The 114,678-nt window shown below is 56.6% G+C and carries 103 protein-coding genes and 5 pseudogenes; 35 read left to right on the forward strand and 73 right to left on the reverse strand.

What is annotated here, in order from left to right; genetic code table 11:
• Positions 1-199: 199 nt before the first annotated feature.
• Complete coding sequence (locus C7476_RS22135) at positions 200-787, reverse strand: TetR/AcrR family transcriptional regulator (protein WP_114432028.1); 588 nt, start codon at positions 785-787, stop codon at positions 200-202.
• 182 nt (positions 788-969) lie between these two features.
• Between C7476_RS22135 and C7476_RS22140 the strand changes: the two genes are divergently transcribed.
• From C7476_RS22140 to C7476_RS22150, 3 genes are all read left to right on the forward strand, one after another.
• On the forward strand, positions 970-2,193 hold the full coding sequence (locus C7476_RS22140; RefSeq protein WP_114432113.1) for an efflux RND transporter periplasmic adaptor subunit: 1,224 nt from the start codon (positions 970-972) through the stop codon (positions 2,191-2,193).
• Positions 2,194-2,229: 36 nt separating this feature from the next.
• Entirely contained in the window at positions 2,230-5,448 is a 3,219-nt protein-coding gene (locus C7476_RS22145; protein WP_114432029.1) for an efflux RND transporter permease subunit, read from the forward strand.
• A 1,051-nt stretch (positions 5,449-6,499) separates the two neighbouring features.
• Positions 6,500-6,769 carry a hypothetical protein gene (locus tag C7476_RS22150; protein ID WP_114432030.1) on the forward strand — a complete coding sequence of 90 codons (270 nt, stop codon included), beginning with the start codon at positions 6,500-6,502 and terminating at the stop codon, positions 6,767-6,769.
• Between the two features lie 47 nt (positions 6,770-6,816).
• On the opposite strand, the gene C7476_RS22155 is transcribed toward C7476_RS22150, so the two are convergent.
• Positions 6,817-7,338, reverse strand: a complete 522-nt coding sequence (locus C7476_RS22155; RefSeq protein WP_114432031.1) for a DUF1236 domain-containing protein — start codon at positions 7,336-7,338, stop codon at positions 6,817-6,819.
• 163 nt (positions 7,339-7,501) lie between these two features.
• Between C7476_RS22155 and C7476_RS22160 the strand changes: the two genes are divergently transcribed.
• Positions 7,502-8,608, forward strand: coding sequence for a pyridoxal phosphate-dependent aminotransferase (locus tag C7476_RS22160; protein WP_181872558.1), 1,107 nt, complete (start codon positions 7,502-7,504; stop codon positions 8,606-8,608).
• Positions 8,609-8,645: 37 nt separating this feature from the next.
• Complete coding sequence (locus C7476_RS22165) at positions 8,646-9,011, forward strand: DUF423 domain-containing protein (protein WP_114432032.1); 366 nt, start codon at positions 8,646-8,648, stop codon at positions 9,009-9,011.
• Between the two features lie 6 nt (positions 9,012-9,017).
• Here C7476_RS22165 and C7476_RS22170 read toward each other — a convergent pair whose 3' ends face one another.
• Positions 9,018-9,557 (reverse strand): hypothetical protein, encoded by a 540-nt coding sequence (locus C7476_RS22170; RefSeq protein WP_147274708.1) that lies wholly within the window; start codon positions 9,555-9,557, stop codon positions 9,018-9,020.
• 13 nt (positions 9,558-9,570) lie between these two features.
• Positions 9,571-10,071 carry a hypothetical protein gene (locus tag C7476_RS22175; protein WP_114432115.1) on the reverse strand — a complete coding sequence of 167 codons (501 nt, stop codon included), beginning with the start codon at positions 10,069-10,071 and terminating at the stop codon, positions 9,571-9,573.
• Positions 10,072-10,209: 138 nt separating this feature from the next.
• Between C7476_RS22175 and C7476_RS22180 the strand changes: the two genes are divergently transcribed.
• From C7476_RS22180 to C7476_RS22200, 5 genes are all read left to right on the forward strand, one after another.
• Positions 10,210-10,866: a TetR/AcrR family transcriptional regulator gene (locus C7476_RS22180; RefSeq protein WP_114432034.1), complete on the forward strand. Its 657-nt coding sequence runs from the start codon at positions 10,210-10,212 to the stop codon at positions 10,864-10,866.
• A complete protein-coding gene (locus C7476_RS22185) occupies positions 10,832-11,995 on the forward strand; it encodes an isovaleryl-CoA dehydrogenase (protein ID WP_114432035.1) in 1,164 nt (387 codons plus the stop codon). Before C7476_RS22180 ends, C7476_RS22185 begins: the two co-directional genes overlap by 35 nt.
• A gap of 45 nt (positions 11,996-12,040) precedes the next feature.
• Entirely contained in the window at positions 12,041-13,648 is a 1,608-nt protein-coding gene (locus tag C7476_RS22190; protein WP_114432036.1) for a carboxyl transferase domain-containing protein, read from the forward strand.
• Between the two features lie 23 nt (positions 13,649-13,671).
• Positions 13,672-15,678, forward strand: a complete 2,007-nt coding sequence (locus C7476_RS22195) for an acetyl/propionyl/methylcrotonyl-CoA carboxylase subunit alpha (protein WP_114432116.1) — start codon at positions 13,672-13,674, stop codon at positions 15,676-15,678.
• Positions 15,679-15,770: 92 nt separating this feature from the next.
• Entirely contained in the window at positions 15,771-16,298 is a 528-nt protein-coding gene (locus C7476_RS22200) for a Dps family protein (RefSeq protein WP_114432037.1), read from the forward strand.
• A gap of 48 nt (positions 16,299-16,346) precedes the next feature.
• Here C7476_RS22200 and C7476_RS22205 read toward each other — a convergent pair whose 3' ends face one another.
• The gene (locus C7476_RS22205) at positions 16,347-16,577 is read right to left on the reverse strand and encodes a hypothetical protein (RefSeq protein ID WP_114432038.1); all 231 of its coding nucleotides are present in this window, start codon (positions 16,575-16,577) and stop codon (positions 16,347-16,349) included.
• 126 nt (positions 16,578-16,703) lie between these two features.
• The gene (locus C7476_RS22210; protein WP_114432039.1) at positions 16,704-16,970 is read right to left on the reverse strand and encodes a sel1 repeat family protein; all 267 of its coding nucleotides are present in this window, start codon (positions 16,968-16,970) and stop codon (positions 16,704-16,706) included.
• A 440-nt stretch (positions 16,971-17,410) separates the two neighbouring features.
• Here C7476_RS22210 and C7476_RS22215 point away from each other — a divergent pair, with 440 nt between their 5' ends.
• The 4 genes from C7476_RS22215 to C7476_RS22230 all read left to right on the forward strand — a co-directional run bounded on the left by C7476_RS22215 (position 17,411) and on the right by C7476_RS22230 (position 21,344).
• Positions 17,411-17,758 (forward strand): DUF2147 domain-containing protein, encoded by a 348-nt coding sequence (locus tag C7476_RS22215; protein WP_114432040.1) that lies wholly within the window; start codon positions 17,411-17,413, stop codon positions 17,756-17,758.
• A 370-nt stretch (positions 17,759-18,128) separates the two neighbouring features.
• Complete coding sequence (locus C7476_RS22225; protein WP_114432117.1) at positions 18,129-18,530, forward strand: GFA family protein; 402 nt, start codon at positions 18,129-18,131, stop codon at positions 18,528-18,530.
• A 748-nt stretch (positions 18,531-19,278) separates the two neighbouring features.
• Entirely contained in the window at positions 19,279-19,443 is a 165-nt protein-coding gene (locus C7476_RS28315) for a hypothetical protein (RefSeq protein ID WP_170113757.1), read from the forward strand.
• Between the two features lie 392 nt (positions 19,444-19,835).
• Positions 19,836-21,344, forward strand: a complete 1,509-nt coding sequence (locus C7476_RS22230; protein ID WP_114432118.1) for an AMP nucleosidase — start codon at positions 19,836-19,838, stop codon at positions 21,342-21,344.
• A 3-nt stretch (positions 21,345-21,347) separates the two neighbouring features.
• On the opposite strand, the gene C7476_RS22235 is transcribed toward C7476_RS22230, so the two are convergent.
• Positions 21,348-22,115 (reverse strand): VOC family protein, encoded by a 768-nt coding sequence (locus C7476_RS22235; RefSeq protein WP_114432042.1) that lies wholly within the window; start codon positions 22,113-22,115, stop codon positions 21,348-21,350.
• 90 nt (positions 22,116-22,205) lie between these two features.
• Between C7476_RS22235 and C7476_RS22240 the strand changes: the two genes are divergently transcribed.
• Positions 22,206-22,652: a MarR family winged helix-turn-helix transcriptional regulator gene (locus tag C7476_RS22240; protein WP_114432043.1), complete on the forward strand. Its 447-nt coding sequence runs from the start codon at positions 22,206-22,208 to the stop codon at positions 22,650-22,652.
• A 2-nt stretch (positions 22,653-22,654) separates the two neighbouring features.
• Here the strand turns inward: C7476_RS22240 and C7476_RS22245 are convergent, their stop codons facing one another.
• Positions 22,655-23,011, reverse strand: coding sequence for a VOC family protein (locus C7476_RS22245; protein WP_114432044.1), 357 nt, complete (start codon positions 23,009-23,011; stop codon positions 22,655-22,657).
• Between the two features lie 492 nt (positions 23,012-23,503).
• Here C7476_RS22245 and C7476_RS22250 point away from each other — a divergent pair, with 492 nt between their 5' ends.
• Entirely contained in the window at positions 23,504-24,511 is a 1,008-nt protein-coding gene (locus tag C7476_RS22250; protein WP_181872559.1) for an endonuclease/exonuclease/phosphatase family protein, read from the forward strand.
• Here the strand turns inward: C7476_RS22250 and C7476_RS22255 are convergent.
• Positions 24,499-26,166: an electron transfer flavoprotein-ubiquinone oxidoreductase gene (locus C7476_RS22255; protein WP_114432046.1), complete on the reverse strand. Its 1,668-nt coding sequence runs from the start codon at positions 26,164-26,166 to the stop codon at positions 24,499-24,501. The genes C7476_RS22250 and C7476_RS22255 overlap by 13 nt on opposite strands.
• A gap of 257 nt (positions 26,167-26,423) precedes the next feature.
• Here C7476_RS22255 and C7476_RS22260 point away from each other — a divergent pair, with 257 nt between their 5' ends.
• The 3 genes from C7476_RS22260 to C7476_RS22270 all read left to right on the forward strand — a co-directional run bounded on the left by C7476_RS22260 (position 26,424) and on the right by C7476_RS22270 (position 29,255).
• A complete protein-coding gene (locus C7476_RS22260; protein ID WP_245426481.1) occupies positions 26,424-27,035 on the forward strand; it encodes a hypothetical protein in 612 nt (203 codons plus the stop codon).
• A gap of 51 nt (positions 27,036-27,086) precedes the next feature.
• On the forward strand, positions 27,087-27,914 hold the full coding sequence (locus C7476_RS22265) for a uracil-DNA glycosylase (protein WP_114432047.1): 828 nt from the start codon (positions 27,087-27,089) through the stop codon (positions 27,912-27,914).
• A gap of 93 nt (positions 27,915-28,007) precedes the next feature.
• Positions 28,008-29,255, forward strand: a complete 1,248-nt coding sequence (locus C7476_RS22270) for an MFS transporter (RefSeq protein ID WP_114432048.1) — start codon at positions 28,008-28,010, stop codon at positions 29,253-29,255.
• A 2-nt stretch (positions 29,256-29,257) separates the two neighbouring features.
• Here the strand turns inward: C7476_RS22270 and C7476_RS22275 are convergent, their stop codons facing one another.
• Positions 29,258-30,172 (reverse strand): DMT family transporter, encoded by a 915-nt coding sequence (locus tag C7476_RS22275; protein WP_245426484.1) that lies wholly within the window; start codon positions 30,170-30,172, stop codon positions 29,258-29,260.
• 262 nt (positions 30,173-30,434) lie between these two features.
• Here C7476_RS22275 and pepN point away from each other — a divergent pair, with 262 nt between their 5' ends.
• The 3 genes from pepN (at position 30,435) to C7476_RS22290 (ending at position 36,494) form a co-directional block, all read left to right on the forward strand.
• Positions 30,435-33,080, forward strand: coding sequence for an aminopeptidase N (gene pepN, locus C7476_RS22280; protein ID WP_114432050.1), 2,646 nt, complete (start codon positions 30,435-30,437; stop codon positions 33,078-33,080).
• Between the two features lie 251 nt (positions 33,081-33,331).
• Complete coding sequence (locus C7476_RS22285) at positions 33,332-35,650, forward strand: PAS domain-containing sensor histidine kinase (RefSeq protein WP_114432051.1); 2,319 nt, start codon at positions 33,332-33,334, stop codon at positions 35,648-35,650.
• Between the two features lie 94 nt (positions 35,651-35,744).
• Positions 35,745-36,494 (forward strand): cupin domain-containing protein, encoded by a 750-nt coding sequence (locus C7476_RS22290; RefSeq protein ID WP_114432052.1) that lies wholly within the window; start codon positions 35,745-35,747, stop codon positions 36,492-36,494.
• Positions 36,495-36,535: 41 nt separating this feature from the next.
• On the opposite strand, the gene C7476_RS22295 is transcribed toward C7476_RS22290, so the two are convergent.
• From C7476_RS22295 to C7476_RS22320, 7 genes and pseudogenes are all read right to left on the reverse strand, one after another.
• Positions 36,536-39,496 carry a bifunctional [glutamine synthetase] adenylyltransferase/[glutamine synthetase]-adenylyl-L-tyrosine phosphorylase gene (locus tag C7476_RS22295; RefSeq protein ID WP_114432053.1) on the reverse strand — a complete coding sequence of 987 codons (2,961 nt, stop codon included), beginning with the start codon at positions 39,494-39,496 and terminating at the stop codon, positions 36,536-36,538.
• Positions 39,493-40,893, reverse strand: coding sequence for a sensor histidine kinase (locus C7476_RS22300; protein WP_114432054.1), 1,401 nt, complete (start codon positions 40,891-40,893; stop codon positions 39,493-39,495). Before C7476_RS22300 ends, C7476_RS22295 begins: the two co-directional genes overlap by 4 nt.
• Positions 40,890-41,579, reverse strand: a complete 690-nt coding sequence (locus tag C7476_RS22305) for a response regulator transcription factor (protein WP_114432055.1) — start codon at positions 41,577-41,579, stop codon at positions 40,890-40,892. Before C7476_RS22305 ends, C7476_RS22300 begins: the two co-directional genes overlap by 4 nt.
• A 159-nt stretch (positions 41,580-41,738) precedes the next feature.
• Positions 41,739-43,277, reverse strand: coding sequence for a Do family serine endopeptidase (locus C7476_RS22310; protein WP_114432056.1), 1,539 nt, complete (start codon positions 43,275-43,277; stop codon positions 41,739-41,741).
• Positions 43,278-43,413: 136 nt separating this feature from the next.
• Positions 43,414-43,989 (reverse strand): invasion associated locus B family protein, encoded by a 576-nt coding sequence (locus C7476_RS22315; RefSeq protein ID WP_425374022.1) that lies wholly within the window; start codon positions 43,987-43,989, stop codon positions 43,414-43,416.
• Between the two features lie 17 nt (positions 43,990-44,006).
• Positions 44,007-44,260: pseudogene (locus C7476_RS29545) on the reverse strand (YadA-like family protein); the annotation flags it as partial.
• 120 nt (positions 44,261-44,380) lie between these two features.
• Positions 44,381-48,904, reverse strand: a pseudogene (locus C7476_RS22320) (hypothetical protein); the annotation flags it as partial.
• Between the two features lie 489 nt (positions 48,905-49,393).
• Between C7476_RS22320 and C7476_RS22325 the strand changes: the two are divergent.
• Entirely contained in the window at positions 49,394-50,284 is an 891-nt protein-coding gene (locus C7476_RS22325) for an MBL fold metallo-hydrolase (protein WP_114432058.1), read from the forward strand.
• A 107-nt stretch (positions 50,285-50,391) separates the two neighbouring features.
• On the opposite strand, the gene C7476_RS22330 is transcribed toward C7476_RS22325, so the two are convergent.
• The 41 genes and pseudogenes from C7476_RS22330 to C7476_RS22520 form a co-directional block, all read right to left on the reverse strand.
• Positions 50,392-54,396 (reverse strand): YadA-like family protein, encoded by a 4,005-nt coding sequence (locus tag C7476_RS22330; RefSeq protein ID WP_114432059.1) that lies wholly within the window; start codon positions 54,394-54,396, stop codon positions 50,392-50,394.
• Between the two features lie 613 nt (positions 54,397-55,009).
• Positions 55,010-55,486, reverse strand: coding sequence for a cytochrome c-type biogenesis protein (locus tag C7476_RS22335; RefSeq protein WP_114432060.1), 477 nt, complete (start codon positions 55,484-55,486; stop codon positions 55,010-55,012).
• A complete protein-coding gene (locus tag C7476_RS22340) occupies positions 55,483-57,480 on the reverse strand; it encodes a heme lyase CcmF/NrfE family subunit (protein WP_114432061.1) in 1,998 nt (665 codons plus the stop codon). Before C7476_RS22340 ends, C7476_RS22335 begins: the two co-directional genes overlap by 4 nt.
• A complete protein-coding gene (gene ccmE, locus C7476_RS22345) occupies positions 57,477-57,920 on the reverse strand; it encodes a cytochrome c maturation protein CcmE (RefSeq protein WP_114432062.1) in 444 nt (147 codons plus the stop codon). The genes C7476_RS22340 and ccmE overlap by 4 nt, the downstream gene beginning before the upstream one ends.
• Complete coding sequence (gene ccmI / locus C7476_RS22350) at positions 57,920-59,089, reverse strand: c-type cytochrome biogenesis protein CcmI (protein ID WP_114432063.1); 1,170 nt, start codon at positions 59,087-59,089, stop codon at positions 57,920-57,922. Before ccmI ends, ccmE begins: the two co-directional genes overlap by 1 nt.
• A 98-nt stretch (positions 59,090-59,187) precedes the next feature.
• Entirely contained in the window at positions 59,188-59,517 is a 330-nt protein-coding gene (locus C7476_RS22355) for a hypothetical protein (protein WP_114432064.1), read from the reverse strand.
• A 9-nt stretch (positions 59,518-59,526) separates the two neighbouring features.
• Complete coding sequence (locus C7476_RS22360; protein WP_114432065.1) at positions 59,527-60,642, reverse strand: hypothetical protein; 1,116 nt, start codon at positions 60,640-60,642, stop codon at positions 59,527-59,529.
• A gap of 115 nt (positions 60,643-60,757) precedes the next feature.
• Entirely contained in the window at positions 60,758-61,192 is a 435-nt protein-coding gene (locus tag C7476_RS22365) for a hypothetical protein (RefSeq protein WP_114432121.1), read from the reverse strand.
• Positions 61,193-61,265: 73 nt separating this feature from the next.
• On the reverse strand, positions 61,266-62,567 hold the full coding sequence (locus C7476_RS22370) for a sensor histidine kinase (protein WP_114432122.1): 1,302 nt from the start codon (positions 62,565-62,567) through the stop codon (positions 61,266-61,268).
• Between the two features lie 261 nt (positions 62,568-62,828).
• Positions 62,829-63,500 carry a response regulator transcription factor gene (locus C7476_RS22375; RefSeq protein ID WP_114432066.1) on the reverse strand — a complete coding sequence of 224 codons (672 nt, stop codon included), beginning with the start codon at positions 63,498-63,500 and terminating at the stop codon, positions 62,829-62,831.
• 25 nt (positions 63,501-63,525) lie between these two features.
• Positions 63,526-63,777, reverse strand: a complete 252-nt coding sequence (locus C7476_RS22380) for a hypothetical protein (protein ID WP_114432123.1) — start codon at positions 63,775-63,777, stop codon at positions 63,526-63,528.
• 93 nt (positions 63,778-63,870) lie between these two features.
• Positions 63,871-64,089, reverse strand: a complete 219-nt coding sequence (locus C7476_RS22385; RefSeq protein WP_114432067.1) for a hypothetical protein — start codon at positions 64,087-64,089, stop codon at positions 63,871-63,873.
• A gap of 147 nt (positions 64,090-64,236) precedes the next feature.
• Positions 64,237-68,079: a baseplate multidomain protein megatron gene (locus tag C7476_RS22390; RefSeq protein ID WP_114432068.1), complete on the reverse strand. Its 3,843-nt coding sequence runs from the start codon at positions 68,077-68,079 to the stop codon at positions 64,237-64,239.
• Between the two features lie 35 nt (positions 68,080-68,114).
• Complete coding sequence (locus C7476_RS22395) at positions 68,115-68,552, reverse strand: NlpC/P60 family protein (RefSeq protein ID WP_114432069.1); 438 nt, start codon at positions 68,550-68,552, stop codon at positions 68,115-68,117.
• Positions 68,549-69,427, reverse strand: coding sequence for a DUF2163 domain-containing protein (locus C7476_RS22400; protein ID WP_114432070.1), 879 nt, complete (start codon positions 69,425-69,427; stop codon positions 68,549-68,551). Before C7476_RS22400 ends, C7476_RS22395 begins: the two co-directional genes overlap by 4 nt.
• Positions 69,424-70,056: a DUF2460 domain-containing protein gene (locus C7476_RS22405; protein ID WP_114432071.1), complete on the reverse strand. Its 633-nt coding sequence runs from the start codon at positions 70,054-70,056 to the stop codon at positions 69,424-69,426. Before C7476_RS22405 ends, C7476_RS22400 begins: the two co-directional genes overlap by 4 nt.
• Positions 70,057-70,062: 6 nt before the next feature.
• Positions 70,063-70,644 (reverse strand): phage tail tape measure protein, encoded by a 582-nt coding sequence (locus C7476_RS22410; RefSeq protein ID WP_114432072.1) that lies wholly within the window; start codon positions 70,642-70,644, stop codon positions 70,063-70,065.
• 8 nt (positions 70,645-70,652) lie between these two features.
• Complete coding sequence (locus C7476_RS22415) at positions 70,653-70,859, reverse strand: rcc01693 family protein (RefSeq protein WP_281032740.1); 207 nt, start codon at positions 70,857-70,859, stop codon at positions 70,653-70,655.
• Positions 70,856-71,194, reverse strand: coding sequence for a gene transfer agent family protein (locus tag C7476_RS22420; protein WP_114432073.1), 339 nt, complete (start codon positions 71,192-71,194; stop codon positions 70,856-70,858). The genes C7476_RS22415 and C7476_RS22420 overlap by 4 nt, the downstream gene beginning before the upstream one ends.
• A complete protein-coding gene (locus C7476_RS22425; RefSeq protein ID WP_114432074.1) occupies positions 71,194-71,607 on the reverse strand; it encodes a phage major tail protein, TP901-1 family in 414 nt (137 codons plus the stop codon). The genes C7476_RS22420 and C7476_RS22425 overlap by 1 nt, the downstream gene beginning before the upstream one ends.
• 27 nt (positions 71,608-71,634) lie before the next feature.
• On the reverse strand, positions 71,635-72,045 hold the full coding sequence (locus C7476_RS22430) for a DUF3168 domain-containing protein (RefSeq protein WP_114432075.1): 411 nt from the start codon (positions 72,043-72,045) through the stop codon (positions 71,635-71,637).
• Positions 72,042-72,197 carry a hypothetical protein gene (locus C7476_RS28320; protein WP_181872560.1) on the reverse strand — a complete coding sequence of 52 codons (156 nt, stop codon included), beginning with the start codon at positions 72,195-72,197 and terminating at the stop codon, positions 72,042-72,044. Before C7476_RS28320 ends, C7476_RS22430 begins: the two co-directional genes overlap by 4 nt.
• The gene (locus C7476_RS22435) at positions 72,194-72,529 is read right to left on the reverse strand and encodes a phage head closure protein (protein ID WP_245426482.1); all 336 of its coding nucleotides are present in this window, start codon (positions 72,527-72,529) and stop codon (positions 72,194-72,196) included. Before C7476_RS22435 ends, C7476_RS28320 begins: the two co-directional genes overlap by 4 nt.
• On the reverse strand, positions 72,529-73,098 hold the full coding sequence (locus tag C7476_RS22440; protein WP_114432076.1) for a head-tail connector protein: 570 nt from the start codon (positions 73,096-73,098) through the stop codon (positions 72,529-72,531). Before C7476_RS22440 ends, C7476_RS22435 begins: the two co-directional genes overlap by 1 nt.
• A gap of 184 nt (positions 73,099-73,282) precedes the next feature.
• Positions 73,283-73,633 (reverse strand): hypothetical protein, encoded by a 351-nt coding sequence (locus C7476_RS22445; protein ID WP_147274709.1) that lies wholly within the window; start codon positions 73,631-73,633, stop codon positions 73,283-73,285.
• A gap of 1 nt (position 73,634) precedes the next feature.
• Positions 73,635-74,747 carry a hypothetical protein gene (locus C7476_RS22450; RefSeq protein WP_114432078.1) on the reverse strand — a complete coding sequence of 371 codons (1,113 nt, stop codon included), beginning with the start codon at positions 74,745-74,747 and terminating at the stop codon, positions 73,635-73,637.
• Positions 74,748-74,953: 206 nt separating this feature from the next.
• Positions 74,954-76,189 carry a phage major capsid protein gene (locus C7476_RS22455; RefSeq protein ID WP_114432079.1) on the reverse strand — a complete coding sequence of 412 codons (1,236 nt, stop codon included), beginning with the start codon at positions 76,187-76,189 and terminating at the stop codon, positions 74,954-74,956.
• 211 nt (positions 76,190-76,400) lie between these two features.
• Positions 76,401-76,640, reverse strand: a complete 240-nt coding sequence (locus C7476_RS22460) for a hypothetical protein (RefSeq protein WP_147274710.1) — start codon at positions 76,638-76,640, stop codon at positions 76,401-76,403.
• 105 nt (positions 76,641-76,745) lie between these two features.
• A pseudogene (locus C7476_RS22465) lies at positions 76,746-76,909 on the reverse strand (HK97 family phage prohead protease); the annotation flags it as partial.
• A gap of 12 nt (positions 76,910-76,921) precedes the next feature.
• Positions 76,922-77,320: a hypothetical protein gene (locus C7476_RS22470; RefSeq protein WP_114432081.1), complete on the reverse strand. Its 399-nt coding sequence runs from the start codon at positions 77,318-77,320 to the stop codon at positions 76,922-76,924.
• Positions 77,313-77,531 (reverse strand): HK97 family phage prohead protease, encoded by a 219-nt coding sequence (locus C7476_RS29550; RefSeq protein ID WP_114432082.1) that lies wholly within the window; start codon positions 77,529-77,531, stop codon positions 77,313-77,315. Before C7476_RS29550 ends, C7476_RS22470 begins: the two co-directional genes overlap by 8 nt.
• A gap of 28 nt (positions 77,532-77,559) precedes the next feature.
• Complete coding sequence (locus tag C7476_RS22480; RefSeq protein WP_114432083.1) at positions 77,560-77,838, reverse strand: hypothetical protein; 279 nt, start codon at positions 77,836-77,838, stop codon at positions 77,560-77,562.
• Positions 77,835-78,743: an RNase A-like domain-containing protein gene (locus tag C7476_RS29165; RefSeq protein WP_281032741.1), complete on the reverse strand. Its 909-nt coding sequence runs from the start codon at positions 78,741-78,743 to the stop codon at positions 77,835-77,837. The genes C7476_RS22480 and C7476_RS29165 overlap by 4 nt, the downstream gene beginning before the upstream one ends.
• A 15-nt stretch (positions 78,744-78,758) precedes the next feature.
• A pseudogene (locus tag C7476_RS28860) lies at positions 78,759-78,941 on the reverse strand (HK97 family phage prohead protease); the annotation flags it as partial.
• A 12-nt stretch (positions 78,942-78,953) separates the two neighbouring features.
• Positions 78,954-79,352, reverse strand: coding sequence for a hypothetical protein (locus C7476_RS22490; protein ID WP_114432085.1), 399 nt, complete (start codon positions 79,350-79,352; stop codon positions 78,954-78,956).
• A 1,072-nt stretch (positions 79,353-80,424) separates the two neighbouring features.
• Positions 80,425-80,919 (reverse strand): annotated as a pseudogene (locus C7476_RS28865) (HK97 family phage prohead protease); the annotation flags it as partial.
• Positions 80,909-81,277 (reverse strand): DUF6107 family protein, encoded by a 369-nt coding sequence (locus C7476_RS22500; protein ID WP_114432087.1) that lies wholly within the window; start codon positions 81,275-81,277, stop codon positions 80,909-80,911. The gene C7476_RS22500 and the pseudogene C7476_RS28865, both read right to left, overlap by 11 nt.
• 1 nt (position 81,278) lies before the next feature.
• Positions 81,279-82,448 carry a phage portal protein gene (locus C7476_RS22505; protein ID WP_114432088.1) on the reverse strand — a complete coding sequence of 390 codons (1,170 nt, stop codon included), beginning with the start codon at positions 82,446-82,448 and terminating at the stop codon, positions 81,279-81,281.
• Positions 82,449-82,538: 90 nt separating this feature from the next.
• Positions 82,539-83,837, reverse strand: coding sequence for a DNA-packaging protein (locus C7476_RS22510; RefSeq protein ID WP_114432089.1), 1,299 nt, complete (start codon positions 83,835-83,837; stop codon positions 82,539-82,541).
• On the reverse strand, positions 83,788-84,249 hold the full coding sequence (locus C7476_RS22515; RefSeq protein WP_114432090.1) for a hypothetical protein: 462 nt from the start codon (positions 84,247-84,249) through the stop codon (positions 83,788-83,790). The genes C7476_RS22510 and C7476_RS22515 overlap by 50 nt, the downstream gene beginning before the upstream one ends.
• A gap of 293 nt (positions 84,250-84,542) precedes the next feature.
• A complete protein-coding gene (locus tag C7476_RS22520) occupies positions 84,543-85,175 on the reverse strand; it encodes a LysE family translocator (protein WP_114432091.1) in 633 nt (210 codons plus the stop codon).
• A 268-nt stretch (positions 85,176-85,443) separates the two neighbouring features.
• On the opposite strand from C7476_RS22520, the gene C7476_RS22525 reads away from it, so the two are divergent.
• Genes C7476_RS22525 through C7476_RS22535 form a run of 3 tightly spaced genes read left to right on the forward strand, consistent with a single transcriptional unit; the run spans position 85,444 to position 88,750 of the window.
• Entirely contained in the window at positions 85,444-87,591 is a 2,148-nt protein-coding gene (locus tag C7476_RS22525) for a transglycosylase domain-containing protein (RefSeq protein WP_114432092.1), read from the forward strand.
• A gap of 36 nt (positions 87,592-87,627) precedes the next feature.
• Entirely contained in the window at positions 87,628-88,212 is a 585-nt protein-coding gene (locus C7476_RS22530; RefSeq protein ID WP_114432093.1) for a DUF1214 domain-containing protein, read from the forward strand.
• Positions 88,205-88,750, forward strand: a complete 546-nt coding sequence (locus tag C7476_RS22535; RefSeq protein ID WP_114432094.1) for a DUF1254 domain-containing protein — start codon at positions 88,205-88,207, stop codon at positions 88,748-88,750. Before C7476_RS22530 ends, C7476_RS22535 begins: the two co-directional genes overlap by 8 nt.
• Positions 88,751-88,795: 45 nt before the next feature.
• Here C7476_RS22535 and C7476_RS22540 read toward each other — a convergent pair whose 3' ends face one another.
• Both C7476_RS22540 and C7476_RS22545 read right to left on the reverse strand, forming a co-directional pair.
• On the reverse strand, positions 88,796-90,106 hold the full coding sequence (locus tag C7476_RS22540; protein WP_181872561.1) for an MFS transporter: 1,311 nt from the start codon (positions 90,104-90,106) through the stop codon (positions 88,796-88,798).
• Between the two features lie 156 nt (positions 90,107-90,262).
• Positions 90,263-90,454 (reverse strand): hypothetical protein, encoded by a 192-nt coding sequence (locus C7476_RS22545; protein WP_147274711.1) that lies wholly within the window; start codon positions 90,452-90,454, stop codon positions 90,263-90,265.
• A gap of 329 nt (positions 90,455-90,783) precedes the next feature.
• Here C7476_RS22545 and C7476_RS22550 point away from each other — a divergent pair, with 329 nt between their 5' ends.
• The gene (locus tag C7476_RS22550) at positions 90,784-91,743 is read left to right on the forward strand and encodes a DUF2336 domain-containing protein (protein WP_181872562.1); all 960 of its coding nucleotides are present in this window, start codon (positions 90,784-90,786) and stop codon (positions 91,741-91,743) included.
• A gap of 180 nt (positions 91,744-91,923) precedes the next feature.
• On the opposite strand, the gene C7476_RS22555 is transcribed toward C7476_RS22550, so the two are convergent.
• The 5 genes from C7476_RS22555 to C7476_RS22575 all read right to left on the reverse strand — a co-directional run bounded on the left by C7476_RS22555 (position 91,924) and on the right by C7476_RS22575 (position 96,837).
• Complete coding sequence (locus tag C7476_RS22555; protein WP_114432097.1) at positions 91,924-92,268, reverse strand: DUF1491 family protein; 345 nt, start codon at positions 92,266-92,268, stop codon at positions 91,924-91,926.
• A gap of 162 nt (positions 92,269-92,430) precedes the next feature.
• A complete protein-coding gene (locus tag C7476_RS22560; protein WP_114432098.1) occupies positions 92,431-93,303 on the reverse strand; it encodes a peptidoglycan-binding domain-containing protein in 873 nt (290 codons plus the stop codon).
• Positions 93,278-95,086: a sensor histidine kinase gene (locus tag C7476_RS22565; protein ID WP_114432099.1), complete on the reverse strand. Its 1,809-nt coding sequence runs from the start codon at positions 95,084-95,086 to the stop codon at positions 93,278-93,280. Before C7476_RS22565 ends, C7476_RS22560 begins: the two co-directional genes overlap by 26 nt.
• A gap of 345 nt (positions 95,087-95,431) precedes the next feature.
• Positions 95,432-95,758, reverse strand: coding sequence for a MocE family 2Fe-2S type ferredoxin (locus C7476_RS22570; protein WP_114432100.1), 327 nt, complete (start codon positions 95,756-95,758; stop codon positions 95,432-95,434).
• 20 nt (positions 95,759-95,778) lie between these two features.
• The gene (locus C7476_RS22575; protein WP_114432127.1) at positions 95,779-96,837 is read right to left on the reverse strand and encodes a fatty acid desaturase; all 1,059 of its coding nucleotides are present in this window, start codon (positions 96,835-96,837) and stop codon (positions 95,779-95,781) included.
• A gap of 129 nt (positions 96,838-96,966) precedes the next feature.
• On the opposite strand from C7476_RS22575, the gene C7476_RS22580 reads away from it, so the two are divergent.
• The 3 genes from C7476_RS22580 (at position 96,967) to C7476_RS22590 (ending at position 99,139) form a co-directional block, all read left to right on the forward strand.
• Positions 96,967-98,001 (forward strand): LacI family DNA-binding transcriptional regulator, encoded by a 1,035-nt coding sequence (locus C7476_RS22580; protein WP_181872563.1) that lies wholly within the window; start codon positions 96,967-96,969, stop codon positions 97,999-98,001.
• Between the two features lie 181 nt (positions 98,002-98,182).
• On the forward strand, positions 98,183-98,641 hold the full coding sequence (locus tag C7476_RS22585) for a DUF5330 domain-containing protein (RefSeq protein WP_114432102.1): 459 nt from the start codon (positions 98,183-98,185) through the stop codon (positions 98,639-98,641).
• Between the two features lie 57 nt (positions 98,642-98,698).
• The gene (locus tag C7476_RS22590) at positions 98,699-99,139 is read left to right on the forward strand and encodes a SufE family protein (protein WP_114432103.1); all 441 of its coding nucleotides are present in this window, start codon (positions 98,699-98,701) and stop codon (positions 99,137-99,139) included.
• A gap of 76 nt (positions 99,140-99,215) precedes the next feature.
• Here the strand turns inward: C7476_RS22590 and C7476_RS22595 are convergent, their stop codons facing one another.
• From C7476_RS22595 to C7476_RS22605, 3 genes are read right to left on the reverse strand one after another with little or no spacing between them, the layout of a single operon-like run.
• On the reverse strand, positions 99,216-99,374 hold the full coding sequence (locus tag C7476_RS22595; RefSeq protein ID WP_114432104.1) for a type II toxin-antitoxin system VapB family antitoxin: 159 nt from the start codon (positions 99,372-99,374) through the stop codon (positions 99,216-99,218).
• Positions 99,375-99,414: 40 nt separating this feature from the next.
• Positions 99,415-100,206: a DUF6456 domain-containing protein gene (locus C7476_RS22600; RefSeq protein WP_245426483.1), complete on the reverse strand. Its 792-nt coding sequence runs from the start codon at positions 100,204-100,206 to the stop codon at positions 99,415-99,417.
• A complete protein-coding gene (locus tag C7476_RS22605; RefSeq protein ID WP_114432105.1) occupies positions 100,203-100,658 on the reverse strand; it encodes a helix-turn-helix domain-containing protein in 456 nt (151 codons plus the stop codon). The genes C7476_RS22600 and C7476_RS22605 overlap by 4 nt, the downstream gene beginning before the upstream one ends.
• 194 nt (positions 100,659-100,852) lie before the next feature.
• Between C7476_RS22605 and C7476_RS22610 the strand changes: the two genes are divergently transcribed.
• Positions 100,853-101,155 (forward strand): cytoplasmic protein, encoded by a 303-nt coding sequence (locus C7476_RS22610; protein ID WP_114432106.1) that lies wholly within the window; start codon positions 100,853-100,855, stop codon positions 101,153-101,155.
• A gap of 163 nt (positions 101,156-101,318) precedes the next feature.
• On the opposite strand, the gene C7476_RS22615 is transcribed toward C7476_RS22610, so the two are convergent.
• Complete coding sequence (locus C7476_RS22615) at positions 101,319-101,756, reverse strand: Ros/MucR family transcriptional regulator (protein ID WP_112527519.1); 438 nt, start codon at positions 101,754-101,756, stop codon at positions 101,319-101,321.
• A gap of 395 nt (positions 101,757-102,151) precedes the next feature.
• Here C7476_RS22615 and msrB point away from each other — a divergent pair, with 395 nt between their 5' ends.
• Positions 102,152-102,556: a peptide-methionine (R)-S-oxide reductase MsrB gene (gene msrB, locus C7476_RS22620; RefSeq protein ID WP_114432107.1), complete on the forward strand. Its 405-nt coding sequence runs from the start codon at positions 102,152-102,154 to the stop codon at positions 102,554-102,556.
• A gap of 90 nt (positions 102,557-102,646) precedes the next feature.
• Positions 102,647-104,764 (forward strand): S9 family peptidase, encoded by a 2,118-nt coding sequence (locus tag C7476_RS22625; RefSeq protein WP_114432108.1) that lies wholly within the window; start codon positions 102,647-102,649, stop codon positions 104,762-104,764.
• Positions 104,765-104,771: 7 nt separating this feature from the next.
• Here the strand turns inward: C7476_RS22625 and C7476_RS22630 are convergent, their stop codons facing one another.
• On the reverse strand, positions 104,772-106,193 hold the full coding sequence (locus C7476_RS22630) for an amidase (protein WP_114432109.1): 1,422 nt from the start codon (positions 106,191-106,193) through the stop codon (positions 104,772-104,774).
• A gap of 390 nt (positions 106,194-106,583) precedes the next feature.
• Positions 106,584-106,832 (reverse strand): hypothetical protein, encoded by a 249-nt coding sequence (locus C7476_RS29555; protein ID WP_181872564.1) that lies wholly within the window; start codon positions 106,830-106,832, stop codon positions 106,584-106,586.
• 350 nt (positions 106,833-107,182) lie between these two features.
• Here C7476_RS29555 and C7476_RS22640 point away from each other — a divergent pair, with 350 nt between their 5' ends.
• Positions 107,183-107,518, forward strand: coding sequence for a metallophosphoesterase (locus tag C7476_RS22640; protein WP_114432111.1), 336 nt, complete (start codon positions 107,183-107,185; stop codon positions 107,516-107,518).
• Positions 107,519-107,677: 159 nt separating this feature from the next.
• Here C7476_RS22640 and C7476_RS22645 read toward each other — a convergent pair whose 3' ends face one another.
• A complete protein-coding gene (locus tag C7476_RS22645; RefSeq protein ID WP_181872565.1) occupies positions 107,678-110,740 on the reverse strand; it encodes a GH92 family glycosyl hydrolase in 3,063 nt (1,020 codons plus the stop codon).
• A gap of 286 nt (positions 110,741-111,026) precedes the next feature.
• A complete protein-coding gene (locus C7476_RS22650) occupies positions 111,027-111,740 on the reverse strand; it encodes a L,D-transpeptidase (RefSeq protein WP_114432129.1) in 714 nt (237 codons plus the stop codon).
• Between the two features lie 461 nt (positions 111,741-112,201).
• Here C7476_RS22650 and C7476_RS22655 point away from each other — a divergent pair.
• The coding region (locus tag C7476_RS22655; RefSeq protein WP_147274712.1) for a S8 family peptidase at positions 112,202-114,678 on the forward strand (2,477 nt) is incomplete at its 3' end.

Raw genomic sequence — 114,678 nt, forward strand, 5'->3', positions numbered from 1 at the left:
TCAGGGCGCGAGGGTGGTTGCAACCAACCATGCTTGAAACCGCGCTCCTCCCAGGGCGGTTTAAGCCGATTAAATAAGAGTCTGTGATTAATTCGGTCCAGCGGACAGGAGTCAATTCGCCTTAAGTCTAAGAGAGTTACCCAATCGAAAGCTCATAAAAACATGAAACCCGCCATGAAGCGATTTTCCTGAAATTGCTCTAGTTCGAGCCTGGAAAAGACTTCATGGCAATGTCGATCAGCCGGTAAAGCTCGTCCCGGCCAGCGCCGCTCGATGCCTGGACGGCAGTGCCTTGGGCGATGGTCAAGAGATAGCGGGCAAGATCGTCAGGATTGCTATCAGGGGGAAGATCGTTTTCACGTTTGGCGCGTTCGAAACGCCGCGTAAGCGCCTTCTGCCCTATCTGGCGACGCTCAATAATGGTTTTCTGGATCGCTTCCGCGGCTTCGCTGCAGCCCATGGCCGCATTGATACCAAGGCATCCACCGGGATTGCATTCTTCAGTCTGGGCATTGGCAAAGCCATGCAATATATCCAGCGCAACAATCCGCGCGGTCGGCTGCTCCAGTGCCTTCCAGAAGAAGGCCATGTAGTTCTGCTCGTAGCGCTGCAGCGCCATGCGGAAGAGCTCTTCCTTGTTGCCGAAAGTTCCGTAAAGACTGGGCTTGGTGATACCCATGCCGTCGGTCAGGTCAGTGATCGACGTGCCCTCATAGCCTTTTCGCCAGAATAGCTCCAAAGCCGTCTGCAAGGCGTCATCCGCATCAAATTCCCTGGGCCGTCCCATGGACAACACTCCCTAAAAGAATTATACCGCTCGGTATAAAATTCCATTGACAGCTGTTACATCGCCGCCTTATATCAGCCGTTCTATACCGCTCGGTATAGAACGTCAATGCTCAATTCGATGATCGAATTCAGATTCGCCACCCTCCCAATGGCGGAAACTTTCAAAGCAGGATGACCACGATGTCAATCAGCACTTTAAGAAAAAGCCTCTATGCCAGCGCTCTGGTTCTGACACTTGCCACTGTCGGCGGCTCGCACTTCCTGGACATGCAGCAGAGCCACGCGGAAGGCGAAAAGAGTCAGGCCGCGCCTGCGCCAGCGACGCCTGTTTCGGTTGCGGTCGTACAGCCAAAGCTCGTTACGCAGTGGAGCGAATTCTCTGGTCGGCTCGAGGCGGTCGATGCCGTTGAAGTACGCTCACGCGTCGCCGGCGCCATTCAGTCCGTTGCCTTCAAGGAAGGTGCAATCGTCAAGCAGGGCGACCTTCTGGTCAAGATCGACCCGGCGCCATATGAGGCTGAAGTTGCGCGCGCAAAGGCGCAGGTGGCCTCTGCCGAATCGAAGCTCGCCTATGCCAAGAGCGAACTTCAACGCGGCAAGCAGCTCGTGACATCGCGCTTTGCATCCCAGAGCGATTACGATCAACGTCTGAATGTTCAGACCAGCGCCGAGGCGGACCTCGAAGCGGCCAAGGCCGTATTGCAGACCGCCATGCTCAACCTCGACTGGACCGATATTCGCGCACCGATCAGCGGCCGGGTCGGACGTATCGAGATCACCCCCGGCAATCTCATCGCCGAGGGACCAAGCGCGCCGTTACTGACGTCGCTGGTTTCGATCAGCCCGATTTATGCAAGTTTCGAGGCCGATGAGAACGTCGTCGCCAATGCGCTCGCCGATCTTCCCGAGGGCTTGAACAGCCGCGACTTCGTCAACCGCATCCCGGTTCAGATGGATGTGCACGGCCAGGACGGGATCACCGGCAAGCTGCAGCTGATCAACAATAGCGTGGATGCGACGAGCGGTACCGTCAAGGTTCGCGCGGTGTTTGATAACGCCAATGGCAAGCTGATGCCCGGTCAGTTCGCCAAAGTCCGCATGGGTCAGGCCAACGAGCGTAACGAATTGCTGGTCGACGAAAAGGCTGTTGGAACCGACCAGAACAAGAAGTTCGTCATGGTCGTCAATTCGAAAAACGTCGTCGAGTATCGCGAAATCTCGCTTGGCGCCAAGGCCGATGGCCTACGGATCGTCACGGCTGGATTGCGGGCGGATGACAAGGTCGTCGTCAATGGCTTGCAGCGTATTCGCCCTGGCTCGCTCGTTGCACCGGAGATGGTCGCGATGGGCAACAAAGCCCCAGACCAGCAGGCGCTGGCGGACCAGGCCAAGGTGAAACAATAACTATCAAGAGCCCCGCATCGGGCAGGTGGAATTGATATGAATATCTCCAATTTCTTTATCGACCGCCCGATCTTTGCGGGCGTTCTTTCTTTCATCATCTTCCTTGGCGGTTTGATTGCGCTGACGACGATGCCCGTCTCGGAATATCCGGATGTCGTGCCCCCATCGATCGTGGTGCGGGCGCAATATCCGGGGGCAAATCCGAAGGTCATTGCCGAAACAGTGGCAACGCCGATGGAAGAGCAGATCAACGGCGTTGAAGGCATGCTCTACATGGGCAGCCAGGCGACGGCAGACGGCCAGATGACGCTGACTGTGACCTTTGCGCTTGGTACAGATCCGGACAAGGCGCAGCAGCTGGTGCAGAACCGCGTTTCGCAGGCGGAACCGCGCTTGCCGGAAGAAGTGCGCAGCCTCGGGATCACCACGGTCAAGAGTTCGCCTGACCTGATGCTGGTGGTCAACCTCATCTCGCCCAATGATCGCTACGACATCACGTACTTGCGCAACTACGCCCTGATCAACATCAAGGATCGCCTCGCCCGCATCAACGGCGTCGGCGATGTGCAATTGTTCGGATCCGGCGACTATTCGATGCGTATCTGGCTCGATCCGCAGAAGACCGCGGAACTCGGCCTCTCGGCAACCGATGTTCTTAACGAGATCCGTGCCCAGAACGTGCAGGCTGCTGCCGGTACCATCGGTGCGTCGCCCAACTCGAACAGTGTCGATCTGCAGTTGACGGTGAACGCGCAAGGTCGGTTGCAATCCGAAGAAGAATTCGGCCAGATCATCGTCAAGACTGCCGCCAATGGCGCCATCACACATTTGAGCGACATTGCCCGCATCGAACTTGGCGCAGCGGACTATTCGCTACGGTCGCTGCTCGACAACAAGAGCGCCGTCGCTATCCCGATCTTTCAGGCACCGGGCTCCAATGCGATCCAGATCGCCGACGAAGTTCGTGCAGCGATGAACGAGATGAAGCTGACCATGCCGGAAGGCGTGGATTACGAGATCGTCTACGATACGACCCAGTTCGTTCGCGCTTCGATCGAGGCCGTCATCCATACGCTGCTTGAAGCGGTATTGCTGGTCGTTCTGGTTGTTATCCTGTTCCTGCAAACGTGGCGCGCATCGATCATCCCGCTGATTGCGGTGCCGATATCGATCGTCGGTACATTTGCGGTGATGCATCTGTTCGGTTTCTCGATTAATGCGCTCAGCCTGTTCGGTCTTGTTCTCGCGATCGGTATCGTCGTCGATGACGCCATCGTGGTGGTTGAAAACGTCGAGCGAAATATCGAGAACGGTCTGGCCCCTCGGCAAGCGACAGTACAGGCGATGCGCGAAGTTTCGGGACCGATCATCGCGATTGCGCTGGTTCTGGTCGCGGTTTTCGTGCCCCTCGCCTTCATCACCGGACTGACCGGGCAGTTCTATCGGCAGTTCGCCCTGACGATCGCCATCTCGACAGTTATCTCGGCATTCAACTCCCTCACGCTGTCGCCTGCCCTCGCGGCATTGTTGCTCAAGGGACATGACCAGCCGAAGGACCGTTTGACGCGCTTCATGGATCTGACGCTCGGCTGGCTTTTCCGTGGATTCAATGCCGTGTTCACACGGGGAGCCAACGGTTACAGCAAAGGCGTGCGCGGCGTTATCTCGCGCAAAACGATCATGATGGGGATTTATCTCGTCTTGATCGGCGCGACCGCGTTCATGTTCAAGAGCGTGCCGGGCGGTTTCGTTCCGCCGCAGGACAAGCAGTACCTGGTCGGCTTCACCCAACTGCCGGATGGTGCGACGCTAGACCGGACGGAAGCGGTCGTGCGCCGCATCGGCGATATGGCGTTGAAGATACCCGGCGTGCAAAGCACGATTGCCTTCCCCGGCCTGTCCATCGCCGGTTTCACCAATAGTTCGAATGCCGGCGTTGTCTTCGTTTCGTTGAAACCTTTCGAGGAGCGCAAGACACCAGACTTGAGTGCCGGTGCTATCGCCATGGCACTCAATCAGCAGATTGCCGGCATCCAGGAATCGTTCAGCGCCGTCTTCCCGCCGCCTCCCGTACAGGGTCTCGGCTCGATCGGCGGGTTCAAGCTCCAGATCGAGGATCGCAACGGTCTTGGTTATCAGGCTCTCGACGACGCAACCAAGGCGTTCCTCGCCAAGGCGGCGACTGCGCCGGAGCTGACAGGCCTGTTCACCAGCTATCAGATCAATGTTCCACAGCTCTACGCCGATGTTGATCGCGCCAAGGCACGCCAACTCAACGTATCACTGCCGGAAATCTTCAACACGCTGCAGATCTATCTAGGCTCGGTCTATGTCAACGACTTCAACAAATTCGGCCGTACGTATTCCGTCCGCATGCAGGCGGAGTCGGATTTCCGGGCCAAGTCTGAAGATATTGGCGACCTCAAGGTACGATCCGGTTCGGGCGAGATGATCCCGTTGTCGGCCCTCGTCAACGTCTCATCGAGTGCGGGACCGGATCGCGCCATGCGCTATAACGGCTTCCTTGCTGCCGACGTGAACGGCAATGCAGCGCCCGGCTATTCATCGGGCCAGGCGCGAGCCGCGGTGGAAAAGATCGCCGCCGACACCTTGCCGCCCGGGATCGGCTTCGAATGGACGGAACTGACCTATCAGGAGATCATTGCGGGCAACTCGGCCTACCTTATCTTCCCGTTGTCGATCCTCCTGGTGTTCCTCGTTCTCTCGGCACAATATGAAAGCCTGTCACTGCCGCTGTCGATCATCATGATCGTGCCGCTCGGGCTGCTCGCCGCCCTCACCGGCGTCTGGCTGACGGCGGGAGACAACAATGTCTTCACGCAGATCGGGCTGATCGTGCTTGTCGGGCTATCCGCCAAGAACGCCATCCTGATCGTCGAGTTTGCGCGGGAACTGGAGTTTGCCGGGGCGACGCCATTCAAGGCCGTGATCGAGGCCAGCCGCCTGCGGCTCAGACCGATCCTGATGACGTCGCTGGCCTTCATCATGGGCGTGGTACCTCTCGTCACATCGACGGGAGCCGGTGCGGAAATGCGTAGTGCCATGGGTGTCGCGGTGTTTGCAGGGATGATCGGCGTGACATTGTTCGGCCTGTTCATGACGCCGGTGTTCTACGTGCTCATACGTGCGATGACGGGCAATCGACAGCTGAAGAGCCATCATGCCAGCACCTTCGAAGGTGATTCCGGCCACAATCCGGGCACGATTGCTCCTTTGGCAACGCCAGCCGAGTAACAAAAATCTCCGGCGGTGCAGAGCTTTCATAGGCTCTGCACCGCCTGGGCTAAACCACTGAAACTAAATATCTTCTTCGACATTGTAGCAGCAATATTTCATCGCCGGAAAAGGCTATCACGGCACAGTTGAACGAGGATGAGAACTTTTTGGGTGACAAAAGGTTTCAAACTGTTACAGTTGCGTGACCAAGCCGAAATTCGGCACTATCGATCATGATCCTCTGGTGTTTTCTAAGGATCGTCCAATCGGGAGCAGTCCTTATGAGCTTTGCCGCAGCAAATGATAACCGGAAGATCAGCGACGGGTTTATACCCTTCGTCACTTTTGTAATATGCACCCAGGTAGCAGCCACTATTCTGCTCGCTTTGCCAAATTGGTATTGAGGCCCCAACCCGCCCCTACAGGTTTTTCAATCCTGCCCATCCTGGCAGGAGCAATAATTATTCTCATGATTGCCGGTGTTTTTTTCGCAACTTGAGGCTGGCTGGTAGTCCTCCCTCCCAATCCCTTTCATCCAACCAAAGTCTGGCTATTAAAGCTGCCAAGCAATTGGGATAGTGCGGTCCTGTGTGCAGGGAAGTGCCGGGATGAACGAAGACATCAACACTCAAGCGCGTGACAATGAAATAGTAAAGTATTTTTCAGCATCGCTTGATCGTCTATCAACTGCTGCAGTTGTCGTGGGCTTTATAGGACCTGCGACGGTTTTGACGAGCAATCCGGAGGTAACTCTATCCTACGATTCTCGTCGCTGGGTTTTTGTCATCGTATCGAGTGTCTATTGGCTCGTCACATCGTATGGGCTACATATAACCGGCAAAGCCACTCTGGCTCGAGGATTCCGATGACAAACGAATTGGCATATCTGATTACATCTGTAGTCTTGGGTACGCTCGTTGTCGGCTATGCTTATTTTGCTTCCCAAAAGCTTATCGCTACAGTGGAACGCCACGAACGTGAGCGGGAAGAACGCAAGCGCCAATATTTGAAACCTGTTCAGTAATATTTCCGGTGTTGATCGGGAATTAGCGGTCTGGCAGAGGAATCCATGAGACCATTGGCAGGATTAACTGTTTTGCTCACGCTCTTCATCACCGGCTGCGTCTCCATGACGCCGGAAGAGCGTCGCGCGCTCGATAGCCAGACCTGTTCATCCTATGGTTTCCGGCGCGGAACCGATGCGTTCGCAAATTGCCTGCTCAATCTCGACCTTGACCGGCGCGCCGCGAGCCGGGCGCAATTCGAACAGATGCAATTCAACACGCCGCTGATCCTATATGACAATCGCTATCGATATTATCGGCACCGGCGATGGTAGGAGCCCGCCCGCAAAGACTGCGGGCGAGTTTCATTCGAACAATGTATTTACCGAACCCAGACGACCCGCCGTGTCTCACGTTCTACGAGTGCGGGACGATCCTGCACGTAGACGTATGAGTAGCGCGGCTGATCAGGCACAGCGACCAGCGGCACGTCGTCAGGAATGACAGTGCCCATGGTTATATCTCCGTCGATGACCACCGGATCTGTCGGGTTAGTTTCTATGTACGTGACAACCTCATCCGGAACAGGCCCGTCATCAAGTGCAACTCCAGACTTATCCGATAGATAGACGACCTCGCGATTGTCCATGGAGACGATCACCGGACGGCCATCGACATAGATATAGCCGTAGCCAGGGCTTTCCGGAATTGGCCGCACCACAATTGTTTCGGGTACGACGTAACCCTGGGATAGGTCACCCTCTATAACAACTGGATCGGCCGGATGCGCGATGACATAATCCCGGGCAGACTGCGGCACTTCAACGACAACGCTATCCTGAGCGATCGCCAGACCGGAGGTGGCGAAAAACGCCGCTGCAGCCACTATAAAAACCTTTTTCATTATCCTGCCTCTCAATTGAACCTGTTTTGTCCCAGTGGGAGGGAAACCCCGCGACAATCGTTTGGTTCCGCTGAAAGACGATATGTGATCGCGACTTCGAACTGTGAGTTCGACGCAAAAGAGCGAAATTTTGCTTTTCGCCGGCATAAAAACTGATATCGCTGTGGACATGGAACCGCAGCTGATCCCCCTGATCGACTCCCTGCCCTCGACAGTGCCGTTCGTCGGACCGGAAGCGCTGGAGCGCAAGCGCAACCGGGCTTTCAAAGCGCGGCTTGGCGCCAATGAAAGCGGCTTCGGCCCAGCGCCTTCAGTCATTGCCGCCATACAAAGCCATGCCGGGGAGGCGTGGAAATACGCCGATCCCGAGAATTTCGACTTGAAGCATGCGCTTGCAGCGCATCTCGGCGTTGCACCGACCAATATCGTCGTTGGCGAAGGCGTCGATACGTTGCTCGGACTCGCCGTGCGCCAGTACGTGCGCGAGAGCACGCCGGTCGTCACTTCGCTCGGTGCCTATCCGACATTCAATTTTCATGTGGCCGGCTTTGGCGGACGGCTGGTGACAGTGCCTTACGGGGATGATCGCGAGGACCTCGAGGCATTGCTTGCCGCGGTAAAGCGCGAACAGGCACCGCTCGTCTATCTCTCCAACCCTGACAATCCAATGGGGACGTGGTGGGCAGCGGCGGAGATCGAACGCTTTATCGATGTGCTGCCGAAAGACACGATGCTGATCCTGGACGAAGCTTACGGCGAAACGGCACCGGCGGACGCTCTGCCGCGGATCGATGTTTCGCGGCCGAATGTCTTGCGCATGCGCACCTTTTCCAAGGCATATGGGCTCGCCGGAATGCGCTGCGGCTATGCTGTCGGCGCAGAAAAACAGATCCTGGCCTTCGACAAAATCCGCAACCATTTCGGCATGAACAAACTGACACAGATAGCCGCCCTCGCAGCGCTAAAGGATCAAGATTATCTCAAGGCGGTGATTGCACGGATTATCGCTGGACGTGAGCGGATGGTGCAGATTGCTGCGAAGAACGACCTTGCGGCGATTCCCTCTGCTACCAATTTCGTCACTATCGATTGCGGGCGCGATGGGTCATATGCCCTCGCGGTTCTCAACGCCCTGATCGACCGCGACGTCTTCGTACGCAAACCAATGGCGCCGGGTCTGGACCGTTGCATCCGTGTCAGCGTCGGCCTTGACGAAGAACTCGATTATTTCGAACAGCAGCTTCCGCAGGCATTGGCCGCTGTTAAGTAGCCGCTGAGCGCGGACAAATCTGAAAACGGAGAACAACTTGGAGATTAATCGGGTTTTTGCCGGTTTCGGCGGTCTGTTCGGGGCTGCAGGTATTGCGGCCTATGCAGCGGCTGCCCACAGCGCGGAAGGTCATATGGCCACGATTGCGCCGATCCTGTTCATCCACGCTCCCGCATTTTTAGCGCTGTCGCTATTAGCAAAGGTCAGTGGGCCAGCCTATTTCGGCGCGTGGGTGCTGGTGTTGGGGTTGCTATTCTTCATTGGCGATCTGGTGTCGCGCGATGTTACCGGCGACCGGTTATTTGCCTTTGCGGCACCGCTCGGCGGTTCGCTACTCATCCTTGGCTGGATTGTAGTTGCAGCGACGGCATTCCCGACGCTGGATTTCAAGCGCTTGGAATGACTAGCGCTACCAACCGAAAATAGCGTCGATGACCCCGGGCCATTTGTTGATGATAGCAATGACACCGACGGCGATAGCGAGAAGACTGGCAAGCTTCGCAGTTGTCGGCAGGCCATCTACCCGCCCCCTGAGTTCTCCAAAAGCTGCGGCGGATGGGAGAGTATGTACATGACCGGTAAGCTGTCCTAGCGACTGAGTTAGCGCGGCGAATGATTCAACCGTCGGAAGCGTTTCAACCTTGCCTTTCAGATAGGCGACACCCTCTTTCAAGCCTGTAACATCCACCCTCAGACTTGAAACATCAACCTTCAGGCCCGAAACGTCTCCCTTCAAGCCCGAAACGTCTCCCTTCAGACCCGATATGTCACCCTTCAGGATTGAAACATCCTCCTTCAAGCCTGCAATGCCGTTGAGGATGACATCCAGCTTGCCGTCCATCTTCCCAAAAGATTTTTCCAGAAATGCGACGCGATGTTCCATATCTTCAAATGTGCCACCGCCGTCGGCGGATTTCAAGCTCTCCAACCTTGTAGGTTTATGAGCCACGGCCGCCGCTCCTTTAACCTTCCCCCTTCAGCTTGGCATTGCATAACTTGTAGTAGCCGCCGCCTTTTTCGATCCAGCGTGTGCCGCCAAGCGTACCGCCTTTCTTGTTCGCGCGGTATTGCTCAAGGCATGTGTGCATGCGGGCCTTGGCAGGTTTCTCTGCAGCAAATTTTGCGTCTATCGACGACGGAAACGTCGTCTTTCCGGACGGGGATCTGGCTACGACTTCCGTATTCTTCGCCGCTTGTTTGGGCTTATCTTCAGTCCTTTTTGTCTTGGCCTCCGCCGGATCAGCGATAGAATTTTCAACCGCCACCTCAGCGGGCGCGGTGCATTGTGCTTTACGGAATTCGCTCCACGAAACACCCTCTGCCAAACCGGCACTTTGCGCCGCCTTGTACTTGACACTGCACTCTTTCATGCTCAAGGCGTTTGCGGAAGGGATCAGCGCCAGCGGCAAGAGACTTGCTGTAACCAGGGTAGCGAATAGATGGGAAATGCGTCGTTCAAACATGAAATCACTCTGAAAATTGATTGATGAAATCGACTCCAATTGGTTGACCGTACATGCATTGCTTCTGCTCCTCCATCCATACCTTCGTCTAGCAAGATGCCTCTTGAATTAATTGAACGTTCGTTTTATTAATTTCACATGGCACGCACAACCGGATCAGATGGTGGAAAGACCCGCATCGCAATTGATGTCGCGGCAAAACATTTGATCGCCCGCGTCGGCTATGAAGCGATGTCGATGCGCCAGCTCGCGGACGAAGTGGGCGTGCAGCCCGCGGCCTTCTATCGCTATTACCCCAACAAGCAGGAGTTGCTGTTTTCGGTTATGCGGGGACACATGGATCGTGTGCTTGCAGCCTGGGAAGCCGAGAGCCGCAGCGCTCATACGGCGCTTGAAAAATTTTGCGCCTTCATTCGTTTCCATATCCGCTACCATGTGGAGCGGCGTGAGGACGTGCACATCGGGAATATGGAGCTACGCAGCCTCAACCCGGAAAACCGGGCCATTATTGTTGAATTGCGCGCGCGGTACGAGAACAGCCTTCGAGATATACTCGACGACGGTATGGATACACGCGAATTTTCCATCGATGATATTGCGCTGACAACCCGCGCAATCATCGCGATGATTACCGGAATCATGGTCTGGTTCCGGCCGGACGACAGGCTTAGTGTCGACGAGATTGCAGAAAAGTATGTCGACATGGGACTGCGCCTTGTTGGCGCCAAGAAGATTACGACAACTAAAACGGGAGGACGAAATGTACCAGTCGGGCCTAAGATTCGGCGTCTCTGAGGAAATCGAAGCACTGCGGGAAACGGTGCACCGGTTTGCGCAGGCGGAGATAGCACCGCTGGCGGCCGAGACCGATAGATCCAATCAATTCCCCATGCACCTCTGGCAAAAAATGGGCGAGCTCGGCCTGCTCGGAATGACTGCCGACCCCGAGTTTGGTGGATCGGGTCTCGGATACCTTGCACATACGATCGCGTTGGAAGAAATCTCCCGCGCCTCGGCATCGGTCGGTCTCTCTTATGGTGCGCATTCCAATCTTTGCGTCAACCAGATCAACCGCTGGGGCACCCCGGAGCAGAAGGCAAAGTATCTGCCGAAACTCTGCTCGGGTGAACATGTCGGCGCACTTGCCATGTCAGAACCGGGCGCAGGCTCCGACGTCGTTTCGATGAAACTGCGCGCCGACAAGAAGAATGACCGTTATGTTCTGAACGGTAACAAGATGTGGATCACCAATGGTCCGGACGCGAGCACGTTAGTAGTCTACGCGAAGTCGGATCCCGCCGCGGGCTCGCGTGGAATCACAGCCTTTCTGATCGAAAAGGAATTCAAGGGTTTTACCACCGCGCAAAAGCTCGACAAGCTTGGCATGCGCGGTTCCAATACGTGCGAGCTCGTATTCGAGGACTGCGAAGTGCCATTTGAAAATGTACTTGGCGAAGAGGGCCAGGGTGCCAAAATTCTGATGTCGGGGTTGGACTATGAGCGCGTCGTGCTTGCCGGTGGACCATTGGGAGTGATGGACGCCTGTCTGGATGTGGTTGTCCCCTACGTGCATGAACGCAAGCAATTTGGCCAACCGATCGGAGAATTCCAGCTGATGCAGGGCAAACTGGCAGACATGTACACGACGACGAATGCTTGCCGGGCCTATGTTTACGCCGTGGCAGCCGCCTGTGATCGGGGCGAAACCACACGCAAGGATGCAGCAGGGTGCGTTCTGTACGCTGCAGAGAAAGCAACATGGTGCGCGCTTGGGGCCATCCAGGCGCTCGGTGGCAATGGCTATATCAACGACTATCCGACCGGACGGCTGTTGCGCGATGCCAAGCTTTACGAAATCGGCGCTGGCACCAGCGAGATACGGCGCATGCTTATCGGCAGGGAAATGTTTGCAGAGAGCGCTTGAGCCACCACAACTGCTACGATCTACTTGCCGATAACAGGAGACCGCATGACCGTCCTCACCTCCCAGATCAGCACCACGTCCGAAAGCTTTACTGCCAATACAAAGCGAATGCAGGCACTGGTCGGTGATATCCGGGCCAAGGCGGAACTGGTAATCAAGGGCGGTACGGATGAGGCGCGCGAGCGACACACGTCGCGCGGCAAGCTCCTCCCGCGTGATCGCTTGGCGCAGCTTCTGGATGCCGGTTCGCCCTTTCTGGAAATTGGCCAGTTTGCCGCCTGGGATATGTATGACGATACAATTTCATCCGCCGGTCTGATTGCAGGGATCGGCCGGGTATCCGGCAAGGAAGTGATGATCGTCATCAATGATGCGACGGTGAAGGGTGGCACCTATTATCCGTTGACGGTGAAAAAGCATCTGCGGGCGCAGGAGATCGCCATGCAGAATAATCTGCCCTGCCTCTATCTTGTGGATTCCGGTGGCGCAAATCTTCCCAACCAGGACGAGGTGTTTCCGGATCGAGAGCATTTTGGCCGTATCTTCTACAACCAGGCAAACATGTCGGCGGCGGGCATCCCGCAGATCGCCGTGGTCATGGGATCATGCACGGCGGGTGGCGCCTATGTGCCCGCCATGTCGGAAGAAACCATCATGGTCAAAGGCCAGGCAACGATTTTTCTTGCCGGCCCTCCCTTGGTCAAAGCAGCGACAGGTGAAGAGGTTTCGGCAGAGGAACTCGGCGGTGCGGAAGTGCATACACGCGAGTCCGGCGTTGCCGACCACTACGCCGTGGATGATGCGCACGCGCTTGCCATTGCCCGGCGTATCGTTGGAAACCTGAATCGAAAGAAGGAGATAGGTCTCGATCTTCGCAAGGTGATTCCGCCGCTTTATGATCCACATGAACTTTACGGCATCATACCGAGCGATCTGCGCCAGCCATACGATGCGCGGGAATTGATCGCCCGCATTGTCGATGGTTCGGAATTCGACGAGTTCAAGCAGAACTATGGCACGACGCTGATAACCGGCTTTGCGCATCTCTACGGCATGCCGGTTGGTATCATCGCCAATAATGGCGTGCTATTTTCCGAGAGCGCGCTGAAAGGTACCCATTTCATCGAGCTGTGCACGCAGCGCGGCATCCCGCTGGTCTTCCTGCAGAACATCACCGGGTTCATGGTTGGACGCTCCTACGAGGCTGGCGGGATCGCCAAGGATGGCGCCAAGCTTGTCACGGCTGTCGCTACAGCGCGTGTGCCCAAGGTAACGATGATCGTCGGCGGTTCGTTTGGCGCCGGCAATTACGGCATGTGCGGCAGAGCCTTTTCGCCGCGCTTCCTCTGGATGTGGCCGAATGCCCGCATTTCGGTCATGGGCGGCGAACAGGCGGCCACCGTTCTGGCGCTGGTCAAGCGAAAGGGCATCGAGCGCAAGGGTGGAGAGTGGTCAGCCAGCGATGAAGCGGCATTCCGGGCGCCGATTCTTGAAAAATATGAGCGCGAGGGTCATCCGCTCTATTCCTCGGCGCGGCTTTGGGATGATGGCATCATCGACCCGGCAAAAAGCCGCGAAGTGCTGGCGCTTTCCCTTTCTGCAGCGCTGAACGCGCCTATCGAGGAAACGCGCTTTGGCATGTTCAGGATGTGATGGGAGCGAAAACAATGACAAAAATGTTCTCCAGAATCCTCATTGCCAATCGTGGCGAAATCGCCTGCCGCGTCATTCGTACGGCGCAGAGAATGGGTATCGGCACTGTCGCGGTCTATTCCGATGCAGATGCGCACGCGCTGCACGTGGCGATGGCCGATGAGGCGGTTCATATTGGTCCCGCACCCGTCACCGACAGTTATCTGCGGGCCGACCACGTCATCGACGCTGCCCTGAAAAGTGGAGCCGAGGCCATTCATCCTGGCTATGGGTTCCTTTCCGAGAATCCGGGTTTTGTCGATGCCGTGGTGAAAGCCGGTCTGGTCTTTATCGGACCTTCCGCGGATTCCATCCGGGCCATGGGGCTCAAGGATGCAGCCAAACGGTTGATGGAAAAGGCCGGCGTGCCTGTCGTTCCGGGCTATCATGGCGAGGCGCAGGAACTGGTCGTGCTCGCCTCCAAAGCGCGCGAGATCGGTTATCCGGTCCTGATCAAGGCGCGCGCCGGCGGTGGCGGCAAAGGCATGCGCAAGGTCGACAATCCCGATGATTTCGCCGAGGCGCTGGGAAGCGCGCGGCGCGAAGCCAAGAGTGCGTTTGGTGATGATCGTGTGCTGGTTGAAAAGTACATCGCCAAACCCCGCCATATCGAAGTGCAGGTATTTGGCGACAATCACGGCAATGTTGTGCATCTCTACGAGCGCGATTGCTCGCTGCAACGCCGCCATCAAAAGGTCATCGAGGAAGCCCCTGCCCCAGGCATCACCGCAGAGGTGCGCTCTGCAATGACCAGTGCGGCCGTCAAGGCAGCGCAAGCGATCAACTATTCCGGCGCGGGCACCATCGAATTTATCGTCGATGCCACGGAAGGGCTGAAGCCCGACCGTTTCTGGTTCATGGAAATGAATACGCGGCTGCAGGTGGAACACCCGGTAACCGAGATGATCACCGGGCTTGACCTGGTAGAGTGGCAATTGCGTGTTGCGGCAGGCGAAGAGTTGCCACTATCCCAAAAGCAAATCCCTCTCTACGGCCATGCTATCGAGGCGCGGCTCTATGCGGAAGACCCTGCGAAAAGTTTCCTGCCAGCCATCGGCACGCTGCACCATCTGTCGTTTCCCAATGCACTGCAGGACGGCGAGGTTCGTGTCGAAACCGGCGTTCGGACTGGCGATACGATCTCGCCCTACTATGATCCAATGATCGCCAAGCTTGTGGTGCACGGCGCCGATCGCCCATTTGCGCTTGCCGCAATGGAGAGCGCACTGAGCCAAACGGAAATTGCCGGTACGACCACGAACGCGCCATTCCTGTCGGCGCTGATCCGCCATCAGGGATTTGCCGCAGGTGACGTCGATACAGGACTGATCGACCGCGATCTTGCAGGATTGATCGTTCCCATGGCGACGCCACCTGGTGCCAAGGAACTGGCTATCCTCTCTGCCAGCGGTCTCCTGAAGCGACCGGTCCATGGTGATCCGTGGACTGCCCTGCGCGGCTACAGTCATCACAACGGGCTGGCCTATCCCGTCTTGCTCGAAAACGCCGGACAGATCGTGCGGTATGGTGTGTCAGTGCTTGGAGACGAGCGCTACGCGATTTCCGGTTCCGATGCTGTTATCGAACTGCGTGTACGACATGAACCGCAAGGCTGGCACCTCACCGGCAAGGGCATGAATTTGCGGGCGAAGACCATCGCTATAGCGCATGGCGTAGCCGTAGTCCCCAATGGAATGGCAACGACGTTCAGCATCGCCGATCCTTTTCTGCTCGCCGAACAGACAGGCAGCGCCGGAGACCGGCTTACCGCTCCGATGCCGGGCCTGGTGAAGGCCGTGCGGGTAGCCGCCGGTGATCTGGTCAAAAAAGGTCAGATATTGCTGGTGCTCGAAGCCATGAAAATGGAGCACTCGATTACTGCGCCGCATGATGGCAAAATTGCCGAGATCGTGTCCGGAAACTCGCAAGTCAAAGAGAATTTCCCCTTGGTGCGGTTTGAGGAAGCACCTGCCGATACAACCAAGAATTGAGGCAGAAATGTTGGATAACGCGTGCTAGAACGAGCGCGGCACTCGACCGAGCGTCAAATCGAAGAGTTTTCCTACGTCAAGGAGATCGACCCGTGGCTAAAAAATCCCTGCAGACCATCAAACGTGCACCGACCGCTACCCCCAGCGATCTGGGCGGTAACGCAGTGCGCGATATCGCTGGAGCGGTAAATGCTCTGCTCGCAGATACATTCGCAATTTATATGAAGACCAAGAATTTTCACTGGCACATGAGCGGCCCGCACTTTCGCGATTTCCATCTCCTGCTGGACGAACAGGCAGAGCAGATTTTCGCGATGACCGACGTCCTCGCCGAACGGGTCCGGAAGATCGGGGGCACCACGTTGAAGTCCATTGGACAGATCGGCGCCCAACAGCGTATCCCCGACAATGATGCCAATTTCGTCACGCCGGAAGACATGCTGGCGGAGCTCCGCGACGACACCAAAAGCTTCATCGGCTATCTGCGCCAGGTTCACGAGCTCTGCAGCGAGCATGGCGACAGCGCCACCACAAGTATCATCGAAAACTTCATAGATGAGACAGAGCGCAGGCACTGGTTCCTGTTCGAAGCCACACGCGTCGGACCGGCCAGCATCTAAGCGGCGAACAAAACAAACTCCAGCTTTCCAAGCTGGAGTTTCCAATGCTCAATCATTGGCCTTGACCGGCCGGGCCTTCTGGTCCCGGGCGTCGGCGATGAGCGCTTCAACCGCTGAAATGTTGAGAGATAAGGTGGCAACTTTGTTCAATGTGTTGTTATCCGGAAATGCTTTCGACTTGGCAGACAACAATATCAGCTGCTTTTGAGCATCCATTAATCTCGATAGCAATCCTTCAAGATCGTCAAGCATAACTTCCCCGTCTTCATCAAGAATCATACGTACGCACAGCCACACTCCATACGTGACAAGGCAATCAATTGTATACCCACGGTTGCAAACATTACGATATCCCGTTGTGATTGAGTTCACAATATGGGATTTTGTGCAGAATGGGTTGTGGCCTTAGTGGGAGGTCATCCATTCGCGCGCACCACGCAGGGCCGCAGCGATATCGGGCTTCGACATTGATTGAGCAAGTTCCGCCCGCAGTTCTGCCGCCCGGTCGCACCCTTTGATGGCGGCGATATTGAACCATTTATGGGCAGCCACGAGATCGATAGCGCAATCCCGGCCTGTTGCGTACATAATTCCCATTTCGAAGAGAATATCTGTCTGCGCCGAGCCTCCGGCGTGCCCACTATCGGTATATTGAAGATCAAAGCGTGCCATTTTACCAAATTCCTCGTTGAACCCGAATCGTTACTTGACGAATTCCCTGTTAGACTTCTGAGAACCGCTCGTTTTGTTGTTTGGCGTGTTCTTTTGATGCTTTCGATAATGCAGCATAGGCTTGAAATTGCTGTTAAAGGGCATGATTAACCGGGCACAAACAAAACAAAAACAACTCGTAAATTTGGGAATTCATTAAATATAACGCGCCAGCAATTGCGGGTATTTGTCGAAAACTCTCGTAAAATGCAGGTAAGCCATTTCAAGCATTTGATAACCAAAGAACAGGTTTGCCAGGCGAGGAGTGATTATAATTTCGTGACATTGCATGGCTGCAAGGATCGAAATTCTGTCGAAAGTGACCTTGAATTACGTTTACGTATGCGTAATATCGCCGGACTGCGTGGATGGTGTGCAGCCACGCATTTCGGGAGGAAAGTATGAAGCGCAAAATAGTGCTGGCCTGTGCCGGTTTCATCTTCATGGCAGGCCCTGCCCTTGCGGAAGAGCCTATCGTTGGCTCCTGGAAGCGGCCAAACGGAACCATCATTCAGTATTCGTCGTGCGGTGCGGATTCCTACTGCGGCACCGTTTTGACGGGGGAGTACAAGGGCAAATCGATTGGTTCAATGTCGGGCAAAGACGGGTCCTATAAGGGCACGGTCAACAAGCTCGATGAAGGCAAGACCTATAATGGCAAGGCGACGGCCAGCGGGAGCAAGCTCTCGCTTTCCGGATGCGTGATGGGTGGGCTGATCTGCAAGAGCGAAAGCCTGACGCGGCAGTAGACAACGCCGGGGCCTAGACCAGATGCCACTTGGCAATATGACGGAAAATGTTATCTTGTTGTTGGAGCAGGAGGCAGGTTTTCACCCGCCTCCCTTTTCTTAGTTTATTGAAAAGGACCCGGACGATGACTTGCTTGCCTGTCCGGGTCCTTTTCAATTCCAGGGTGACCCTAGTGCCCCGCGGCGCGTGATACGACCACTTCTCCTCCATCTCCGACAAATCAAACAGTGAGCAATCCTGCTGCTGCGCAAGCTGATGCCCGAAATGGCTCAAGAAAGTGGTGACCGCAAACTTGACCTTGTCGATGGCGACCTTTATAAAACCGATAGGTTATTTAACTGAAGAGTTATGCACAAATCGGAGGAAAGAGTGAAAAACACATTTCATGGAAGCTGTCATTGCAGCGCTGTCCGCTTCGAGGCCGACATCGATCTCGACCATGGTACGAGCAAATGTAACTGCTCGCTTTGTGCAAAGACACGCTTCTGGAAGGCATTCGTTGACGAAAATGCCCTTCGGATAACAGCTGGCGCAAATCATTTGACTGAATACCAGTTTGGCAGCCGAACCATCGTCCATTTCTTCTGCCGGACGTGTGGGATCAAACCCTTCGGCTGTGGTGAAACAGCGGATATGGGTGTGTTCTACGCAATAAACGTCGCCTGTCTGGACGATTTGACCCCTGAGGAGCTATTGAGCGCTCCCGTTGAGTACCAGGATGGAAAGCACGATCATTGGGAGCGTCAACCTGCAGAAATTCGCCATTTGTAAAGTAATTTACATAATACCAGTTATGGCTTGCGTTGCCCCATTTTCTTTAAATTCAATCGATTAGACTAAGGTATAATTGTGGAAATTCGCGATATCTCCTATGAATCAGCTTTCAGCGTGAAGTTGTTTCGAAATGCCGAATATTGAAGTTCCTTTATCTTGCATTGTTGAGTCATCGTCGTTTGTGTGCATCCTCCCAGCATACAAAGCCTGAGTGAAATTCTGGGAGGCCAAGAATAAAAACAGCATCGTCTATTTTATTCGTTGGTACGTCGCCTGCCTGGATTGAACAATGCAAGACCAAGACGCCTGGACAGATCCTTCGCTGGTCATAGGCAAAAAGACAGGCAGCCATGGTGGTCCCTCCATGGTTGCCTTTTTGCTTTCAAAATTTTGAAGAGTTAAGCAAAGATTTCCTGTCCCATAGCCGCGTCCGAACAAGAGCCTTTCATGCTCGCATAGGGTCAAGGCTGGTGAGGCCGAAAACCAAACCTTGCCACCGGGACAATCCCACCGCTCGGCTTGAATTCACCCCCGTCGGTGGAACAGCTTGCTGATTTGCCAGGCAAAAACCAAGCATCGGTTTCCGCGCCTCAATTGCTCTTGGGTGGACGACGTACGATTCAAGAAAGCACACTTCCTGTTGAACGCGCGATGAACGAACGCATCAGCTTTGGTTCAGATCGGTTGAGCCATTGTCTCGAAACCAACAACGCAAAGCTACACCGGGACAAGGAGTGAGGGGATCATGATACAATCAACCGCAAATTTATCGCTGCTTTTTCTGCGTGCGCTGATTTTCTCCGCCATTCTTGTTGGTCCTGTCGTGGCTTTTGCTGCGAGCTATGAGGGGCGGAACCCATCAAATGGCGGCATAGGGCTGGTTCTCCTCGTTAGCCTGCAGAGAGTTTAGAGCGGTTTGCAGTCATATTGAATCATCCTGCCGGAGGGAATTTGATTCAAGGCCGAGAGGTTTGGCGAGGCGATGCCTATCCATCAGACAAAGCCAAAACCCGAAGGATTTTGGCCTAAATCACCCGGCCCACTGATCGAACCGCGTTTCTGCGAAACGGGGTTCGATCAGCGGGTTTAACAGCTTGTTGGTTTGCGAGAGCAAACCAACGGCCGGGTTTCCGGCTGGCGGCCAACCACTTGTCGGGCGGCGTCGGACGATGGAAACACATCGACCTCGCCACCTTCCGCGTGGATGTCTCGCCATCCGAGAAACAGGATCGATCCAATATGATTGCAAACCGCTCTAAGACGCCGCTTTTCAAGTGTCATACTATGTCACTATATTGGGGCATGGACAAAAGAATCGGAACCAAGAAGCCCACCGCCATCAGCATGCCCAGCCATGTGGAAGCGCAAGAATTTACCGATGCCAAGGCAGCTGTTCAGGCGCTCAGCGTGCTTTATGAACGCAATACGCAATTTTTGCGCGATGCCTTCGACAGGGTTGCGCGAGGCGAAGAACGCGACACAATGCATTTCCGCGCTTTCTATCCGGAAGTGCGTCTTTCCACATCGAGCTATGCGCAGATCGATTCCCGCCTGGCATTCGGCCATGTGTCGGCGCCCGGCCAATATACGGCGACGATCACGCGGCCGGACCTGTTCGACAATTATCTTGAGGAACAGATAAGGCTGTTGATCCGCAACCACGGCGGTCCTGTGACGGTGCAGGAATCCACAACGCCTATCCCCATCCACTTTGCCTTTCTTGAGGGCACCCACGTGGAATCATCTGTAGCGGATGCATTCACCCGCCCGCTTCGCGATCTCTTCGATGTACCGGATCTCGCAGCGACGGATGATCGCATCGTCAACGGCGAATATGAAACCGACGACCTCGACAGCATCATGCCTCTGTCGCCATTTACCGCACAACGGGTCGACTATTCCCTGCACCGACTGTCGCACTACACGGCGACGCGACCGATGCATTTTCAGAACTACGTGCTGTTTACCAACTACCAGTTCTACATCGACGAATTTTGCGCATTGGCGCGCGGACTGATGGCGGAAGGCGGCGGCAGCTATCAGCGGTTTATCGAGCCGGGTAACCTCATCACCGAAGCCGGTGATGATGCGCCGACGTCGGGCGTACCGATTGGCCGGCTACCGCAGATGCCGGCTTATCACCTCGCACGTGACGACAGTTCGGGCATCACCATGGTCAATATCGGTGTCGGCCCTTCCAACGCCAAGACGATTACCGATCATATCGCCGTGCTGCGGCCGCACGCCTGGCTGATGCTTGGCCACTGCGCCGGGCTGCGCAACACGCAAGCGCTTGGCGACTATGTGTTGGCCCATGCCTACGTGCGCGAAGATCATGTGCTGGATGACGATTTGCCGGTCTGGGTGCCGATCCCCGCACTTGCCGAAGTGCAGGTCGCACTCGAACAGGCAGTCGCGGAAATTACCGGGCTCGAGGGATATGATCTGAAGCGCGTCATGCGTACCGGAACCGTGGCAACAATCGACAACCGCAATTGGGAGCTACGGGACCAGCGCGGCCCCGTTAAACGGTTGTCGCAATCGCGCGCGATCGCACTTGACATGGAATCGGCGACAATTGCGGCGAATGGTTTTCGCTTTCGCGTGCCTTACGGAACGCTTCTCTGCGTCTCCGACAAGCCGCTGCACGGTGAATTGAAACTGCCGGGCATGGCGACGGAGTTTTACAAACGCCAAGTGGCGCAACACTTGCAGATCGGCATTCGTGCCCTTGAAAAACTGGCTGAAATGCCACCCGAGAAACTGCACTCCAGAAAGTTGCGCAGTTTCTACGAGATGGCGTTTCAGTAGAGCTTATTTGCGAGGGCCAAGAAGAGCGAAAGACACACCCTGCGGGTCGAGCGCCTGCAAAACCCACTGCTCGCCGGGGACTTCCATCGGCCCGAAGACAACCTTGCCGCCCTTGTCCTTGATCCGCGATTCAGCGGCGTTGATGTCGTCCACACAGATATAGTAGCACCAGGCTGGACGGGATGACGGCTCAGGATTGTTCATCATGGCGCCAAACATTTGGCCGTCGCGCTCTACGATCTGGTATGTGCCCATGCCGCCCATATCCATGGCTTCGCCCTTCGTCCAGCCAAATAAGCCGGAATAGAATTCAAAGGCGCCCTTCCAGTCGCTGGTGTTCAATTCGTGCCAGCCGACTGTACCCGGCGCAGGGGGCTTTGGGTTGTCGCCGCGATCCTCCATCGATGGCTTGAACAGAGTGAACGGCGCGCCCTGCGGATCAGCAGCGATCGCGAACCTGCCGACTTCCGGTATGTCCTGCGGTTCGACTGTTATCTTGCCTCCCGCATCCTTTACGCGAACGGCAAACTGATCGACGTCGTCGACCGCAATATAGCCGGACCACATTGACTCGACGCCGGTATTGCAGCCCTCCGGTGTTGTCATCATACCGGCAACCGGAGCCTCGCCTACTTTCATCAAGGTGTATTTCATCTGCGGATGGCCAGCGTCTTGTGCACTCCAGCCGACGACATTGCTGTAGAAGCGCTCGGCAGATTCCGCATCGCTGGTCATCAGTTCATACCAAACAAAATTACCGGAATTGGACATGATAGCTCCTCCTTCTCATGATCGACCGGATTGTATAGATGGCTTGTGATTGAATATTGACAATTATGTTGATATCAACATATATAGGCCATGTCAAAGCCCATTTCAGTTCCTTACGAAACAACGATCCATGTTCGCGATACGTGCCTGTGTCTTGCTGTACAGCGGGCGGCGCGTGCCCTCGCCCGGCGCTTTGATGAAGCGTTGCGGCCATATGATCTCACCAACGGACAGTTTTCGCTATTGATGTCGCTGAACCGGCCGACGCCGCCCAACCTGAGCTCCGTCGCCTCATTGCTCGCGATGGACCGGACGACGCTCACCGCTGCCCTCAAGCCGCTGGAGCGCCGCGGACTGGTGAGGGTTGTGGTCGATCCTGCCGACAAACGTAGCCGCCTCATGGCACTGACGCCGGATGGTATGCACCTGCTTTCGGAAGTCGTGCCTATATGGAAGAAATCACATGGTAAACTTGAAGAACTGCTCACAGACGGCGAGCATGATCGACTTCTAAAGGGCTTGAAGAAGCTCTTGTGATTTTAATCAACTGCATGGGCCAAGATGTTGACCAATCGCCCGGTTGGGTCGCGGACGTAGAAACGCCGTACGCCCCAGGGCTCATCTGCGATATCATATGCGATCTCATAGCCGGCCTTTCTCGCCCGCTCATAGACCATATCGACATCCTCCACTTCGATCGAAATGTCGGGCACAGGGGTGCCTGATCCTCCTCCGCTCGCGATGCTGATCTGCGGCCTTGCCGGAATGTCCGATGCAAATGTCAGAATCCATCCATGATCCATGACGACTTTCAGTTCCAGCAAGGTTTCATAGAAGTCACGAGCGCTGCCGGGGTCAGGACATGCAAAATTTGGAACGATACGTTTTACGATCACGGGACACCCTCCGCAAGATTGAGTCTCGTCCGAGCTCTCACACTAATCATCTCTGTCATGCGCCTAAAGTCCAAAACAGCGCTGCTTGGAAATAATGGAAAAGCTGCTATATTCCGGTTTGGAGTGAGGAGCGGGTTTTCACCCGCCCCTCCTTTTTCTGACTAGTTGAATTGAACCCGGATGCTGAGCGACCAACTCGTCCGGGTTCTTTTCGTAGTCAGCGTGATACTAAATGGTAACCACCACAAAGTTCACCTCCAGTTTTATCCGCAGGGCCCGTGCCGGGTCGAGGAGGCCCATCTTCTCGATGCGCCGGTTCGCTCGGCGCTTGCTGCTTCTGCTTATAAAACTCCTCCACACATGGCTGGAATTGTCGCAGACCACAACGAATGCAGGGTTGCATAAAATGCGGGCGAACGGCGCTGCGGGTTGTCCCAAGATCACAAGCACTGCCATCTTGATTGCGTCGCAATTGCCGGTTTAATGCGGAGGATGACGACAGAGAACAAGCTATCGTGGATAAGACTTGCCGCCGTATTGGTACCGGTGATGTTTTCGGTGCCGCTGGTACTGGGATTTTTCGGCGCGGCCCATCCGCTCTTCGATTCTTTTGCGCATTTCCGCATGCATCTTGCGGTGCTGATGGCGGTATCTGCCATTCCAGCCCTCATTCTCGGACTGTGGCGAGAAGGTTTGATGGCAATGGTGTTGGCATTGACCGCGCTTGGTACAGTGCTTGTTCCCTCCCCGGCACCTTCCGCAGAAGCTGAAACAGCCCAGCCGGAATACAAACTGATGCAGCTGAACCTGCGCTACGACAATCGTCACCAGGCTGATGTCCTTCGCTTGATCGCGCAAGAAGCCCCCGATGTCATCACCTTGCAGGAAGTATCCACAGCGTGGCGCCCCAAACTGAAAGCGATCGAAGCACGCTATCCCTATAATCTCTACTGCCCTAACCGCAGCCACATTGGCGGCGTTGCAATTCTCTCCCGCCGTCCATTCGCCCTCGGAACCACGCCACAATGTGTCGACAGTCTGATCGGTCTCGCACGCGTTGATTTCGGGGGACGCAGCGCCGTTATTACTGCAATCCACCTCGACTGGCCGTGGCCCTATGGCCAAGCCAGCAATGTTGAGACGATCAAGCCCTACTTCGAGCGGCTCCAAGGTCCAATGATCATTGCCGGCGATTTCAACGCGACAGGCTGGAGTCAGACACTTAAAACCATCACCGAAGTGAGTAAGACATCGTCAGCCGAAGGCTTACGCCCGAGCTGGCTCGTGAACGGCACATTCGCACATGCGGCGCGCTGGGTTGGCCTGCCGATCGATCACATCCTCGTTTCGGACCGAATTGTTCAAACGCGAGTCGAAACACTGCAGCCTGTCGGCTCGGATCATTTGCCGCTGCTGCTACGCTTTTCGATTAGCGGTGTTGATGACAATGGCGGTCCAGATCAGCAGACGGTGCTGAGACAAGGCAATCACATATTCTGATAGACCGGTCCTTCGCCGCCCTGTGGTGGCACCCAGTTGATGTTCTGGTTGGGGTCCTTGATATCGCATGTCTTGCAGTGCACGCAGTTCTGCGCGTTAATCACGAACTTCGGGCCGTTTGCCTCCTCGACCCACTCGTAGACACCGGCCGGGCAGTAACGTGCCGAAGGCCCGGCATAGACTTCGAGTTCGGAGCTTTTCTGCAGACCCATGTCTTTGACGATCAGGTGAACCGGCTCGTTTTCCTCATGATTGGTGTTCGACAGGAACACCGAGGAGAGGCGGTCGAAGGTCAGGACGCCATCAGGCTTTGGATAGGCGATGGGAGCGTATTTGCTCGCAGGTTCGAGTGAGGCCGCGTCGGTCTTGCCATGCTTCCACGTGCCGAAGGGTGACCAGCCGCCAAAGATCGTGTTGAGCCACATATCGAGACCGCCGAGCATGACACCGCCGATTGTGCCAAGCTTCGACCACATGGGCTTGACGTTACGCACACGCTTCAAATCCTTGCCGATCTCACTTGAGCGCCAAGCGTTCTCGTAAGCAATAAGCTCGTCATTGGCACGCCCGGCGGCGATCGCTTCCGCCACATGTTCGGCGGCTAGCATGCCGGAGAGCATGGCATTGTGCGAACCCTTGATACGCGGCACATTGACGAAGCCAGCAGAGCAGCCGAGCAGCGCCCCTCCGGGGAAGGACAGCTTCGGCACTGACTGCCAACCGCCTTCAGTGATCGCCCGCGCACCATAGCCCAGGCGCTTGCCGCCTTCGAAGAGGCCACGAATGGACGGATGGGTCTTGAAGCGCTGGAACTCCTCGAATGGCGCAAGGTAGGGATTCTTGTAGTTGAGGTGCATGACGAAGCCGACGGCGACCGTATTGTCCTCAAGATGGTAGAGGAATGACCCGCCGCCTGTCTTCATGTCCAGTGGCCATCCAAAGGAATGCTGCACGAGGCCGAGCTTGTGCTTTGCCGGATCAACCTGCCACAACTCCTTCAATCCGATACCGAATTTGGCCGGCTCCTTACCTTCATCGAGCTTGAATTTGTTGATCAATTGCTTGGCGAGCGAACCACGCGCACCTTCCGCGATCAGGATATACTTTCCAAGCAGCGCCATGCCCCGCGTGTAGGCCGGTCCGGGACTGCCATCCTTCTCGATGCCCATGTCACCGGTGGCAACACCGACAACAGCGCCATTGTCGTCGTAAAGTACTTCCGAGCCGGCAAAGCCCGGGTAGATTTCTACGCCCAGTTCTTCTGCCTTGGTGCCCAGCCAGCGGCAGACATTGCCGAGCGAGACGATGAAATTGCCATGATTATTCATCAAAGGCGGCATGGCGAAATTCGGGAGACGCACCGAGCCGGAATGTCCGAGAACCAGAAAATGATCGGCCGTAACCGGCGTCTTGAAGGGATGCCCTTCTTCTTCGCGCCAGCCCGGCAGGAGCTTGTCGACGCCGATTGGGTCGACCACGGCGCCGGAAAGGATGTGCGCACCGACTTCGCCGCCCTTTTCCAGGACCACAACCGACAATTCCGGATTGATCTGCTTGAGCTTGATCGCTGCGGATAGACCAGCCGGCCCTCCTCCAACTATAACGACATCAAACTCCATGCTCTCGCGCTCTGGAAGTTCGGTTACCTCGCTCATGCAATCCTCCTAAGAATCATTCCCGTACGCACTTTTGTGCAGTATTTTCCCGTTTTGTAGCGCAACAATAGCCATATGACACAGACAGTCATGCATTCCAGATGCGGCCAATTGCCCTCATTTCACGACGGTTCGCAGAATCTAAATTACTTTAACGTAAACGTCAATATTTTGCATTCTCACAGAGTGTTTGCACAGGATGCGGTTTCAGTCATAATTCAGCTTATTGTCTCGCATGCCAACCGATGGGAGACCTGATGAAACGATACCGCACGGACTGGATGCTGCGTGGCACGATGGCCATCTGCATGCTTTTCGTCGGTTACGTTCCAAGAGGATCGGCACAAGAAGATCCGCGGCTTTGGACTGCGGGGCCTTACTCATTTTCCGATGAGCTTGGCGGCTTCGTCATCCGGTCCATCAGTGGCACGGGAACGATGCAGGATCCGATCATCCTCACGGAAGAGTTCCCCTCGGTAACACCAACAACGCTCATCATTCGTACCGAAAAGATAGCGCAGCTTAACCCGAGCGAGGATGCCGGGATTCTATTCTATCTGCGCGTCCGGGCGACCAACAGCAGTGGTCATCCCTGGGTCGAGTTCGAGTTTGAACTGCAGGAACAGCTTAACGTGCCAAGCGATTATGGCGACGGACTTTCCTTCTACCAGCCAGGTGACAAGAGGGGTATGATCAAATCGACCGGTTACGGCACTTTCAGCGACGACTTCGAGCCCTATGATCGTATGGTGTTCCGGGATGGCAAGATCGATCCCGGTTTTGGCGCGAGCTTTGATTTTCCTATTGCTGATTTCACACCCAAACGCGTGTTTTATCTGGTGCAGGAGCCACGCATTCCTTCCTCCTGACCTTGCAATTGTACCGGCAATTTGCGACTTCAGTGACAAAAGGATTATCGCTTGACCAATTTGCGCGAACTGCTGCATTTCTATGCTGAGGCTGGCGTCGATACGCCTCTCGAAGATGCGCCGGTCGACCGCTTCTCCCAAATCGAGGCAAAGCGTGTTGCGGCTTCGCCCGCGCAGGCCGCTCGGCCTTCCCAGCAGCAGCGACCTGAGCAACCGGCAGCTAGCCAACCGGCTCCATCCATCCTCAGCAAGGCCTCTGTCCCGGACGACGCAAAAATTGCGATGGCGCGGCAGATGGCTTCAAGCGCAGCTACGCTGGAGGAATTGCGCGAGCAGCTCGCCGCATTCGACGGCTGCAACTTGAAATTCACTGCCAAGAACCTCGTGTTCGCCGACGGCAATCCTGCTGCTCCGATCATGTTCGTAGGTGAAGCACCGGGGCGCGAGGAGGATCTTGAAGGTGTGCCGTTCATCGGCCGCTCGGGACAGCTGCTGGATCGCATGTTTGCGGCCATCGGTCTCGACCGGACGAGTGTTTATATCGCCAATACCATTCCTTGGCGTCCGCCTGGCAACCGGACGCCAACGCCACTTGAAGCGGAGATTTGCCGCCCATTCTTCGAGCGCCAGATTGAGCTCGCCAATCCAAGGCTGCTCGTCGCGCTCGGTGGCCCGGCCGCCAAAGCGCTTACCAATGCGACGGAAGGTATTTTGCGCCTGCGCGGAAACTGGAAAGCCCATTTGACCACGTCCGGCATCCAGATTCCGGTGATGCCGACGCTGCATCCGGCTTATCTTTTGCGAAATCCTGCCCAGAAGCGCTTCGCCTGGCGCGATTTCGTCAACGTCAAAATTCGACTGCGTGCATTGACGGACTAGATTGGCGCAAAACTGGAATCCCAGTGTCGTAATCTTTCGCTTGCATGAGCACTGAAACCTGTAGTTTCAGGCATTGAAGCGCAGGATACATATATGTTTCGCCAGCTCTTGCCGATCGCGGCATTATTGACCAGCACCTTTTTGATGCTGACGGCAGGGGGCCTGGCGGGAATCCTGCTCCCCTTGCGCGCGGGCATGGAAGGCTGGTCGCCGACTACCATCGGTTGGCTAGGAACCGGTTATGCGCTGGCATTTACCTGCGGCTGCATCATCGTTCCGCGCCTCGTGCGGCGTGTCGGTCATGTCCGCGTCTTTGCTGTACTTTTGACGCTCCTCAGCATGTCGATGCTGATGCACGGTCTGATCATCGATCCCTGGGCCTGGACGCTGTTTCGGGCGCTGGCCGGTTTTTCATTGGCCGGCAGTTACATGGTGATCGAAAGCTGGCTGAACGAGCGCGTCACCAATTCGACACGCGGCATGGTGTTTTCGATCTACATGATCGTTTCCATGCTCGGACTTCTCGTTGGCCAGTATATTTTGCCGTTCGGCGACCCCGCGACACCGGCCTTGTTCATGATCGGGGCGTTGATCTATGCTGGCGCTCTGGTGCCGACAGGTCTTTCAAATGCGCAGTCACCACGTCCGCTGACGCAGGTATCACTGGACCTTCCCGGACTCTACCGGAAGTCACCCGCCGCGTTGATTGGTTCGCTACTGGCCGGGATCATCGCCGGTGCGTGGAACTTCCTGTCGGCGATCTATGGCCGCGAGATCGGCCTGTCGACGTTCGGCATTGCGACGATGATCGCGAGTTCGATGATCGGCGGCGCAATTTTCCAGTATCCGATCGGCCGTTTCTCGGATTTCGTCGACAGGCGCTACGTGATGGTCGTAGCCGGGATCGGCGGTGTCGCGATATCCCTGACGATGATCATGGTCCAGCCCACTACGCCGTGGGTGGTCTACACGTTGATGTTTGTCTTCGGGACGGTGCTGTTTCCGATCTATTCGCTCAATGTAGCGCATGCCAACGACTTCGCCGAGCCCAGTGAGTTCGTCAAGATTTCCAGCGGACTGCTCATCGTTTATGGCGTCGGCAGCATGATCGGCCCACAGATCGCCGGGCGATTGATGGATCTGAATGGCCCTTCTGGTTTCTTTGTCACAATGGCAATCAGCTATGCGGCCTATGGCTCCTATGCGTTCTGGCGCAGCCTTCGCCGTGCGTCGCAAGCGCCTTCAGAGCGTCCCGATTTCGCCATTCGCCCGCATGACCGGCCGCAGACGCCTGAGACTTTCCAGTTGCACCCGCTGAGCGAGGCGGCACAGGAAGAGTAGGGTCATCCCTGCGGCGTCGAGACCTTGCGAGCGCGAGCCCGGGCGAGGCCGAGCCGATGCTCACGGTATATGATGAAGATGCCGGCACTGATTACGATTGCTGCTCCGGTGATCATCTCCGCTGTCGGGATGTCACCGAAGAGCAGATAGCCGAGGGCAAGACCCAGCAACATGGACGTATATTCGAATGGAGCGATCGCCGACATGTCGGCGTGGCGGTAGCTTTCGGTCAGCAGAATTTGCGCAACGCCGCCCGCAATCCCGGCGAGGATCAGACAGGTCGCCTGAAAGGCAGTCGGCCAGACCCAGCCAAACGGAAGGCTGACCAGCGCAATGACGCTTGAGGCGATCGAAAAGTAGACGACGATGGTTGGTGTACGCTCCGTCTGCACCAGCTTGCGCACGAGCAGCATGGCAATAGCAGCAAGTCCTGCACCGCCCAATGTAGCCAACGCGCCGATAGCCTGATCCGCGCCAAATTCTGTTTCCCCGGTAAAGAACGACATACGCGGCCAAAGGATGATGACAACGCCGACGAGACCGAAGCACACTGCCGACCAGCGATAGAGCCGCACCGTTTCGCGCAGGAAAATTGCACTGCATACGACGGTCAGCAGTGGGGTCGCGTAACTGATTGCGATGGACTCAGGCAGGGGAAGCTTGGTCAGACCATAAAAGCTGAGACTCATGGCACTCACGCCGACGAAGCCGCGCCAGAAATGGCTGAAGGGCTCGCTGGTTTTGAACGCCACAGCCATCTGCCCCTGCCAAGCAATGAAGGCAATGACCGGAAAAATCGCGAAGAAGGAGCGGAAGAATACCAGCTGACCTGCTGGAATACCCTCCGACGCTTTCAAGAGGCTCGACATGCAGACGAATACGCAGACCGAAGCGACCTTGAGGCCAATTCCCAGCATGACATTGGTGCTGCGCGCACGCTCTGCGACAAGTGGTTCACCATCTCGCGGGTGAACGATAGTGGACACGACTGGAATTCCTTGAGGAGAGTAGTTGAAGCAGCGGTAAGGATTGTAGACTGATATATCTTTAGGATGGTTTAAGCGGCCATACCAGTGGGCAATCATTCACGTTGCGTTTGTGAACCAAACAAATCGGCATTTGTTGTGCCCCACAAGAAAGATCGATAGGGTCCCCGCCATCAATAAGGACAGTTAGACGATGCGTACCGATACCGGCCAGGTTTTTCATCTGGAAGATTACAAGCCCACCGATTTTCTCATTCCCGAAACCCACCTCGATTTCAGTCTCCATCCCGAGCGCACAGTCGTCAAATCCACACTGCAGATCGAGCGCAGGGCGGGTGTTGCATCCGACGCTCCTCTCATTCTGGACGGCGACGACCTCAAGCTGGTTGATATCCGCCTCGACGGCGCCGTTCTCGGCGACAATGCGTACATAGCAACGCCGGATCGTCTCGAAATTCGCGGCTTGCCGGAAAATGGCGCTTTCACGCTCGAAATAACCACGGAGATCAACCCGACCACCAATCGGCAATTGACCGGGCTATATCGGTCGAGCGACGTTTATTGCACCCAGTGCGAGGCGGAAGGTTTTCGCCGCATCACCTATTTTCTCGACCGGCCCGACATGCTCTCTGTCTACACGGTGCGTATCGAAGCCGAACGCAACGAAGCGCCATTGCTACTGTCGAATGGCAACCCCAAAGATAAGGGCAAACTTACCAACGGCCGGCATTTTGCCGTCTGGCACGACCCGCATCCGAAGCCAGCCTATCTGTTCGCGCTCGTCGCCGGCGATCTTGGTGTGATCACTGATACCTTCACAACCGCTTCGGGACGTCATGTCGATCTCGGCATCTATGTCGAGCACGGCAAGGAGCCCCGGGCGCTTTATGCCATGGATGCGCTGAAGCGTTCAATGAAATGGGATGAGGATGTCTTCGGCCGTGAATATGATCTCGACGTGTTCAACGTCGTCGCGGTCTCGGATTTCAACATGGGCGCTATGGAAAACAAGGGGCTCAACGTCTTTAACGACAAGTACGTGCTGGCCGACCCGGACACCGCGACCGATACGGATTATGCCGGAATCGAAGCGGTGATCGCTCACGAATATTTCCACAATTGGACAGGAAACAGAATCACTTGCCGCGACTGGTTCCAGCTTTGCCTGAAGGAAGGGCTGACCGTTTACCGCGACCATGAGTTTTCCGCCGACATGCGTTCGCGCGCCGTCAAGCGCATCGCCGAGGTGAAAGGCCTCAAGGCGCATCAGTTTCCGGAAGATGCCGGGCCGCTCGCCCACCCGGTGCGTCCGCGCCAGTTCCGCGAGATCAACAATTTCTACACCTCGACCGTCTATGAAAAAGGTTCCGAGGTCGTGCGTATGATCCGTACCATTCTCGGGCCGGAACTCTTCCGCAAGGGCATGGACCTCTATTTCGAGCGCCATGATGGCGATGCCGCGACGATCGAGGATTTCATCAAGGTCTTCGAGGATGCGTCGGGCGAAGATCTCAGCCAGTTTGCGCTCTGGTACGACCAGGCCGGGACTCCCAATCTCGCGATCACCTACGACTATGATCAGGCAACCAAGACCTTCGAAATCGAGATCGAACAGTCGCTGAAGCCCACACCGGGCCAGACTTCGAAAAAGCCGATGCACATCCCCGTGCAGTTTGCGCTGCTTGGTGCAAAAGGTCGGGAGCTTAAGCCGCGCTCGGCGAAGGGCGGTCTGGTCAAGGACGACGTCATCCATCTGCGCAAGCGCAAGGAGCGCTTCAGCTTTTCCGGTATCCCGGAACGCCCGGTCCCTTCACTGCTGCGCGGCTTTTCGGCACCGGTGACGCTTACCAGCGAATTGACCCGGACGGACCTCGCCTTCCTCGCCCGCAACGACGGCGATGAGGTGACGCGCTGGCAAGCCCTTACCCAACTGCTCAACGCCAAGCTGACGAGCAATGCCAAACGCGTCCGCGGCGGCAAGCCGGCGACAATCGAGAACTCGTCGATCAAGCTCCTCGGCGAGATCGCGTTTAATGTAACGCTGGATGAGGCGTTTCGGGCGCTGTGCCTTAGCATCCCGTCCGAAAGCGACATTGCGCGTGAACTTGGCGCGAATATTGACCCGGATGCCATTCTTGGCAGCCGCGATGCATTGATCAGCGCCGTGGCCGAAGCACATGCAGGGAAGTTCGCGCAAACTTATAGCGAGCTCGCGCGGGTGGGCTCGTTCAAGCCGGACGCGGCCGGAGCAGGTCGCAGAGCGCTGCGCAACGTGCTACTCGATTATCTGAGCGTCGCCGAGAGTAGTTCGAAGCGGGCCGCGACGCAGTTCAAAAACGCCGACAATATGACAGATCGGGCTGCTGCGCTTGGTGTGCTCGTCCAGCGCTTTGGCGACAGTGATGCGACAAATCATGCACTGCAGGCCTTCGAGGCGCGTTTCGGCAATGATCCGCTCGTCATGGACAAATGGTTCGTGGTGCAGGCGATGCAGCCGGGAAATGGAGCGCTGGACAAGGTGCGCGAGTTGATGACCCACAAACTGTTTTCGCTCGACAATCCCAATCGCACCCGGGCTTTGATCGGCGCGTTTTCCAGCGGTAATCAGACGGGCTTCAATCGCGCCGACGGCGCCGGCTACAAGTTCTTCGCCGAGACAATCCTGACCATCGACAAAAAGAACCCGCAGCTTGCCGCACGGCTTCTGACGGCGATGCGCTCGTGGCGATCCTTCGAACCCGTACGGCGGGAGCATGCGCGTGAATCGCTGGCGAACATCGCCAGAGAGACGGGACTTTCGGCCGACGTGCGGGACATTGTCGAGCGGACTCTGGCCTAGAGAGGGCGTCTGCGGGTTATCCACCGCCCTGTTTGTTCATCGTCCTCGGGCATCGCCCGAGGGTATCTTGAGTCATTTCAAGGAGTTATGACTCGTCGTTTGATTGTAGTTTTGGCTCGCCACAAGTATTGATAAATATTTAACAAAGGGACTAGACACGCAGAATCAGTTTTGATTCACTACAGGTGCTTCGGATGTGCGGCGTGCCGAAGCAAATCACTGATACAAAGCTAAAATGAGGGGGCCATTCAATGGCAAATGCGGACGCGTATCGCGCGCCGACGGGGAAGAATTATGCCAAAAGCCGGAACGATGCGCGGGGGCGCAACCGGCTTTCGGGTCACATAAAACTTCTCGCCGATCCCGCCTATGGCAAGCTGCTTGCCGCCGAGCCCTATCTGCGCCGTGCTATTCCGCCTCTCATCATTATCTTCCTGCTCGCACTTGCGCTCGCGCGCTCCATGTCACTTCTCGGCTGGCGTGACGACACGGAGCGCACAGCCCGCGCAGCCTTGTCCATGGCGGCAACCCATGTGGCGAGCGTCATCGACAATCGCATGAATGGCGGCCAAAAACTGAGCCCGGGTGACCTGCAGAACATCATCGGCGAAATCCGCGCCAACGATCTGATCCCATCGGGCATGTGGTTCGCAATCGCGAATGATGAAGCGAACATCGTGGTCTCATCCGATGGTGGTGACTATTGGCGCAACAAGAATCTCGAGCGCTTCGTCACCGAAGGGCAACCGCTTTTCCTCTTTGGGGACCGGGCCGGCGCAATGGCGGTAAAAGTTGAAGGCACACCTGCCCTCGCCGCCTTTAGCCGGTCGGGCAATGGCGCTTATTCAGTCTTTGTCATGCACCCTGTCGACGCAGTCTTCGCCGACTGGCGTCGTGTCGTCTCGATCAACGTTACGATGTTCGCCGGCACGGCAATGATCATGCTTATCGTGCTCTACGCGTATTTCAGCCAGGCGGCTCGCGCGCAGGATGCGGACGAGCTCTACCAACATACACAAGCACGAGTGGACACGGCACTGGCGCGCGGCCGCTGTGGGCTGTGGGACTGGGACATGGCGCGCGGGCGGGTCTACTGGTCGCGCTCCATGTATGAGATGCTCGGCTACGAGGCTTATGACGCCATTCTTTCCCTCGGCGACATATCGTCGATCATCCATCCGGACGATGACAAGCTGTATAGTCTTGCGGCGCAGGTGGCAGCCGGCGAAACAAGCCAATTGGACCGCGTGTTCCGCATGCGTCATGCGGAAGGTCATTGGGTATGGATGCGGGTGCGAGCGCAGGTTGCGGATGCAAATGTCGGGGATCTGCATCTCGTCGGCGTCGCCGTCGATGTCAGCGAACAGCACCGTTTCGTTCAGGCGACAGCACAGGCCGATCAGCGTATCCGTGAGGCGATCGAAAGCATCTCGGAGACCTTCGTTTTGTGGGATGCGGATAACCGCCTGGTCATGTCGAACAGCAAGTTCAACGAATATTCAGGGCTCGCCAATGAGTGTCTGCTGCCAGGTATCGGCCGCGAGGAGCTCGAGCCACGGATCCGCGCTGTCGCCCTGGAAAAGCGCATGGCCAATGAACACGGTCGCAATGGCGCGCTGACGTTCGAGCGGCAGTTGGCAGATGGCCGTTGGCTACAGGTCAATGAGCGCCGCACGCAGGACGGGGGCCTCGTGTCTGTGGGTACCGATATCACCCAGTTGAAAGTGCACGAAGAACGATTGGTGGATAGCGAGCGCCGCTTGATGGCGACCATTCACGACCTGAGCCTTGCGCGCAAATCCGAGATCGAACGTACGCTGGAGCTTACCGAACTCAACAGCAAATATGCTGTCGAGAAGGAGCGTGCAGAAGCGGCAAACCGGGCGAAATCAGAATTTCTCGCCAACATGTCACACGAATTGCGCACGCCACTTAATGCCATCATCGGCTTCTCGGAAATCATGCATTCTGGAACGTTTGGCGCGCTCGGCTCCGACCGCTACGTGGAATATGTCCACGACATACATACCAGCGGCAACTACCTTTTGAACGTCATCAACGACATACTTGACATGTCAAAGATCGAGGCCGGGCATTTCTCGCTGGATCGCGAGGAGATCGATCTTTGCCCGCTTATCCGCGAGACCGTGCGCGTCGTGTCACTGCAGGCACAGGAAAAGGACGTGAAGGTCGAGACCAGGATCGCGGAAAGTGTCACGCTCAATGCCGACCGCCGTGCCATAAAACAGATATTGATCAATTTGTTGTCGAATGCAGTGAAATTCACCGATACGGGCGGGCGTATCTCCGTTCGCGCGCGGAAAGTATCGGGTGCGCTTGTTTTCACCATCGAAGATACAGGTTGCGGTATTCCCAAAGACGCGCTGAAGAAGATCGGCCAACCCTTTGAACAAGTTGAGAATCAATTCACAAAATCCCACGCAGGTTCTGGATTGGGCCTCGCCATTTCTCGTTCGTTGACCCAACTACATGGTGGAGCATTGAAGATACGTTCTACCGAAGGAGTTGGTACTATTGTCTCCGTACGGATACCGACAAAATCATTGTAGTTTTTAATACGGACCTAAAATCTTATTCACTTTTAACTATGAAATGACTAGTAAATACTGTATAGTTTTCCTTTATGTCTCGGGGAGAACTGTCATGTTGAAGAAATTCTCATGCCTTCTGCTGTTGACTTGTGCTGCTGCCATACCACCGCCAGCCTCTTTGAAAGCACAGCAGGTTACGCCAACGAATATTACCGAAGGAACTTGTGACGTAGAGGTACCCATCTCGGGCGATTGGGACGTGTGGTATGAGATCACCGCTGTAAAAGGGAACGGTCTGTTTCCGACCCATGTTCATGATGGTATCGAGTGCGTGACCACGATCAAAGGCACCGGATTTTGGTGGATAGCGGAAAAAGGCGGTACCACCACGAAAGTTCCGACGAACGAAACTCTGTTGGTGCCCGATCTTACCGTCCATACAGGTGGAAACACGGATGGCGGCGACATGCACTATCTCTCGACACATGTCATGCGAGCCGGCGCGCCTTTCCGCGATATCTGCACCGCCTTGGGCGCTCCAACAAGTATGATCGTCAACGTCGCTTCATCAAATCCGTTCAAGGTGATATTTCGAAATCAGAAGGTGACCGAACGCCCCTTCAAGGTGAAGCAGGACATCAAGACCCTGCCCTCGGGAGCCAGCGACACAGTTTTGAACGAAAACGGTCCATCCTACATTGCGGCGATTGAAGGTCCGTTGACGCTGAAGTCCAGCGGGGACACGCGGACGCTGCAGCCCGGCGAAGGCTTTCTGCTTGCCGCCGGTGTGACTGAAATGGTCGGCAACGCCGGCGAGGCGCCGGCGAGAATGGCTGTTCTGCAGATCAGCGAGCTTGAGTAGTTGCGCCGGATCGACCATAGCCTGCCCGCGCCTGCGCGGCACTATGATTTCCGCATGCTCTTGAACAGGCTGTCGAAGGTCTTTCGAACTGACCGAGCCGTTTCGTTCAGATAGGTTTCGACACGTTGGAGATCGGGCAGATCACAGGCGCGGCACAACAATTCGGATAGACCGGGCGGAAAATCCTCGCGCTTAACGTCACCGTTCAGGCACAAGCGAATGATCTGGGTGATGCCGGTATAGAGATGAGCCGCTTCGACGAGTTTGTCAGTCACGGCCGGATCGGCGAAGTCCGGTTTCAGCTTCTCCAGGACCTCCGCGGTGGGCTGCGCATTCGCTGGCCCGTCAACATTTCCCGTCAGCACGGCAAACTGGGCAATGAATTCGATATCAATGATACCGCCGGCAACAAGCTTCAAATCCCACGCATCGCTCGGCGGCTTCTCTGCCTCGATCATCGCGCGCATTTCCACGACATCCTTGGCGATCTTCACGGGATCGCATGGCATGGCCAGGATATCGCTGACGTCCTGTTCGATTTCAGCAAACAACGTTTCGTCCCCGGCAACCGGCCGCGCGCGCGTCAGCGCCATATGCTCCCACGTCCATGCGTCATTTAGCTGATACTTGCGAAACGCATCAATATGCGTTGCGACCGGCCCTTTGTTGCCGGACGGGCGCAAGCGAAAGTCGACCTCGTAAAGCACCCCTTCCGACGTTGGCGCGGACAGTGCCGCGATCAGTCGCTGGGTCAGGCGCATATAGTACTGAGAAGGGGCGAGCCCCTTCTCCCCGTCCGACTCCTCGGCATGCTCATCATGGTCATAGAGCAGGATGAGATCGACATCGGACCCCGCCGTCAGTTCGCGGCTGCCAAGTTTCCCCATACCAAGGATCGCGATGCGCCCGCCGCTGATCCTGCCATGTTTGCTGGCAAATTCGTCGATGACGGCCTTAAGGGCTCTGTCGATGACGAGATCGGCCAGGTGCGAGAAGGCCTTGCCGGCCCGTCCACCGCTGATCGCGCCGGTCAACAGCCGGATGCCGATGAGAAAGCGATGCTCGGCCGCAAAAATACGCAGGCGATCAAGAATATCTTCATAGACTTTGCAAGGGCCGAGGAAACTCTCCAGTCGTTCGGCGAGATAGGCACGCGTCGGCACATCGGCAAAGATCGCCGGATCGAGCATGCCGTCAAAAATATGCGGCTTGCGGGTAATGATGTCGGCGAGGCGCGGCGCGGCACCCATGATCAGCACCAGAAGGTCGAGCAGGCGCGGATTGGATTGCAACAGGCTGAACAGCTGGATACCGGCCGGCAGGCCCTTGATCATACCGTCGAAACGCATCAAAGCCTCGTCGGCGCGACTGGTTGCGCCGAAAGCCTTCAGCAGCACCGGCGTCAATTCGGTCAGACGCTCGCGTGCCTCCGCCGACTGCGTCGCGCGGTAGCGCCCGAAATGCCATGTGCGGATCACCCGACAGATATCGCTCGGCCGCTCAAAGCCAAATTTCGCTAGCGTCTTCAACGTATCGGGATCGTCCACATCACCGGTGAACACGAGATTGCCCGCCTCTGCCGTCAGGTCTTGCGCCTGCTCGAAAAGGGCGGCGTAATGGGTTTCGACAGACTTCAGCGCTGTTCTAAAATCTTCTGCAAAGGTCTCGCCATCCTTGTAACCCATCATGTGGGCCACCCGCAGAAAGTTCTCGTCGTCCTCCGGCAGCATGTGCGTTTGCTCGTCCGCAATCATCTGGATACGGTGCTCGACGTCACGGAGGAAGCTATATTTCTGTGCCAGCATGTCGCGTGCCTCCTCGCTGATCCAGCCAAGACCATGCAGCGCATCCAGCATATCGACGGTGCGCGAACCGCGCAGTTGCGGGAAGCGGCCGCCGGCGATCAATTGCTGAGTTTGCACAAAAAACTCGATCTCGCGAATGCCGCCGCGTCCGAGTTTCACATTGTGACCGCGCACGGCGATCTCGCCGTGCCCCTTGTGCGCATGGATCTGCCGCTTGATGGAGTGAACATCGGCAATTGCGGCATAGTCGAGATATTTGCGCCAGACGTAGGGCGCAAGCTCTGCCACGAATCGCTTTCCCGCCTCGATGTCGCCTGCGACCGGCCGCGCCTTGATCATGGCTGCGCGTTCCCAGTTTTGACCGCGACCTTCATAGTAGTTGAGCGCGGCAACGACGGGGATGGCCAACGGTGTTGAGCCCGGATCCGGCCGCAACCGTAAATCAGTGCGAAACACATACCCATCGGCGGTGCGATCCTGCATGATGCGCACCAGACGGCGGGTCAGTCGCGAGAATGTCTCGACGCATTCATAGGGATCAGTGATCGCCGGACTCTGTTCATCGATGAAGACGATCAAGTCGATATCCGAGGAATAATTCAGCTCAAAAGCGCCAAACTTTCCCATCGCCAGAATGATCCAGCCGGAGTCCTTGTCCGGATGCTTTAGATCAGAAAGGCTGAGCTTGCCGGCCTCGTGCGCGTCACGCAGCAGGAACCGCACGGCTGCACCGATACATTCTTCAGCTAGCCGCGACAGCCAGAATGTCGACTCGGACGTCGTAAACTGACCGGACAGATCGCCCAATGCGATGAGCACATGGCCCTTGAGCTTTGCTTGTCGAAGCGCAGTCATCAGCCCGGCTTCGCTCACATCGTCGCCCTCGCTGGTTGCCGCAATTTCCAGCACCAGCGCTTCAAGGCGTTTGGCCAAGGACATTTCGAACAGCGGTTCGATGATTTGCGGGCGACGCATCAGAATAGCGCGCAGATAGGGGGAGAGGTCAAGGACAGCTGCAACAAAGGCGGCCGCAGGCTTGTTGGCTGTCAATGTGCCGACGCCGGCACATTCCTTTTCCGAGGCGCGCGTGAGGAGGTCACTGAGCAAAGCTTCGGCATTCTGCTTGTCCAGTGGTTCCAGCTCACGCAAGACCTGCGCAAAGAAAGGTGCGTCAGCGCCTGGCGCTCCGGAAGTCATGCATTCTCCTCTCCCACCGGAAAAACGAGGACGGCCCGCAGCCCCGGCGCATTGTCAGTCAATTCCAATGTGCCACCGTGCAATTTCATGACGGCCTTGGCAAGACTCAAGCCCAGCCCGGATCCCGGTTGCGAACGGCTTTCCTCCAGACGAACAAAGCGTTCTGTGGCCCGAGCCACCTGATCTGCCGGAATTCCTGGACCATTGTCGGCAACGATGACCTTGATCTTGTCGTCGTGCTTTTCCACTGACAGCGTTACTTCAATCGGATTATCGCTGACGCTGGCATATTTAATGGCGTTGTCGACGAGATTGGAAATCGTCTGGCCGATCAGCTCGCGGTTTGCCTTGACAGGCGTTTCGTCGATCGGTCCGAGTGCAAACTTGACGCCCGCCTCCTCGGCCGACGGCTCGTATAACTCGAAAACGTCTTCGACAATTGTCGATAGCGCAATCGGCTCCATCGTCTCGGTCGAATAGCCGGATTCGAGGCGCGAGATCATCAGAATTGCATTGAACGTGCGGATCAGCTGATCGGAGTCGCTGATCATGCCTTCCATGGCGGCGCGATAGGCCTTCGTCGTCCTGGCGCTCGAAAGCGCAGATTCAGCACGATTGTGCATACGCGTCAGCGGCGTCTTCAGATCATGAGCGATGTTGTCGGAAACGTGTCTGACACCCTCGTTCAATTCCTGAATGCGCGCCAGCATCCCGTTGAGATTTTCCGACAGGCGGTCAAACTCATCTCCGGATCCGCTCACGGGAAGTCGCCCGGCCAGATCGCCGCCCATGATGCGTTGCGAAGCGACCGATACCTCGTCAATGCGCTGCAGCGCACGCCGCCCAACGAAGAACCATATCAGGAATGCACCGACGCCCATGATGCCGAGAGCGGCCATGAGCGCGCGGCGCACGACGAGCCGGACTTGTTCGGGCTCGCCCAGATCCCGGCCCACCATCACCCTGATGCCATTCGGCATGACGATGACCCTGGCGATCGCCGTGTGGACTTGCGGATCGCTACTCTCATTGTAACGTTCATAGGTAATGGGGCGCTCTATCCAGCCCTCTGTCTGCAGAACGCCGACCTCGATACTCTGGACATTACCGGCGACTATGCGACCTGCGGGGTCCGTTACGAGATAGAGGTAAGCGCCCGGCTGACGCCCGCGGCGGTCAATCGTTCGCACGAGACCGACAATACCGCCTCGTTGGTAGACCTGACCGATACTCTCGATCTCTTCATTTACGGCCGTCTCCGTCTGCGTCGTCAAAAGCTTGACGGAAGAGCTGGTGATATAGAACACCAGCACCAGCGCACAGATCGTGAATAGTATGAGGTAAAGTGCTGACAGCCGCACGGCTGTCATTTTCATCATGGCACGGAAACGGCTCATGCATTGGTTCCGGCAGTCGCCTTGAGCATATAGCCGGCTCCCCGTACCGTGTGCAGTAGGGGCGTTTCGAAGCCCTTTTCGATCTTGCCGCGCAAGCGCGAGACATGCACATCGATGACATTGGTCTGCGGATCGAAATGATAATCCCAGACATGCTCCAACAGCATTGTTCGCGTGACGACCTGTCCGGAATGGCGCATCAGATATTCGAGCAGACGGAATTCGCGTGGCTGGAGAATGATGACCTGACCGGCCCGCTTGGCGGTATGCGACAGACGGTCGAGTTCGAGATCGCCAACGCGATAGACCGTTTCCGCCTCTTTCGGGCTCGATCGCCTTTGCAGGACTTCGATGCGGGCCAACAGCTCCGAGAAGGCATAAGGTTTGGTAAGGTAATCGTCGCCGCCCGCCCTGAGGCCGGTGACACGATCATCGACCTGACCGAGAGCAGAAAGGATCAGGGCCGGCGTATCATTGCCCTGCGCGCGCAGGGCCGCGACCACGGATAGGCCATCGCGACGCGGTAGCATGCGATCAACGACAAGGGCGTCGTAAGTTCCCTGCTCCGCCAGCGCATAGCCGGTTTCGCCATCGCCAGCGATATCCGCCGAATGCCCCGCTTCGGCGAAAGCCTTCTCCAGATAACGGGCCGCTTCGCGGTCATCTTCGATCACAAGAATCTTCATGGCAGTACATTAAGCCGGTTTTGGTGAATGAGTGAAGTATCGCACATCGCAGAAAGAAAAAGCGGGCGACAGAGTTATCGAAGGATCTGCCGCCCTATTGTGCTTTGGCGCTGACGGGGTGGGGGATGCAGCGCCGCCGCAACCCTTATCTCGTGTGGATCAACCCTGGTTGATAGGCAGAGCCACAAACCGCGACTGATCGTTGGTCTGCACCTGGAGCAGAACGGCCTTGCGCCCGGTCTTCGATGCATCTGCAATCGCAGTTTCAATTTCCGCACCGGTCTTCACCGGCTTGTTGTTGACCGAGACGATGATATCGCCTGTCGTGATACCCTTGTCGGCAGCATCGCCCTGGCGGTCGATATCCGTCACCACAACGCCCTTGCCATCGTCGGATGGCATGACTGTCAGGCCGTAGTCGTCGAGAGCCGAAGGCTTTGCCTGTTCTTCCTGCTGCGGAGCAGCATTGGCCTGCTGGTCATCCTGCGGGTATGGCTTGATCGCGACGTTGATCGACTTCGCCTCGCCCTTGCGCCAGACTGTAAGCTCGGCATCCTTGCCGGCGCTGATTGCCGCAATCTTCTTGGCCAGATCACGGGGATCAGAGACCTTGTCACCATTGACTGCGGTGATCACATCGCCGGCGGCGACACCGGCTTTGGCTGCAGGACCATCGGCCTGAGGCTCGGCAACAAGTGCGCCTTTTTCTTCAGAAAGGCCAAGAGATTCGGCGATTTCCTTGCTGACGGGCTGTATCTGGACACCGATCCAACCACGCGAAACCGAGCCGGTCTTGATCAGCTGATCGACAACATTCTTGGCGGTCGTCGCCGGGATGGCAAACGCAATACCAACACTGCCACCCGAGGGCGAGAAGATCGCCGTATTGATGCCGACCACTTCACCGTTCAGATTGAAAGCCGGGCCGCCGGAATTGCCGCGGTTGACGGCAGCGTCGATCTGCAGGAAGTCGTCATAAGGACCTGCACCGATATCGCGGCCGCGGGCCGAGACGATACCAGCCGTCACCGTGCCGCCAAGGCCGAACGGATTACCAACAGCAACGACCCACTGTCCGACGCGGATCTGGTTGTCGTCACCGAAGGTTACATAGGTGAATTTGCGCTTGTCATCGACTTTGAGAACAGCAAGATCAGTACGCTTGTCCTTGCCAATCAACTTGGCATCAAGCTCCGTGCCGTCATTGAGGACGACAGTATATGCCGAGCCATCTTCAACCACGTGATTGTTGGTTACGAGATAGCCGTCTTCAGAGATGAAGAAGCCGGAACCCTGTGCGGTCGGGCGAATGCGGTCCGGGCGGTTTTGCTCGCGCTGCGACTTACGCTGTTCCATGCCACGTTTGCCCTGCTGACCCTGGCCCTGGCCAAATTCAAAGAAGAAACGCTTCATGGGATTGTCATCGGGAAGCTGATCCATCCCGGGAAAACCCGTGTTGTCGTCAGCTGTGTCATGGATGGCGCTCTTGACGCGAACGCTGACGACGGCGGGGCTGACCTTTTCGACAACATCGGCGAAGCCGGGCTGCTGGGGAGCATCTACACGCACAGCCTCAGCCTGCGCAGGGACAATGGCGCTAAGCGGTCCGGTCGCCAGGAGGCCCCCGACGAGAGCTGAGGACAGCAGGGCGGCGGCAATGCCGGTGCGGTAAACAGAGGACTTACGAATATTCGGCATGAATGTATCTCCTTGGACATCTGATCGATCTTGGATCGTCTTGTAATACCAGTGATACAGATAGGAAGGTTACGTCGCTATTTCCGCATTATGACAAATTTGTAAGGTTCTATGGAAACTGGGCAGCTTCACTCAATCACTTTATTGCGGCAAGCGCTGCCGATAGGCCCTTCAAAGGCGCCTCGAAGACGAGCGTCGTTTCTCCAGTGGCACTGTAGGATACCTGCACGTTTGCCTCTTTCGCGATCTGCTCACGCAAGACTGGACCGACCGGTAAATACGTCACGCAGACGTTGGAATCGCAGCCATTGGTCTCGACTGCCACCGGCTCTTTCCGGCTGGGGAAGCTCAAGGTTACTGGCTTGCCCTCGCCCAGTTCAGAGCGCGTGCGCAAGATCATCAGCGGTTTGCCATTTTCAGTGGCCGCCAGCGACCAGCTGAAGGCGAACTGCCCCTGCCCGTCCAGAATTGTCTGTGTGATATTGCAAATCTTCTTCTTGGCCTTGAGATTTTCATCGCACCGCAATTCCCAATTTTCGAAGGGCTGGATCGTGCGGCGATAGCGACCGAGTTCTGCACCTTCGGGGATAGCCACCTCCGACGGCTTGATGGTAAATGCAGGGGACGACGGCTCCTGTCCGATGGCTGAGGAACCACCGGACAGGGACAGGCAAGTTATCAAGAGCAGCGATTTTGTAGCTCGACTGGTCACGGTATTCTCGTTCTGCTTTAATTGAGCGTGAAGCTGACACCTGCACCGACGCCGACACCCTCACCACTGAAGGCGCCCGAGACGTTGGCACGAACCTTGCCGCTTTCGCTGGTGTAGCCAGCACCGAAGGCCATGGCTGCCTGACCTCCGTGGCGACACTGATCTTGCCGGGCGTATCGTCATAGCGCAGCGATGCAGCGGCAAGTCCGATAGCGGCGGCCTGATGGGCTTCCTTGCGTGCCACGCCGATATCCGAACTCAGCTTGTTGAACTGCTTGTCGGTGTAGTCCTTTGCATCGTTAAACTTTCTATTGGTATGGCTATTTGCCTCATCCAATGTGGTCGTTGAAGCAGTCTGTATTTCCGTCCTGATTGTCCTGACCTGTTCATTGATCGTATTGGTTTGTTCGACAAACTTGTTCTCCACACCGTCAAGCTGGTTCTTGTTGACCCCATCAGTACCATCTCTGGCGTCGGCAACATTCTTGATGAGAACCGGTGCATTCGGATCACCGCCCTCCAGTTTTAGCACGTTGGTCTTCTCGCCATTTGGCCCAACGACCATCTTCACCGCAGCATCGCCCAAACCATCGAGCTTCTTGTTGGTGGTATTCAGCTGTGCGCCAGTAACCGCGTCCGTCGATGTTTCGCTGACTTCACCGTCCTTGAGACCTGTCACCTTCAGGGTACCGCCACCAGAAGCCGTTGGCGCTGCTATATCCGCGGACCTGAGCGTTACCGTGTCGGCCAGCGTGTTCGGAGAAGATGCCGGACTGCCAGTACCAGTCAACTTTGCAACAGGAGTTTTGTTGAGGCCACTGATTGCCGGGTGAGCACTGAAGTTACCGTCCTTGTCAGACTGCAGGGTGTGCCTGTCGAGATAATCCACTTTTTTGTCAAGGCTGGCCAAGCGGTTATCGACACCGGCGAAGCGGTCATTGAAGACCTTGTCATTGCCGTTCAAGGCAGCAAGCGCGTCACCGACATTGTTGATATTTACGGTCGAGCTTTTGCCGCCCGTGTCATGGGTATCGAGGGCGTAGTTCGGCGCATTGAATACGCCGTTTATGAATGTTGACCCACCTCCAAGAGCGCCGATTATGGCATTGTTGGTTGTATTAAGCTGGCTGCCATTGACCGCTTGCAAGGATGTTGCCGAAATTTCACCGTCGCCAACGTTGCCTAGTTTTGTACCAATGTCCTTGCCGCTCGCGTCCTTGCTGCCCTTCAGCTTGAGTTCGGCGGTCGTCAATTCACCGTCATCGACAACGCCATTCTTGTTCTTGTCGTCCCAGGCGTACCGAACCGCATTATCGCCAACGCCGTTGAGCGCATCCGTCCCGGCTGTCTGCAAACGGCTTTTCAGCTGCTTGAGATTGATTGCATCCGTATCATTCGTTCCATCGGCCACATCCGTGATGCGGCTTGCCTTGGCTGCTGCTCCTGTTCCACGCTGAGCACTGAACGCATCCTTCTCGGCATTCCACTTCAGAGAATCGGTGCTGAGAAGACTGATTTCCTTAGTAATGTTACCGACATTGGTCGTGACGGTGGTGATATTTTCCGTATTCCTCGTCACCTGACCATCGAGTGTCGCAAAGGCGTCGCCAACATTCGATTTGTCCTGCCCCTGGATCTTGTAAGTCGGGCCGGCGATAGTTCCGTCCGGGTTCAATTTCGCCCCGCCCCCAAGGGCTGCCGTGATACTCGAATTGGTCTTGAACAGTTGCGAACCGGTCAGCGCATCTGTCGACTTGTCGCTCACGACACCTTCGGCAACGCCTGTCACCTTACGCAATCGGCCACCCTTGCCGGACACATCCATTGCATTGCCAAGACTGTCCTTGGCCACGGTGACAACAGCATTCTCATCGGCCTGCTGGACAAGGCCGGCCGTTCCCGTGTTTAGCTCATTGATCGTGGTGTTGATGCTGTTGATATTCTGTGTGTTCTCCAGAACCCTTGTATTGATCCCCTTTACGTTGGCGTCCAAACTCTTGAGAGCCGGCTCGACACCGACATAGGCCGCTTCCGCTGTCGTTCCATCGGCTGCGATGGAAGACAGAGTGTAGGTCGGTAAAACCATTCGACCGAATTCATTGAAACCGGCGTTGCCACCCAAGGCACGCGCAACTCCTGCGCCCTGCAACCATAATTGTGCGCCGGTAACCGCATCCTGGGACTTGTTGCTGAACGCTCCCTCGGAAAGGCCGGTAAGTTTTCTGGTGAGCCTGGAATCGCCTACGATCGCTCCACGGAAATCTACAACTTCTCCATCAGTGTCTTTTCCAACGGTCAGATCCTTGCCTTTTTCTGACTGCTGCACCAGGCCCAGCGCACCATTGCCAATATTTTCGGTTAAAGTCGAAATATCGGTTGTGTTTGTCGTCACCTGTGTATCAAGGGCCGTGAAGGCATCGCCTACGCTCGTCTTTTCCGTGTTCTGAATCCTGAATGAAGGAGCAGTAATACTTCCATCCACGTTGACGCTAACACCCCCGCCCAGTGCAGTGGCGACGGACTGGCTGGCACCTTTGAGCTGACCGAAAGTTGCAGCGTCGCTGGCGCCAATGCCATTCGTCAACCCGGTTACCAAGCGGGTCTGCCCGTTCGGACCGGAAAGATCGATAGTCGTCGCATCCTTGTCGGCAGCAACAGTGATCTTTTTGCCGGCAGAATCGTATTTTACGAGACCGGTCGTGCCATTGTTGAGATTGGTGACGGCCGTGTTGATCGTTGTGATATCGCCCTTGACTGTAAAGAGCTGAGAACCATTGACCGCATCGCTCGATTTGGCCGTCAAAGCGCCGGAAGCAACATTGGTGATCCTGTTGACTGCGGCAGTACCGTGTTTGGCACTGAATGCACCTGCCGTGGCGTCCCATTGCAAGGAATCGCCCTTCAGACCGGCGATCTTGCCATCCAGGCCATTAATGGCCGTCGTGTGCGTGATGATAGTTTCGCTGTTCTTCCTCACGTTTTCATTGGTGGTGAAGAGCTGACCGCCGGTTACAGCATCATGCGAGCCAGCAGCAAGCGTGGCGTCCTTCAGGCCGGTCATCAAGCGGGTCTGCCCGTTCAGGCCGGAGATATCGACAGTCGCCACGTCCTTGTCGGCAGCAACGGTGATCTTTTTGCCGGCAGCATCGTGTTTTACCAGACCGGTAGCGCCGCTCTCGATATTCTTGACCGAAGTGTTGATGGTACTGATGTTGTTGGTGTTTTCGACAACGCGCTTGTCAATATTCTCAACCGTTTCATTGGTGTCGAACACCTGCCCGGTCGTAGCCGCTTGGGTTGCCCCCTTGGTCAGTTCACCGCCGTGCAGACCATCGATCGTACGCAAACCATCCGTGCCGGCGATATTGACCGTCTTTCCGCCCGTACCTTTGGCGACAGTGACAGCCGCCTTGGCATCCGCCTGCTGGACGAGGCCGATCGTGCCATTCTCGAATTTTTCAATTTTGGTGGTGTTGTTGGTAACCTGGGTTCCGATTTTCCCGACGGTTTCATTGGTGTCGAATACCTGACCGGCGGTTGCAACTTCATCTGAGCCCTTCCTGAGATCGCCAGCTGTCACGCCGCGGATCAAGCGCGTTCCCTCGCTGCCTTTCACGTCGAGCGCCTTGCCGCCGGTATCCTTGCCAACGCTAAGGTCCTTCGTCACCGCATCCTGCTGGACGAGGCCATTGCCGCCACCGAGGCCTGATAAATCAAAGATTTGCCCGCCATTGACGGCATCCGTGCTGCCCTTTGCAATTTTTCCAGGGGCAATATTGGCTATCGTCCGCTCCTTGCCCGGCGCGCCGACACTGACCTGATTGGCCCCGCTGGTGACCGAACCGGCACCCAAGGCGACAGAATTGGCATGCAACGACTGCGCGCCAGGACCAAACGCCACCGCGTTTTCACCCTTGGCTATGGCATTGTTGCCGAAAGCCATGGCATTCTGCCCAGTGGCAGTCGTGCCAGTCTTTGACTCGGCATACTCCACCTTGGTGTCCAGTTCGTAGCCAAGCTCCTTCTTTCCATCCCATGTCGACGAATCTAAAGCGTTAAATGGCACTTTACCATTATTGTAAACATAATCGCCTTGATCGTTGGCAACGTAATTGTCGCCGATCTTCTTATAACGCTGAACCACATTTGTGCCGTTAGACTTCAGGGCGAACGTTTCACCCGCAGCAAGGATACGGTTCTTCTTGACGAGATTGCCTGCCGCATCCCGGGTAGACACGGTGGGATTGCCGATGACCATGGCGCCATCTATGTTGCCTCCCCCGAGGCCGATTTTTCCGCTATTGACGTAAAGCTCTCCCCCCAATGAGAGGGAATCTGCTCCAGGAATACTGTCGCTTCCGTAAAAGAGTACCCTGTTTGTCTGGCTCTCCTTTGTGTTTTTTACAATATCACCGGCTTTGTAAGCCAAGTCGCCAGTTTCCCCGACGACATCCTTTTCCACTTGCGCGTCACGCCCCCACGGAGCGCAGCGGACAGGATTCTCTATAGCGCCGTTTTTCACTTCGAAGCTGAGCCACTGGCCTAGATATCCCAATGCGTCAGAAATGAAGGGGATCTTCCAGCCCGGATCTTCGACAGCAACATGCTGGCACTTTGTGTCACTGTTATCATTAATAAAAATTCCATTTCCGTCAGCACTAGCCTGCGGAGCAAATCCCGTCAGCATGGCGGCGATCACTGCAGCGCCTGTAACCTGATTGCCAACACCCAGCATACCGAGGCCCTTGCCGCGCTTCAAGCCCAGCGCGCGGCAGGCATTGCGCAGGATCGCATGGACGCGGCGGCGCACCGAGCGGCTTCCGCTCGCGCCTGGCAGCCAACTTTTCGCGAAATTGTTGGTGCGTCCTGCTCGACCAATATGACGCTTATTTTTCGGATTTTCTTTCGTATACATAGATAAATATCCCCATTAAAAGAAACCGTTAGTATAATTTGACAATAATCGTCCCACCGCGAGCCGAGACGCTCGCGTTACATCATTCAATATTTGCTCGGGCTCAACCCACAGATGCCCGTCGCATACCGCCACAACCAAGGTAACCAAATCCGTCGATTTTGCTCCCAACTTGTTGTATGTTTTTTTCGCTAGTTGCTGCGGAAAGCATTTGCAATGCCAAAAATTTCAGAAATGTTGTTTTTTTTACTTTTTGTTTACCTTGTTATACTTTAGCATAAGGCTTTTGAAGGAATTAACAGCTATGGGTTGTGTAGTGGCGAGATGTGCAACCTTTCGCTCTGCGAGAATCGGCAGCCGGCGACTCGCTCCGCAATTGCCCTCCGTCGGCCAAAAAATGCCGGTTTGGACCGCAGTCCGCGGACATTGACGCGCAGCGATAAATCGCTCAGACATGGTCAATTCCGGTTCCACCACTCGAGGTTACCTATGCCCCCGCTCGGTTCGACCATGCGCATACATTGTCCCTATGAGGGAATTTACGCCTTCTATGACGGAAGGATTGACGGCGCGCGGGCCTATTCCGAAGCCCCCAACTGGCTTGACGACGGCGCCTATTCGCTGGGCGTTTGTACCTACGCGATCGTGTCGGGCGATGAAGCGCTAGTCTACGACACCAGCATTTCGCTTCCACACGCGAAGATTATCCGCAAGACGCTGGAAGATGCCGGGGCCAGCAACATCCGGGTAGTGCTCAGCCATTGGCACGTGGATCACATTGCCGGGAACGAGGTCTTTGCTGACTGCGAGATCATCGCCAATGGGTTGACCGCTCAGGCAATGCGCAGCAATCGCGAGCGGCTGAAGAACGATAATCCGCCAATCAAACCGCTTATCATGCCGAATAGCACCTTTGAGAAAGAGCTGAATTTGAAGGTCGGCGATATCGATATCGAGCTGCGCCATGTCGACATTCACAGTCATGACGGGACGATGCTGATCCTGCCGCAGCGCAAGCTGATGCTGGCCGGCGATGCGCTCGAAGAGCCGATTACCTACGTCGCCGAGCCGAAACGGCTGGAACATCATTTGCGCGATCTGGAGCGCATGGCGACTTGGGATATCGACAAAATCCTGCCAAATCATGGTGCGGAGGACATGATCATTGCGGGCGGTTACGGACCGGAATTGATCGCGGCCACACGCAATTACGTAACCAAGTTACTGCGCCTACGCCATGAACCGGAACTGGCGAAACAGGATCTCCGTACCTTCGCAGCAGAGGATTTCGCCTCGGGCGCGATCAGCTACTACGCGGCCTACGAATCCGTTCACGCGCGCAATGTCAGTGTGGTCTTGAAGGGCTTCGAAGAAGCCTGATACCCGGAATTTGAGAGCTCCTGCCCGACTGGTGGGATAACAAACCGGACAGGAGCAGGCAAGCCGTTGAAATGGGGCGTTTCAAGACCTGCCGATTGCGATGTGGCTCAGTTCAATGTGAAGCTGATGCCAGCGCCGACACCGACTTGGCCGCCGCTGGTTGCACCCGTCACATTGGCGCGGACCTTGCCGGATTCGCTGGTATAGCCCGCACCGAAGGCCATGGCTGCCTGATCTCTCCAGACGCCTCCACCCATGGCAACGCTCAGTTTGCCCGGTGTATTGTCATAGCGCAGAGACGATGCCGCCAGACCGATAGCGGCGCCCTGATATGCTTCCTTGCGTGCCACACCAATATCCGACGAAAGCCGGGCAAATCCGTCATTCACACCCTTTGCAAGTTCATCGATCCTGCCGTTGACATTGGTAATCTTGCTGTCGGTGTAGCTTGTCGATTGATTCAGTGTGTTTGCCGTCATGGTATTCGTGTACGTCTTCGATTGGTCCAGGTACTCACTGGTAACTTTTGCAGTCTCGGTCTTAAGCTGCTTGACATTGACCGCGTCCGTATCGGCCTTGCCTGCTTCAAGGTTGCTGATGAGCACAGGCGCGTCGGGGTCGCCGCCAAGCAGTGCTGCCTCATTGGTCTTAGTGCCATCGGGATTGAGCTTGTACTTGACCGCATTCTGATCAAGCGCAGCGACCTTCTGGTTGGTCTCATGCAGTTGCGAACCATTCACCGCATCCGTGGAGACCGCACTCACTTCTCCTACCTGAAGATCGGTGATCTTGTTGGTCCCGCTGGCGAGTGGATTGACGACAGGTGCGATCTTGGTGCCACCGCCTGTGCTGGAGCCGCCCCCGCCATGCACCGCGGTAAAGCTCTTCTTGTTCTCATCCCAGCGCAAGGCGTCAAGCTGCGAAGCCTCGAAGCGCGTATTGAGATTTGCAACCAGATCGTTGACATTAGTGATATTGCTGTTCAACCCGCCAAGGGCAGCACCGACGTTATCGAACTTATTGATGACGCCGGACTTGCCGTCCGCGCCGATATTGGCGATCTCATATGTCGGACCCGTAAGAACACCGCCGACGCCAATGTTTGCGCCTCCGCCGAGAAAAGTAGCGAAACTGTTAGACGTGGCCCAGAGCTGTGAGCCGTTGACCGCCTCCGTGGAGGTTTCTGTCACCGCACCTTTGGCCAAATTGCCGATTACGGTGCCGCGCTTACCCTCAAGACTGGCTCTAGAGAGATCAACTATCTCGCCTTCATCCCAAATACCATTCTTGTTCGTGTCGAACCATGCATATTTAACCGCCCGCTCACCAACTTTTTTGACTGCCTCGGTTCCAGCATTTGCCAAACCGTTCAACTGACCGTAATTGACCGCATCGGTATCCGCCTCGCCGGCCTTGACATTGACGATCTTGTTCAGCCCAGTCGCGCCATGCCTTGCCGAGAAGGCGCCGCCATTTGCCGGATCCCAAAGCAGCGCATCATCTTTCAGGCTGCCAATGCTCGTGTTGATCGTCTTGATCTCGTTCGTATTGCTGGTGATATTGGTTGTATTCGTCGTAACTTGCGTATCGAGGCCCTCCAGCGCATCCTCCACCGTATGCACGTCCCTGGTTTGGATGGTATAGGTCGGTGGCTTGATCGTGCCGTCCGTGTCGACATCGGCACCGCCACCAAAAATCGTGGCAGTCGATTTGGTCGCACCGTACAGCTGCGAGCCGTTGACGGCCTCGGTCGAGGCCGCGCCAAGTGCGGCTGCCTTGACATTGGTGATCGTCGTGCCGCCCGTGCCGCCCTGGAGCGTGATGAGCGTCTTCGGATCGTTTTTGTTGCCGTCGTATTGGACGGCCCGGTCGGTGAGGTCGCCGACATTGTTAGTGAGATTGGTGATGGCGCCTTCGTTCGTCGTCACCCTATTGTTGGTATCGAAAAGCTGCGAGCCATTGACGGCATCGGTCGAGTTTGTGTTCAAGGTACCGGCCTGCAGGTCCGTGATCCGGGTGGTTCCACTAACCGCTCTGGTGGCTGTGTCCGTATGGCTGGCCGTGAATGCCTTCTTGCTGTCGTCCCAGATCAGCGCGTCATTGCCCAATGCATCGAGCCGGTCGGTGACATTTTCGGTTTTCGCGTTGACGATCCTGACGCTGTTGTCGAGCCCACCAAGTGCATCGCCGACATTGTCGTGATCTTGGCTAATTAGCGTCCCGTCCTGGTTGATGACGGTTATTCTGTAGTTCGGGCCGGTAAGGACGCCGTTTGCGTCGATCATGGCGCCGCCGCCAAGATAGGTCGCGAAACTGTTTGACGTAGCCCAGAGTTGCGAGCCGTTGACCGCCTCCAACGAATCCTTGGTGACAGCACCATTACCCAGGTTGCTGATCAATGTGCCCTTTGTCCCGGCACCCGTGAGCTTGACCTTGCCGTAATCGACAACTTCGCCTGCGTCGAGCTCACCGTTGCCATTCCTGTCATCCCAAACGTATTTCACGGCCACATCGTCAAGCTTTTTTCCGGCTTCGGCCAAACCTTTCAGCTGGCTGACGTTGACGGCATCCGTAGCATCCGTGCCCGCCGTGACATTGGCGATTTTGTTCGTTGTTCCTGTGCCGTGCTTGGCTGAGAACGACAAGAGAGCCGGATCCCACTGCAGTGCATCGTCTTTCAAGCCTTTAACCGACGCATCGATGTTTGTAATGGCATTGGTGTTATTTGCGATGTTGGTGGTGTTCGTCGCCACCCGGCCGTCAACCGCCTTCAACTGACTGAAATTGACCGCGTCCGTACCGTCGACGCCTGCGGACAAATTGATCAGCTTGCGTGGCCCTTGCTTGCCAGCAGTTGTGCCCGCAAATTCGATTGCCGCACCATCGAGGCCCGCAGCAACCGTGATGTTTGCCCCCGGCCCGGCCTGTTGTACAAGACCGGCCTTGCCGTTGATGATATTGGTGATGTCGCCTGTGTTCTTGCTGATCTTTGTCTCGTTGACATTCACTCGTCCCCCCAATGTGCCGAGGGCCGAATTGGTGGCAAAGAGCTGTGAGCCGTTGACGCCGTCTGTACTCGCCGCATTGATCTGGCCAGCAGCCATATTGGTCAGCTGCCGCTTTTGGATTGTGTTGCCGATACTGACTGTCCCTGGAACAGCAGTCCCTTTAGCGTCACCGCCGGGACCGGCTGGATCCGCAGGATCGACGACTCCTGCAAAAACATACTTCGTGCTGTTGATCGTCACATCGTGTGCAGATACCGCCGCCTCTGACACCGAACCTGCGCCGAGCGCCACACCGCCTGCTACCTTCACCCTTGACTCGGCTCCAAGTGCCGTTGCGAAGCTCATCGCGTCCTCAGTAACTGCATAGCGACCGAGTGCGACACTAAATAGTTCGATGGCTTGTGCGTTCGCACCAATTGCTATCGACTCCAGAATTGTATCGTTTCTATCGGTTTCAAGGCCAGGTCCAGTCGAGATATATCCGGTCTGCGCATTTCGACCGATAGAGATATTGCCTTGTGACGTGCTGCGCGCATTGTTGCCAAACGCGATCGAGCCGTACCCCAACGCCTGGGTCGCTCCGTCACCAATAGCCATGGATTTTGTCGTCTGATTGTTGAGCCCGATAAAGCCGCCATTGACATAGAGCTCGCCGCCGAGGGTAAGCGACGTCGTTATCGCCGATTTCGTTGGCTGCGTGCCATAGAACAGCACACGGTCAGTCTGGGTGGCTTTCGCCCCGGGATCGCATCTATCATCACCATGCAAGCTTGTGATGTTTATATCCTTAAGCGTAGCCGCCGCCCCACCAGCGTCTTCGACCACGGTGCAGCCCCTGTCCGTACTGTCATTTACGAAAATACCAGCGGCAATGCCGACCGGCTGACTGAGCGTGAGGATCAATGCCGTTCCAGCCGCTATTGCCACGCCCTGCCGCGCCGGGCCGAATAGGCCAGAGACCCTCTTGCGTTTCAATCCCAGAACGCGGCAGGCCATGCGCAGGATCATCATCAGGCGGCGGCGCTGCGGTCGAGTGGTGAGACGGGGTGATATACTCCAAGGGACTATAACTTCAACGCAATTCTTCAATATAAAATTTTTCATTACTATGCCTTCTAACTATACATTAAAAAATGACATACACTCAATGGTGTACGTTCTACAAATAAAACTTCTAACTAAAATCTACTGTAATAATGCTTCAAAATTCACTGAATGTGAAGCGGCAAGAGCCGCGTATCCATATTTAATATTAATGTAATATTTATATCCGTGGTCAGAATAGATACCGCAATCTGATATATGATGCAATAGGAAAATATAAATTTACATACGTAATTTTTAATTTTATGAGTGACCGGTCTTTGAGCAACGAATATTTACACGTTGCTACAACCAACACATCTATTAAAGGTTGTCCTTTTCTCCTTCTACGGGAAGTTACTGTGACCTTGCTACCTTGTCGTGCAATCCATCATGTCGGGTCGGTTACAAGCCGGACCTGGCGGAACAAGACCTCAAATCCTTCGCCGCAGAGGATTTCGCGTCGGGTGCAATCAGCTACTACGCGGCCCACGAATCCGTTCACGCGCGCAATGTCAGTGTGGTCTTGAAGGGCCTCGAGGAAGCGTGATTTCACGCCCTCGCCACGCTATTGCATCACTACGTGTTGAAGAACGGCGTGCTAACGCGCATGTTGCCCGCGAAGGGCTTACGATCAATCGCCCGGGGCAACGAAGAGCTTCTTCAGTTGCTTCTTCTCGCTCTCTGAAAGCGGCGTCGTTTCCACAGAACTCGTACGGCGCCGGCGGATCGACAGGATGATCGCAACGCCGCCAGCAAACAGAACGACAATAGGAAATCCCCAGAGCAACAGCGTGCTCGTTTGCAATCGTGGCCTGAGCAGGACGAACTCGCCGTAGCGCGCGACGAGGAACTCCAGTACCTGCTCGTCCGTGTCGCCGGCCACCAGCCTTTCGCGAACCAGAACGCGTAGATCGCGGGCGAGATCGGCATTGGAATCGTCGATGGATTCGTTCTGGCACACCATACAGCGCAATTCGGCGGAGATGGCGCGTGCGCGCTTTTCGAGCACGGGACTGGACAGCATTTCGTCGGGCGACAGAGCCTGCGCGCCGGTCGCAGCAAAACAAAGTGCCAAGCCGAGGGCCAGAGCTGCAAACAGCGATCTCATGAGATGGCTCGTGCCGGTCGCGGCTTGGCCTTGCCCAATTTAGACTTGGCAGGTGCGCCGATGCGCAGACGGCGGTCGAGCAGTGACATGCCGCCGCCAATCATCATCACCACGCCGCCAAGCCAGATCAGTGTCACCAGCGGCTTCCACCAGATCCGGACCACGATGCCGCCATCCTTGGCCGCATCGCCGAGCGAAACATAAAGCTGGCTGAACATGAATGTCTTGATGCCTGCCTCTGTCGTCTGCATCTTGCGAACGGGGAAGAAGCGCTTGGCCGAGACAAGATCGGTCACCGGCTGCCCCTCGTCGTTCAGGATCGTGAACTTGCCCTGGTCCTCGGTAAAGTTAGAGCCTTTGACAGCATCCACGCGATCAAAACGCAGTGTATACCCGCCAGCCCGAATGCCGTCGCCCGGCTTCATCACCAATACGCTTTCGGTCGCAAAGGTCGTCGTGGCAACGATGCCAAGAAGCGTGATGCCAAGGCCGAAATGCGCAAAGGCAGTGCCAAATACCGAGCGCGGCAGCCCCGTGATACGCTGTGCCATCCCACGAAGTGAAGCCTTGCCGATGCCGGCCTTGAGCGACAGATCGGTCAGTGCGCCGAGCATCAACCAGACAGCAAGGCCGATTCCGAAGGCGGCGAGCACACCGGAAGCCGAGGTCTTGTACAGCACGACCGCCACAACGAGCAGCGCCACGAAAAACGCCGTCATCAACCGCTGCGCTACGGCGAGGATATCGCCGCGCTTCCACGCCAGCAGAGGCCCGAATGGAACGGCTGCAAGCAGCGGAATCATCAACGGGCCAAATGTCAGATTAAAGAACGGTGCGCCGACGGAGATCTTCTCGCCGGTCAGCGATTCCAGCAGCAGAGGATAAAGCGTGCCGATAAGTACGGTAGCGGCGGCGGTGGTCAGAAACAGGTTATTGAAGACCAGCGCGCCCTCGCGCGAAATAGGTTGAAACAGCCCGCCCGGCGCGAGCGTTTGCGCCCGCCATGCGAAGAGCGCCAGCGACCCGCCAATGAACAGCACGAGGATCGCGAGGATAAACAGGCCACGCCCCGGATCGGTGGCGAATGTATGGACTGAAGTCAGCACGCCCGAGCGAACGAGGAATGTGCCAAGCAGCGACAGGGAAAAAGTCAGAATGGCAAGGAGAACGGTCCAGATTTTCAGTGCCGATCGCTTTTCCATGACGAGCGCCGAATGCAGCAGCGCCGTACCCGCGAGCCAGGGCATGAACGACGCATTTTCGACGGGATCCCAGAACCACCATCCACCCCAACCAAGTTCGTAGTAAGCCCAATAGGAGCCCATGGCGATACCGCCGGTCAGGAATATCCAGGCAGTCAGTGTCCAGGGACGCACCCAGCGCGCCCACGCGGCATCGATGCGCCCGTCTATCAGAGCTGCAACCGCGAAGGAGAAGCAGACGGAGAAACCGACATAGCCGAGATAGAGCATGGGCGGGTGTATCGCGAGGCCGATATCCTGCAGGATCGGGTTCAAATCCTGGCCTTCGATGGGCGCCGGATTGAGCCGCGCGAACGGATTGGACGTGCCAATGATGAACAGCAGGAAAGCGCTGCCGATCCATGCCTGCACGCCGAGGACGTTGGCTTTTAACGTTGGCGGCAGATTATTGCCGAAGAACGCGACGAGCGCAGTGAAGAAACTGAGGATCAAAACCCAAAGCAGCATCGAACCTTCGTGGTTGCCCCACACACCCGTGAATTTGTAGAGCAGCGGCTTTTGCGAGTGCGAGTTTTCGAAGACGTTCTGCACGGAAAAGTCGGAGAGAACGTGCGCGGAGGTCAGCGCCGCAAAAGACAGCGCAATCAGGGCGAACACAGTGAACGAAGCCGGCACCGCAACAGCCATCATGCGGTCGTCGTTGCGGCGTGCGCCAAGCACCGGCAGAACAGCCTGGATAATCGAAAGCGCCAGTGCCAGTACCAGGGCGAAATGTCCGAGTTCGACGGTCACTGTTTGCTCCCTCCCTGCCAGACGCCCTTGGCTTTCAGACTATCGGCAACTTCCTTCGGCATATAGTTCTCATCGTGCTTGGCGAGCACACTGTCGGCCACAAACGCGCCGCCGGGCATAAACTTGCCTTCGATAACAACGCCCTGATCTTCACGGAAAAGATCCGGCAGGATCCCATCATAGGTTACGGGAACGCTTTTGACATGATCGGTGACGGAAAAACTGATCCTCGTGCCATCGCCGCGTACGACGCTGCCCTTTTCAACGAGCCCGCCAAGGCGGAAGCGCGACTCCGATTCGACATCGGACGTCTGAATGTCGGACGGCATGCGAAAGAATGCGATCTTCTGCTGCAGCGCGAATAGCACCAGCGCCGCTGCAACCGCCAGGACGAACAGCCCACCCCCGATCACCGAAAGCCGCTTCTGTTTGCGCGTCATCAATTGTTCTCCGGTTGGTCCGGTTCGTCGGCAAGGCCAAGCTCGTTGGCCACCGCATCGAGCCGCGCAAGCTTGTCTGCACTCAGCACCTTTCTCGCCCGGCCCAGCGCTTCCAATGCATCATTGGGCCGGTTGAGAACGACATAGGATCGGACGAGCCGCTCCCACCCTTCGATATCATCAGGCGATTGTTTCAATTTTTCGGCAAGGTTCGCAACCATGCCTTCGATCATCGCGGCGCGGTCCTGGTTGTTCATGCCCGCGGCGGCCTCGACCTGCGAGGCGTCCGGACCGGTTTTCTCGACATTGCTGACGTCCGGCGCATCACCGGCGATCTCATGATCTAGCCTCGTCAAGGCGGCTTGTGCCTGATCGCGCCACGGAACATCAGCGGGCGCTTCCGCCAGCAGTTTGCGGATCAGGTCTCGCGCCTCTGGCAAGCGGCCCTGCTGCATCCAGCCATCGATGATATAAAATTGCGGGCGCATGTCTTTTGGATCAAGCGTCATTGCGCGTTTGAAGGCTTCCTCCGCACGGGCGGTGATCTTGCCACCGGTCTCTGCAGCCAAGGCTTGTCCCAGGCCGAGTTGCCGGTCCGCACTGTCACCGTTCAACCTTATGGTGTTTTGATACGCGGCAACCGCGTCGCCGGGCCGTCCCATACGCAAATAGATCGGCGCCAACACTTCCCAGCCCTGTCCGTCATCGGGATTGAGCGCGAGATGCGCTTCAGCGCGCGCGATCAGTTCGGCTGGCGTACTCTGATCGGCTGGCTTCGCAAGCCGTTCCGCCAGTGGCTGAGCCGGCAAATCCGGAGAACCAAGCTTGGTGTATATACCCCAAGAAATCAACGGGATGGCAAGAACAGTTGCGAGCGTGAGCCATTCGCGTGTCGCGCTTTTCGTCGGCCGGACAGTTGCCTTGTCATCCTCCACGGCCTTGGCCGATTTGAGAAGCCGGCGTCCGATTTCGGCGCGCGCCTGTTCGCTGCTGGCAGGGTCGATCAGACCGCGCTTTTCATCGGAATCGAGTTCGCGCAGCTGATCGCGATAGACCTCGACATCGTATTGATTGTCCGACACGGACGATTGAACGCGCCGCGTCAATGGCAAAAGCACAAGCAGCGTCGCAACGACGGTCAGAACGGCAGCGGAAATCCAGAAAACCATGGCTGAGACATACCCCCACCCCCGCGTAAAATCCAAATGGATTTAAATTGATAGGGCAATTCGCCGCAAAGGTTGCTGTGCTGCCCCCGCGAACCATTTCAGTCTTTGGGATCCCATCGTTTTGTCCGCAACTCGATAAAAATGTCCGATCTGGCTTCTACAGCAGTCAGGTAATTCGGATGTCGATAAGCATCATATATGTAAAGCAGCAGTGGATAATCAGGAAAATTATGCTCCATGACTTCGCCATCTTCATTGTCTTCATTGTATCTCAGGTACAGGTACCTTTCAGGAAACGGAAGGCAATAGTAATGCCCCCAGTTGAAGCCTTCCCGAGCCTCAAGTTCTCGACCTAAAATCTCTTCAATGACGACCTTTATCTCTTCCATGTCCTCAGAATGTATCCCAAACAAAATATCCGTCTGCATTGCGTTCCCTTATGGCTCGATCCACAACTCTATTCTCGCATAATCGCCAGGCCGTAGCAGGATATCTTGCTCTGATCGATAGATCATGAAGCTAACGTCACGTCCGGTCTGCACATGAAGTGAACGCGCAAGCCGATGTAGACCGAGCGCCTTCAAAAAATCGACTTCTAGCGGCGCTGTGCGTGTTTGCCCAGGACGCATTGGAACAGCCAAATCGTTCAGTCTCCGCCACATAGACGGACTGACCAATGCAAGGTCGTAGTCACTACGATAGGCGCCGTCGAAGGGTGAATTCTGATTGAAATTTCGTCCTGTCACGGCACTGCCGCGCATAAAAACATGCACATCCTTATAGCCGGCATCGCGAAGGCCGTCTCTCATACTTTGGCGGAATCCCGTATAGTTCTGAACAGTGCGAAAGCCATAGGGTGTCCATTCGTAAACCGGTTGTGCACCGCGCCCAAGCTCCATCATCCGGTAGTCCGCTTCGCGAGTTATGCGCTCATTGTTACGGATTTCACCCTCGGCGCTGTCATAGAGGCCCGGTCGTGGCTTCCAGTTTGGATCGCGCTCTTGTACCCGGCGCACCGCCGCCTCGGCATTCATCGCCGAGAGTTGGATACGTGTCTCTTCCTGCGGCGTCGTTTGAATGCGCCGTCCGCCAATCATCCGGCCGGATGACGATCCACTCCGCCGGCCACCACCACCCGTTTGCGCAAGTTGAACCGACGTCCCATCGGGCGTTTTCGGACCGGTCTCAGGCTTCGTCGCAATCGCGCCACCAAATCGCCCACGGCCGGAGACGAGCCGGGAACCGCCTGCTGTACTTCCCCCAGATCCACCACTTCCTCCACCGTCGTCCGTCCACTGTCCGCCATCGGGGTTGCCGGCCGGCACGCGTGGCTGGTCCGGGCGATATTTCAATGCAAACCAGAGCTGGAACGGCTCATAAAGCGTTGACCAGGATTTCAGCTCACGATTTTCCGCCTCTAGATTTGCTATCCATTGCCGGTTGTTCCCGCTTGGATTTGCCAGCTTCAAGGCAGCAAGCAAAACCTCATTCGCCTTGATGTTGGATAGTATGCGGAGTTGATAGGAATACCCGTTCAATGCTGAAGCAGCCATGAAATGAAATCCTGAAATGACGGAGAAAAAGATCGAATAAATGCAATCAGCCGCGAGGGTTGCTCGCGGCTGACTTCGTCCGATTAAAAAGAGATTGCTTAGGGACGTCCGGACCTTAGGTCAAAGGCGTCCAGCTGCCGTCCTCGTTCCGGCAAGCAGTACCGCGTGCTGATTGCGGTGTACCGTCGATGCGCACCGTGTGCGTGTATTGGCGGCAATTTTGGGAGCCGACCTGATAAGGCTGCGCCGCAACCACTTCGCCAGTGCGGCTGCCGCTGCTGTTTTTCCATTCGACAGTCTTGCCGGCAGGCGAATATTCCAGTGCCTGATATTCGGCTTGCAGGGCCCGCTTGCGATCCGATGCGTCCAGAGATGGGTTGTTTCCGATCAAACCATTGCCGAGCGCTGCGAGAACCCCCGTTGTAGCCGATTTCGAGCCACCCGTCAGTTTGCTCAGCGTACTTCCGCTATTGTTCTTGGGCGCCGACGTCGTGGAACATCCAGCTAAAACAACGAGGGCAAGCAGGGAAATGACTATATGGAATTTCATCATCGGTCCGTTTAAGGGTATCCTGTATACTGGTCTTTTATGGCCTGATTAGCCGCTCGCTTGCAAGCTCGATTCAGGCAGCCGCCACCGGAAGTGTCAGCCGTGCCGCCAAACCACCCAGATCGGAGCTCCGCTCCAGCCGCAGCGTACCGCCATATTCCCGGACCGTGTCGTTCACGATCGACAGACCGAGACCTGTCCCCGGCTTGCTCTCATCCAGTCGTTTGCCGCGCGTCAGCGCGTCCTTGATCTGCCTTGGCGCAAGACCATCCCCATCATCTTCGACGCTGATTTCAAGTCCGCTATCCACCTTCGCGAGTGTAAGCCTGATAATGCTGCGACCCCATTTTCCCGCATTTTCCAGAAGGTTGCCGACAACTTCTTCGAGGTCTTCCTGCTCACCGGCGAAAATCGCATCATCCATGTAGTTGTTGAACTGAACATCCATCGATGGATTGAGCTTCATGGTGACGCGCACCAGTCGGGTGAGAATCGGGGTGACCGGCGCGCGAAACACCACGCTGTCGCGCTGCGCGGCGATGCGCGCGCGCTGGAGATAGTGCTGCACCTGAACCTGCATCGCCTCGCTCTGTTCGGCGATAATTCGCCCTTCGCTCCCGCCGATCGTCCGGCTTTCATTTACCAGCACGGAGAGCGGCGTTTTGAGCGAATGCGCCAGATTGCCGACCTGAGTGCGCGATCGCTCCATGATGCGGCGATTATTATCGATCAGCGCGTTCATTTCGCGTGCGAGCGGCGCGATCTCGTCGGGCAGACGTTCATCCAGCCGCGAAACCTTGCCTTCCCGGATATCGGCGAGGGAACGGCGAACACGATCGAGCGGTCGCAGACCGAACAGGATCACGGCCGCGTTGATCAGCGTGCCGCCAAGAGCAAATATACCAAGGTAAAAATAAAGCGTGTTACGGAAATGGGCAATTTCGCCTTCAACCTCGCTCAGATTTCCCATAACCCTGAACCGGGCAACTCGGTTTTCCGCATCGAGGACAACTTCGGTTTCGACGACGGAAAGCTGCTGGCCGTTGGGACCTGGTTCGATATAAGAGCGTTGAAACGAGGTATCGAAGGGAACATTGAGTGTCGAGGGCGAGTCTATCTCCCTGTCACCCAGCGAGACAGATTTGAGCGAACCCTTCAGATTGTCGGCCACCGGTTCGACCGACCAGTACCAGCCGGAAAGCGGGCTCGAATAGCGAACCTCCCCCGGGTCCGGACGACCGGCAAGCGTGCCGTCATTGACGCTGACCGAAGCGATCACGCTGAAAAGATGGGCCGAAAGCAGCTGCTTGAAGCTCTGGAGGCGCGATTCGCCATAGATCGTCGAAATGATCGTAGCGATGGCAACGAAGGAGATGATGGTCCAAAGCGTCGAGAGCATGATGACGCGCAGGGACAGGGAACGCAGGCTGGGAAGATAGCTTGTCAGCGGGATTGTCACACGTCCTGCCCTATCGTTGAGCTGTTTGGCGGGCCCTAGAGCCGTTCGGAAAGTCGCTGCGGTGAGGCAGATGACGAGGTTTTCGAGAACCGGAGCGCAGCGTACTTGAAGTACGTGAGCACCGGAAGCACAGAAAAGCGCGTCAGATGACCTCCGCAGTAGAGTTTCAAACGGGCTCTACGACTTACTGTCCTGCGATTTGATCCTGTATCCCATCCCGCGGATCGTCTCGATGAGATCCATACCCATTTTCTTGCGCAAGCGGCCAACAAAAACTTCGATCGTATTGGAATCCCGATCAAAATCCTGATCGTACAAGTGCTCGACCAGCTCGGTTCGGGAAACCACCTCGTCCATGTGATGCATGAGATAGGACAATAGCCGGAACTCGTGCGAAGTGAGTTTCAGTGCAGTACCATTGACCGTCGCCTTGGAGGTCTTGGTGTCGAGCCGTAATGGGCCGCAGGTAATCTCCGACGAAGCATGACCCGCAGCGCGCCGGATAAGGGCCCGCAGACGCGCCAAAACTTCCTCGATATGGAATGGCTTGGCGACATAGTCGTCGGCACCCGCATCGATACCGGCGACCTTGTCGCTCCAGCGGTCACGAGCGGTGAGCAGCAACACGGGCATAACGCGCCCGTCCCGGCGCCATTTTTCAAGGATGGTCAGTCCATCCATTTGCGGCAGGCCTATATCGAGGACCACGGCGTCATAGGGTTCCGTGTCACCAAGAAAGTGGCCCTCCTCGCCGTCGGAAGCCTTGTCGACCACATAACCAGCATCGGTCAAAGCATCGACGAGCTGGCGATTAAGATCACGGTCATCTTCGACGACGAGTATTCTCATGCAGGATTTCCCTTGCCGGCGCGGATCAGTTTGCTGGTACAGCGACTTCCACACGGCGCGGACGTTCGCCATCCTTGCCGGGGATCAGAACCACCACGACGCAGACTTCCTTGCCGTTCTGCACAACCGAGGTGGCCCGCGCAAGTGTACCGCCTTGCGAATCGGCCACCCGTTGCCCCACAGAGGAGCAATCTGCAGCAAAGGCAGTGCCGGCGTTGAGGACGCCAGCGACCGAGATCAGGCCCACAAGGGGCAGGGAGATAAAGAGGTGTTTCATCATGGCGTCATTATTATCGGTTGCTGTCTGAACGATGCATGAACGTTTGGTAATGTGACTGTCAGGATTGCCACAAGTTCACGCCTTTTAACATCATATTTCTTTACGTGTTATGAGCGTTGTAGCGCTGACGCGGCCAAAAAGTGCAACAATCCCACTCAGCGCGGTCACAAACTGCACAATCGTATCGGTAAATGCTCCCTGGTCGATGCCATCGGTGGAGATGTGAAAGAAGCTTGAACAGGAAAGCAGGATCGTCACGATCGATGCCCAGACGGTCTTCGATAGATACCACGCTTTTTCAGTGCTCATTGTAAATTCCTTTTTCAAATGGGGTGAACGAGGGTCCGTTAGTATTCATGTCAGGGCGAGGCGAAAGTGATGGTTTTCGAGCACCGGAGCGCAGAAAAACGCCATTTGCAGACCGCCATGGCGTGAATCTCAACAGACCCTGGAAAATCAATTGACCTGCAATTTACGGCGGGCAGCGCGCCCCGGCCCGACCATGGCCGATATCATCGCAACGCTGAAGTCGATTTCGGCCGTCAGGATGCCAAGATCCGATTGTCGTTGGGAGACACTGTACGTCCAGTTTGGTCCTTCCACATCAACGGATCGAACCAGCTTTTCATCCTTTCTTATTTCAACATGGTAAGCCTCACGCTCTTCGCCGAGCGGGATATCTGGCGCGAGCCAACTGTCTGCATCAATCCGTCCACGCCTTATCCAACTGATGTGGACGTCACCATTCGACTCGGTCCGCGACCGGATTTGCACGGGTTCGAGCGGCTGCAGAGCGCGCAACCCGCCCGTCCGTTGAACGGTACTGAAGAACTGATCGGTGAAATCCTCTCCGGAAGCGCCAATGCGCCAGGAAAGTTCGAGACTTGTCTCCTCCGATTTCAATCCAGCCGGGCCCACCGCATCAGTCATCAAGATGAATGGTGTACCCGCAGGTCTTGGCTGCATGGCCTCGCGCTCGGTACCGCACTGTCCGCGCAACAGCCCGCTCAATCGCCACACATCACTGTGTATTTCCTCTGCGTTGATAAACTGCAGCACCTCCCAATTGCCGTCGGAAGTCGCCACCAGTGCAGAGTTTGCGCCGCTGAATATCTGCGACAACGAAGTTGAACTCAGTTCACCGTGGTAGAGCTGCACGTCGAGCACCCGTCCGTTCAGCAACCGGCCACTCGCTCCACCCGCCAGCGGCGCAATGAGCTCCCCCATTACCGCTGGGCTGGCAATCGCAGTTCGTTGCTTGAAATCAACTGCCTCGGGTGAAGCGTAAACGCTCGTCCCGCCCCAGGGATCAGCAAAAGCCGCGATGCGAAACTGGTCCGAGGGCTTTTCCACGCCCGGCCACATCGGCAGGTCCAGAAGTTCGAAATATGGCCTCCCGCGAACCGCAGATTTCCCGCCCTCGGCATGGGCCGGCAGCGTGCCTCGAACGGGATAGCGGACATGTTGCGGCAAGGCCCTGGCCTCGACCCGGCGTGTTGCCCCATCTTCGATGGAGGTCACGACGAAATCCGGCGCCGAGGTGTTGCTGGCAACTCTCACCCGATCGCCCGGCTTCAGGGCAGCCTGCTTCCAGGGGACTTCAAACGATGCGGTTCGCCGCGCGGCCCGGCATGTCTGCAACGCCTCCTCAGCCAGCGATTTCGCCTGTGCCGTATCGATCATGCCCGGGAGTCCGATGTTTTCCGTGCCTTTGCCGTCAAGTCGCTCGGCAAAACTCATCGCTGCCTGGTAGTCCAGCATCGGGTCGCGATAGGCTATTTCGATGCGCGCAGGCTGATCCGTGAGTTCCTGAATCCGCCAGATGACCGGTCCGCCCTCCTCCTGTTCCACAAACTCATCGATGAGCGGCGCCGTGGAATCCATCTGCGCCGTGCTCCGGAAAATCAGGCTGTTGCCGCTCTCGAAACTATCGACGCCGTAAAGGGCAAGCAGGGGTTCGACAGCGGCTCGAGCACTCGTCGGTTCTTCGATGACGTAGCCGCTGACGAAACCATCCGCACGGCTGGTATCAATATTGGCTATACCGAAATCGCCTAGGATCGCAGCCAGCAACTCATCAAGAGCGGCACCTGAAACCCGCCCGTTGAGCCAGTGTCCGGTCGTCCAGTTGTCTCCATCCGACCAGAGCGACCTGTTCAGCGGAAATTCCGGATAGGGCCGCGTATCCCAGGCCCATACATACAGGCGATCCGGATCAAGCATGGCGGCGGTGTTACCACTGTTCCAGTAATTGAAATGCGCGCGCAGGAAGCGGTTTTGCGCAAGATCGCTGCGACCATGATCGGAAAAATAGGGATATGCGCCCTCGGACGATTTCATGTCCGGAAAGACATTCGGTTGATTGGGGCCCTTGTCGGCAGCCGGGCACCCTAATTCCGTTAACCACAATGGCTTTCCCTGCGGTTGCCACGCTGTCGGCACCACGCTTTCGACACCTCCCTGCCGATTGTAATGTTTGTTTTTCCACCAGGAGGTGAGATCCTTGTAGCGATAGACCCAAGGCCTCCCCAACCCATCTGTGATGGGCGTGCGCGTTCGCAGTGCTCGATCATCAGCCGATTTATAGTACCAGTCGAACCCCTCTCCCGAGGCTATCTGGCCTTGCAAGCCGCTCAGATCATAGGGCGAGGTAAACCCGTCCGGATTTGGAACACTATAGTCCTCGTCGCGCCAATCGCTCAGCGGCATGTAATTGTCGATGCCGACTGCGTTGATCGCCGGATGCGCCCACAGCGGATCGAGATGGAAAAATACGTCGCCCGATCCGTCTTGCGGATGGTGGCCAAAATATTCCGTCCAGTCGGCGCCATAGGTTAGTTTGCAATCTTTGCCGAGAATGCCGCGCACTTCACCGGCCAGATCACAGAGGGCGTTGACGAAGGGAAAGCTGTTGGACTGGTCCCTGACCATCGTGAGGCCGCACAGTTCGGAACCGACCATGAAGGCCTCTACCCCTCCCGCACATACGGCCAGGTGCGCCAGATGCAGCACCAGCCTGCGATAGCCCCAGTCGCCCTTGTTTCCTCGATAGCTAACTAGGTCGTTTTTGATCCGGAAATCGCTGGCTCTCACGTTGCCAAGAAACGTTTTGATCTGGGCGGCGGCCACTTCGGACTTGTTGGGGCTGCCCGGTTGGTAGGGCGCAGGGTGACACGTGATACGCCCGCGCCATGGATAAGCACCTTGCCGTGGTCCTCCATATGGATCCGGCAAATTATTGTCGGCGCGAATGTCCATCATCACAAAAGGGTATAGCGTGACATTTAGCTTCCGCGCCTTGGCATCGCGAATAGCATCGATAACGCTTTGATCGGAAGGCGTCCCGCCATAGGCCGCACCGCTCCCGGCGCGCGAAATGAGATGAGCCTGCGGCCGCGAGACCCCGCCTGCCCTCCACGTACTGCTTTCCTTGTATCCGGACTTGTCCATGACGCCGGGCTTGATTGCGCAGTTCGCTGCGCGCAAATCCGCGCCGAACCAGGGCACCACAATGGCGACATGCTTCAGCGAAGGACAAAGGTGCTGGAGTTCATCCATTGAGGCCTGCCAATCGGTAGTGGCACGCAGGCAATTGCGGTTCAGGCTCTTTGTCTTACCCTTGGACGGCTCACTGGTAACCAGTTGTGGGGAAAGTCCAAACTCCGTTGCACCTGGAACCAGAGCCACGGCCTTCAGGTTACTTGCGACGCTTCCCACTGCTCGCACAACCTCGAACTGGAACTGCGGAATACGATTGCCATAATCGTCCAGCGGGAAGCGATCGAACACGACATACGCCGTGTTGCGATAGGCCGGTGCGTTGCCTTGCCCCTGTTTCGCTTCGATCAGCGGGTCAACCGGCTGATCGCTTGCTCCCCCATAAACACGAATCGTGCAGCGGGTTTGGTCGAGCTCCTTTCCATCGGCCCAGACACGGCGGATCATGCTGATCGGCCCTTCCGCGACGGCAATCGCAAAATTGGCAAAGTAAGTATATTCGCTAACTTTCTGTCCGCCTTTGCCACCCTGACGCGAGGTGGTTTTCGTTTCTTCGAAGCGCGTTGCCCAGATAAGCGTGCCGCCCAACCGGACCGCACCATAAACGCGTGGCAGTGCCGCGCCCTCCTCGGCGGACATCGGCCGCATCGAGGACATGCGCGGACCTTCTATAGTCTGCCCAAAAAGTGCTTGATCGATGAGATAACCGCCAACCGACGCAACGGCCGAGGCAATCGCTGCAGTTACTGTTCCCGAGGTGGTAAGAGCACCAACTGCGGCAGTGAGAACAAGTGTCGCCATGCAATTGAATTCTTTCTGAAATTACTGAATTGACTCTAGATTTGACTACGATCCGGAAATGCGAACACGCCAGCGATCCGCTTGCGCCATTGCGGGACGAGAGCCGAGTCCATAACGCTGTGGCCCTCATAGGCGTGAATGAAACGCCCATGATCTGCAAGAATGCCGAGATGTTTGGCAGCCACACCGTCGCGCCAGCGGAACACCAGCAAATCGCCGGGTCCGGCCCCGATAACCGGCTTTTCGATCATGTGCAGGCGCGCCGCATCGAGCAGCGGATCGGCTGTACCTGTCTCTGCCCAATCCATGGAATACGCGGGAACCGATTGCGGTTCCTGCCCGTAGAGTGCGCGCCAGATGCCGCGCACCAGTCCGAGGCAGTCGCAACCAACCTCGCATCTCGATCCGCCGTGCCGGTAGGGCGTACCAATCCACTGGCGGGCTTCGAACAAAACTTCCTCTGCTATGCTCATGGCACCAGTGGCTTTCCATCGAAATTGCCCTTGCCATCGGCATAATTATAGGCGGCGTCGTTGCCGGGCAGATGCGGAAACCCGCGAAAATTGACGCTATTGGCAAACTTCGCCTTGCATTGCGCGAAGCTCTTGTCACAGCCCGGCAACAGGGAGAACTGATCCCCGACCTTGATATCGGGTATCTGTGCGTCGCGCAGGCTGAGCCGAATGGCGTTGCCATACGGCGCCTGATTGAGAACAACATTCGTACGCCCGGCACTGGTCCCGGATGTCCAGGTCAGCGTACCATTGTCGAACCAGTCGGCGCTTGGAGGTTGAAGCCCCGAAACAACGATCTGCCGATCCGATATGATCGTCGTGACGGTCCCGGCTTGATTTCCGCCCGCATAGCAACAGCGGTTATCGCCGAGCTGGGCATCGCAGTGGCGTGTCATCCGCCGGCCGCTGACCTTGTCGAGATCGACCGAGCTGCTTTTCGTTTCGGCCACGAACTTGCCGCCTGAACGCGTAATCGCGCCGATGCGCGCGCTGCGCAGGAGAATGAGTTGATCCGGCGACACCCAATTGACGAGCCAGGTTTCCACTGTTGCCGCGTCGAATGCCCCCCGCTCGATATCACTGTCACTGATGCTGGCTGACGAAAGGGCGCCTTCGATCTCGGCGCTGTCTACCCCAAGCCCCAGCGAGTTGGTTGCTTCGCTGGCACTGAGGCCCGTTTGCGGCTCGCAAGCGATCCCGCTGACAAGCAATGTCCGATCATGGTCCGTGAAGCCGTATACCACACCGTCCTTTCGCCGGATGATCCAACAGAAACAATGTGTTGTGACTTCACCTGCAAGATGTGATTCAAGAGCAGGAGGAATTGCCGTCATGCCTTTACCTCGATGATTGGGATGGTGGGGATCTCGCCCGCCTTGAACGATTTTATGCTGATCGTCAGCCGGTCCGTGTCGAACCGCGCCGGTACATCGAAGCCGAATCCCGCCGTCACTGTTGCGCCCGCGGGCGGTATTTTACCTGGCTGGAAGATAACCTTCCCGGTGATCAGCTCGACAACGAAGTCCAAAGCCTCCGTCTTTTCGACACCGTTCACAGCGGCGCGCACACTGCCTCCCAGTGCCTTGGTGATCGGCCGCACATAATCGCCGTAGCGCTTTACCAGCTGGAAAGCAGCATTGGTCCCGTCGCCATTTCCAAGGAACTGGTCGCCCGGCGCAACCATCTTTCCGGACCGGCACGACAGATGATCGAACGGATCGCGAAAACGGAAGGCATGGAGCGAACCTCTCCGGGCCTCGAAGAACGTCATGACATCGTCGAGGTCGGCAAGCGATCGCAACCCTGTCCCCGCATCATAATGATGCCGCGACTGCGCCCAGCGCGAATTGCGCTGTTCGAAGCCGGACGTCAGCGGGACGATCTCGTTGCGCCACTCCGGCCCGCCGGTCGCGCCGAAGGAAACGCCAGTTGGAAACCGGACATCGTGAAAAGCCGTCATGATTGTTTCCTAAAAAGTTCTGGCGCCCTTGCGTGCCGCGCGGGCAAGCATGCCGGTAAGCTGAGCCTCGGATTTGCGGAAGGATGCAGCGTTCGGTGTCGATACGTTGAAGGTAACGTGCACCGCCGAGCCGCCGCCCTGCGTGGCGACGCCAAGTCGCCCGTCGGCGCCGCGCGTCAGGGGCATGATCGCCTCGGTGCCCGCCTCGCCCATCAGGCCAAGCGAACCCCCAGCGTTGAAATAAGTGGGGCTGGAAACGACGCCGCCCTTGGCAAAAGCCGTGGGTTGCGTTCCTACCGCCGCAGTTTTTGAACCGGCGCCCGGCTTCAATCCTCCGATGAAGTCTTTGAACAAGCCGGAGGCCAGATCCTGCAGGGGCTTCAATCCGGCACTTAGCGCCATATTGGCAATGCTCATCGCGAGTTGTTTCAAAACATCACCCAGATCCCGGCCGCTAACCGCGGCGCTTTTTAGCGAGTTCGTCAGCGTGCGACCGAAAAGCTCCGACTTTTTCTGCAATTCATCCAGCGCCTCTTTGCAGCTTTCAGTGTCGAACTCGCGCTCGACCTTGCCTGTATTATTCTCAAGCATTCCATCTCCTATTGTTCATCCGGAAAGCACTGCATCAAACGTTCCAGATCAATCCGCCTCGGCGTCGAGCGGTTGGAAGGCCTATGAAAAGCGGCATTGAGTTCGCGCGGCGTCATCGCCCAAAACTCGGCGGAGGACAGCCGCAAGATGCTGAACCCCGCCGCCATCATGGCCGCCCAGGGAAATGGCTCGACATGATCTTCCTTGATACTCAAAGAATTGATCCAGCCTGCTCGGAATTTGATTCACCGAAGGTCGCACTCAACAATTCGCCGACGATGCGGGCAAAGCCGGTTATTCCGCCATCGGCGCGCATCTGCGCAATTGCTTCCGGCGCCAGTTCATTGCCGCCGCCACGCAGACCGGCTGCAACAATCTTGAGGATATCGCCCGCCGAAAGTGCGCTTGTCGAAAACCGTTTCAACAAGACAGCCAAGTCTTCCGCGCCGAATGCGTCTTCCAATTCTGCAAGAGCCCCAAGTGTCAGGCACAGTGTCCATTCGCGGCCATCCAGGACCGCGCTGATTTCGCCGCGATGTCGGTTCACCATCAGGCAATCTCCTTGAATGTAATCGGGCCTGCGGATTCCAGCGCGATCTCGAACGTGACTTCGCCATTGTAGGCACCGCCATATTCAAGCGCCGTGATCTGAAACGACCCTTGCAGCATGCCGAAATCCGGCAAGACAATCTGCCAGAGCGGTATCTCGCCGTTGAAAAACGCCTGCCGGAACAGCGCATCCGATTGCGCATCCTTGAAGAGGCCCGCGCCGCCAATGGAAGCGTGCTGCACGGCACTGCCGGCAAGCAGTTCGCGCCATCGACCAACAGCATCCGCGTCGGTTACGTCGACAGCCTGCGTGTTGAAAGCCAGACGCTTCGATCGCATTCCGGCACATGTCACATAGCTGCCTTTGGCATCGGCAACCTTCAACAGAATATCCTTGCCTCTCTGGGCGCCCATTTCGTGATCCTTTCAGGTTGATTGAGTTCAGGCGGGGAGTTCTTCCGTCACCGCCCGATAGCGCAGGACACCGAGATAGCCGTCGCGGTTGTCCTCGGCGCGCGCCTGGGAATACTGCAACCCCAGATTTGCCAACCGGTGCCCAACAAGCGTGAGTGCCGATTTTTCTAACAGCCGCTCGATGATGTTCATGATCGCGAATACCGATTTTCGGCCGCTCGCCCGGTTCCAGATGTTAAGCGTAAACAGATGTTCGCTGCCCCGTTCGGTGCCCGTGCTCCAATCATAAATATTGGTGGAGCCGAGCGTCACATAGGGAAACGCCGCCTTCTCCGGCACGCGGTCATAGACCCGGCCCTCGATCAGTTTTTCGAGCGAGCCATCCGCCTTTAAATGCGCGAGAAGGGCCTTTTGCAATTCCAGCCCGGCACTCGTCATGGTTTGGCCTCGTTCATAGTCTTGCGGTTATGCTTCGAATTCGCAGCTGGATCTTTTTCAGATCTGGCAGTCGCATCTTCCGCCAGCTCGATCGCCTGCCAGCGCAAAGTCTGGATCAGGTCGGCGACGGTCATCTGCATCGTGATCTTCATCGGCTCTCCTCGCGCACGCGGCAGACCAGATAGCGCCCGCTATCGTCGGGATCGTGCAGTGTCAGGATCTGAAAAATGCGCAGCCCCTTGCGCAGGCGCATGGTGCTGGCGATGTCGCTTCGCATCCGCAGTGTGATGCGGTGTGTGATCTCGGGCAGGCCTTGCTCGCCGAGGATGCGCAGGCCGGACTCCATCGGTTCGATTTGCGCCCAGACGCTGGCAATCTCGACCCAGTTTTCCACGAGTTCGCCCGTGTCGTCGGCAGTGATTGTGGATTTCTCAAGCAAAAGCTCGCGCGACAGACTGCCCGGATCGATGAAGAGCGCCGGCATCAGAGCGATACCCTGCGCCAAAGCCCGATCGCCCGTTCAAAAGCTGGCGGATAGGAGACAGGCTGTTGCGCAGCGCCATAGACACCCCGAAACTCGTACCAATGCGCAACCAGCGTCATGATGGCATGGCGCAAGGCGTCGGGAACCTCGTTTCCGGTTTCGCCGAAACCGGCCACGAAATCGATTTCCAGCCCGCTGAGCGGCTGGACCGGCCGGCTGCGTGCCGCAAGATAGAGCCGCGCCGGCCTCGCGTAGCCACTGAGATGGAGGTCGTGCCCGGCAATCGAAACCGGCATTCCGTCTTCGATGTAAGCTGTCACAGCGACGACGGAACGCACCGGATATTTCGCGATCCGGACCACACCGCTTTTCGGCCAGCTATCGGCATAGAACCGCCAGGTCTGGTCGATCAGTGCAAGCCCGGTCTGCACCTCGAGCGTTTCCCGCGCAGCCTTGATAAGGCCAGTCAGCAATGCATCTTCGCCGTCATTGTCGAGGCGTAAGAATTGGCGCACCTCCGCCAGCGTCACCGGCTCAAGAGCCGGCGGCTTGATCAGTGTCATGGTCATGTTTGGGGTCCTGTTAAAAAGGAATGACGCTTGCGCGCGCTCAGATAGCTGCTTCAATCACAGGTGATAGCAGGCTTGAATCCGGCAGCGTAAAATTGAAAAAGCTTGTTCGCCTCAGAGATAGAAGCTTATCGCGATCGATATTGGTCTCCGGGGGCCGTCTTATTTGGTGTGACAATCAGCTTTATTCCGTTCGCAGCTTAACAAAGATATCCGGTCTCGTTTCGATAGCGGCTAAATATTCTGGGTGTTTGTCTACATTGTACAGATAGAGAAGATATGCGAAGTCTGGGTATTCTTCTTCTTCCAATGTTTCCCTCCCAAACATATTTGTTTTTAGTAAAATGCACTCATCTTCGGACAAATAGTAAACAAATCCATCCGAATTCTCCATTTCACTTATGCGTACATAACCAGCATTATCATACATAATCTTACTAATAGCATCTATAAGATCCGCCAATTCATTCTCACTAATTTGCGCATCATTTGCCTCGTTCTGTATTCCAAAAAGAACATTGTTATTTTGTTTCACTTTAATCCCCATTCTCTCTTATGAATTTGATGAAATCTTCCAACGTCGCAAATTCTCCCCGTTTTCTAATATCTTCTCTCGACCGAAAAATCACGAAACTGACCTTACGTCTGGCTTGCGCCGCCATCGCATCCCTTAGCCTCAAAAGCCCCGAGCGTCTCAAGCATTTCCTTCTCTTTAATCGGCTCTGTACGAGTTCTACCTTTCCCCATAGCCCTATCCTTGCGCCCTCCGCCCTTCTGAACAAGGTTTCGCTGGCAATCGCCACATCAAGATCACTTCGTTTAGCGCCATCGTGGAGCGTCTTCGTTTGTGAGTTTCTACCGGTTACCGCGCTGCCGCGCAGATGGATGCTCGCATCCCTTATTCCTGTTTCGGCAAGTCGGCTGCGCGCTGCAGAGCCAAAAGCTGTACATTGCGCTTGATCCACAAAACCATAGGGAATGAAGCTACCGCGAATATTTACACCTTCATTGAGCTCGGCTAGTCGCTCATTTGCTTCCCGCCCGATATTTTCGTTGGCTGCAATTTCGCCTTCGACATTTTCATAAACACGTGCTTGCGGGCGCCAATTCGGGTCGCGCTGCTGCACCGTTCGAACGGCAGCGTCCTTGCGGTTCTGTGCTGCCGAAAGGCGCACCGCTTGGGTAGGCGTAATTTCTTGACTTCGGCCTGCGATGCGGCGCAATGTCGGCCCACTACCGCTCCGCCCACCTCCTCGACTTTGCACCAACGTTGCCGGCGTCCCATCAGGTGCCTTCGGGCCAGTCTCTGGTTTGCGTCCAACCGCCACCGCACCGCCAAACCGCCCGTGGCCGGAGGCGAGCTGCGCACCACCTGTCACTCCGCTCCCGCCTTCGTCCGTCCATTGCCCGCCATCGGAATTGCCGGCGGGTACACGCGGTTGGTCTGGATTGTATTTTCTGACCCAGATCTGGAAAGGCTCATAGAGTAATGAGCGGCTTTTCAGTTCACTGTTCTCTTGGGCCAAGCTAGCCAGCCAAAGGAGGTTATGTTCCCGTGGCGGACTACGCTTCAAAGCCTGGATCAGAACTTCGTTGGCCTTGATGTTCCAGAGTATTTTCAGCTCATCCGAATTGAATGGCGCCGACATGAATGTGCGCTCCGGAAACTACTGGATTGGGTGAAATGAGCAATTCGACGAAGGTCTTAGGAAGATTTGGCGTGTGCCATTCTGGCCAGGACGAGACGAAAATGGTGGTTTTCGAGGACCGGAGCGCAGCGTAGATATTGGTACGTGAGCACCGGACCGCAGAAAAACGCCATTTGCAGGACGTCCTGGTCTGAATGGGTTGAGGATCAGGCCGCGAACTTCAGCAGCTTGATCGCATCAAAATCCTGCACGCCGCCGCCGACACGTTTGGTCGTGTAGAACAGCACATAGGGCTTGGCGGAGTAAGGATCGCGCAGCACGCGCACGCCGGTGCGATCCACCACCAGATAGCCCCTGGCGAAATCGCCAAAGGCAATCGGTGTCGCCTTGTCGGCGATATCCGGCATGTCCTCAGCCTCGACAAGCCCGAAACCGAGCAGCGAAGCCTGGGCGCCGGGCGTTGCCGGCGGCGTCCAGAGATAATTGCCGTCCCTGTCCTTGAGCTTGCGGATTTCGGCTTGCGTCTTGCGGTTCATCACCCAATTGGCGTTCTGACGATATCCGGCCTTCAGCGCATAGATGGTATCAAGCAGAATGTCGGAAGCATCCGCCGCGGGAAACTTACCGGCAAGGCCCGTGGAAAGCGAACCGAGCTTGCCCCACGCCCAAGCATTTTCGGCCACAACGTCATAGGTCAGGAAGCCGCGTGGCTTGTTGACGCCATCGCCGCTGATGAAGGCCTTGCCTTCCTGTTCGGCAAAGGCAGTTTCCACCTCCGTCGAGATCCACTGCTCCACGTCGACCGCGCTATCGTCGAGCAAGGACGATGTCGCCGCCGGCATGGCGTAGAGTTCCATAGTGGGGAATTGCAGCTCGGCCAGCTTGGAGCCTTCCGTCTGTGGGCGAATATCGGTTTCGCTGACCCAGCCAACCGATGGTCCCTTGATCGAGTAGGGTTTCTTCAGCACCGAACCCGATACCTGCCGCACGGAAGCAATATTCCGGATTGGCGAGATCTGCGCCAGACGTGCGCCAATCTGTGTTTCCAGTTCCTCCGGCACCAGATAGCCGCCATCGCTTGCCGAACCAATCGTATGCGCCTTGGTTTCGATGACACGCAGAGCGCTTTCATCGCCGCGCCGCATATAGGTTTCAAAGGCGTTCTTGTGCTCGGGCGAAGACACCTGGCGAACACCGCCATCCAGCGCCGGACGCGCCTGTTTCAACTCCAGACGGTCCATTGCGCGCTTTCGCGCATCCATTTCAGTGTCCAGGCGCTGCATTTTATCGGTCGTCAGAACATCGACGCTCTTGCCTTTCTCGATATCGCCGAGGCGAACGTCATTCGCGGCTTTGTATTCGTAAAATGTGCGGGAAAATTCTTCAAAACTCTCAGGGTCGCTCGCAGTCTTGGTCTCGAGCATTTGCTTGGCTTCACTCATTATTCTTCCTTTTGGTTGTTAAAAATCGGAGTTGAAAATGCGCACAACCTTGCCGCCCCGCGCCGGCAATCCAGAGCGAAGTTTCAAAGTTGATATGTGGGGAAATCCTGGTTTCAGGATGTTATTGAAATGCCTGATGCATGCAGGAAATTATTCCTGCCTTTGGCCGTTGGCGATTATAATCTCTGGGCAGCGTGCCTTGGGACAGCACTCAATCCGGTCGCTGCAGTTCATCCAGACGGCTCATAATATCCGGATACTGCCGTGCAACCACTCTTAGTATCTCTTCAGATTGAGCCGCCATCAGACACCCGACCATATTGCGCAAAGTATTGAACGCCGCGGCGTTTCGCGTGGCCTGTCGTACAATTAAGAAGGCGTTGTAGTCTCTGGAATGGCTCAAAACGATCTTGACGATCGCATCCGCATCGTCCTTGCTTATCTCGCTCACTCTGTTCTTCTCCTTGATATCCAGAGAGCGGCTTTTGGCCCAATGCCTCGACGCAGCGTGCGCGAATGGAACACGGCCCAACCTGTCGAGCAATTGAACTTTTGGCTAACTGCATGGTAACATCGGAAAGGTCACCACCGAGATTTCCCAAAGGTCGACCTCGTGACATGGCGGATGCCGCCGTCATCTGCCTTGGCCTTGATCGTCTTGAAGCCGATGGAAAGCCCGTCGATGGCGCCCGAACGCATCAGCTCCAGCACTTCCGCTGCGGTGAAGAAAGCTTAATTTCCGTTGACAATAGAAATGTTTGGCAACTCGTAGCAAATAACATCAATAATATCATTTGAAGTCGATATTATTATATGTTTAGAACCCTCAATTTCTATGCCATACTTTTGCTCGTGAATCCATTTTATATATTCCGAATTCTTGCACTCAACAAATACATACTCGAGCAAACCTCTTTCGCTTAAATCTTCAATTAACAACAATCTGTCGCTTTCGTTACATTTTCTGTACGACGAAACTCCAACCGGCCATTCTATTCGATAAATTACTTTATTTTCATCTTCAATGATGATCAAAAATCCATTATTATTGCCATATATTTCATTCAGCTCGAAACGACCTTTATACTCTATACCATTTATTAGAAAATATTCTTGTAAATTATCAATCATATCTCACCTTTATATATCTATCTCCGATTTGAAATTCTAATGTGGGTCTGCCTTCTTTACTTTTTAACCGAACGATAATTTTGCTTCCATCCGGCAACCTGCCGCCGGAGATCAAGTCCAGCACTTTCGCCGCCTTGGCGACACCCTTTGCCAGCTTGCCCTCGACATAGAGCCCGCGCTTGTCCTCGCGAACCTCCGTCCATGTGCCGATAGGCTGGTTCGGGCGGTGCGCCTTCCGATTAGTCTATACGCCGAACGATTTCTTCCAGATACATGCGTATACCGTCGTCGCTATCAAAGCGGGTGTTGGAGTTGGCTCCTTGCCATATTCTGTTTAGTTCCTTGGAGTCGTGCACGTTTTCGAGCACATCAAGGATAAAATGTTTGATCACCTGTTGTTGCTGAGGCGTGACATGTTTGAGCGCAAAATCGAACTCATCCTCAACCTCAGGCGATACGGCGAGTATCTGAGGATCGAACCACACACACAATTCTGGAAATTCTGGCGGTATTTTCATTGATCGTCTCCGGGCAATTTGCGATTGTTTGGATAAGCCGTTCTCACGCGATATCCCCTTCCTATTCTGTTATCGTGGCGAATATAGACAAAAACGTTGAATGTCGTACGGACGTAAGGCCTGCTATCGCCAGTTGCTTGATAAACTTCTCTACCTGTCGGGTGCTCAAACCGCATATTCAACGTCGCCTCGTTCCGTTCTCCACTTGCAACAGCGTCTACGATTGCCTGATTGTTCTCCAAAACCTTGTTAACCATGTCATTGGCTTTGGCCTGATTTTCAAAACTTCCATAGGCCTCACTCCATTTGGTTACTGTATAGCGCGGCGTTTCTCTTCGGGAATAGTCTCCACGCATACGAGCTTTAAGCGACTCATCGCTTTGCGCTATGTGGCGGCTCTTGGTATGTCCGATTCCAATAGGTACCTCCTCTTCATCTAAATCGACTGAGTAGCGCTTGGAATCTCCTTTGTCTTGTACGAGCTTTACCGGCGTGCCATCTGGCGCCTTCGGGCCAGTGTCGGGTTTCTTAGCAGGCAAAGCCGCGCCAAAACGACCGCCTCTGGCGGCGGTGCCCTCCGGCTTTTCCCTGGCCCTTCGATCGAACGCCTCCTGCGTGAGCGGCTTGCCACTTGCGCCGCCTCCCCCGCTATCCGTCCATTGCCCGCCGTCGGGGTTTCCCGCTGAAACGCGCGGCTGGTCGGGATTGTACTTGCGGTACCAGATCTGGAACGGCTCATAGAGCGTCGAGTGGCTTTTCAGCTCCGCGTTTTCTTCGCGCAGCCGCGCCAGCCACCGGCAGTTGTAGTCGTTTTGGGGCGACCGTTTCAGCGCCTCGATCAGCACCTCATTGGCCTTGATGTTCCACAAGAGCCTATGCTGGTTGGAATAGTCCTTGTCCGGCATGGCGTCGGCGGGCAGGCTCTTCACCTGCCCCACCCTTGCGGATGGCAGCATCGGAAACGTCACCACCGAGATTTCCCAAAGGTCCGCCTCGTGGATATGGCGGATGCCGCCGCCATCCGCTTTGGCCTTGATCGTCTTGAAGCCGATGGAAAGGCCATCGATGGCGCCCGAACGCATCAGTTCCAGCACTTCCGCTGCGGTGATGAAAGCTTAGTTTCCGTTGACAATAGAAATAGTTGGCAATTCATAGCAAATAACATCAATAATATCATTTGAGGTCGATATTATTATATGCTTGGAATCCTCAAGTTCGATACCATGCTTTTGCTCAGAAATCCATTTTATATATTTAGAATTCTTGCACTCAACAAATACATACTGAAGTAAATCTTTCTCACTTAACTCTCCAATTAACAGTAATCTATCGCTTTCGTCGCATTTTCTGTACGACAACACCCATTCCGGCCATTCTATTCGATATATTACTTTATTTTCATCTTCAATGATTACCAAAAACCCATTCTGATCGTCATGTATTTCATTTAACTCGAAACGACCTTTATACTCTATACCTTTTATTGAAAAATATTCCTGTGAATTATCAATCATATCTCACCTTTATGCGTTTTTTTCCAATTTGGAATTCTAATGTAGGCCTGTCTTTTCTACTCCTTAACCGCACAACGATCGTGCTTCCATCCGGCAACTTACCCACCTTAACACCATCTGGATATACTCTAACGTCAGAGGGATTGAATTCGCCAAAATCTTTCTCGGCCTGAACCATGCCCCCATGCTTTACCCATTGAGTCGTCCGACCTTTCGTGTTGCCGTCCCTAGCCTCGTTGACCGGAGGTAGTTGTGGCCGATTGGGCCGTGGTAGCGGCACTTCCAGAAGCTCGCGATGTCGGCTTGGCGGCTCATTATTTAACGCGGGGCCGCCATTGTGTCCGAATGCTTGGCGGTTTAGCTCCTGTATTCTCCCTTCCGCTTCCCGGGCTCTGAACTCGTTGTAACGTATTGCGCCTTCGACGCCCTCATATGCTCCAGGCCGGGGTTGCCAGTTCGGATCGCGTTGTCGCACCTGGCCGATTGCGTTATCTGCTTCTCTCCCAGAGCGGTCCAGCCGCAGCGCCTGTTCAGGCGTTATTTCCACATTGCGGCCAGCAATATTTCGTATTATCGGGCCGCCACCGCGACGCCCGCCGCCCCGGCTTTGCACCGATTGCACCCGCGTGCCATCCGGCGCTTTCGGGCCAGCGTCAGGTTTCTTCGCGGGCAAGGCCCCACTAAAACGCCCGCCTCTTGAGGCAGTGCCGTCGGGCTTTTCCTTGGGCCCACCCGATCTTCGATCGAACGCCTCCTGCGACAGCGGCTTGCCACTCGCGCCGCCACCCCCGCCATCCGTCCATTGCCCGCCATCGGGGTTTCCCGCTGAAACACGCGGCTGGTCGGGACTGTACTTCCTCACCCATATCTGAAATGGCTCGTAAAACGTCGAGTGGCTTTTCAGCCCCGCGTTTTCTTCGCGCAGCCGCGCCAGCCACCGGCAGTTGTAGTCGCTCTGCGGCGACCGTTTCAGCGCCTCGATCAGCACCTCATTGGCCTTGATGTTCCACAGCAGCCTGTGCTGGTTCGAATAGTCCCTGTCCGGCATGGCATCGGCGGGCAGCGGCTCAAGACTCTTCACCTGCCCGACCCGCGCCGATGGCAACATCGGAAAGGTCACCACCGAGATTTCCCAAAGGTCCGCCTCGTGGATATGGCGGATGCCGCCGCCATCCGCCTTGGCCTTGATCGTCTTGAAGCCGATGGAAAGCCCATCTATGGCGCCGGAGCGCATCAGCTCCAGCACTTCGGAAGCCTTGGCGACACCTTTCGCCAGCTTGCCCTCGACATAGAGCCCGCGCTTGTCCTCGCGAACCTCCGTCCATGTGCCGATGGGCTGGTTCGGATCGTGCTGCCACAGCATGCGGATGCCGGCGGCGCCACGTGTCTGAATCGACTTCAGGAACGCCCCGGCCTCGATCGCATCCTTGCCGAGATCGACCTCGCCGAACAGGCTGGCATAGCCGGAAAAACTGCCATCTTCCGCCACGGCCTCTACGGTCAATCCCGTGTACTTCTTCTCGAGGCGCGGCAGAAATCGTCTGTTTGTTCCCGGTTCAACGAACATTGGCGATATCCCTCTCGTCGGAGGGATTTTTGTCGATTTGCGGAGGTTTCGGTTCACCGATGCGCGCGGCGATGCGGGCAAAAATGCCGAGCGCCGTCCAGGCGGCGAGGCTTGCCGCCGTCGCCCCCATCAGCATTAATTCGGTTTTCCCGAGCTCACCACCAATGTCGAGTTCGGCAGCGATCTTGATCCCGGCTACGCCGCCGAAGGCAAGGCCGCAGACAATGCCGACGATGAAGCGGATGGCCGCTTCGCTCTTGTCGCGCGGCAGCATGTAGGCGAGGGAGACGGCAGAGCCTGCAATAGCGCCCGCCGCCTTTGCCGCCAGTATCCAGGCGGCATCGGACCAGTGTGTCATCTTATTCTCCCTGATTTTTTGGGGCGTAGCCGACTGCTTCACGTTTCTCCTCATCGCTGAGGAACGGCGCAGCGCCGATCCGCTGCCACAAGGCATCGCGCTCCTGTGAGAGCCCGTCGACGCGGTCGAGATCGGGCTCGATCCGCAGCTCATTGCCGAAGACCGGACCGAGCCAGGCAGCGAAAGCTTTGGCTGTGCGTGTCACCATCGGGATCACCGTCAGCCGGTAAAAGGCGCGGTTGGCCTCGGCATAGTTGGCGTAGGTGTTGTCGCCGGGAATGCCGAGCAGCATGGGCGGAATGCCGAAAGCCAGGGCGATATCGCGGCTTGCCGTGTTCTTGGCGGCGATGAAATCCATATCGAGCGGCGACAGTCCCATGGATTTCCAGTCGAGCCCGCCTTCCAGGAGCAATGGACGACCAGCCTTTGCCGCACCGGTATAACCCTCTTCCAACTCGCCTTTCAGCCGTTCGAACTGATCTTCCGTCAGGTGGCTGGTTTCACCCGGCGCATAAACGAGCGCTCCTGAGGGCCGTGCCGAATTGTCGAGCAGCGCCTTGTTCCACGAGCCGGAAGCGTTGTGGATATCCAGCGCCATAAGCGCGGCTTCGAGCGGCGCGAAGCCGTAATGATCATCTAGCGGATGGAAGAGCTTCAGGTGCAGTCCGCGCCCCTCATCAAGCGGGATCGTGCGCTTCTGCGCGCCGACGCCGTAGTTCAGCGCAATCGGCCAGCCATTGTCATCGGCAAGGATACGAACGCGATCGGGCCGCAAGAGATGCAGCTCGCTCGCCCCGCCGCCGCTCTGCACCCGCTCCACATAGGCGTTGCCGGAGAGCAGCAGGTGGCCATACAGCGCCTCGAGGAAGCTCGCGCCGTCGGTGCCGCGATGCGGGTTGGTCAGAAGATCGAGCAGTGGATGCTCGCTGTGCTCCGTCTTGCCCTCATAGAGCAGCCAGGGTGTCGCGCCGGCCGCTTCCGCCAGATGGCGGACGCAGCGGTAGGCAACGGGATTGCGCATGAAACCTTGCCGCGAAAGCCCGACATAACCGCTCTGCGACCAGCGCGCCTCGCGGTCGAATTGCAAGGCGACAAAGCCCTGCGCCGACTTCTGCTGCAGATACGGGTTCTCATTCGCGGCGCGTCGGCGCCACGGCCAGTTGAGTGCCATGGGGGAGTCTTTCTGTTGTGTGAAAAGCGTCAGTTTTGCGGAAAACCGCCTACGCATCGTGCGCGACGAAGTTCCGGCATAGCGTGAATGTCACCCCACCACCCGTATCCTCGGGCTGCCATCGCGGCGGCGCAGGAGATCGCTGAGGGCCCAGACCAGCGCGTCCACCCGATCCGGCGAACGCCCGTTCGACAAGCCATTATGAGCGAAGTCGCACATTTCATCCTCCAGCAGGGGAAAGCGCGCCGCATGGCGCACCCTGCCTTGTTCGTAGAGTGCTGCAATCGGCTCGGCCCGCAGCGCCTTGCCGCGATTGGCCCGCACCGAACGCACGGGAACGCTGTCGTCCTCCGCTGCAATCACCGCGGCGACCATATCGCCACCCTGATTGACCTCGGCAATGATCAAATCGGCCTCCAGCCTGTGAAACAGCGCGATCGCCCGTCTCGCCCATTCATGCGGCTTGGCCGGTGCGAAACTCTCGTCAGCAAGCACCCAGGCCATGCCGTTCTCATCGAGACCGGCAGCAACGATGCCGCAAGCATCGGATTTCTTTGTTGCGCTAGCCGGAGGATCGATAGCGACGACGATCCGCTTCAGCTCCGGCACGTCTGAGGAGAACACGTTCTCCATCATCAGCCGGGACCACAGCGCGTCCGGGCTCTCCTCGATCAGCTCGCCATCGAGTTCCTGCCGCCCGAGCCGGGTACCGCCATAAAGCCCATTCACATGCTTGACGAAACCGGGCGCAAGATTGGCGGCATTTTCCTGCATTTTCATGCGGCGCACACGAATTGCCGGATCGGCGAGCATATTCTTGAGCAATGGCAGCGGCCTTGGCGTCGTCGTCACGACCTGCCGCGGGTTGAGCCCAAGGCGTAGGCCGAATTGCAGCATATCCCAGGTCTCCTGCACATGTTTCCATTTTGCAATCTCGTCGCACCAGGCGGCGTCAAATTGCGGGCCGCGCAGACTGTCCGGGTCTTCCGATGAAAACATTGACGCCGTGGCGCCGTTTGACCAAACGAGACGCCGCCGTGTCATCTCGTAGCGTGGTCTCTCTGCGCGGGACACCTTCATGATACCCGACGGCCCGTCGATCATGACTTCGCGCACATCCGCCAATGTCTCGCCGACCAGCGCGATGTTGCATGAACCACGCGTAGCGAACGGCCGGTAGTTTTGTGCGACGCCGTTGACCCATTCCGCGCCTATCCGGGTCTTGCCGGAGCCGCGCCCGCCAAGGATCAGCCATGTCTGCCATTCACCGTGCGGCGGTTGTTGCGCCGTCCGTCCCTGGCAAATCCACTCCCGTTCGAGCGCTACCGATTCCCTTTCGTTAAAGTTCTTTCTGGACCAGTTCTCTTGCGCGACTGTCAGCAAGTTCATCGATCCTTTCATCAATGCGTTTCAGGACGGCGCGAAGCTCATCGGCACTCAGGCTACCCACGGTTTGCGCTCTTGTTGTTGCAAAGCGCTCTTGTAGATCGCTCACGCGTTCAATGGTGCGGGCAAGAAGCGCCAGGGCATCGAGCCTCACCTTGCCCGAAGCTTCTTGATCCAACGAGGAAAGCGTATCCAGTTCTTTACGCAGCAGATCCATGATCCGCTGGGCCAAACGTAACTGCCGGTTTCCCTGTTGCATATCGCTATACGACAGACCGTCGCGTTTGAGCGCTCGCAGGAACTGGCCTTCAGTCAGCCCGAGCAGCGGCACGATTTCGGCGGCGGATACGCCATATTCGCGGCACAGCGCAAATGCGCTTCGCCGGCGCATGGCGGCGGCAAAATTGACTATCATGGATTGTCCTTGGAAGAAGACCGAAATTGATCCACGCGTCTCCGGCTAACCGGCCCGCGAAGTGTTGGACTCACATTTCCGACGATGACCAAAACCTATAGGACATCCGTTACGCAGTCAAGGATTATTTTCCTAGTCTGGATCTTTTTCTATTTGCGCTTGGCTGTGTTGAGATTCAGGTCAGGACGCGCCGAAAATCGTGATTTTCGAGAACCGGAGCGCAGCGTACTTTAAGGCACGTGAGCACCGGATCGCAGAAAAGCGCCATTTGCGGGCCCGTCCTGGCGTGAATATCACGCTGCCGCCTTCTTCCAGCTCAGTGCCAACAGCCCTGCCCCGATCATCAACGATCCGCCTGTCTGGTTGACGATACGCTGGACCTTCGGCTTCCGGATGGTCTGGCGCGCCATCGATGCCATCACGGCGTAGGTTGCTGCATTCAGTGTTGCGAGAACGAGGAAGGTCGTTTCGAAGATCACCATCTGCGTGAAGATGGGGCGGGTCGTATCGAGGAACTGCGGCAGGAAAGCCACGAAGAAAATAATGCTCTTGGGATTGAGGGCAGTGACCACGTAGGCGTGGAGAAAGATGCGGTGGGCCTTCTCGTTCTTTTCCGGCGTTTCGCCGGTTTCAGGATTGGCGATCGGCGCACGCCAGAGCTTGATGCCAAGATAGATAAGGTAGGCGGCACCAACCCATTTCAGCACGGTGAAGATCGCTGCCGATGCCGCGAGCAAGGCGCCAAGTCCAAGCATGGAGGCCGTCATCGCAGTGAAATCACCGAGCGCAACACCCGCAACCGTCGCCGCCGCAAAGCGTCGGCCATGGCCAAGCGCATAGGAGATGACGAGAAGGATCGTCGGACCCGGAATAGCGAGAAGAATTGCCGATGCTGCAACGAATGCCAGCCAATGCTCAATGGACATGCCTATGCTCCCATCTGGAAAAATGACACCAATCCACCGGGCAGGCGCAATTGCAAGTGGAAACTTTTTGGCAACAGTCCCGGTCAAATCTCCATATCGGAAGCGCTTGCCCTTGTGACATTAATCACAAAGGCGGTATTCTTTTTGCGGGACGAAATGACCATATTAGAGCTTAAACAGCCGCTTCAAGAAGCTGTTAAGTGATATCCGCTAAACCATGTGCCTTCAGGGGCAAGCATGGCTTAGCACAGGGCAGGCAAGAAGTTTGATGAACGCGCCAGGGCCGGACAAGAAACGCAAGCGATTCAAGGTCTCGCCGCTGCTTGGGCTTGATGCCTGGATCGATTCGACCCTTTACGAAACGCGCTTTCGCCTCGCAGAATTCTGGGAAGACACCACCATCTTCTTCCGCCGCTTCCATGTCACGGGCTGGCGTCGCGCTATATTCGAAGTTCTGGGCGAAGCATTCACCTGGGGTACAGTCGGTTCCGTGCTCATGCTGACGCTGGCTATCCCGGCCTTTCATGAAACCGAAAAGAACTGGCGTACACGCGACGATTTCGCCGTAACGTTCCTCGACCGCTATGGCAACGAGATCGGCCAGCGTGGTATTCTGCACCGTAGCGCCGTACCCATCGACGAATTGCCGGACCATGTCATCAAGGCCGTCCTTGCAACGGAAGACCGCCGCTTCTTCGACCATTTCGGCATTGATTTCCTCGGGCTGTCGCGCGCCATGACGGAAAACCTGCGCGCCAATTCGGTTGTCCAGGGCGGCTCGACCATTACCCAGCAGCTGGCGAAAAATCTGTTCCTCAACAACGAGCGGAGCCTTGACCGCAAGATCAAGGAAGCTTTCCTTGCCCTATGGCTGGAGTCGAACCTTACCAAGAAGGAAATCCTGCAGACATATCTCGACCGCGCCTATATGGGCGGCGGAACGTTCGGCATCGCGGCGGCTTCCGAATTTTACTTCGGCAAGAGCGTCAAGGACGTCAATCTGGCTGAGGCGGCAATGCTGGCCGGGCTTTTCAAGGCACCAGCGAAATATGCGCCGCATGTCAACCTGCCGGCAGCGCGTGCCCGCGCCAACGTGGTGCTCACCAATCTCGTCCAGGGCGGATTGATGACCGAAGGCCAGGTGGTCGGCGCACGCCGCAATCCGGCAACCGTGGTTGATCGGGGCCGCTCGGAAAGTCCGGATTATTTCCTCGATTGGGCCTTCGATGAGGTCAAGAAGGTCGCGCAGAAGATGCCGACCCATACGCTCGTCGTCCGCACCACGCTCGACACGGGAATCCAGAAGGCAGCGGAGGAATCCGCGGAATACCACCTTCGTCAGTTCGGCAAGGAATATCACGTCACCCAGGCTGCCATCGTCGTCCTTGAAAACAACGGCGCGGTCAGGGCGATCGTCGGCGGCCGCGACTATGGCGAAAGCCAGTTCAACCGCGCCACGGCCGCGCTGCGGCAGGCGGGCTCGTCGTTCAAGCCTTATGTCTATGCTGCTGCTATGGAAAAGGGCATGACACCGAAGACGCTGGTCTCCGGTGGCGCGGTTTCATGGGGCAACTGGTCGCCGCAGAATTATTCTCGTCAGTATCTGGGAAAGATCGACCTGACCACCGCCCTGGTCAAATCCATCAATACAGTCCCCGTGCGGCTCGCCAAGGACTACCTGACTACTGCCCCCATCGTCGCCTTGACCAAGGCGTTTGGCGTTGAGTCACCGATCAGCTCGCACAAGACGATGGTGCTGGGCACATCCGGTATGACCGTCATGGATCAGGCAACCGGTTACAACGTCTTCGCGACTGGCGGCATCGCCGGCATGCGTCATCCCTTCACGCAGATTTTGAACCAGAATGGCGACATCCTGTGGGATTGGAAAAAGGATGGTGTGAAACCGCACCGGGTACTTTCGCAAACGGCGGCAGATAACATGAACATCATGCTGTCGCAGGTGCCGGAATGGGGCACTGGCCGGCGTGCCGCTTTGCCGATGACGCGGGCGGCGGGCAAGACCGGCACCACGCAGAGCTACCGCGATGCATGGTTCGTTGGCTTCACCGGCAACTACACGGCCGCAGTCTGGTTCGGCAATGATAATTTCACGCCGACCAAGGAATTGACGGGCGGCATCCTTCCGGCAATGACCTGGCAGCGCTTCATGAACTACGCGCATCAGAACATCGATCTCAAAGCGATCCCGGGCATTGATCCGACCCTGCCCAAACAGGACAAGGTGGCGGCGGCAGAGGCGGAGGCCGTTGACGATGACGCGCTGAAGGCGGAAGAGCGGCCACGGGTTCTTTCAGGCGCCACCGCAAAGGCCATCCGTGAAATCGGCCAGGCTCTGAAAGCGGCGCCGCAGCTCAAACTGCCGATCCTGCCCTCGAAAGTCTCCGCACTCTGATTGCTTGCACCTGAACTCGCGTGTACTTCTGATTCCATGCTTCGAAATGTTCTCCTCGCCCTCATTGCGCTTGTGATTGCCGTCGGCGGCGGCACGCTGAGCGCATGGTATGCGGTCAACCGTTTCGATGGCTTTGGCGCGCTAACCGTCGGCCAATGGACCGGGCATCCAGACGCTGGCACCCCTCTCTCCGACCCTTATGCGAAGGCGCGGGCCGCCCGCGAAGGCGCCTTTCCGCTTGGATCCGCGGAAGGCCTAGCCTTCTACGCCTATGATGATAATCGGGGCCAGGCACTCGACCGGCGCTGCTCCTACAGGATCGAAGGCAATAGCCCCAATTCGCGTTTCTGGACGCTCTACGCGGCCGACCGCTCGCTCGTCGCACTTGATCCGGGCAAGGACCGCCTGCCTGCGCTGCATTCGCGGCAAATATTCCGCCAGGAGAATGGCCGGTTCGTCGTGCTCGTTTCGCCCAAGGCGCAACCGGGAAACTGGCTTGCCACGATAGGCGCCGGCCGGATGGTGCTTGTGATGACACTCTATGACACGCCTGTCGGCAGCAATTCGGGCCTCGTCGACATGACATTTCCGGCGGTCACGAGGATCAGTTGCGATGGGTAAGCTTTTTCGCGCCCTGCTCTTTGGTCTCATCGGCGCCGGCATTGTTCACATCGCGGTTGTGCTGCTCGTGCCCTTCTACTCGGATCGCAACGCCTGGTCGCGTATTTCCGCCTACGGCGATGACTGGCAATTCCATAGCGTGACTCGGGATCGGGCGCCCGGCACCGTGCCGCTCGCCTTCGATCCACTGTTTCAGGCAGCAGCCTGCCGTTTCGATATCGAGGACCTTCCCGCTCACATCACCGGCATCGGCACGACGCCTTATTGGTCAATCTCCGTTTACAACCGCCAAGGCGAAAACATTTATTCGATCAACGATCGCACCGCGATCGCCGACCAGCTCGATCTGGTCATCGCGACACCGCTGCAGATGATTGAACTCAACAAGACCAAGCCTGCAGCGGCTGAAAACTCCGTGCTGATCGAGGCCGACATGGATGAGGGCTTTGTTGTCATCCGTAGTTTCGTGCCGGACGAGTCCTGGAAAGAGCAAATCGATTCCTTCCTGAAAAGCGCCAGCTGCACGCCACTGCTATAAACGACGCAACGACTGGATCCATCGCTGCGTCGTCCCGCGGGAATGCTACTCCTCCAGGGGCTTGTGCGCTGTTTCGCGCGCCAGCAGCAGCACCAATCCCGTCACGCAAGCCGCACCTGCCACATAGATCGAGATGGCGTATGAGCTGGAATAGCCCGTGAACAATGCCGCCATAATCAACGGAGCGAATCCACCGCCGATAATCCCGGCAAAAGTATAAGCGAGCGATGCGCCGGTGAAGCGGATACGGGTCGGGAATTGCTCGATGATGAATGACGCCTGCGGACCGTAAAGACACGCATGCACGATCAGGCCACCAACGGAGGCGAGCACGATCGCCATGGTCTGCGCCGTATCGAGCAACACGAACATGAAGAAGGCCCAGATGATCGCGCTGAGGACGCCGAGCGCGAGCACGGGTCGCCGTCCCCAATGATCGGACAAGATCGCAAAGAGCGGAACGGCCAGCGCGTTGAATCCCGTACCTATCAAGAGAGCCATCAGGGCCGTGGACTTTGGTAGTTGCAGGACCGTGGTCACATAGGTCAGCGTGAAGACAACGATCAACCCGTAGAGCACATCGCCGCCGATGCGCGAACCGCCGGCTAGCAAAAGGCGGCGCCAATGATTGGTGACGACCTCCTTGATCGGCGCCTTTGCCTTGGTATGCGCCTCTTCCAGATGCTTGAACATCGGCGATTCCTCAATGCCGTTGCGAACCCACAGCCCAAACGTGACCAGAACCAGACTGAGAAGAAAAGGAACGCGCCAGCCCCATGCGAGGAACGTTTCGTTGTCCATGAGCGACGTAAAGCCATAGATCAGACCGGTCCCAAGAAGGGTGCCCAGGGCGGGTCCCATCTGTGTCCACGAGGCATTGAGCCCCCGCTGGTCCTGCCGTCCATGCTCGACTGCCAGCAAGACCGCGCCCGCCCATTCGCCGCCGAGAGCAACACCCTGCACGAAGCGCAACGTTATCAGCAGCAGCGGCGCCAGTATTCCGGCGGAGCCATAGGTCGGCAGCAGGCCGATGGTCGCAGTCGTTAGCCCCATGATGATCAGCGTTATCACGAGGACGGCGCGGCGGCCGATCTTGTCGCCGAGGCGGCCAAAAAACAGGCCGCCGAGCGGGCGTGACAAGTAACCGATCGCGTAGGTGGAAAATGCCAGCATCGTGCCGACCATGGGATCGACGCTCGGGAAGAACAGCTGGCTGAAGACCAGCGCCGCCATCGTGTTGTAGATGGTGAAATCGTAATATTCCAGCGTCGTGCCGATCATGCTGGCAAGGGCCAGACGCTTTGGATGAGCTGTATGTAAGCCGATACTCTCGGCGGTGCCGGTAAATGATGACATTGGAAATCTTTCTGTTCGAAATGGTGTAAGAATAAACTTAACGCGCGCAATAATCCGCAATAGGATACGCAGCTGCTATTCGTGTCAAGCACGCAAGTGCGGTAAAGGCTGATTTAATAAGCAAAGACGCGAATTGCTTGAATAACAGGCAGCAATTCAACCTGGCTGCGGCATCGTATCGAAAAATCTGCGCGGTGATTTTGGTTTGGCGCGCTTTGGCGCTTCCGGTGCATAACGCTCATAACGCACGCCGGGAAAAATGGTGATTTCGGCGCTCGTCTGCCGTTTGGTGTCCGCGTTGGCGCGGCGTTTTATTGCGCTGCCTGGAAATGTGATGACCAATCCCATATCGCCCATCCGTTTTAGGATGTGTCGATATTCGCGATCATGACGAGGCGAAAACGGTGGTTTTCGAGAACCGGAGCGGTGCGGACTTGAAGTACGTGAGCACCGGATCGCAGAAAAGTGCCGTTTGCAGGCCGTCATGGCGTGAATATCAACGCATCCGAGTTCGTTGATCTCCTTGATACGCAGATGCTTACGCGCGCACGATTTGCGCCATAATTTTCAATAGCCCGCCGATGGTTAACGGTTTGCTAAGGCTTCGCAGCTAATTTTAGCCATTGTTTAGGGTTCTGGGCTCGTAACCTCGTACTGCGTCTCGTGGAGTTCTGTTCGTGAAGTATCCTGAGTTTCGGGCGCTTGAAGACCGCAGTAGCGGCAGCAAGGCTGACGATCTCCTGACAGCGTCGATTACCGCCTTCTGCTGTGTCACCAGACCGGCAAAGAGCGATGCGCAGCAACTCGAGGACCTCGCGGTCCCGCTGCTCGCCCTTGCTTCGCAGCGCGTGCGGCGCCATGCGGCGGCAGCTTTGTCGGAATTCTCCCACGCACCGAAACGGCTCATCATTGCGCTTGCAGAGGACGAGGTGGATATATCCGCGCCGCTTCTGTTGCGCTCGCCGGTTTTGAATACGTCCGACCTGATCGACATCATCGCGCATAAGGGACTTGGCCACGCGCGCGCCATCGCGCGGCGCGAGATTGCCGATCCTGAACTTCTGCGCGTGCTGCATGGGTTCAACGACCCTGCCATTGAACGTGCTTTGACGCCTCAATCGAATTTCGCCCATGGCAGGGAAAGCGACATGCCCGACACCCTCTCGACCCAGGAATCGCCGCGCCTGCGCGAAACGCGTGAGGCACTGAAGGCGCTGATGCGCGACAGCGATGCCGGCTTCTCCAGCGACCAGGCTTTGGCCGAACATCTTGTCGATGCGGCTCTTCTCGACCAGACCACCTCCTTCGAACAGGAGTTTGCCAAAGCGCTCGACCTCGACGCCGACAGCGCAAAACGCATCATCGGCCGCGGCCTCAATGCAGAACTGACGATCGCTCTGGCGTCTCTCGGGCTTTCTGCCGAGGCCGCACATCTCGTCCTGACCGGGCTGTTCGGTCTCGTCCACAAGGATCTGCACTCGCTGCGCCTCTTCGTGCAATCCTATCGACAGATCGATCAGGAAAAAGCAGAGGCGACCGTCGAACGCTGGAAGGCACAGGAAAACTCGCAGAAACTGCGGCAGAAATTGCGCGAGATGGCCGCGGACTTCGAGAACGGCGCGCGCAAGGTTTCTTGAAACGATCGAGGCCTTGCACGACTGCAGTACGTGATTCGACAAGCTCACCATGAGGGAGGTTGTTTTGGCTGCAAGATGAACGTCACCGGTGAAATGCCTGGCTCCCTGCGATCACCCATCTCCCTCATGGTGAGCTTGTCGAACCACGCACAGCCGGTTGTTGCAATCTTGCTCTTAATCCTACGTCGCCACAGGAAATAGCTCACCCCGGTCGCCGCGATAATCCTCGATCTCGACGATCCACAAATCCCGATCCCAGCGCTTCTGCTTTTCCAGATCGTCATTGATTTCCATTTCGGCCACGCTGGTCTTCAGTGGCGTGAACAGCCGCTCATCAGGCTTGGTTTCGTCATAGACCATCTGAGGCGCCGGCCCGAACAAATCATAGCTGCCGTCCGCATTGCGGAACTTGATGAAAATGGCACCGGCCTCGGCCGCGCCTTTATTGCTCAACGCCGCAAACGCACCGGAGCCGTTCACACGCCTGACCAGCGCCGAAACCCAGAATTCAGATGTCAGGCGCATGCGGTCTCTCCATGATATCGATTCCAACAGTCAAGCTGGATCGAGATTCGCGTTATGACGAGACGAAAATGGTGGTTTTAGAGCACCGGAGCGGAGCGTACATTAGGTACGTGAGCACTGGAGTGCAGAAAACGCCATTTGCAGGCCGTCAGAGCGTGAATCTCAGTTGATCAGGCCGATTTCCTGCATCTTGGCAAGCAGCTTTTGATCCGGTTCGCCCGTCACCGGCAGGCGGAACAGCTTCTGGAATTCGCTCACGGCACTTTTGGTGGAGGCGCCGACCTTGCCGTCAATCTCGACCATGTCATTGCCGAATGCGCGAAGGCCCGCCTGAACCCGCACGATCTCCGCGGGCGACAATCCGCCAGCGCTCGCGACGGCTGCATTGTCGTGCGCCGGACTGGTGGAAACCTTTTGGATCGTAGCCTTTTCTTGTGTCTGTTCCGGCTTCTTCTCCGGTATGGCAATGCTCGCGGTGGTCTCGCTGGCATTGTCGACAGCCTGCTCGGGCTCGATGCCCATAGCGGCCGTTGCCTTGCGATAGGCGTCGATAGCGGCGCGGGTACCCTTGCCGGAAATCCCGTCGACAGTGCCGCTGTAAAAACCAAGCGCCAGCAGTTTCTGCTGCAGCTTGGCCACTTCCGGATCGCCGCCCGGCGCCAGAACCGGGTCGCCATTGATCGCGGCGGCAATCGGGTCGGGGCTCTGCGGAACGGGAACAGATTTTACCTTGCGAATGGGCGCGTCGGCCGATTGTGCCTGCGAGGTGCCACCCGGCAACGAAATATTGCTTTGCTTGACCGGTTTGAAGACGAGTTCCGGCCGCGTGCGGAAGAACACGCCTTCATGGACATGCGGCTGATACCAAAGCGCATTGGCGGAGATGAAACCGAGCGTCACCAGGAAGGCCGTCGTGCCGCCGGCAATACCGGGATTGCTGGCGATCAGACTGCCGGTTGCGAAAACAGCTACGGCGAACTTGCCCCGCCTCGGAGCGCGCCGCTTGCTGCTAGGCCGACTTACGGGCTTCCTCATGGGAACCTCCCTGGATATCGCTTTCGATCTTGAATTCGACAATGTTCGCCTCGTCGGAAAAATGCTCGATCGCCGGCCCGTCCAGGGGGATGCGCACGTCAACAACGGTGCCCTGGCCCGGAGTACTCTTGATCCTCATCTCGCCGTCATGCAGCCCGACAAGGCCCTTGACCGTGGCAAGGCCAAGGCCCGTACCTTCGTGGTTGCGCGTGTAGTCGTTCTGCACCTGCCGGAAAGGCTGGCCCAACGTCTTCAGGTCCGCTTCGGCAATGCCGATGCCCGTATCGCTGACGGAGAAGGCCAGCATGTTGTCTTCGATCAGCGCATCGATGGTGACGACGCCGCCGCTTTCAGTAAACTTGATGGCGTTTGAAACCAGGTTGATCAGCACCTGGTTGACGGCGCGGCTGTCGGCAACGACATTGCCGATGCGCGGGCTGACACGGTCGCACAGGGTCACGCTTTTTTGCGAGGCCTGGTGCGCCATCATGTCATGCACCATGGTCACGGCATTCTTGAAGGCGAAGCTCTCCGTGAAGATCGGATAGGTGCCCGCTTCGATCTTCGACACATCGAGAATGGCGTTGACGACGGAAAGGAGATGATTGCCTGACTGGTTTACAAGTTCCACGTACTCACGCTGGCGTCCGTCCGGCAGCTTGCCGCAAATCTCCTGCAGCAGCACATCGGAAAAGCCAATGATGGAGTTCAGCGGTGTGCGCAGTTCATGGCTGACCGAAGCAAGGAATCGACCCTTGGCGATTTCAGCGGTTTCGACCTCACGGCGCGCAATTATCAGTGCATTGCGGTCGGCCACGGCTTGGGAAATATCGGTCGCGACAACGACAAATCCTGCGTCCTGGCTATGCGGAACGGCGCGCAGGCGATAGGTGGCGAAGCGCACGCTATGGGCATGTTTTGATGTCGCGCCCGGCGCAACACAACGCAGCTTGATCTCGGCCGTCGCACTCGAAGCACCGCTCTTCATATCCGACAGGAAACTCAAAAACGCAACGCGATCCGACACATGCACGCGGTCGAGCAGAGGCGTGCCAATCAGGAGATTGCGTGCGATGCCGAACTGGTCCTGCGCATTGGGGGACAGCGCGAGAATGAGCCCGTCCGTTCCCAGACTGAACACGACGCCGTCGATGGCGTTCTCCAGATCGGCCACGCGATCATCGCGGCGGGCAGCAGCGCTGTGGGCGGCGAGAGTGCTGGCTGTTCTGACAATGAGTGTCGCCAGATAGCCCAAGGAAGCAAGCAGCACCAAGGGCGACAATGTCACGCTTTCACCTGCCCGCATCGCAACGACAAAGAATGTTGCAAGCACCCCGGCGGCAATGCCAGCCGGCAGGCCAATGGATCTATCATTGCGGCAGACAAACCAGCTTTCGAGAGGAATGGCCGCGGCCATGATCCAGAGCAGCAAATTCGCCGATGGTGTGGTGACGCCGATTGTGGCGACAGATAGCGAATAGGCCATGAGCGCGCTCATGCCGACCGATGCGCTGTTCTTCGATACCGAAAGCGCACCGCAAAAGATCATTGGAAGCGCCAGAACGCCGGCAACCAAGCTCAACATCGCGTCGAGTTCACCCGCGATCGAGTGGCTGGTGATCAATGCGACGGCCAGCATCAGCGGCATGCCGAGAAACGCGCCGGCCATGCGCGCGTCCCGCTCGGCGGTAGCACCACCAGCAGCGGACGGACTGACCCAGCGCTTGCACAGGCGTTTGTAGCCTGCCGCAATTCTGGATTGTGTGACGGAGTGGATCGGCACCAACTTTTTCCTGCTTTCCGCAAAATCCGGCCAGAGCCGGATAAGTCGCGGTCATTTCCCGAATGTCTTTTGCAACATTCCTGTCGGTGTTAACTTTTGCAGATGAGGCTTTAAGGAAAGGATAAAGCGGGGCCACCGGACGCCAAGCGAACCATGTTTCAAGCGATTGTGACGGTCATGGTAAATGAAGGGTTTCGGCTTTGAGCAGCTTTGCCGTCCAAATCGCAAAGCACCGGTGTCGCGAACCGCTTTTGAAAAAGCGAAGGGCACCACAGTGACTGTATCGTTCGTCAAGGCCGACTCGGTGCGAACGCCGGCCTCGCCTGCTTCACTGTGAAACCCTTCTTACAGGGCAATAAGGATTTTGCCGCCTTCGACCTTGACCGGGTACGTTCTCAAATTGACGCAGACAGGCGCGCCCTTGGCCTGGCCTGTGCGATAGTCAAAGCGTCCATTGTGCTTGGGACATTCGATGACGTGATCCATCACCAGTCCGTCGGCAAGATGAACCTGTTCATGGGTACAAAGCCCATCAGTCGCATAATATTTGTCTTCGGGCGAACGATAGATCGCAAAGGTCCTGCCGTTGTGATCGAAGCGAACGACATCCTCCTCGTCGATATCGTCGGCCCCGCAAGCCATAATCCAGTTTTCGACGTCAACGCTGCTCATTATCATCCTCCTCGGTTGGTTTATTCTGCAGCCACGGCGTGCATCGGCAGTGGACGGCGGACGTACCAGCCCGGGTCCTTCACCTGTCGCAGCACGGCGGGAATAATCTCTGCATAGCAGGCCCATAGACCCTCATAGGCGGGCGGGCACTCGTCCTTGATCATCTCATGCAGTCTGGGAAGGTTATAGAACGGCACCATCGGGAACATGTGATGCTCCACGTGGTAGTTCATGTTGATATACATAAAGCGGAAGACCGGATTGGTTTTCCAGGTGCGCGTGCTCAGACGATGATCGCGAATATCCTCCTGCATGCCGGCGTGCTGCGTGAGGTTAAAGAGCTGGGCCATGAAGCCGCCGTAGAAACGGGGCAGCACCACGAACATCGCCGGCAGGATCGATTGCGTCAAAACGCACGCAACGATGACGGCAATGAATACCGCGACAAAGGCTCGCGATGACCAGAAGACCTTGCGTTTCTCCCCCTCCGGAATGAAGTGGCGTCCCTCCTCGTTCAGGTTTCCGAACGCGTGACGCACGATAGAGGCGATCTGGGTCAGTCCCGACTTGATGAAGAAGAGATCAAGGAACATGCCAACTATGTCGGGCGGGCGTGGCACGGCAATTTCCGGGTCGCGGCCGACGAAAAGCGTTTCCGTGTGGTGGCGCGAATGGCTCCAGCGCCAGTAGTGTCCCTCGTGCAAGGTCATGAAGCCGTTCAGATGATAGAGAATCTCGTTGATCCGGCGCGTCTTGAACGGGGTGCCATGGGATAGCTCATGCGCATGATGGTCGGCCATGGAATAGACCAGCCCATAGACAATGAAGGCCGGAATGCACCACCAGGTATCCCACGTCAGGTATGCTACGATCCCGGAACCAGCGAGAAGTGCCAGCCAGACGCCAAAATGTCTGAGACCTGCCGCATCGGACCGCTTGATGAGTTGCTTGAATTCCTTCCGATCCACCTTCGCCGAAAACCATTCGGCCTCGACCTTCTCCTCGAAGGCATCACCCGTTATGACGGCGGCACCGTCGGCGTTGCCCACCAAGGCATAACTTCGAATTCCATCACGCATTTCGGCCTCCCTGACGAACCCGGAAAATACGTCGACAGGCTCGCTCACACAATTGGAATGAAATATTTCCTTTCAAAAACTGTCCGGTTGAGCAACAATGACGTGAAAGAATTATGTCATGGAGCTTACATGCGCCGTCCCAACATGACCACGCTCGCAAAAGAAGCCGGAGTCGGCCTTTCTACAGTCGATAGGGTGTTGAACCGCCGCGCGGATGTGCGGGAGGAAACCGCCAGCCGCGTGCTGGAAGCAGCCGAGAGAATCGGGTTCTACGCGACGCCGCTCCTGCGCCAGCGGCTGAAGACCGACGCACCCCAAAAGACTTTCGCGTTTCTTCTCCAGCAGAAGACGACGGCGTTTTACGAACTACTGGGAACTGCACTCCGGGAGGCCGTTGAGAGCAGCCCCGCGATCCGTGGAAAAGCGATCGTCGAGTTCATGGATGACCTCACGCCCGGAGCCGTCGCCGAGACGCTGAGACGGGTCGGTCGCGGTGCTGACGGCGTCGCCATCGTCGCCGCCGACCATCCCAACGTTACGGCGGCCATCGACGAGCTGGCGGCCAGACACATCCCGGTCATCGCGATGATTTCGGATCTGACTGCTCCGTCGCGCGCCGGTTACGTCGGCCTCGACAACAGAAAGGTCGGCCGAACTGCAGGCTGGCTTCTTGGCAACATGATCCCCGCCGCCCCGTCTTCGGTAGCAATCTTCGTCGGCAGTCACCGCTATCTCTGCCAGGAAGCCTGTGAGATTGGCTTCCGGGCTTTCCTGCGCGAGAATGCCCCACATCTTCATCTTCTCGAACCAGTCGCTACATTCGAGAGTGACCAATACGCGTTCGAGGCAATTCTCGACCTCGTAAAGCGGCATGAAGGTGTCAAAGGCGTCTATGTCGCCGGAGGCGGTATCGGCGGAGTGATGGCAGCAATGAAAGAGCTTGAGGCCCACAAGCGCCCCCTCGTTGTCGGCCATGATCTAACGGAAGCGACGAACGTTGGCCTCTTCAGCGGCACGCTCAAGGCGGTCCTTTCTCATCCCATTAAAGAAATTGCCAAGGAAACTGTAGAAATCCTTATCGCCCGCACCTCAGCGGCGCGCGATGCACCAGGCATCACGCACCGAATTCTGCCAATGCAGATATTTACGCCAGAAAGTGTCTAGGAACGTTGTTCGGCCCAAACCGCTCGGGCTGTTGCCCCAACCCGTTTTGCCCTCAGCAGTTATTAATCGTTCGTTTCTATGATCGTTCAAATGCAGAAATGCGTTTCAACGGGTTTTTGCAGGATCTGTGTCAGTGTCCACCACGAAGGGTTGAATAGCGACGCTATAGAGGACTGCTGAAATGTTCTTTCTGATCAGGTTTGCGATCAAATTCTGCTTCTGGATGATGCTGATCTCCTTGTTCATACCCGTGGACTCCAAGGACAATCCTCAGGGCGCGGGCCAACCCGGACCGATCGCGGCCTTTCTGGCTGCACAGGAGACGATCAGCGATCTCAGCGATTTCTGCACCCGCAAGCCACAGGCCTGCGAAACCGGCAAGGCCGCACTCTCCAATGCCGGCGTCCGCGCAGGCGAGGTCGCGAAGGTCGGCTATGAGTATCTCGATGCGCGCATGGGCGAGGATTCGAAGAAACCCGGCACGCAAAACGCCGAAACAGAATCCGGCCAGGGAGACGCCATAAAGGCGAAACTGCGTGAAATGGCCTTGCGCGAAATTCTCGATGCCGCCACCCGCCAACGCGAACAGGCGAACGAGATCGATGACAAGACCGAGACCGGGACCGTTTCCCGGAAGTGATCGAGCTTTTTCGATTCAGGCGGTGACGTTGGCCATTCAAATCACTATATGTGATGCATGGCACAGACAATTGACGATATTTTTGCTGATTTCGACTTTCTCGATGACTGGGAAGATCGCTATCGCTATGTCATTGACCTCGGCCGCGACCTGAAGCCTTATCCGGAAGAAGCGCGGGATGCCGCTCACAAGGTCAGGGGCTGCGTCAGCCAGGTGTGGTTGAAGAGCACGCTTAACAGTGACACCGATCCCGTCATCGAGTTCGTCGGCGATTCCGACGCGCATATCGTGCGCGGTCTCGTCGCCATCATGATGGTGCTCTATTCGGGCAAGCGCGCTTCCGAGATCATGGCGATCAACGCCGAAGCAATATTGAAGAAACTCGGCCTCGACGAACATCTGACGCCGCAGCGGTCCAATGGCCTGCGCGCCATGATCGGCCGTATCCGCGGCGAGGCCCAGAATGCCCTCGCCCCCGCTGAGGTCACCCAGCACTAGGTTGTTATTGTAGCGCGAGACCTTCCGTCACTACGGCATCTCCTTTACGAGTCTTTGATCGCATCATCCGTCGCCTTCAGTTGCATAGCTTCAGCCCCATGCAGTGAAGCGCGAACTCGAGCAAGTCGTGTTGCAGCGCTCTGCGCACGACCTCTGTCTTGGTGCGAGCTTTGGTCAAGCTTTGGAGTTCGCTCACCATGGCGTCAATGTGGCTGTCACGGATTTGCAGCGCCATTTTGATAATATTGCCATCGGTGACGCGTGCCAATTCTCCTTTAGTTTATAACCGGCCGGTAATCCTCCGTGCCCCAGTGAATAATCCGCGGGTTTCTTCGTGCAAGCGCCGGCGGGTGATAATGGCGATCGAGTACCGCCAGCGCAGTTTTCAGGATCAGTTTTGCCGATCGCACCGGCCATTGCCGTTCGCGTTCAACAGTCTCCAGCCCCTTCAAAAAGCAGCAAACGTCGATCAGCACGCCGGACAGTTCCGGTCCGACCGCCTCCAACGCCCACTCGACACGCTGGCGGGCCGCGAGTGCCGTATCGGTGATCTCAAGCACAGCATTGGCGCGTGAACCGGACCCGGTGACGTCCCAGTTGACGCCGATCGAGGGCATGAGATTGCCGAGTGTAAAATCGGATCGCAGTCGCTCGCCCGCCTTGAACGCCTCATCGTCGATCAGCGGCAGGCCCTTTGCATCTTTGCGCTTGCGCAGCATCGCCAGCGGCGACTCCGCGTCATTGCTGCGCAGCCGCATTGATCCGCGATCATCATCAATGGCAATCGTCGCTTCGCTCCGATGCTGCCCGGCATAAGGGTCGTTCGTGCATTCCAGACGGCGAAGCCGGGCGCGTCCCGCATCGCTGATCGAGATCTTGCCTTTGCTCAGGGCCCCGAGACCTCGGCTCAGCGCGAACTTCACAACGTTTCGTGTCGCGGAAATCGTGCCATATGCGCCGCTTTCCAGAACGAGCCTGTCAGAACTTTGCGTCTCGACAATTTCGGCTGCACCTTTGGCGATAAAACGCAACAGCCGTGCAATTTCCTTGTTGGCCGGCTCCATCATGCGCGCAGTCTCCCACTTTCTACGTAGGCTACCCGAATGATGTTTTCGATCGTCTGGATGATCCGGTCGAATTCCAGATCCTCGCGCATGTCCTCGACCAGATGGCAGGCATGATTGACCGTGCTTCGATCGCGACCGAAGGCGCGGCCCACCTCGCTCATGGTCAACGCGAGTGTGACATGCGCCACATACATGCCGATCTGTCTTACCCTTGCCACTGAACGTTCGCAGCGCGAATGAGAACGCAGATCCCGGCCGTTCACATTGAAAAAAGCCGACAGAATATCAAGGACTCCGTCGCATAGCTGAAAAAGGCGCTCATCGACCGGCGCCTCCTCGTCGACGACCGCCAGCACGGGCCGCTTGAAACGGCATCGCCTCGGCTTCAGTGTATCGGTGACGGCCCGGGCTTCGGCTCCGGAGCGGATCAGGCGGGGCAAACTCGAAGACATTCTCACTCCACTTTGATGTAGGAATATCTTCTTATATCCAAGCGAACAAGGGCGTGGATAAGTTTTCTCACGCCCTCCAGCTAACAGTCTGTTATCATAGACTTTTTTGTTACATGTCGATTATTATAGGACTTTTATCCTGCATCGCTGGTGTTTAGCCATACTGCGTCTATCCCTCAACAAGGAATGAACGCATGTGGGCAATCGATTGGACCAAACAACGGAGCGCGTTTATCGCCGCAAAGGACAAGCATGCCAGCGAGGCGCGGCAGCGTCTGGTTCTGCAGATATTCTGCAACGCCGATCTGGATGGATTGATGGCGCAGGATGATGAGACAAAGTCTCATACATGCAGGCGGCTGAAGCGCCTGATCGAGCGTGAGCGGCTCAAAGGCGTCAAAGGCCACTGGGGCTACGATCTCAATCGCCACATTGGATTGAAACAGGCGCTCGATACATTGAAGTCATCGATGCGGGAAGACGCTGTCAGTCAATGATCGTCACCGAGATGATACTCCAAACGCGAAACGGCGCCTCTCGGCGCCGCTTCGTCATTAATGGACCTGCTTAGCGGTCTCTTGCGCTCGCACCCAAGATGCGGGACTACCGGAAACGCGTAAAACCCGCGTATCAGATGTGCATCAGCGTCGACAAAGCTCTTTAAGCGGCCTTCTTGCGCTTGCGACCCAGGCCCATATTCTTTGCCAGGCGCGAACGGGCTGCTGCATAATTCGGAGCGACCATCGGATAGGAAGGATCGAGGTCCCACTTCTCACGATACTGTTCAGGGGTCAAATTGTAGTGCGTCATCAGATGGCGCTTCAACGACTTGAACTTTTTGCCGTCTTCGAGGCAGACAATAAAATCATCCGCGACAGACTTTTTCGGATTGATAGCTGGCTTGGGTTTTTCCTGGATGGCAGTTACGGCTTCCAGACCACCGCCAACCCGGCCAAGGGCTGCATGAACATCAGAGATGAGGCCGGGCAGATCGCCGGCCGGCACTGAGTTGTTGCTCACATAAGCAGCAACCAGTTCCGCTGTGAGTTCCAGCAGCACGTCACTACCAGTTGTGTTTGAATTGTCGAACGTGGTCATCTAAGTCCAATTCCTTCGTCTAATTTGAAATCTGGATAGGTAGATTAAAATCACCAATATAAAGTCGATAACAGGCGAAGTCTCCTACGCCATTGGTAACAATCTATTCCTGATTTCGTTGAAAATGTCAAATCAATACTTTGCCCACGAAAGAAATATTTCAAATAATCCCCAAGACAGAGATTAACCGTTGGCAGTAGGATATAGACACAAGAAACCGGAACCTGGTTGCCCACGCAGTAACAAGAATGCGTATGCGAAAGGATTTGCGCCATACCACTAAGACAAAAAATGGCAAAAATGAGGAATGCGCCGCAATACTTCAAGCATTCTATAATAACAGATATTGCGATGTTTAGTGTTCATCCCTACATCTGGAGAAAAAGGAACCAACGATGAACACAAAGACATTCAAGGTCGTTAAAACGGACGCTGAGTGGCGTGAACAGCTCACGCCGGAGCAATATCAAATCACCCGAAATCACGGGACCGAGCGGGCATTTTCCAGTCCGAACTTCGATAGCAAACTCAAGGGATTATACAAATGCGTCTGCTGCGATCGTCCGCTGTATCGCTCTGAAACCAAATATGAATCCGGCACAGGCTGGCCAAGTTTCACCGCCCCGATCGAGCCTGATGCGGTCAATGCGATCGAGGATCGCTCCTACGGCATGGTGCGAACCGAAATAAAATGTGCCGATTGCGATGCGCATCTCGGCCATGTTTTTCCGGACGGCCCCCCCCCTACCGGTTTGCGCTATTGCATGAATGGCAATGCCTTAGTCTTTGATCAGGATTGACCAGCCAGTAACTTGGTTTACACCTTGTACTGATCTCACTCTTTCCGGCGGATTTTCTGTCCGTCGGGTTATCATTTGAAAGTTTTTTCCATGACCGATACGCCACGTTTTGCGAGCATCCCGGCGCCCCAATCCGAAAAAAAACCTGTGTCCGATACGCGCCACGGCATCACCCGTACAGACAATTACGGCTGGATGCGCGCTGACAACTGGCAAGACGTTTTTCGCGATCCTTCGACGCTTGACCCGGCGATTCGCATCCACCTCGAAGCGGAAAACGCCTACCAGTCATCGCTGATGGCAGACACCAAAGACCTTCAAGTGAGGCTTTTCGACGAGATGAAGGGCCGGATCAAGGAGGATGATTCGTCGGTTCCGTCCAAAGACGGGCCCTACGCCTACGGGACCTCCTACAAGACCGGCGGCCAGCAACCGCGCTTTTTCCGCACGCCGCGCGATGGCGGACCTGAGACCATGCTGCTTGACGGCGATCTCGAAGGCGAAGGCAAGCCCTATTTCCGGCTAGCCTCAGCGGATCACTCTCCCGATCACAGCAAGATGATCTGGGGCTTCGATGACAAGGGTTCAGAGTTCTTCACGCTGAAGGTGCGTGACCTCGCGACGCTGCAGGATACCGCCGAGACGGTCAGCGATACAGCCGGTGGCGGCGTGTGGAATGCCCAGTCGAATGGCTTTTATTATACGCGCGTCGATGCCAATCACCGGCCGTCCCGCCTGTTCTACCATAAGCTCGGCCAGCCCGAGAGTGAGGACCGCCTGATCCACGAGGAGAAAGACCCGGGTTTCTTCCTCGGTGTCGGTGGCAGCACGCTCAATGATTTTGTCTTCATCGATATCCACGATCACGAAACCTCGGAAATGTGGCTGCTGCCAGCCAATGACGATACCGCCGAACCGAAACTCGTCATCGAACGGCAGACAGGCGTCGAATACAGCCTCACCGAGGGCGGCGATGTCTTCTACATCCTCACGAATGCCGATGGCGCCAAGGATTTCAAGATCATGAGCGCGCCGGTGGATGCGCCGGAAAAGGCCAACTGGACCGAGATTGTTCCCCACAAGGCCGGACGTCTGCTCCTCGGCCACTCGGCCTACAGCAACCATCTCGTCTGGCTCGAGCGTGAGAACGGCCTGCCGCGCATCATGATCCGCGACCGCCATTCGGGCGAGCAACATTCGATATCGTTTGATGAAGAAGCCTATGCGCTTGGTCTGCAGGGCAGCGCCGAATATGACACGGAGATCATCCGCTTCTCCTATTCGTCCATGACCACGCCGACCCAGCTCTACGATTACAATATGCGCACGCGCGAGCGCACTTTGCTCAAGACGCAGGAAGTACCCTCCGGGCACAATCCGGACGATTATATCACGCGCCGTTTGCTCGCCCCGGCACCGGATGGCGAGATCGTACCCATCTCGATCGTCTATCATCGCGACACGAAGATCGACGGTTCGGCGCCTTGCCTGCTTTATGGCTATGGCTCCTACGGCATCACCATTCCGGCGAGCTTCAACACCAACTGCCTGTCCCTCGCCGACCGCGGCTTCATCTACGCCATCGCCCATATTCGCGGCGGTAAGGACAAAGGCTATGACTGGTACGAAAACGGCAAGCGTCTGAAGAAGAAGAACACATTTACCGATTTCATCGCCGCGTCCGAACATCTCGTCGCGGAAGGATTCACCAGCCATGACCGTATCGTCGCGCAAGGCGGTTCCGCTGGAGGTCTGCTGATGGGTGCCATCGCCAACATGGCGCCAGGCAATTTTGGCGGCATCATTGCCGAAGTGCCCTTCGTCGATGTCATCAATACGATGCTCGACGACACGCTGCCGCTCACCCCGCCGGAATGGACCGAATGGGGCAATCCCATCACCTCGGCCACCGACTATGCCTACATGGCCTCCTATTCGCCCTATGACAACATCGTCGCGCAGGACTATCCGCCTATCCTTGCCGTCGCTGGCCTCACCGATCCGCGTGTGACCTATTGGGAACCGGCGAAATGGGTGGCAAAGCTGCGGGACTTCAAGACGGACGGCAATCCGGTGCTTTTCCGCATCAACATGGATGCGGGCCATGCCGGCGCCTCGGGGCGTTTCTCGCGGCTGGAAGAAGTCGCCTATGTCTATGCGTATGCGTTGAAGCTGGTCGGAAAAACCGGCGTTTCGGGATCAAGCTGAGATCGGCTCAGCCAGGCGAGCGTGGGTCGATTGGCGTGATCGGACGCAGGTCCAGAACAAGCTCAAGCGCACGCGCAGCAGCCAGGACACGTCCCTCAGCCCGTCCGCGGCCAACGATCTGCAGCCCGACGGGGCGTCCATCAGCGGTGAACCCGCAAGGAAGACTTAGCGCTGGCGAAGTCGTCAGCGTGATCGCATAGGCTATCGCCAGCCACTCGACATAATTTGAGAAGGTGTAGCCGTCACATTCCTTCACGTACCGCTCGCCTACGGGATAGGCGGCGACGATCGTCGCCGGACAAAGCAGCAGGTCATAGGTGTCGAAAAACGCGTTCATCCTGCGGAACATCGCGGCGCGATTGTTTTCCGCCCGGACAAGGTCTGCCATGGAATAGCCGAGACCCTTCTCGATATTCCAGACGACTTCGGGCTTCATTTTATCTGCATGGCTTTCCAGAAGGCCCGCATAACTGGCGGCGAAGGCCAGGCCCCGCATGACCTGAAAAGTATCATGTGCTTCGGAGAGGTCGGGATGCGCTTCCTCGACAAGGGTGCCAATCTCGCCAAAGCGTGCGGCCGCCGCGCGACAAATCGATGCCACCTCCGGATCCACCGGCGTGATGCCGAGATCTGCGGAGAAAGCAACACGCGCGGGCCGCCAGCCGGAGCGCGCTGCAGCAAGGAAGCTTTCAGTTCTCGGCAACGACAGAGGGTCTGCAGGACTCTCGCCGGTCATCGCATCAAGGAGAAGCGCCGTGTCCTCGACAGTACGGCCCATCGGCCCCTTGACCCCCAGCAGGCGATCGATCTTGGCTCCCGGATTGCTGGCAACGCGGCCGGGGCTGGGGCGCAGTCCCACCACGCCGCAGAAACTTGCGGGATTGCGTAAACTGCCTCCAAGGTCGGATCCTTGCGCCACCCAAGCCATGCCAGTGGCAAGTGCCACCGCCGCCCCGCCGGATGAACCCGCAGCCGAGAGCTTCGTGTTCCAGGGATTGAGCGTCGCGCCAAAGACATCGTTGAATGTATTGGCGCCCGCACCAAACTCCGGCGTGTTTGACTTTGCGTAAATGACGCCGCCTTCAGCCTCGATCGTCTCGACGAGAATGTCGGATTTCTCTGGGACGTGGTCGGCGAAGATCGTCGAACCATAGGTGGTACGCACGCCGGCCACGTCCGTCAGGTCCTTTATTGGCACCGGCAGACCGGCCAGACGGCCGCGGCTGCCAAGGGGCCGTTGCATCAGCAGGCGGGCTTGTTCGCGAGCGCGATCGAAGCAGAGGATGGGAAGTGCGTTGACGGCAACATCGACAATCGCCGTGCGCGCTTCAAGCGCATCGAGACAGTCGAGCGGCGTCACCTCACCACGATTTAGCAGATCGACAACGTCGCAGGCGGGCATGCCAGTCAGACCCACATCACCTGCCATGACCTAGTCCTCTGCCGGAGCGCCGCAAGACGGTACTATACTTGTCTTCGGGGCGGTGTCCAACCCGCGTCTCGTAACTGTAACGTACTGCCCTTCGTCCGTCCTGCATGTCAACTTCTCCCTGGGATCGCATTCCCCAGGGAGAGGTTCGATGTTCGAAGAAACCAGAAGATGTACAGGCCGCAGAGGCGGCCTGTTGATAACCATGCTTTGTATGGCCGGTCTTTTCGCCGCCACCGCCGCCGCCCAGCAACCAACAGCAGCGCAGCAAAGCGCCATCAAATCCGCTTGCCGTTCCGATTTCATGGCGCAATGTTCGGGTGTGCAACCCGGAGGCAAGGCCGCACTCACCTGTCTGCAACAGCATAACTCGTCACTCTCCTCGGCATGTCAGTCCGCAATAGCGGCGATCGGTGGAGCAAAATCCGCACCGGCGGCATCTTCAACCGGCACGGCAACTGCCCCCGCGACAGCGACCGCTCCCGCGACAGCGACTGCTCCTGCCGCAGCCGCCCCCGCTGCTGCCGCCCCCGCCCCGTCTTTCACGCCGCGCCAAGAGATGATGATCGTGCGCCAATCGTGCGGCCCTGATTTCCGGAGGTTGTGCAGCTCGGTCGCCTTGGGTGGTGGACGCGGCATCGCATGCCTGAGAAACAATCTCGCCCGCTTGTCACCGACTTGTCAAAAGGTGCTGACAGCAGGACGTTAGTGCCTCACGCGCCTTTCACTTCGCCGTGCTGCGGCGTTCGCGCAGTTACCTGCGCGTTGAAATGAGCTATAAATTACGACGCCCGCTCAGAGCCTGACCGCAAATTGGTCAGGGCGTGGCGAAAATGGTGATTTTCGAGCACCGAAGCGGAGCGTACGTTGGGTACTTGAGCATCGGAGCGCAGGAAAGCGCCATTTGCAGCCTGCCTTGGCGAATTTACGCTCAGGCTCTCGGGGGATTCGGACGCTTGGTTTGTTCTTGAAGAGCCTCGGAGATTTAGATGAAAAAAAGCGCATTTGCCCTGTTACTCGGCCTTGGTTTCCTGGCGCAGCCTGTTATTGCTGTCACCGGTATGTCGCAAGCACAGGCTGTTCGCAAGAATGTCAGCGAATATGCCGGCCAGCGCTGCAACACGCCGCCGCGTGGATCCGGGATCATCGTCGGGCAATATACCGGTACGACCGACAACCCAATCCTTTCCATGGGCGGCGACAATACGACGGTCTCGTTCTTTCGTTGCTTCACCTCCATGCAGGAGTGCCAGGGCTGGCTCTACACCTTGCGCAGCAAATACACCGATGGAAATTCAGTGCTGATCAGTTGCAAGAAGAGATAGGCTTGCTGCGAGGCTCGCAGCACCAGACATGACGGCGGAAACGGGCCACCGCAAGTTGGCCGGAATTGACCAGCAGATATTGACCGCTTGGGGCAGTTTGTCACGACAGGAGTGACAGCCGGATTTACAACGGAGGACTCTCACATCCACCGGCTTTGATCACTCGCCGCCTTTTTTGGCGGTGACTACGGTCGGTTTTGTTGCTTGCGGATCGCAAATCTCCGCCGGCCCGATTAGCGCGGTATCGTTGCCGTCCGGCCCAAAGGATGGCGGGATATTTGCCGCAGGCTTCGATCCCCAGCAACTCGGCTTGTCACCAAGAGTGAAGTCGAGCTTCACGTTCCCACCTGACGGATCGATGGGCAACCAGGTGCTATCATGCGCCTTGCCGTCGACCTTCAGGTTCTGGACATAGGTTTTGCCAGGGTTTTGCGCCTTAATGGTCATCAGCCTGTTCTCACCCTGCCAGATTACCGCTTTTTCAAATGTCGGGCTGACAAGTGTGAGACCCGCAACCGCTGGAATTTCCGGATAAAGACCAAGCATGCTCCACACCAGCCACCCAGATTCCGCGCCGAGATCGTCATTGCCCGGTATGCCGTCCACCTTTGTGGTGAACTGGTTGGTTCTGATGCGTTGGACGACGGCCTGCGACTTATAGGGCTGGCTGGTCCAATTATAGAGGAACGGCGAAGCGAAATTCGGCTCGTTGCCGATCCACATGTAGCCGGGCAGGTCTTCATAGGCATTGACATAGGTCGTGAAAGTATCGAGCCGGGCCAGCGCCGCCTTTTCACCACCCACGGCGTTGATCAAGCCGCGAATATCATGCGGTGCCATCCAGGTATATTGTTCCGCGTTGCCCTCGCGGTATTGCTCGGTATAGTTCCGCCTGTTGTCGCCTTTGTTGTCGGCGGCGTATACGCTTGGCCAGCTACCATCCGATCGCCGCGGCTGAATTTGCGGATGAGGTTGTTTGCCATTGGCTTTTGTCCATGCTTCAACCACGGGACTTCCCGATTCCCATTTATCATCTTTGTTCCAAACCACGTTCTTCCAGTCCGGATTGAACAGGTTTTGCCAATTGCCGGAGCGTTTGCGTAAGGTCGCCGCCTCATCGCCGGAACCACCAACGATCACCTGATCATCCTTCGTGCCAAGTGCTGTGACGAACCGGGAAATGGCAAAGTCGGTGCTCGTATATTCCATATTGGTCGAGGTAGCGCCCTGCTCATTGCTGTTGTAGGGGATGTAGCCCAGCTTCATGTAGTCGCCAAGCCCGCGAAGGGTCGTCTTCCCGCCGCACTGCGTCGTCCGTCCGAAGGCGGTATCGCGCATGGTCTTGCTGGCTGCAGCCGTATCGAAATTGCGGGCGCCATAGGCATGGGCCTGCGCCACGATGATCGAGACGCCATCCCCCGGCATGATCGGGCTTGAGGAATTACCATGCACCCACATCGGAAAGGTGCCACCGCACTGTTTTGCGTCATTGACCAGAGTTTGCATCATATCGCTGAGTTCATGCGGATAGAGTAGCGACTGCAGCGGGATCAGCGAACGATACGTATCCCAGCTCGAAAAGCTCGAATAGTGGACGCGATCCTTTTCAACCTTTTCCGTCTTGGTTGCGCCGAAGCGGATATACTCGCCATTAACGTCGCTGAAGGTCGACGGCGTCTGCAGCGAATGATAGAGCGCCGTATAAAACTTCCTGGTGTCGTCGGCGCTGCCGCCGCTGATCTGGATTGCATTCAGCCGCTTGTTCCAATCGGCGCTTGCTTGCTCCCGCACCTGCTCGAAAGTTGCATTTCCGCTTTCCTTCTCCAGGTTTTCCTTGGCATTCGCGGCGTTGACATAGGAAAGACCAACCTTGGAACGCACGACGGTTGGCGCGCCGGCCACGGCAGTGAAGGTGAGCGTTGTGAAATTCCCGGACGTCGTTGAAGGCGTGAAAGCTTGATCGAACACTGCGTGGAAGTACACGTTGAACCGGCCGCCGGAGCCGCAGAAGCCGCCGTCACTCGTGTAGCCGGAAACGCTTTTCGACGCTGCATCGACAGTGAGCGTGCCGGAGCCGGTGCTCGAGGCGGCATCGATGCGCAGCAGCGCGCTCTTGCCCGCCGGATAGGTGAACTTGCCGAGCCCCGTGCGTGTCGTTGCGGTCAGTTCGGTTTCGATGCCACTGTCGGGGAGTTTGATATAGTAGTAGCCGGGCTGAGCGGCTTCCTGTTTGTGGTCGAGGGCTGGTTGCGTTTCGTTCGCAGAGGACATCGGCAAAAACGGAATAGCGCTGCCCGCATCACAGCCAACGCCACTCAAGTGAGTGAGAGGGAAGCCGACTATGCGGTTCATCTCATAATGGTAGCCTTTGACGGAATAGCCTCCCGGCGTGTTCGTATCTGGCCCCCAATTTACCATACCGAATGGCCGGCCCGCTGCAGGGAATGTGAACGCGCCCATACTCTGTCCGCCCCCTGGGCCATCGTACATCTGCCCGGGACCCGTGCCAATGAACGGATCAACAAACTGCGTGAGCGCCATATCAACGCGCGGATTACTGAGTTTGTCGATCGCCGCCTCCAGCGTGGCAATTCGCTTCTCAAGCTCTCCGGCAGATTTCTCCGTACCGAGCTTTGCCTTGCCGAGGCCCTCCGTCAATTCGCCCAAAGTCTGTTGCAGCTTTTCAATCAGCATCTTGTCGGCTTTGCCGTCCGCAAGGCCCTGAAGCAGTTTTGTCAAAGTTGTGGTGCTGGCCGGGTCGCCCGCCAGCTTCACCGCTGCGTCATAATCCGCCTTCAGCACGGCAAAATCACTTTGCAATGTGCCAAGCTTGATCCGGTCTTCGCCGGACAGGGTTTTCGCGTCCAGCGCCTCCAAGGCAGCATCGATCTTGTCGAGGTGAGCGGAAAGCGCGGCCAGCTGCTTCAAACCCTCTTCCGATGCGGCAACCCGGCTTTGCAGCGCAGCTACATCCTGCTTCAACTCGACGAGACCCAGCGCCTGCAATTGCGCCAAAGCAGCCTTGAGCTCGGCATAAGTCTGCTCGTTCGCCTGATCTTTCCTGCCGATCTCGTTCTTGAGCTGGTCGATTTCGGCCTTCAGCTGATCAAAGGTGCCTTGCGATCTCGTATCGGCTGGCGGGCTCTTGTCGTCGCCGCCGTTACACCCGGCAAGCATGGTCGAGGCGAGAAGCCCCGCCATGAATATGCGTCGTAGTGTCATGGTTTCCTCCAAAATGGATTTCTTGAAAATGTTCTGAAACTGAAAAATCATCGCGTCAGGCGCGAGGTGGTTGCAATCAACCACGCTTCAAACCGCGCTCCTCCCAGGGCGGTCTAAGCCGATTAAATAAGAGTCTGTGATTAATTCGCCTCGGCGATAGGGTCAATTCGCCTTAAGTATAAGAGAATGAATTGATGGCCAGCTTTCGCTCCAGCATAGAGCTGGCAAAAGAAAAAAGGCCGATGGAGCGATCCATCGGCCTCTTATCTGCATGTCGAGCGTAAACTTATGTCACTAGAACCGGCGTCTTGTTCGGCACGCGGTCATAAAGGTCGATGATGTCCTGGTTGATCAGGCGCACGCAGCCAGATGAGACGGCCTTGCCGATGGACCACCATTCCGGCGAGCCGTGCAGGCGATAGAGCGTGTCGACGCCATCCTTGAAGAGATAAAGCGCGCGGGCGCCTAGTGGATTTTTAAGTCCCGGCTGCATGCCGCCATTGCGCGCACTGTACTGCACCAGCTCTGGCTGACGGGCGACCATTTCATCTGGCGGCGTCCAGGTTGGCCAATGGCGCTTCCACTGGACGACGGCGCGGCCCGACCAGGCGAAACCTTCCTTGCCGATACCGACGCCGTAGCGGATCGCCTGCCCGCCTTCGCGCACCTGATAGAGGAATTTGTCGGTCGTATCGACGACGATCGTCCCCGGCTGTTCGCCGGTCGGATCCTGCACGATCTGCCGGAGATAGCGCTTGTCCATCTTTTCGATCGGGATCGCCGGCAGCATGTAGCCATCGTCTTCACGGGCCGAATACATGGATTGAAAAGAAGCGAAAGCCGGGTCGACATCCATTTGCGGCGACGCGAGGGGATTGCCATAGTCATCGACCTGGATGACCGGCCTGTCGTCGCGGATCTGTGCGCAGCCGGCGAGACCGGCTGCAGCGGTGGCGGTCAATGCAGCCAGAAAGCCGCGACGGGAAAGTGTATTTTGCATCATTGAACCAGGTTGGTGGCGGGATGGGCGAGCGGGAAGTTGCGCCGCCTAAACGCACAATGAATATGGCGGCTAACCGTTGACAATAGGGCGCAAACAAGGCGACTGGCCGACTGTTGCCGCGCCGCAACAAAAAGCCCGTACCCAACGGAATTGGCCGTTCAACTTCGGATAAACAATTCGTGAGCCTGGCAGCAGGGACCTGGAAGGCAAGGTGACGTGTGCGGGGAATTTTCGGAAGCGTGGCCCGGCATGGAGAGGCAACCGGCCAGGCGCTCCAGAATGCAACCGGAACACCTTTCTCTTTCTATTAACAACCCGAAATCGTGTAGCTTCTCACAACATGCATGTTATTTGACCGTGCCTCGAATTCAGGCAGTTGACACAACGGCATTTAGCCGCAAAGTTCTGCCAACTATATTGCACTTCATATTGCCTGATTTTTTTAAAGGACGCTTTTCATGTATGAATTTTCAGGGGCGGATTCCGCCCGTTCTCCATTATCGCCTTCATTCCATCGCGTGCGCCGCAAGCTGCTTTCGTTTGTGTCAGCAGCTGCGATCGCTATCGCATTGCCGACAGTTCCAGCTTTGGCGCAGGAGGCGGGCAAGTATTTCATGGCCGATGGTACGAAAACGGATGATCTCGGGAAGGCGGCGGAAAGCTGGCGCACACCGGAATTCCTGAAGGATCACGCCCTGGCGGGTGTGAAGGCCGAATATGCCTATGCTTTTGGCTATACGGGCAAGAAGGTGATTCTCGGGGAAGTGGATTCGGGCGTCCTCGCCTTTCATCCGCAATTATCGGGCAAGTTTACGTCACTGACCGTTACAGGCACCTATGGTGCCGATGGCTGGCGATACGAAGATGGCGACCACAATCGCACATGGAAAGCGGGTGACAAATTCTCGATCAGTGGAGACTATGACGTCCTGATCAATGACAGCCATGGCACCGCTGCAGCGGGGGAGATGGTAGCAAAACGCGACGGGCTGGAAATGCATGGTATCGCCTTTGATGCGCACCTGCTTTCGGCAAACTCGGGTGGAACGGATGGGAGTATATTTGGCCCCAATGCCGATTATGAATATCACAAAGAGGCATATGGTATCCTTGCCCGCAACGGTGCCCGCGCCATCAATTCAAGCTGGGGGCAGGAATATTCTAAGGCAGGCGACTATGGGACCATCGAGGGTCTGACCAAGCTCTATCATACGTTCGTGGGAAAGAAAACGTTTCTCGATGCTGCCTTCGAGGTCTCGAAAGACTATGGCGCCATCCAGGTCTGGGCTAATGGCAATGAGGGGCGCAACAACCCGCGCGCTGTTGTGGCAATGCCCTATTTTCGGCCGGAGGTGGAGCCCTATTGGATCGGCGTCACCGGTGTTACCAAGGATCGAGAATCCATATACGACCGTTGCGGCGTGACCAAATACTGGTGCATGGCCGGTCCAACCGTCGATATTTACAGTACCTCGGTACACCGAAATGGCACGGATTATGATTTTGGCGGTGGAAAGCTCACCGACAAGATCGAGGCTGGTTATACCCCCACCTACAATGGCACATCTGCCGCCGCGCCCAATGTGACGGCATCGTTGGGGCTGGTGATGGACCGGTTTTCTTATCTCACCGGCCCTCAGGCGCGCGATGTATTGTTTACCACAGCAGAACATCTTACCGATAATCGCGTTGTCAACGACAATATCGAGGCACCGAATGCGGTGTTCGGTTGGGGCCGGCCTGATCTGAAGAAAGCAATGAACGGCCCCGGACAATTTCTTGGCCGTTTCGACGCCAATTTGGGTGTGAGCATTACTGACACTTGGTCAAATGACATCAGCCAAGCCGCGCTTGATCAGCGTAAGACCGAAGAGGTTCTGGAGATTGCCGATTGGAAAACAAAAAAGACTGCCAGTGGATGGAATGATGGTCAGTCCGATGCGGAACGAGATGCGATTGTGCTGGAGCTAAAATCAGATGTACCTAGTCTGTTGAAAGCACTGGTTGCGGTCATTTCCACAGGAAAGTATGAAAAGGAGCTGAAAGGCGTGCGGGAGAACGGATTGGCTTCCGTTGTACTGGACCGTCTTATCACTAAGACAACCTACCCAACATACTTCGCCTATGCTTCCGATCCCCAATATCCGTGGCTCGCGCAAGCATATGGTCAAGATTTGTCAGCATTGCTGAACGACAAAACCTTTTCTATCCTTGACGGCGAAATCGACGAGACAAAGAATCTTCTTAGGGGCACCTTTAAAAACCAGGAAACCCGCACGGCCTATCTCGCGACGAAGCTTGCCGATCCCTCTTCCTACGATGCCGGGCTCACCAAATCCGGTTTGGGCAAACTTACCCTTTCCGGCAAGAATACGTATCGCGGCGATACGATCGTCGATGGCGGGGAGCTTGCCATTGCCCAAGGCGGCTCGATCGTCTCGAACGCTGTTGTCAATGACGCCGGCTTGTTCCGGGTCGATGGGACGGCGGCGAATGCAACGATCAACCAAGGCGGCGAATTGCGCGTCAACCAGACCGGCAAAACTGGCGATCTCACATTCGATGGCGGCTGGGGTGTTGTCGATGGCACGAGCGGCAACGCCAGCATCAACGGCGGTAGCCTGATCATCGGCAACGCCGGGACTGCTGGCGATCTTGTGCTGAATGGCGGCTTTGCCGCTGTCTATGGCATGGCCGGTGGTGCGGCTGTCATTGGCGGAGCGCTGCAGGTTGGCACGAGCGGGGTTACCGGCGATGTCACTGTCGATGGCGGCCTCGCCAGTCTCGATGGTTCTAGCGGCAAGGTTGCCATCAATTCGGGTGGCAGGCTTGCTGGCACTGGCCGCCTGGCAGCCCTTTCCGCCAATGCCGGCGGTACGGTTGCGCCGGGCCATTCGCTCGGTGTCTTGCATGTCAGCGGCGACGTCACCTTCCT

The organism is Phyllobacterium bourgognense (assembly GCF_003337575.1).
Taxonomy (GTDB): domain Bacteria; phylum Pseudomonadota; class Alphaproteobacteria; order Rhizobiales; family Rhizobiaceae; genus Phyllobacterium; species Phyllobacterium bourgognense.

Bases quoted from the DNA above. Each gene is read 5' to 3' on its own strand.
- C7476_RS22570 (WP_114432100.1), bottom strand. From the start codon at position 95,758: ATGAGCAGCGTTGACGTCGAAAACTGGATTATGGCTTGCGGGGCCGAC.
- C7476_RS22145 (WP_114432029.1), top strand. From the start codon at position 2,230: ATGAATATCTCCAATTTCTTTATCGACCGCCCGATCTTTGCGGGCGTT.
- C7476_RS22575 (WP_114432127.1), bottom strand. From the start codon at position 96,837: ATGCGTGATGGAATTCGAAGTTATGCCTTGGTGGGCAACGCCGACGGT.
- C7476_RS22215 (WP_114432040.1), top strand. From the start codon at position 17,411: ATGAAGCGCAAAATAGTGCTGGCCTGTGCCGGTTTCATCTTCATGGCA.
- C7476_RS22470 (WP_114432081.1), bottom strand. From the start codon at position 77,320: ATGATTGATAATTTACAAGAATATTTTCTAATAAATGGTATAGAGTAT.
- C7476_RS22175 (WP_114432115.1), bottom strand. From the start codon at position 10,071: ATGTTTGAACGACGCATTTCCCATCTATTCGCTACCCTGGTTACAGCA.
- C7476_RS22380 (WP_114432123.1), bottom strand. From the start codon at position 63,777: ATGAAACACCTCTTTATCTCCCTGCCCCTTGTGGGCCTGATCTCGGTC.
- C7476_RS22325 (WP_114432058.1), top strand. From the start codon at position 49,394: ATGCCCCCGCTCGGTTCGACCATGCGCATACATTGTCCCTATGAGGGA.
- C7476_RS22490 (WP_114432085.1), bottom strand. From the start codon at position 79,352: ATGATTGATAATTCACAGGAATATTTTTCAATAAAAGGTATAGAGTAT.
- C7476_RS22410 (WP_114432072.1), bottom strand. From the start codon at position 70,644: ATGCTTGAGAATAATACAGGCAAGGTCGAGCGCGAGTTCGACACTGAA.
- C7476_RS22590 (WP_114432103.1), top strand. From the start codon at position 98,699: ATGGCACAGACAATTGACGATATTTTTGCTGATTTCGACTTTCTCGAT.
- C7476_RS22585 (WP_114432102.1), top strand. From the start codon at position 98,183: ATGTTCTTTCTGATCAGGTTTGCGATCAAATTCTGCTTCTGGATGATG.
- C7476_RS22555 (WP_114432097.1), bottom strand. From the start codon at position 92,268: ATGCGCCTGACATCTGAATTCTGGGTTTCGGCGCTGGTCAGGCGTGTG.
- C7476_RS22450 (WP_114432078.1), bottom strand. From the start codon at position 74,747: ATGTCGGCGCCATTCAATTCGGATGAGCTGAAAATACTCTGGAACATC.
- C7476_RS22605 (WP_114432105.1), bottom strand. From the start codon at position 100,658: ATGTCTTCGAGTTTGCCCCGCCTGATCCGCTCCGGAGCCGAAGCCCGG.
- C7476_RS22185 (WP_114432035.1), top strand. From the start codon at position 10,832: ATGTACCAGTCGGGCCTAAGATTCGGCGTCTCTGAGGAAATCGAAGCA.
- C7476_RS22505 (WP_114432088.1), bottom strand. From the start codon at position 82,448: ATGGCACTCAACTGGCCGTGGCGCCGACGCGCCGCGAATGAGAACCCG.
- C7476_RS22135 (WP_114432028.1), bottom strand. From the start codon at position 787: ATGGGACGGCCCAGGGAATTTGATGCGGATGACGCCTTGCAGACGGCT.
- C7476_RS22560 (WP_114432098.1), bottom strand. From the start codon at position 93,303: ATGAGGAAGCCCGTAAGTCGGCCTAGCAGCAAGCGGCGCGCTCCGAGG.
- C7476_RS22230 (WP_114432118.1), top strand. From the start codon at position 19,836: ATGGACAAAAGAATCGGAACCAAGAAGCCCACCGCCATCAGCATGCCC.
- C7476_RS22515 (WP_114432090.1), bottom strand. From the start codon at position 84,249: ATGATAGTCAATTTTGCCGCCGCCATGCGCCGGCGAAGCGCATTTGCG.
- C7476_RS22140 (WP_114432113.1), top strand. From the start codon at position 970: ATGTCAATCAGCACTTTAAGAAAAAGCCTCTATGCCAGCGCTCTGGTT.
- C7476_RS22525 (WP_114432092.1), top strand. From the start codon at position 85,444: ATGAACGCGCCAGGGCCGGACAAGAAACGCAAGCGATTCAAGGTCTCG.
- C7476_RS22305 (WP_114432055.1), bottom strand. From the start codon at position 41,579: ATGAAGATTCTTGTGATCGAAGATGACCGCGAAGCGGCCCGTTATCTG.
- C7476_RS22435 (WP_245426482.1), bottom strand. From the start codon at position 72,529: ATGCCGGCGCTCTTCATCGATCCGGGCAGTCTGTCGCGCGAGCTTTTG.
- C7476_RS22625 (WP_114432108.1), top strand. From the start codon at position 102,647: ATGACCGATACGCCACGTTTTGCGAGCATCCCGGCGCCCCAATCCGAA.
- C7476_RS22155 (WP_114432031.1), bottom strand. From the start codon at position 7,338: ATGAAAAAGGTTTTTATAGTGGCTGCAGCGGCGTTTTTCGCCACCTCC.
- pepN (WP_114432050.1), top strand. From the start codon at position 30,435: ATGCGTACCGATACCGGCCAGGTTTTTCATCTGGAAGATTACAAGCCC.
- C7476_RS22295 (WP_114432053.1), bottom strand. From the start codon at position 39,496: ATGACTTCCGGAGCGCCAGGCGCTGACGCACCTTTCTTTGCGCAGGTC.
- msrB (WP_114432107.1), top strand. From the start codon at position 102,152: ATGAACACAAAGACATTCAAGGTCGTTAAAACGGACGCTGAGTGGCGT.
- C7476_RS22615 (WP_112527519.1), bottom strand. From the start codon at position 101,756: ATGACCACGTTCGACAATTCAAACACAACTGGTAGTGACGTGCTGCTG.
- ccmI (WP_114432063.1), bottom strand. From the start codon at position 59,089: ATGGTTTTCTGGATTTCCGCTGCCGTTCTGACCGTCGTTGCGACGCTG.
- C7476_RS29555 (WP_181872564.1), bottom strand. From the start codon at position 106,832: ATGCCGCGTCCACCACCCAAGGCGACCGAGCTGCACAACCTCCGGAAA.
- C7476_RS22260 (WP_245426481.1), top strand. From the start codon at position 26,424: ATGAAACGATACCGCACGGACTGGATGCTGCGTGGCACGATGGCCATC.
- C7476_RS22190 (WP_114432036.1), top strand. From the start codon at position 12,041: ATGACCGTCCTCACCTCCCAGATCAGCACCACGTCCGAAAGCTTTACT.
- C7476_RS22310 (WP_114432056.1), bottom strand. From the start codon at position 43,277: ATGCCGAATATTCGTAAGTCCTCTGTTTACCGCACCGGCATTGCCGCC.
- C7476_RS22270 (WP_114432048.1), top strand. From the start codon at position 28,008: ATGTTTCGCCAGCTCTTGCCGATCGCGGCATTATTGACCAGCACCTTT.
- C7476_RS22580 (WP_181872563.1), top strand. From the start codon at position 96,967: ATGCGCCGTCCCAACATGACCACGCTCGCAAAAGAAGCCGGAGTCGGC.
- C7476_RS22425 (WP_114432074.1), bottom strand. From the start codon at position 71,607: ATGGGCGCCCAGAGAGGCAAGGATATTCTGTTGAAGGTTGCCGATGCC.
- C7476_RS22420 (WP_114432073.1), bottom strand. From the start codon at position 71,194: ATGGTGAACCGACATCGCGGCGAAATCAGCGCGGTCCTGGATGGCCGC.
- C7476_RS22395 (WP_114432069.1), bottom strand. From the start codon at position 68,552: ATGAGCATAGCAGAGGAAGTTTTGTTCGAAGCCCGCCAGTGGATTGGT.
- C7476_RS22360 (WP_114432065.1), bottom strand. From the start codon at position 60,642: ATGGCTGCTTCAGCATTGAACGGGTATTCCTATCAACTCCGCATACTA.
- C7476_RS22330 (WP_114432059.1), bottom strand. From the start codon at position 54,396: ATGAAAAATTTTATATTGAAGAATTGCGTTGAAGTTATAGTCCCTTGG.
- C7476_RS22500 (WP_114432087.1), bottom strand. From the start codon at position 81,277: ATGACACACTGGTCCGATGCCGCCTGGATACTGGCGGCAAAGGCGGCG.
- C7476_RS22285 (WP_114432051.1), top strand. From the start codon at position 33,332: ATGGCAAATGCGGACGCGTATCGCGCGCCGACGGGGAAGAATTATGCC.
- C7476_RS22335 (WP_114432060.1), bottom strand. From the start codon at position 55,486: ATGAGATCGCTGTTTGCAGCTCTGGCCCTCGGCTTGGCACTTTGTTTT.
- C7476_RS22205 (WP_114432038.1), bottom strand. From the start codon at position 16,577: ATGATTCTTGATGAAGACGGGGAAGTTATGCTTGACGATCTTGAAGGA.
- C7476_RS22440 (WP_114432076.1), bottom strand. From the start codon at position 73,098: ATGACCATGACACTGATCAAGCCGCCGGCTCTTGAGCCGGTGACGCTG.
- ccmE (WP_114432062.1), bottom strand. From the start codon at position 57,920: ATGACGCGCAAACAGAAGCGGCTTTCGGTGATCGGGGGTGGGCTGTTC.
- C7476_RS22595 (WP_114432104.1), bottom strand. From the start codon at position 99,374: ATGGCGCTGCAAATCCGTGACAGCCACATTGACGCCATGGTGAGCGAA.
- C7476_RS22255 (WP_114432046.1), bottom strand. From the start codon at position 26,166: ATGAGCGAGGTAACCGAACTTCCAGAGCGCGAGAGCATGGAGTTTGAT.
- C7476_RS22610 (WP_114432106.1), top strand. From the start codon at position 100,853: ATGTGGGCAATCGATTGGACCAAACAACGGAGCGCGTTTATCGCCGCA.
- C7476_RS22375 (WP_114432066.1), bottom strand. From the start codon at position 63,500: ATGAGAATACTCGTCGTCGAAGATGACCGTGATCTTAATCGCCAGCTC.
- C7476_RS22250 (WP_181872559.1), top strand. From the start codon at position 23,504: ATGACGACAGAGAACAAGCTATCGTGGATAAGACTTGCCGCCGTATTG.
- C7476_RS22600 (WP_245426483.1), bottom strand. From the start codon at position 100,206: ATGATGGAGCCGGCCAACAAGGAAATTGCACGGCTGTTGCGTTTTATC.
- C7476_RS22195 (WP_114432116.1), top strand. From the start codon at position 13,672: ATGTTCTCCAGAATCCTCATTGCCAATCGTGGCGAAATCGCCTGCCGC.
- C7476_RS22510 (WP_114432089.1), bottom strand. From the start codon at position 83,837: ATGAACTTGCTGACAGTCGCGCAAGAGAACTGGTCCAGAAAGAACTTT.
- C7476_RS22520 (WP_114432091.1), bottom strand. From the start codon at position 85,175: ATGTCCATTGAGCATTGGCTGGCATTCGTTGCAGCATCGGCAATTCTT.
- C7476_RS22355 (WP_114432064.1), bottom strand. From the start codon at position 59,517: ATGCAGACGGATATTTTGTTTGGGATACATTCTGAGGACATGGAAGAG.
- C7476_RS22400 (WP_114432070.1), bottom strand. From the start codon at position 69,427: ATGACGGCAATTCCTCCTGCTCTTGAATCACATCTTGCAGGTGAAGTC.
- C7476_RS22630 (WP_114432109.1), bottom strand. From the start codon at position 106,193: ATGGCAGGTGATGTGGGTCTGACTGGCATGCCCGCCTGCGACGTTGTC.
- C7476_RS22275 (WP_245426484.1), bottom strand. From the start codon at position 30,172: ATGCTGGGAATTGGCCTCAAGGTCGCTTCGGTCTGCGTATTCGTCTGC.
- C7476_RS28320 (WP_181872560.1), bottom strand. From the start codon at position 72,197: ATGAAGATCACGATGCAGATGACCGTCGCCGACCTGATCCAGACTTTG.
- C7476_RS22545 (WP_147274711.1), bottom strand. From the start codon at position 90,454: ATGGGATTGGTCATCACATTTCCAGGCAGCGCAATAAAACGCCGCGCC.
- C7476_RS22290 (WP_114432052.1), top strand. From the start codon at position 35,745: ATGTTGAAGAAATTCTCATGCCTTCTGCTGTTGACTTGTGCTGCTGCC.
- C7476_RS22640 (WP_114432111.1), top strand. From the start codon at position 107,183: ATGAAAAAAAGCGCATTTGCCCTGTTACTCGGCCTTGGTTTCCTGGCG.
- C7476_RS22240 (WP_114432043.1), top strand. From the start codon at position 22,206: ATGTCAAAGCCCATTTCAGTTCCTTACGAAACAACGATCCATGTTCGC.
- C7476_RS22535 (WP_114432094.1), top strand. From the start codon at position 88,205: ATGGGTAAGCTTTTTCGCGCCCTGCTCTTTGGTCTCATCGGCGCCGGC.
- C7476_RS22455 (WP_114432079.1), bottom strand. From the start codon at position 76,189: ATGAGTGAAGCCAAGCAAATGCTCGAGACCAAGACTGCGAGCGACCCT.
- C7476_RS22650 (WP_114432129.1), bottom strand. From the start codon at position 111,740: ATGCAAAATACACTTTCCCGTCGCGGCTTTCTGGCTGCATTGACCGCC.
- C7476_RS22645 (WP_181872565.1), bottom strand. From the start codon at position 110,740: ATGACACTACGACGCATATTCATGGCGGGGCTTCTCGCCTCGACCATG.
- C7476_RS22365 (WP_114432121.1), bottom strand. From the start codon at position 61,192: ATGAAATTCCATATAGTCATTTCCCTGCTTGCCCTCGTTGTTTTAGCT.
- C7476_RS22430 (WP_114432075.1), bottom strand. From the start codon at position 72,045: ATGACGAGTGCCGGGCTGGAATTGCAAAAGGCCCTTCTCGCGCATTTA.
- C7476_RS22385 (WP_114432067.1), bottom strand. From the start codon at position 64,089: ATGAGCACTGAAAAAGCGTGGTATCTATCGAAGACCGTCTGGGCATCG.
- C7476_RS22530 (WP_114432093.1), top strand. From the start codon at position 87,628: ATGCTTCGAAATGTTCTCCTCGCCCTCATTGCGCTTGTGATTGCCGTC.
- C7476_RS22180 (WP_114432034.1), top strand. From the start codon at position 10,210: ATGGCACGCACAACCGGATCAGATGGTGGAAAGACCCGCATCGCAATT.
- C7476_RS22540 (WP_181872561.1), bottom strand. From the start codon at position 90,106: ATGTCATCATTTACCGGCACCGCCGAGAGTATCGGCTTACATACAGCT.
- C7476_RS28315 (WP_170113757.1), top strand. From the start codon at position 19,279: ATGATACAATCAACCGCAAATTTATCGCTGCTTTTTCTGCGTGCGCTG.
- C7476_RS22210 (WP_114432039.1), bottom strand. From the start codon at position 16,970: ATGGCACGCTTTGATCTTCAATATACCGATAGTGGGCACGCCGGAGGC.
- C7476_RS22150 (WP_114432030.1), top strand. From the start codon at position 6,500: ATGAGACCATTGGCAGGATTAACTGTTTTGCTCACGCTCTTCATCACC.
- C7476_RS22390 (WP_114432068.1), bottom strand. From the start codon at position 68,079: ATGGCGACACTTGTTCTCACTGCCGCAGTTGGTGCTCTTACCACCTCG.
- C7476_RS22300 (WP_114432054.1), bottom strand. From the start codon at position 40,893: ATGAGCCGTTTCCGTGCCATGATGAAAATGACAGCCGTGCGGCTGTCA.
- C7476_RS22480 (WP_114432083.1), bottom strand. From the start codon at position 77,838: ATGAAAATACCGCCAGAATTTCCAGAATTGTGTGTGTGGTTCGATCCT.
- C7476_RS29165 (WP_281032741.1), bottom strand. From the start codon at position 78,743: ATGCCGGACAAGGACTATTCCAACCAGCATAGGCTCTTGTGGAACATC.
- C7476_RS22235 (WP_114432042.1), bottom strand. From the start codon at position 22,115: ATGTCCAATTCCGGTAATTTTGTTTGGTATGAACTGATGACCAGCGAT.